Origin of the sequence: Pseudomonas sp. D1-1 (genome assembly GCF_051132225.1) — a bacterium.
In the GTDB taxonomy this organism is placed as follows: Bacteria; Pseudomonadota; Gammaproteobacteria; order Pseudomonadales; family Pseudomonadaceae; genus Aquipseudomonas.
This window is the reverse complement of record NZ_CP071676.1, coordinates 3,412,045-3,527,387: the sequence shown is the minus strand read 5'-3', so window position 1 is coordinate 3,527,387 and position 115,343 is coordinate 3,412,045. Positions and strand designations below refer to the sequence as shown.

The window sequence follows — 115,343 nt, the reverse complement described above, 5'->3', positions numbered from 1 at the left end:
GGCGCCGAAAAATATAAGCCAGCATCAGGTTACTCCACGCTCACAGGGGCGGCGACTTGCTGCTCGATCACTTGTTTTTCCACTTCTTCGGCCGGCTTGATGTCCGGTTTGACCCACCACGTGGTAGTGCCGATGTCGTAGGTCGGGGTGATTTCAGGGTGGCCTATGTGGTTCCAGTAGGCCACGCGCCAGGTCTTGATGTGCCAGTTGGGGATCACGTAGTAGCCCCACTGCAGCACCCGGTCCAGCGCCCGGGCATGGGCTACCAGGCTTTTGCGCGAATCGGCGTTGATCAACTGTTCCACCAACTGGTCGACGGCCGGGTCCTTCAGGCCCATGGTATTGCGGCTGCCAGGCTTGTCCGCGGCAGCCGACATCCAGAACTCGCGCTGCTCGTTACCCGGCGAGCTGGACTGCGGGAAGCTGCCCACCACCAGATCGAAGTCCCGGGAGCGCACGCGGTTGATGTACTGGGACACGTCGACGCGGCGAATCACCAGCTCGATGCCGAGGTCGCTCAGGTTGCGCTTGAAGGGCAGCAGCACCCGCTCGAATTCGGTCTGGGCCAGGAGGAATTCCAGCACCACCGGTTTGCCCTGGGCGTCGACCATCTTGTCGTCGACGATGCGCCAGCCGGCCTCTTGCAACAATTGATAGGCCTTGCGCTGCTGGTCGCGGATCATGCCGCTGCCATCGCAGACCGTCGGCTGGAAGGTTTCGCTGAAAACCTGTTCGGGAATCTTGCCGCGCAGCGGTTCGAGAATCTTCAATTCGTCTTCGCCGGGCAGGCCGGTCGCGGCCATTTCCGAGTTCTCGAAATAGCTGCGGGTGCGGGCGTAGGCACCGTGGAACAACTGCTTGTTGGTCCATTCGAAGTCCAGCAACAGGCTCAACGCCTGGCGCACCCGCACGTCCTGGAAGATCGGGCGGCGCAGGTTGTAGACAAAACCCTGCATGCCGGTGGGGTTGCCGTTGGGGATCTGTTCCTTGATCAGGCGGCCTTCGCTGACGGCGGGAATGTTGTAGGCGTTGGCCCAGTTCTTGGCAGCCATCTCCAGCCAGAAATCGAATTGCCCGGCTTTCAATGCCTCTACCGCCACGGTGTTGTCGCGGTAGTAATCCGTGGTCAGTACGTCGAAATTGTAGAAGCCGCGGTTGACCGCCAGGTCCTTGCCCCAGTAATCCTTGACGCGCTCGTAGCGGATCGAACGCCCCGCCTTCACTTCGGTGACCCGGTAGGGGCCGCTGCCGAGAGGGATCTCCAGGTTGCCCTTGTTGAAGTCGCGGTTGGCCCACCAGTGCTTGGGCAATACCGGCAATTGGCCGAGGATCAGCGGCAGTTCGCGGTTATTGGTGTGCTTGAACTTGAACAGGACCTTGAGTGGCGTCTCGGCGACGACTTCGGCGACGTCGTTGTAATAACCGCGGAACATCGGTGCGCCGTCCCTGGTCAGGGTCTCGAAGCTGAACACGACGTCTTCGGCGCGCACCGGATGGCCGTCGTTGAAGCGGGCTTCGGGGCGCAGGTAGAAGCGCACCCAGCCATTGTCCGGGGCCTTCTCGATCTTTTCGGCGATCAGGCCGTACTCGGTAAAGGGCTCGTCGAGGCCTTGCTTGGCCAGGGTGTCGTAGATCAGGCCGATATCCTCGGCCGGTACGCCCTTGCTGATAAACGGGTTGAGGCTGTCGAAGCCGCCGAACCCGCCCTGACGGAATATCCCGCCCTTGGGGGCATCCGGGTTCACGTAGTCGAAATGCTTGAAGTCGGCCGGGTACTTCGGCGGCTCGTTATACAACGTCAAGGCGTGTTGCGGCGCGGCACAGGCCAGCCCTGCGAATAACAGGCCGCTGGCCTGCAGGAGCAGGGCGCGTAAAGGCTTCATTGATCTTTCTCCGAAGATTTCAGCCACCATGCGCTCAGGCCCAGGGTGTAGGGCGGCGTAGTGACGAAGGCGAACCGGTTGCGGTACGCCAGGCGATGATAATTGAGATACCAGTTGGGAATGCAGTAATGCTGCCATAGCAGCACGCGGTCCAGGGCCTTGCCGGCGGCGACCTGTTCGTCGCGAGTCTGGGCGGCGAGCAGCTTCTCCAGCAGGTGATCGACCACGGGGTTGGCGATGCCCGCATAGTTTTTACTGCCCTTGATCCCGACCTGGCTGGAGTGGAAATACTGCCATTGCTCAAGGCCCGGGCTGAGGGTCTGGCTCAGGGTCAGCAGGATCATGTCGAAATCGAACTGGTCCAGGCGCTGCTTGTACTGGGCGCGGTCCACCGTGCGCAGACGGGCCTGGACGCCGATGCTGGCGAGGTTCTCGACGTAGGGCTGGAGGATGCGCTCCAGGTTCGGGTTCACCAACAGGATTTCAAAGCGTAGGGGCTGCTTGTCGGCGTTCAGCAAGTACTGGCCGTGGAGGGTCCATCCGGCTTCTTTCAACAGGCCCAGGGCCTTGCGCAGTGTCTCGCGCGGAACGCCGCGACCGTCGGTGCGAGGCAGGCTGAAGGGTTCGGTCAGCAACCGGGGCGGCAATTGTTCGCGATAGGGCTTGAGCAGCAGCCATTCGTGGCCCACGGGCAGGCCCGTGGCCGAAAACTCACTGTTGGGGTAATAGCTGAGTGTGCGTTTGTAGGCACCGCTGAACAGCGTGCGGTTGGTCCATTCGAAATCGAACATCAATCCCAGGGCTTCGCGCACCTTGACCTCGGCGAAGGTGCTGCGCCGCGTGTTCATGAACAGGCCCTGGGTCTGGGTCGGAATCTGATGGGGAATCTGCGCCTTGATCACATCGCCACGGTTGATCGCCGGGAAGTTGTAGCCGTTGGCCCAGTTCTTGGCCTGGTGTTCGATGTAGATATCGAATTCACCGGCCTTGAACGCTTCGAAGGCCACCTCGCTGTCGCGGTAGAACTCGACGACCATGCGGTCGTAGTTGTATTTGCCGCGATTGACCGGCAGGTCCTTGCCCCAGTAGTCCTTGACCCGTTCGAAGACCAGCTGGCGACCGGGCTGCACCTTGGTGATGCGATAAGGGCCACTGCCCAGGGGAGGCTCGAAGGTGGTCGCCTTGAAGTCGCGGTCTTTCCAGTAGTGCTGGGGCAGCACCGGCAGTTCCCCCAGGCGCAGGATCAGCAAGGGATTGCCCGCACGCTTGAAGACAAAGCGGATTTTCAGCGGATTGAGGATATCGACCCGCAGCACTTCCTGCAGGTTGGTGCGGTATTGCGGATGACCTTCCTTGAGCAGCGTCCTGTAGGAAAACGCCACGTCATAAGCGGTGATCGGCACGCCGTCATGGAACCGCGCCTCTGGCCGCAGGTTGAACACCACCCAGCTACGATCCTCGCTGTATTCCACGGATCGGGCGATCAAGCCGTAGCTCGACGTCGGTTCGTCGCCGGACGGTGCGTACTGGCCGGTGCCAACCATCAACGGCTCGTTCAATTCATTGATGCCGTATTGCAGGAAATTTGCCGTGGAAACCGGGCTGCTGCCCTTGAAGGTATACGGATTGAGTGTGTCGAAGGTGCCAAATGCCATGACCCGCAAGGTGCCGCCCTTGGGCGCTTGCGGGTTGACCCAGTCGAAGTGGGTGAATCTGGCCGGGTACTTGAGCGTGCCGAACTGCGCATAGCCATGGCTTTCGCTGATGGTGGCGCCGGCGGGGGAGCTCAAGGCCAGGCTGATCAGGAACAGGAGGGGGGGACGTATCAAGTCTGAGATCCGATCCAGGCGGCTTGGGCTTTTATGGCCTGTACAGTAACAGCTTGTATCGGCAGGAAAAAGGCGGGGGCTTGTGGCGAGGGGATTTATCCCCGCTGGGGCGCGAAGCGGCCCTGGAACCTGACAACTCGGTGTATCAGATAGATCCAGGGGGGCTGCTTCGCAGCCCAGCGGGGATAAATCCCCTCGCCACAACAAGCTCCCTTGCTTCAGGGAGCCGCGGTGTCAGTGTGGGGAATAGACCGTCAGCATCTGTCCAGGCTTGAGCGCCTTGCCCATGCGCGGGTTCCAGCGCTTGAGGTGCTGCATTTCGACGTTGAAGCGCTTGGCAACGACATAAAGCGAGTCGCCTTGCTTGACCTTGTATTGGGTCTGCTTTTTCTGTTCGTTGCTCTTGGCGGCTACGACAGTGTTGATGCGTTTGCCGCTGGCCTTGGTTGCCTTGGTGGCCTTGACGTCTTGCATGACCAGGGTCTGGCCGACCTTGAGCTTGTTGCCGCTGAGCTTGTTCCAGCGTTGCAGGTCCTTGGTCTGGACGTTGTTGGCCTTGGCGATCTGGGCCAGGTTGTCGCCGCGCTTGACCCGGTAGCTGCGCCGTACACCTTCCACTTCGCTGTCATCGGCGTTTTCGAAGACCGGCTTGAGCGAGCGCGGGCTGATCAATTCTTCCGGGCGCATGGTTGACAGGCTGGCGGTCAGCAACTGTGCCTTGGAGGTCGGGACGAGCAGGTGTTGTGGGCCGTCGACGGTGGTGCGTTGCTTGAACGCCGGGTTGAGCTGGAACAGCTCGTCTTCGTCGATGTTCGCCACCGCTGCGACTTTTGAAAGGTCCATGCGCTGGTTGATCTCGACGACCTGGAAGTAGGGTTCGTTGGCGATCGGGTTGAGGTTCACGCCGTAGGCATCGGGGGCCAGTACCACTTGGGACAGCGCCAGCAGCTTCGGCACGTAGGCCTGGGTTTCGCTGGGCAGAGGCAGGTTCCAGTAGTCGGTGGGCAGGCCGAGCTTTTCGTTGCGCTCGATGGCCCGGCTGACCGTGCCTTCACCGGCGTTGTAGGCCGCCAGCGCCAACAGCCAGTCGCCATTGAACATGTCATGCAGGCGCGTCAGGTAATCCATGGCGGCCGTGGTCGACGCAGTGATGTCGCGACGTCCGTCGTAGAAACGCGTCTGGCGCAGGTTGAAATAACGCCCGGTGGAGGGGATGAACTGCCACAGGCCCACCGCGTTGGCGCGGGAATAGGCCATCGGGTTGTAGGCGCTTTCGATCACCGGCAACAGCGCCAGCTCCAGCGGCATGTTGCGCTCTTCCAGGCGCTCGACGATGTAGTGGATGTACAGGCTGCCGCGCTCGCCGGCGTTTTCCAGGAAGGACGGATTGCTGGCGAACCACAGGCGCTGCTGCTCGATGCGCGGGTTGACCCCGGCGGTTTCCTGCAGCTGGAAGCCCTGGCGCATGCGTTCCCAGACGTCCTGGGGCACTTGCGGGCTGGGTTTTTCCGTCAGCCAGACGGGTTTTTGCTTGGCTCGCGCGGCGATATTCGGCGTATGCGCGACATCGGCCTGCGGCACCTGGCTGGTGCTCTGGCAGCCGGCCAGCGTGGCGGACACAGCCACCGCGATGGCTTGAGCCAAGCGGGTCAATGTGTCTGACTGGACGGACCTGCGAATAGATGACGACATTGGCTGGAAGTAAGTTCCGGGCAAAAATGTCGGCCGATTCTAGGAAGCGCACCCCAACAGGTCAACCATTCAGAATTTTTGTATCAATTGATAGCGGGCTTAGAACTTATCTTTCCAGGCCCTCAAGGCCGCAAAAACCTCACTCCCCGTCTGGTTACGCTGGCCGTTCCGTTCGTCTGCTTTTTCTTTAACGGATGTTTCAGCGGTGCGCAAAAACGGATTGGTGAGCTTTTCCAGGGCCAGGGTCGACGGCAGGGTGATGACGCCCTGGCTGCGCTGCTCGGTGACTTTCTCCAGACGCGCGGCAATGTCCAGATTGGCCGGCTCGACCGCGACGGCAAACTTCAGGTTGCTCAGGGTATATTCATGAGTGCAGTAGACGAGCGTATCGTCGGGCAGTGCGGCGAGGCGGCTCAAGGAGTGGTGCATCTGTTCGGGCGTGCCCTCGAAGAGCCGGCCGCAACCGGCGGCGAACAGCGTGTCGCCGCAGAACAGCAGGCCGCGATGGTAGTAGGCGATATGCCCAAGGGTGTGTCCGGGCACGGCGTGAATATCGAAGTCCAGGCCCAGCACGTTGACCTTGGCGTTGTCCTCCAGGGCGATGTCCCGCGCCGGGATGTTTTCGCTGGCCGGCCCGTAGACGGTGGCGTTTGTCGCGCTTTTCAGCGCCGCGACACCGCCGACATGGTCATGGTGGTGATGAGTGACCAGGATGTCGCTCAGGACCCAGCCCGGATGGGCGTCGAGCCAGGCCCGTACGGGGGCGGCGTCGCCCGGGTCGACCACGGCGCAGCGCTGGGTCGAGTGATCCTGTAACAACCAGATGTAGTTATCGGTAAACGCGGGCAGGGCACTGATCTGTATCATCGCTGAATTCGCCAAGCTCAAAACAAAGGCGCATCTTAGAACTTCCTGGCGCGTTGGAGAATGCAATGACCGATGAAGCGTTCGCTCAGGCTGATCCTGAATGGCTGGCATTGATCAGTTCCGCCCGTGAATGGCTGTCCGGCCCTGTCGGGCAATTCCTGCTGGAAGAAGAACGGCGCATGCTCGAAGACGAGTTGGGCCGGTTCTTCGGCGGCTACCTGGTGCATTACGGCCCCTCGGCGCAGACCCCACCGTCGGCCCCGCAGGTGCAGCGCAACGTACGCCTGGGCGCGCCGTTGCCTGGCGTGGAAATCGTCTGCGAGGAGCAGGCCTGGCCGTTGAGCGAGCATGCCGCCGACGTGGTGGTCATGCAGCACGGCCTGGATTTCTGCCTGTCGCCCCATGGCCTGTTGCGCGAGGCCGCCAGCAGCGTGCGTCCAGGTGGCCATTTGTTGATTGTCGGCATCAACCCCTGGAGCAGTTGGGGGCTGCGTCATATATTCGCCGGCGACGCGCTGCGCCAGGCCCGTTGCATCTCGGCATCGCGAGTGGGCGACTGGCTCAACCTGCTCGGCTTCGCGCTGGAGAAACGCCGCTTCGGGTGCTATCGTCCGCCGCTTGCGTCGCCCAAGTGGCAGGCCCGTCTGGCCGGATGGGAGCGCAAGGCCGGTGACTGGCAATTGTCCGGCGGCGGCTTCTATCTGCTGGTGGCGCGCAAGATCGTGGTCGGCTTGCGCCCGGTACGCCAGGCGCGGCGCGAGCCGGTGGGCAAGCTGATTCCCTTGCCGATGGCCAAGGTCAATCGCCGTCACATCGAGCCGTAACTTTTATTTCCAATGGTTCTGGCCGGCATTCGGCTTCGGGCGTCGAGCGTTCCCGGCCGGTGGGCCTTTGCATTTTTTCTGGATAGATTGGCATGAGCGATAGCGTAGAACTTTTCACTGATGGCGCCTGCAAGGGCAATCCGGGCCCGGGTGGCTGGGGTGCGTTGCTGGTGTGCAAGGGCGTGGAAAAGGAACTCTGGGGCGGCGAAGCCAATACCACCAACAATCGCATGGAACTGATGGGCGCCATTCGCGGCCTGGAAGAACTCAAGCGGCCATGTGATGTGCTGCTGGTAACCGACTCGCAGTATGTAATGAAAGGCATCAACGAGTGGATGGCCAACTGGAAGAAGCGCGGCTGGAAAACGGCGGCGAAGGAACCGGTCAAGAACGCTGATCTCTGGAAGCTGCTGGACGAGCAGGTCAACCGCCACAACGTCACCTGGAAATGGGTGCGCGGGCACATCGGCCACCACGGCAACGAGCGGGCCGACCAGTTGGCCAATCGTGGAGTGGATGAGGTACGGGGGTATAAGCAGGCTTGATCCAAAGCGGTCCCGGGCTTATCCCACCGAATAGCGTGCTAACATCCGCGCTTTTGCAAGACTGCCCGTTTGAGAGCTGAACACTGATGGCCAACAGATCTGTAGTACTGGATACCGAAACCACCGGCATGCCGGTGACCGACGGTCACCGGATTATCGAAATCGGCTGTGTCGAGCTGATTGGTCGACGCCTGACCGGTCGTCATTTCCACGTTTACCTGCAACCGGACCGCGAAAGCGACGAGGGTGCCATTGGCGTGCACGGCATCACCAACGAATTCCTGGTGGGCAAGCCGCGTTTCGCCGAGGTAGCCGATGAGTTCTTCGAATTCATCCAGGGCGCGCAGTTGATCATCCATAACGCGGCGTTCGACGTCGGGTTCATCAACAACGAATTCGCCCTGATGGGCCAGCACGACCGGGCCGACATCACCCGGCATTGCACTATCCTCGATACCTTGATGATGGCGCGGGAGCGGCATCCGGGCCAGCGCAACAGCCTTGATGCCTTGTGCAAGCGCTACGGGGTCGACAACTCCGGTCGTGAGCTGCACGGCGCCTTGCTCGACTCCGAGATCCTCGCCGACGTCTACCTGACCATGACTGGCGGTCAGACCAGCCTGTCCCTGGCCGGCAATGCGTCTGACGGCAATGGCACCGGCGAAGGTTCGGGTAACCAGGCGAGCGAGATCCGGCGTTTGCCGGCAGACCGCAAGCCGGCCCGGATCATCCGAGCCAGCGAAAGCGACCTGGCCGAACATGCCGCGCGTCTGGAAGCCATCGCCAAGTCCGCCGGTGCCCCGGCATTGTGGACGCAATTGGTCGAGGCGCAGGCTGCCGCGAGTTGATGAGATATCTGTGGGAGCGAGCCTGCTCGCGAAAGCGCTGGGTCAATTGGCAACTGTCGAATGTGCCGACGCCTTCGCAAGCAGGCTCGCTCACACAAGAGCTTTCATCATGCAGTTTCCGGCGCAATCGCCAATACCTTCCAATCTGAAGTAAAGGCAGGCCATGGTTATCCGCGTGACGTGTGAAGATTCGACAAGCAAGGGCAATGGATGGCTTCGCGCCGTTGGTTGTCTCAAGGAATGAGGACCTTCCCCAGTATGCAACCGGTCATGAATCCCAAGCACCCCGGCCTGTCGGTGCGCGTCGCCGATGACGGCTTCGCCGCTTATATCTGGGGCAGCGATTTCAGTTTCGAAGTCAGCGTCTATGGCACGGCGCAGATCGGCCGGCCGGTGAGCCAGTGGCCGGTGACGCCGATCGTTCCCTACCGCAAGTGCTACGGCATCGACCCTGAAGAGTTCGGCAGTTTTCGCGATGCCCCGGACAGCGAAATCTTCATGGCCTACCTGGACGACCAACCGGTCGGCCATCTGGTCGTCAGCACCAATTGGAACGGGTATGCCCATATCGACGAGCTGGCGGTGCATGCCCCGGCTCGCCGGCATGGGGTGGCCAAGGCCTTGCTCGATGTGGCCCAGTTCTGGAGCCGCAAGAAAAAACTGCCGGGCATCATGCTGGAAACCCAGAACAACAACCTGGGCGCATGCCGGCTTTACGAGCGCTGCGGCTATGTGCTCGGCGGCATCGATCACCTGCGCTATCGCGGCATTGACCGGCACACCGCCGAGGTGGCGCTGTTCTGGTACCGGTTGTTCGACGATCCACTGGGCATGACGGTCAGTGGTTCAGCAACGCCTCGGCTTGTTCCGTGATCCGTTCCAGCAACGACTGGACCGCCGGTGAAGGCGTGGCACCGTTCAGGCTCAATGCATAGAGGCAGATGGGCACGGCCGGCGATACCGGACAGATGTCCAGGTCGCCGCCTCTGGCCCCCGAGGCGGTAAACGGGTCGACAATCGCCAGGCCTTCGCCGGCCTCGACCATTGCCCGCATCATCTGATGAGTCTGCACGCGTATCTGCACCACCGGCGCCGGGCGCAGTGCGCCAAGCTTGTGGTCGAACGCCGGGCTCAGCGGATCATGCCCCTCCAGGCCGACCAGCGACTGGCCCGCCAGATCCTGAACCGACACGTATTTCTGTCGTGGTTGCAGCCAGCCATGGGGCGCCAGCAGCTGCAGTTTGCCTTGGGCGATCATCTGGCAATCGATGTCGGGATGTTCTGGGTCGTGCAGGCTCAGGCCCAAGTCGCTTTCACGCAGCAGCAGGCTTTTGACGATTTCCCGGGTCGGCTGGCTGAGCAGGGTGCACGGCGCATCCGGATGGCGCCGACGCAGGGCGGCAATGCTCAGGGGTAACAGCTGTTGGGCCAGTGGTGGGGTGCAGATGATGCGCAGGGGCGGCGCCTGATAATGCTTCAGGCTGGCGGCCATTCGCTGTATCGGTTCGAGGGTGTCGTACAGCCGCGTGATGCCTTCGCGTAATTCCAGGGTTTCCCGCGTCGCCTGCAAGCGTCCGCGCACGCTGGCGAACAGCATGAAACCGAGTTGGGCCTCCGCATCGCGCAGGATCGACTCGACTTCGGCCACCGGCAATTGCAGCCATTCGGCCGCGGTACCCAGGTGGCCAGTCTGCAGCAGCGCCTGGATCACTTCGATGTGGCGTAAACGCATGCAAGAGGTCCGTATTAGGCAGGTAAGCCATTGAGTGGCTGAATCCTAACCCAATTACGGGTGCGACTTCTGCTCATGCAAACAGTTATAGAGCGATCTGCGTTTCGACTGGCGCCTGAGGCTGCCGTGGCGTTTCAGGCTCGCGGGTCAGGTGGATGCCGGTTTGCACCAGGATGAACGTGTCCTCGTCGACTTTGCTGACCCGATCTCCAATGGCCAGCTTATAAGTGATGACATCCTTGCCAATGCCGTCTTGTGACGGGTCTGATTCTTGGAATTCATGCACCGAATAGACGCGACCTTCGGCGTCCCGTGCATGAAATTGTCCGACAAGTACTGCTGCCATTGCTTGGAACCTCTGAAAATAGATCACTCGATTTGCGGTTCTGTAGACCTTGGTCAAGTGCGGTAAGTTTTCCTACAGTAAAAAAATAGTCCGGTTGGCAGGTTTTGGGTGATCCACTGGTCCAATTGTGGTGCCGATCATCTATAACTACAGGCTCCCTTTGAGCCGATAGTCGAGAAGCCTCTCATGAGTAATGTCTACACAGTGGCGGTTTTAGTGGGCAGCCTGCGCAAGGCGTCGATCAACCGAAAGGTCGCGTTGGCCCTGGCGGACCTGGCGCCGTCCAACCTGAAACTGGAAATCGTCGAAATCGGCGAACTGCCGCTCTATAACGAAGACATCGACGTCTCGCCGCCGGCGGCCTATACCGCGTTTCGCCAGAAGGTCGGCGCGGCGGATGCGTTGTTGTTCGTGACACCGGAATACAACCGCTCGGTGCCGGCCCCGTTGAAGAATGCCATTGATGTCGGCTCGCGCCCCTACGGTCAGAGTTGCCTGAGCGGCAAGCCGGGCGCAGTGATCAGCGCCTCACCCGGCGCCATCGGCGGTTTTGGCGCCAACCACCATTTGCGCCAATCCCTGGTTTTCCTCGACGTGCCTTGCATGCAACAGCCGGAAGCCTACCTGAGCGGTGCGGGAACGGCGTTCGACGAGGCGGGCAACCTGTCGGAATCGGTGCGGCCGTTTTTGCAGAAGTTCATCGATGCCTATGGCAAGTGGGTGGAGCAGCATAAGAAGGTTTGATACCACCGTGAGACCCGTGGCCAGGGAGCTTGCTCCCTCGCCACAAGTGCATCCATGACCGCATGAGCCGTTCAATTCCTGCTTTACCGAATATTCGAAACTCCCTATCTTCGCCGTTCGCTGGCGCAGGGGCGTCCTGCTGCTGGTTTTTTTCTTTTTCTTTCAAGGCTGTAACGCATGCTCATCGCGTCATTGATTTTCCTGCTGACCATAACGCTGGTGATCTGGCAGCCCAAGGGGTTGGGCGTCGGCTGGAGTGCCACCCTTGGTGCACTGTTGGCCTTGCTGAGCGGCGTGGTACAGGTCGGGGACATTGCCCTGGTGTGGCAGATCATCTGGAATGCCACCGGTACGTTCGTCGCGTTGATCATCATCAGCCTGTTGCTGGACGAGGCCGGGTTCTTTGCCTGGGCCGCGTTGCATGTGGCCCGTTGGGGGCGAGGCAGCGGCCGCAAGCTGTTTGCGTTCATGGTGTTGCTCGGGGCGCTGGTCTCGGCATTGTTCGCCAACGACGGAGCGGCGCTGATCCTGACGCCTATCGTGATTTCCATGTTGCTGGCCCTGCGGTTCTCGCCGGCGGCGACCCTGGCGTTCGTGATGGGCGCCGGTTTCATCGCCGATACCGCCAGCCTGCCTCTGGTGGTATCGAACCTGGTGAACATCGTTTCCGCGGATTTCTTCGGCATCGGCTTCAACCGCTACGCGTCGGTCATGGTGCCGGTGAACCTGGTCAGCGTTGCGGCCAGCCTGGCGATACTGCTGTGGATGTTTCGTCGCGATATCCCGCGCGACTATGACCCGCAGCAGCTGGACGACCCGGCAAGCGCCATCCACGATACGGCAACTTTTTATGCCGGTTGGGTGGTGTTGGCGATCCTTTTGCTGGGCTGCTTTGCCCTGGAGCCGCTGGGCATTCCCATCAGCGCGATTTCGGCGGTCTGCGCTGCACTGCTGTTGGCGGTGGCGGCTCGAGGGCACAAGATCTCCACGCGCAAGGCGATGAAAGAAGCGCCCTGGCAGATCGTGATCTTTTCCCTCGGCATGTACCTGGTGGTCTATGGCCTGCGCAACGCCGGCCTCACCGGCTACCTCGCCGCCTGGCTCGATGGCTTCGCCGGTTATGGGGTGTGGGGCGCGGCCATGGGGACCGGGCTGTTGACCGCGCTGCTTTCATCGGTGATGAACAATCTGCCGACGGTGCTGATCGGCGCGTTGTCCATCGATGCCAGCCAGGCCACTGGCGTGGTCAAGGAGGCGATGATCTACGCCAACGTCATCGGCAGTGACCTCGGGCCGAAAATCACGCCGATCGGCAGCCTGGCAACCTTGCTTTGGCTGCATGTGCTGGCGCGCAAGGATATCCGCATCGGTTGGGGTTATTACTTCAAGGTCGGGATTGTGCTGACGGTGCCGGTGTTGCTGGTGACGTTGGCGGCGCTGGCGGTGCGGTTGTCGCTCTAGGCCGTGGCGACGCCTTCGCGAGCAGGCTCGCTCCCACAGGGGAATTGATTCCTCCAAGGGCACTGCATTCCAGATGTGGGAGCGAGCCTGCTCGCGAAGGGGCCCTGACAGCCCCCCAAACCTCAACCATTACCCGGCACATCCGGCCAAAGATCCGCCACCAGGAACGCCCGCTCGGCTTCTTCCCATTCGCCCTCGGCATTTTCGGTCAGGCGCACCATCAGTTGCGCCGGCGCCATGGGATCAAGGGCGGTTCGCCAGGCCTCCAGTTGTCCGGCAGTCCAGACCTGGTCAACCGGGTAATGGGCCGGGGCCAGCCAGGCCGCGCGGGGCAGGGGCTGCCAGTGCCCTGGCGGGCGCTGGGTGACGAATCCGGGCCAGTCCCGCTGGTGCAACCAGCAGCCGCGTAAATGCCGGGGGTGCGCACCGCTCGGCGGTTCGGCCTCGCCCGGCCAGGGATAGAGCAGATAGCCGCCGAGCCAAAGGTGTGAGCGAAACGACTCGATGCCCAGCGCTGCCAAGGCCTCGCGACTTTCCGGGCGTGCCGAGATCGGCAGTTGGTGCTCATGCAGATGCGTCAGCTTGCGGTCGAGTCGGTCATGGCAGCCGGGCCCAAGCCATTGCGCGGTATCTCGCCCGTTGCCTTGCTGCGGGCCCAGGTACAACTTGATCGCCAGCTCCAGGTGATGCACGCCTTCATTATCGCGTAGCAACAGGTCCAATTCGCCCAGCGTATGGCCGTCGCGCCGGATTGGCAGGTTCGCCGCGATCAGTTCGATGCCCGGCGCATGCTGCACGGCAAATTGCCAGAGCCTTTCGTAATACAGTCCCAGGCGCCGCGTGCGCCCCTGGGACAGGCACTGCAACAACGGATAGCTGTCGCGGTCCAGTTCGCGCAACCAGTGTTCCAGGCGATGGGGCTGCTGCACCCAGCCGCTGCCCGCTAGCGGATGACGCTGGGGCCAGGGCGTGTCGATGAGCATCGGCGGGGCGACGATCACCCACGCCAGGTCCCGTACTTCGGGATGGCGCAGGCGGCGGGGCAGGTCGAGCAATTCGGGAAACAGGATCATGTTGCGAGCATAGCCGTTGCGCTGAAGGCTTAAAGGATTTTGTCTACGGCGCGGTTTCGCCCATAATCGGGTTTTTCGCCCGTCGCAGACCTCGCAGGAGCCTCATGGAGCAATTTCGCAATATCGGCATCATCGGTCGCCTGGGCAGTTCCCAGGTGTTGGACACCGTTCGCCGTCTCAAGCGCTTCCTCCTGGAGCGGCACCTGCACGTGATCCTCGAAGATACCATCGCCGAAGTGCTGCCGGGCCACGGGCTGCAGACGTCGTCGCGCAAGATGCTCGGCGAAGTCTGCGACATGGTCATCGTGGTCGGTGGTGACGGCAGCCTGCTGGGCGCCGCCCGGGCCCTGGCGCGGCACAACATCCCGGTGCTGGGGATCAACCGTGGCAGCCTGGGCTTCCTCACCGATATCCGCCCTGACGAGCTGGAGATCAAGGTCGCCGAGGTGCTGGACGGCCATTACCTGGTGGAAAACCGCTTCCTGCTGCAAGCCGAGGTGCGCCGTCACGCCGAGGCCATCGGCCAGGGCGATGCGCTCAACGACGTGGTGCTGCACCCTGGAAAATCCACGCGCATGATCGAATTCGAGCTGTACATCGACGGCCAGTTCGTCTGCAGCCAGAAGGCCGACGGCTTGATCGTCGCCACCCCGACCGGTTCCACGGCCTACGCGCTGTCGGCCGGTGGCCCGATCATGCATCCCAAGCTCGACGCTATTGTGATTGTGCCCATGTACCCCCATACCTTGTCTGGGCGACCCATCGTGGTCGATGGCAACAGTGAGCTGAAAATCGTCGTGTCCAAGGATATGCAGATCTACCCGCAAGTGTCCTGTGACGGCCAGAACCATTTCACCTGCGCGCCGGGTGACACCATCACCGTCAGCAAGAAGGCGCAAAAGCTGCGCCTGATCCATCCGCTGGATCACAACTACTACGAAGTCTGCCGGACCAAGCTCGGCTGGGGCAGTCGTTTGGGGGGTGGAGGCGACTGATGCTCGATCCCGCGCGCAGTTACGATCTGATCGGCGATGTGCACGGATGCGCCTTGACCCTGGAACACCTGCTCGACCGACTCGGTTACCGCAAGCAGGCCGGGGTCTGGCGACATCCTTCGCGCATGGCGGTGTTCCTCGGCGACATCATCGACCGGGGCCCGCGGATTCGCGAGGCGCTGCACATCGTCCACGACATGGTCGTGGCCGGCCAGGCGCTGTGCATCATGGGCAACCACGAGTTCAATGCCCTGGGCTGGAGCACCCCGGCATTGCCGGGCAGCGGCCAGCGCTACGTGCGCGAACACACGCCGCGCCATGCCCGCTTGCTCAACGAAACCCTGACCCAGTTCGATCAGCACCCGGGTGAATGGCGTGATTTCCTCAAGTGGTTCTACGAGCTGCCGCTGTTTGTCGACGCCGGGCGCTTCCGGGTCGTCCACGCCTGCTGGGACGCCGGCCTGATCGAGCCATTGCGCGGCTTGTTCCCGGAAGGCTGCATCGACGAGCATTTTCTCCAGGCTTCGGCCGAATCGGGCAGTTTTGCCTGCACAGTGTTCGATCGCCTGTTGCGCGGCACCGACATGCGCCTGCCCCATGGCATGACCCTGACGGGCGGCGACGGCCTGACCCGCGCGTTCTTTCGCACCAAATTCTGGGAAGACAACCCGCAGACCTACGGCGACATCGTCTTCCAGCCCGACGCATTGCCGGAGCCGGTGGCCCGCACACCGTTGTCACCGGACGAAAAAAACAACCTGCTGCGGTATGGCGTCGATGAGCCGATGTTGTTCGTCGGCCACTATTGGCGCAGCGGCAAACCGGCGCCGATCCGCCCGAACCTGGCCTGCCTGGACTACAGCGCGGTGCTCTACGGCAAGCTGGTCGCCTATCGACTCGACCAGGAAACCCGTCTGGACCCGCACAAGTTCGTCTGGGTCGATGTCGAGCGGCCGGAGATGGGGCGATGAGCGTCGTCGCCGTCCTGCGCCTGCCCCTGGCAGTGGACCTGAGCGGTTTCGTCAAGCTGCTGCAGCGCATGCAGGTGCCTCATCGCGTCAGCGAAGAGGCGGGCGAGCAGGTGCTCTGGGTGCCGGATGAAATCAGCGAAAACGTGCGTTCGTTGTACGAGCGTTTTCCCGCCGGCGATCCCGAGCAACAGCTGGAATTGCCTGACACCGGCAGCACGTCCCGGCGGGCAGGGTTCGTCCAGCAACTGGCCCGCAGTCCGGTGACGGCCCTGATATTGCTGCTGAGCCTGATCGTCAGTGCCGTGACCCTGCTAGGGGAAAATCTTCAAACCCTGCGCTGGTTGACCTTCCTCGAGTTTCGCGTCGTCGGCGACTACATCCAGTTCACGCCGTTGGCCGACAGCCTCGCGGCGGGGCAGTGGTGGCGGCTGGTGACGCCGATGCTGGTTCACTTCGGCTTCCTGCACATCGCCATGAATGGCATGTGGTACTGGGAACTGGGACGCCGGATCGAAGCGCGCCAGGGCGGGATCAATCTGCTGGGGCTGACGCTGCTGTTCAGCCTCGTGTCCAATTTCGCCCAGTACCTGTTCAGCGGCGCGACCCTGTTCGGCGGGCTTTCCGGGGTGTTGTACGGCCTGCTGGGCCATTGCTGGATCTACCAGTTGCTCGCGCCGAACCCGGCCTATCACTTGCCCCGTGGGGTGCTGGTGATGATGCTGGTGTGGTTGCTGCTGTGCCTGTCCGGGCTGGTTTCGCTGATCGGTTTCGGCGAGATCGCCAACGCGGCCCACGTCGGCGGGCTGCTCGTCGGCTGCTTCACGGGCTTGTTGGGCGGGCTGTTCGCTCGCCGTAAAATGGCCCTTTGACCGGCGCCTGTGCCTTTTGAGAATGCGCAATTGCGCGGAGAACCCATGTCTTCCTTCAACGAAATGATCAACAACATCACCCCCGACATCTACCGCAGCCTGAAACTGGCCGTGGAAATCGGTAAATGGGCCGACGGCAACAAGCTCACCGCCGAGCAACGCGAGTTGTCGCTGCAAGCGATGATCGCCTGGGAAATCCAGAACCTGCCCGAAGAAGAGCGCACCGGCTATATGGGTCCGCAGGAGTGCCAGTCGAAAGCCACCGTCGTGCCGAATATCCTGTTCAAGTCGGACGCCATCCATTGATCGAGATTGGCCGCGGTGCAATCAGCAAGATGTCGGCACGCCTTGACGGGCCGACCGTTGAATACGCCTTTCGCCTGGGCGATGTCGAGGTGCCGGTCAACCCGTTGATCGGCAGCAGGGTTCGCCTGGAATACCTCGGTGCGATTCACTGTACCCATTGCGGACGGCGGACCAAGACCAGTTTCAGCCAGGGTTATTGCTACCCCTGCATGACCAGACTGGCCCAATGCGACCTCTGCATCATGAGCCCCGAGCGTTGCCATTTCGAGGCGGGTACCTGTCGCGACCCGGCCTGGGGCGAGCAGTTCTGCATGACCGATCATGTGGTCTACCTGGCCAACTCATCGGGCGTGAAAGTCGGCATCACCCGCGCCACGCAACTGCCGACCCGCTGGCTCGACCAGGGCGCGAGCCAGGCGCTGCCGATCCTGCGGGTCGCCACCCGCCAGCAGTCGGGTTTCGTCGAGGACCTGTTCCGCAGCCAGGTGGCGGACAAGACCAACTGGCGCGCCTTGCTCAAGGGCGACGCTGCGACGGTGGACTTGCGGCAAATTCGTGATTCACTGTTTGAAAGCTGCGCCCAGGGCCTGCAGGGTTTGCAGGAACGATTCGGCTTGCAGGCGATCCAGACCATAGCGGACGTCGAACCGATCGAGATCCGTTATCCGGTGCAGCAGTACCCGGCGAAGATCGTCAGCTTCAATCTGGACAAGGACCCGATCGCCGAAGGCACGCTGCTGGGAATCAAGGGCCAATACCTGATTTTCGACGCCGGCGTGATCAATATTCGTAAATACACGGCCTACCAGCTCGCCGTGCATCAGTAGAAGGATTCGACCCATGCGCACCGAACAACCGAAGATGATCTACCTGAAGGACTATCAGGCGCCCGAATACCTGATCGACGAGACGCACCTGACCTTCGAGTTGTTCGAGGACCACAGCCTGGTCCATGCGCAACTGGTGCTGCGCCGCAACCCCGAGCGCGGCGCCGGATTGCCGCCGCTGGTGCTCGATGGCCAGCAGCTGGAATTGCTCTCGATCAAGCTCGACGACGCCGACCTGGGGCAGGGCGACTACCAGCTGGATGACAGCCACCTGACCTTGCAGCCCAAGGCCCAGGCGTTCACCGTCGATACCACCGTGCGCATCCATCCGGAAACCAACACGGCCCTGGAAGGCCTGTACAAATCCGGCAGCATGTTCTGCACCCAGTGCGAGGCCGAAGGCTTTCGCAAGATCACCTATTACCTCGACCGCCCGGACGTGATGAGCAAGTTCACCACCACCGTGGTCGCCGAACAGCACAGCTACCCGGTGCTGCTCTCCAACGGCAACCCGATTGCCAGCGGCCCTGGGGAAGACGGCCGGCATTGGGCGACCTGGGAAGACCCGTTCAAGAAGCCGGCCTACCTGTTCGCCCTGGTGGCCGGTGACCTGTGGTGCGTCGAAGACACCTTCACCACCATGACCGAGCGCAACGTGGCGCTGCGCATCTACGTCGAGCCGGAAAACATCGACAAGTGCCAGCACGCCATGACCAGCCTGAAGAAGTCGATGCGCTGGGACGAAGAGGTGTACGGGCGCGAATACGACCTGGACATCTTCATGATTGTCGCGGTCAACGATTTCAACATGGGCGCGATGGAGAACAAGGGCCTCAACATCTTCAACTCCAGCGCCGTACTGGCCCGCGCCGAAACCGCCACCGACGCCGCGCACCAGCGAGTCGAGGCGATCGTCGCCCACGAATACTTCCATAACTGGTCGGGCAACCGCGTGACCTGCCGCGACTGGTTCCAGCTGTCGCTCAAGGAAGGCTTCACGGTGTTCCGCGACGCTGGGTTCTCGGCGGACATGAACTCGGCCACGGTCAAGCGCATCCAGGACGTGGCGTACCTGCGTACCCACCAGTTCGCTGAAGACGCCGGCCCAATGGCTCACCCGGTGCGCCCGGACAGCTTCATCGAGATTTCCAACTTCTACACCCTGACCGTGTACGAAAAGGGCTCGGAAGTCGTCGGCATGATCCATACCCTGTTGGGCGCCGAAGGCTTCCGCAAGGGCAGCGACCTGTACTTCGAGCGCCACGATGGCCAGGCCGTGACCTGCGACGATTTCATCAAGGCCATGGAGGATGCCAATGGCGTCGACCTGAGCCAGTTCAAACGCTGGTACAGCCAGGCCGGTACGCCACGGCTGGCGGTGAGCGAGTCCTACGACGCTGCGGCGAAGACTTACAGCCTGACGTTCCGCCAGAGCTGCCCGCCGACGCCGGACAAGGCCGAGAAACTGCCCTTCGTGATTCCGGTCGAGTTGGGCCTGCTGGACAGCAATGGCGCCGAAATTCCACTGCGCCTGAGCGGCGAAGCGGCGGCGAGTGGCACGACCCGGGTGATCTCGGTGACCGAGGCCGAGCAGACCTTTACCTTCGTCGATATCGCTGAAAAGCCCCTGCCTTCGTTGCTGCGCGGCTTCTCGGCGCCGGTGAAGCTGAGCTTCCCGTACGACCGTGATCAACTGATGTTCCTCATGCAACACGACAGCGACGGCTTCAACCGTTGGGACGCCGGCCAGCAATTGTCGGTGCAGGTCTTGCAGGAACTGGTCGGCCAGCACCAGAAAGGCGAAAGCCTGGTGCTCGACCCTCGGCTGGTCAGCGCCTTGCGCAGCGTGCTGTCGGATGAATCCCTGGATCAGGCGATGGTCGCGGAAATGCTCTCGCTGCCAAGCGAAGCCTACCTGACCGAAATCAGCGAAGTGGCGGACGTCGAGGCGATCCACGCCGCCCGCGAATTCGCTCGTCGGCAGTTGGCCGAAAACCTGTTCGAAGCGCTGTGGCTGCGCTACGAGGCCAACCGCGACCTGTCCCGGCGCACGCCGTACGTGGCCGAGGCCGAGCACTTCGCGCGGCGTGCGTTGCAGAACATCGCGCTGTCCTACCTGATGCTGACCGACAAGCCCGAAGTGTTGAGCGCCACGCTTGAACAGTTCGACACCGCCGACAACATGACCGAGCGCCTCACGGCGCTTGCGGTGCTGGTCAACTCGCCGTTCGAGACCGAAAAGTCCAAGGCCCTGGAAGTGTTCGCGGAGAACTTCAAGGGCAACCCGCTGGTCATGGACCAATGGTTCAGCGTCCAGGCCGGTAGCCCGCTGCCGGGCGGGCTGGCGCGGGTCAAGGCGTTGATGGAGCACCCGGCGTTCAACATCAAGAACCCGAACAAGGTGCGGGCACTGGTCGGCGCGTTCGCCGGGCAGAACCTGATCAACTTCCACGCCGCCGACGGTTCCGGTTATCGCTTCCTGGCGGACCTGGTGATCCAGCTCAACGCCTTCAACCCGCAGATCGCCTCGCGGCAACTGGCGCCATTGACCCGCTGGCGCAAATACGACAGCGCCCGCCAGGCCCTGATGAAGGGCGAGCTGGAGCGCATCCTGGCGTCCGGTGGGCTGTCGGCCGATGTGTTTGAAGTGGTGAGCAAGAGCCTGGCTTGACCAGGCTTCGCATTGCCTTTTGTGGCGAGGGAGCTTGCTCCCGCTGGAGGCCGAAGGACTCCCTTTTCTTGGTTTACCTGCCTTCACTGGCGAAACGAATCAAGATCAGGCCTGCTTCGCAGGCCAGCGGGAGCAAGCTCCCTCGCCACATCCATCACCCTCGCGAATGTCTTCTGATTCACCCTTGGCCGATATCCCCCCGGTTAACAAAAGATAACGTGGCGTCGATTGTCAGACCTTTCGAAAGCCCGATAGGATAGGTCCAGCTTGCGAAGTGGCTCTAGATTGCAGGTTTCAGGACTATGCTTCAGGACTGCAACGTACCAAGCCATAACAATAATAAATGGGGGAAAGGTCTATGAGTGAGCCTGTGATGGCTGTGGGCCGCTGCCGCCCGCCAGTGCTGCGCAGAGTTGCGCTGCTGGTCTCGGCGCTCTCGCTGCTGGGCTCTGCCGTTTTGTCGGCGCCGGTGCTGGCGGTTGCAGCGTCGACGGCCGATGTCATCTATTCCGTCGAATCGGCCAAGGCCAGCAAAACCCTCATGCTCGATGTGGTCCACGCCGGCCAGCGCCTGGTCGCGGTCGGTGACCGTGGGCATATCGTCTTTTCCGATGACCAGGGCAAATCCTGGACCCAGGCCAAGGTGCCGACCCGCCAACTGCTCACTGCGGTCTTCTTTGTCGATGACAAGCACGGTTGGGCCGTGGGGCACGACGCGCAGATCCTCGCCAGCGAGGACGGCGGCACCACCTGGACCAAGCAGTTCGAAGACCTCACCCGTGAAGCACCGCTGCTCGACGTCTGGTTCAAGGACGCCAGCAATGGCCTGGCCGTGGGCGCCTACGGTGCGCTGTACGCGACCACCGATGGCGGCAAGCACTGGGAGCAGGCCAGCGACCGCCTCGAGAATGAAGACCAATATCACCTCAACGCTATCGCCGCGGTAAAAGATGCCGGGCTGTTCATCGTCGGCGAGGCCGGCAGCATGTTCCGCTCCGCCGACTGGGGGCAGACCTGGGAAAAACTCGAAGGTCCGTACGAAGGCTCGCTGTTCGGCGCCATCGGCACCGCCCAGCCTTCGACCCTGTTGGCCTACGGCCTGCGCGGCAATCTCTATCGCTCCACGGATTTCGGCGACAGCTGGGAGCAGGTCGAGCTGAAGGCGGCCCGTGGCGCGCTGGAATTCGGCTTGTCGGGGGCGACGCTGTTGCCGGATGGCTCGATCGTGATCGTCGGCAACGGCGGCAGCGTGATTCGCAGCACCGATGATGGCGTGACCTTCAGCGTGTTCAACCGTCCGGATCGCATTTCCGTGGCGGCCGTCACGGCGGCGGGCAACGGCAACCTGATCCTGGCGGGACAGGGTGGCGTACGCGCTACCACGCCCACTGGCGCCGAACTGAGCAAATGAGCCGGGCCTGTCAGACGGGCACAATAACAAGAAGGCGGACCCCATGAGCAGTCATCACCAAGACAAGGCGACGTTCCTCGAGCGCCTGATTTTCAACAACCGCCCGGCAGTGATCATCATTTGCCTGCTGGTCAGCATTTTCCTGTTCTGGCAGGCCACGCTGATCCGGCCGTCCACCAGTTTCGAAAAAATGATTCCCCTCGAGCATCCGTTCATCGAGAAGATGCTCGAACACCGCAATGACCTGGCGAACCTGGGCAACACGGTACGGATTTCCGTGGAAGCTACCAACGGCGATATTTTCTCCAAGGAGTACATGGAGACCCTGCGCCAGATCCACGACGAGGTCTTCTACATCTCCGGCGTCGACCGCTCCGGCCTGAAGTCGCTGTGGAGCCCGAGCGTGCGCTGGACCGAAGTGACGGAGGAGGGCTTCGCCGGTGGCGAGGTAATCCCGCAGAGTTACAACGGTTCGGCCGACAGCCTCGACCTGCTGCGCAACAACGTGCTCAAGTCCGGCCAGGTCGGGCGCCTGGTGGCGAACGATTTCAAATCGAGCATCATCGATATCCCGCTGCTGGAGTCCTATCCCGACCCGCAAGACCAAGGCAAATTGCTCGCCCTCGATTATCGGAAATTTTCCCACGAGCTTGAAGACAAGATCCGCAACAAGTTCGAAGCGCAGAACCCGAATGTGCAGATTCACATCGTCGGCTTCGCCAAGAAAGTTGGCGACCTGATCGATGGCCTGGTCATGGTGGTGCTGTTCTTCGGCGTCGCCTTCGTCATCACCCTGATCCTGCTGTACTGGTTCACCAACTGCATGCGCAGCACCGTTGCGGTATTGAGCACCACCCTGGTGGCGGTGGTCTGGCAACTGGGGCTGATGCACGCGGCCGGTTTCGGCCTGGATCCATATTCGATGCTGGTGCCGTTCCTGATCTTCGCCATCGGCATTTCCCACGGCGTACAGAAAATCAACGGCATCGCCTTGCAGTCCAGCGAGGCGGACAACGCCTTGACGGCGGCGCGGCGCACCTTCCGCCAGTTATTCCTGCCGGGGATGATCGCGATCCTGGCCGATGCCGTCGGCTTCATTACCTTGCTGATCATCGACATCGGCGTGATTCGCGAACTGGCCATCGGCGCGTCCATCGGCGTGGCGGTGATTGTGTTCACCAACCTGATCCTGCTGCCGGTGGCGATTTCCTACGTTGGTATCAGCAAGCGCGCGGTCGAGCGCAGCAAGAAAGACGCGACCCGCGAACATCCGTTCTGGCGCCTGCTGTCGAACTTTGCCAGCGCCAAGGTCGCGCCGGTATCGATTGCCCTGGCCGTGCTCGCCTTTGGCGGCGGCCTCTGGTACAGCCAGAACCTGAAGATCGGCGACCTCGACCAGGGCGCGCCGGAACTGCGTCCGGACTCGCGCTACAACCAGGACAACAACTTCATCATCAGCAACTATTCCACCAGCTCCGATGTGCTGGTGGTGATGGTCAAGACCAAGGCCGAAGGCTGTTCGCGCTACGAAGCCATGGCGCCCATCGACGAGCTGATGTGGAAGATGCAGAACACCGAGGGCGTGCAGTCGGCGATTTCCCTGGTGACCGTGTCCAAGCAGATGATCAAGGGCATGAACGAGGGCAACCTGAAATGGGAAACCCTGTCGCGCAACCCTGATGTACTGAACAGCTCCATTGCCCGGGCCGACGGCCTTTACAACAACAGCTGTTCCCTGGCGCCGGTGCTGGTGTTCCTCAACGACCACAAGGCCGAGACGCTCGACCGCGCCGTGACGGCGGTGCAGGACTTCGCCAAGGAGCACAACCGCGATGGCCTGGAGTTCATCCTCGCCGCCGGTAACGCCGGGATCGAGGCGGCCACTAACGAAGTGATCAAGGAATCGGAACTGACCATCCTGATCCTCGTGTATATCTGCGTGGCGACGATGTGCATGATCACCTTCCGTTCCTGGGCAGCGACGCTGTGCATCGTCCTGCCACTGGTGCTGACCTCGGTGCTGGGCAACGCGCTGATGGCGTTCATGGGCATCGGCGTGAAGGTCGCGACACTGCCGGTGGTAGCCCTCGGCGTAGGGATCGGCGTGGACTACGGCATCTACATCTACAGCCGCCTGGAAAGTTTCCTGCGGGCCGGGTTGCCGTTGCAAGAGGCGTATTACCAAACGCTGAAATCCACTGGCAAGGCGGTGCTGTTTACCGGCTTGTGCCTGGCCATCGGCGTCTGCACCTGGATCTTCTCGGCGATCAAGTTCCAGGCGGACATGGGCCTGATGCTGACGTTCATGTTGTTGTGGAACATGTTCGGCGCGCTGTGGCTGCTGCCCGCGCTCGCGCGTTTCCTGATCAAGCCGGAGAAGCTGGCGGGGCAGAAGGGCAATTCGTTGTTTGCCCACTGACCGGACGCTGGATGCAAAAAGCCGCAACCCGAGGTTGCGGCTTTTTGCATCCAGCTTCGGACAAACGTGCCGATAGCTCAGCGATTAGTGGTCCAGGGGCAAGAACCAGCGTTGTGCCAGAGGTTTGCCGATCTGGCCGCGATGCACGTTCACGACGGCGTAGGGGCCTTCAGCTTTGGACAGCATTGAATAGTAGCTTTCCTTCCGTTGCTCCTTGGTTTTCACGTGTGCAACGCTGTAGTCGGCTTTCGGGGTGTCGGCCTTTTCATAGTGAAAATGGGCATACCAGAGGGGGAAGCCGTTACGGTCGTTGATTGCATATTCCTGAATGAAGTCCTTGCGGACTCCGCTCATGGCTGTGCGGTCGCCGTACTTGCTGACCTGGATCAATTCTTTTGCAAACAGATAGCGGAGATTGCCGTCGGTGGGTGGCAGTTTCAGGCTCAGCTCGGTGCGCAGGTAGCCGCCCTGTGCTGCAAGGCGGGTGGCGGCCTTTGTCAGTTCCTCGATTAAGGTCTGGTCTCGCGGGCCGGGCTCTGTTGGGGAAGCCTTGACGGCTTGTTCAAGCTCCTCGGCAATTTTGCGAAAACGATCCGCCTCGTTGTTCATGACCTCCTCGATTTCCTGCGGGTAACGGCACTGGGCTTTATAGCTTTTTGCCCTTTTCAGAAGTCTTTCCAGTTGTCCGAGCAGTTTTCGTGCGGCGCCTTTGATTTCACTGACAGGTCTCGTTTTCAGCGGCGCGGCCGGTCGCTCTTCCTTGACGAGGTCCCAGGCGTCTTCATGACGGGAATAGGTGCCTAGCAACTGGTTATCGTTTTCGGAGCGCAGCTCGACGACATCAATCTCCAAGGTTGTACCGGCAGGTCTCAGGTCGCCAACCAATACACCATTGTGGCGGGTTCGGATCACTTTTTTCTGAGGGCGTCCGGCGGATGTTCCGGTGCGTTTGGAAGCGCGCGCGCGCGGTTTCGGTTCGGGTTTTATTTCCGTGGCCAGTTCCTGGGAGACCTCCTCATACAATTCTTCGACCAAGGTGACCAGCTTGTCGAAATAAGGCAGGTCCATCTCATCGGCGTGAAGTACTTTCACGATCTGTAGGGCATCCAGCGCCTTGCCATAGTGTTCGGACAAGCTCTCCAATACCTCGAGCCGTTCCGAGAAGTCGTACGTCCACAACGTAGCGTGAGATTGTATTTGTTCCTTTAGCGGCTTGCTGATGGTTCGCAGGTGCTCCCTCGACTCGCTCTCGCCGCGCGAAGCGAGCACTGTGGCCAACGTCGTCTGGAGCTCTTGGCCAGCCAACGAAGCGGTTTTCGCCACCGGTCGGTCATGGGTCAGGCGATCGAACATTTCCCGGCCCTTGCTGCCCCGGTTCAATAACGTATCAAGCGTGCGGTGTTCAAGCTCCAGCCAATGGATCGAGCGCTCATTGAGCTCAAATAACTGCGCGGCGAACCTCAAATAGCCCTGCGGATCATGTTCAACTGCCTCCAGAATGTCAGACGCAGACGGTCCCACGAATGAGGAATGGGCAGCATTCAGAGCTTGTATATCCTTTACGACAACGGCAATGGCTGTACGACAACATTCGATCAACGATTCAGTGATCTGGTAAATATTCCCGCGGGAAATTGGGCTATTCAGCTTGATGGATTCGAGCTCGTTCCCCAGTATCTTCAGATCGGCTTCGGCCTGCTCCTTTAACTGTTCATGAAAGCTTTTACGTATGGGGGCCATCCGCTTCTCATCAGGTGGCGTACCGATCTCCAATAAGCTCAGCAGGTCGTGGGTGATATCCAGCTTCTTTTTCCGCTCGGCACTTTTTTCGAAGAACTCCCTGGTTTCCGCCGCGATTTCCGCTTTTCTTTTTTCGTTGAAGCGACGTTGTTCCTCCACGCGCTTGGGCGGCATCCCGCCACGCAGGCCCAGGCCCAGGTCCAAGGACCAGCTGCCGTGGCCGTCCGATATTAGCGCCGGCCCCCTGCGTGCCGGGTCGTGCGGGTCGACGATCTGTACGGTGCTGTTCCATGTGTCGACTTGATACAACTCGCCCTCAACCACGGCATGCCATTTTTTATTGATCAGATAAAGGCCGGTATAAGGGCCAGAGGGAAGGGCAGCGGGCATCACTGCGGGACGCTGCACTGTCAGGCGCTGCAAGCGGGTGCGTTGCTCCAGCGTCAGGCGCCGACGGGCGCTGGCGAAACTGAAGTCGAGGTGCTCAAAAGCAGCTTGGGCGTGTTCCCCGGGCAGGTAGACGGGGCCTTCGATGACGTCTGGCAGGGCCGGCTTGGGCCATTGCTCGGGAACGATGCGTGGCGCAGGCGCACGCATCGCCTGGTCTTCCAGTTCGTGGGGCAGTGGCTTGCGAACAGGCTCGTCGAGGGACAACGCCTGATGTCCGAGCATGGCGAAGTTCAAGAGAAAGTCGACGGTAGCGAGCTCCCGCGTAGTCGGATCCTCGCTCTGCATGGCCGGGATGTCTTGCCCGGCGACGGCGATCACGTTCCATAACCAGCCGACGCTTATCAATGGGCCGCGCAGGATCGGCACCAACAGTGTGTTGAACAACAGGCCGCCGCCCTCGAGAAGGGTCGCCCAACGGCTTTCGGCGTTGGAGACCGAAGCCCTGTTGGCCTGGGCAACCAAGGCCCGCGCATTACTGCCGTAGAGATACTCCATCAGCTTGCCGTTGTGCAGGAATTGCAACAACTCGTCGTTGTCACCCTCGATTGCGAGTGTCGCCGGGGTCGGCTTTTCGAAAGGGGCGAATTCATCGCCTGGAAGAAAGCGCACAATGTGTGGCTCCAGGAACCCCCCATTGGCGTACACCGGACGCGCGGTATCCGATAACCAGGTCAAGACGCTGGTCTGCAGTTCGCCGTCCAGGCCAATGGCAGTCAACAGCGCCTGGCGTGTCGGGAACTCAATCAACGAGGGCGAGTGAAGCGGGCGATACAGCAGGTGTGGTCCCGTTTCGACGGCTTGCGGTTCGATGATGAACATATTCGTCACAACATCAGGTCGCGCCTTCGGCTTACGCAGAAAGGCCAGGGGACGAATCACCACCGGACGACCGTCGACCTGTTGTTCCTCGACATCGGCTTGAAGGACGGCTTCGAGAAGGTCCAGGCCTTGACGGGTCATGCTGTTCTGGTGGTCGAGCTTTTGCTTGAGCGCTTCGAGAAGCAGCTCTGTCGGGACCTGGTCGGCGAATCTCTGTTGACGCAGGGTAGGCAAATCGTCAAACAGCTTGTGCTGCAGATATCGGGGGTAGGCGGTGCCGATGTCGACCTGTTCAATCAGCCCGCCCTGGCGGGTGATGTAGTCCGGGGTCAACCATTCGGGCAGGGTCAGGCCCAGGCGATGGCTGAGGATCGGGTTTCCACTGGGGCGGGCGACGAGATTGCGGATGGCCAGTTCGCTCAGTTTCATCGATTTTTTCTCGACAATCCCGATCGTACCGGGGAGGCCCGCCGCCACGGTGAAAGTCAGTAGCACGTCGTCGGGGTTGTAGCGGGAGGGTTGGGCCTGGGTCGACGAGCTATCGTTTGTTCGACCCATGCGCTCAAGCAGGGCTTGGGACGTGAAGGAGTGGATATTCTCGATATCGCTGAGGAAGGTTTGGCCTGGACTGCGTTTCTTGGCGCTGGCCAACGCCAGGCAGTAATGCTGGTGCCTGGTCTGGTCGACAACGGACGCTTCCTTCAACCATTCGGGCACCAGCGGCGCAATGAGCTTCGACATCTGAGGAGAGGGGTACGGGGTGTCACGCAGGTAGCGGGCCGGGTCGCTCAGTTCGTGATACAGCGCACGCAGGTGCTGCGAGCCGACGCGGGAAGGCAATTCCACCGCCCGGAGGTCGGCCAGCTGTTGCTCCAGGATCAGTGCTGCCTGGGTCTCGAACACGTTGCCAGCGATCTCGGTGCGTGTGCAAGTGACGGTGTCGACAAGGTACCGGCTGGCGATGAGTTCACTCCAGTGACGGTGAAAGTCCTCCAGCGATTCAAAGGGTTTGACGGCGCTGCCAGGGCTGCACAGCAGCAGGAGGGTCCCACCTTCGGTGGTGCGCGTCAGTAGAATCTCGCTACCGTATATGACCGAACGGGAAGCGGCTTTAACGAGCGTGCTTTCCAGGCTGTAGGCGTAGACGCTGGACTGACCGTCGGCGCGCAAGTGTTGCTTGCTGACAGGCCGGCGGGTGATCTGGTCGAGCATCTCACGTGCCGGGTCGCTGAGCCCTGGTTGCTGCAAGCCACGGGTCTGCAACAGGTTTCGCAGTGCACCGCTGAGCCAGTTCCAGCGGCTGGTGCCTTGATGGGGGTCAATGTCGGCATTCCAGTAGCGGACCAGCGCATCCTCGAATCCGATCGGTACTGTCCAAGGCAGTTCAAGTAGCAGCTTTTCCAGCGTGAGCATGTCCTGCGCGTCCAGCTTGAGACGGTGCGGCATCGTTTCGGAAAGGAAACAGCCATGCTCGCTCCACTCCTTGAAGTCGATGGGCGTGCCGGTAGCCAGGTAATCGAGGACGAGCGTCATGAGGCGGGTAGTCGTCCAGCTTTTAGAGGCCCTGTCGGGAGTTGCCAACAGCACCTTGGACAGGTTGAGCGCATTCCAAGGGTATTCCTTTCGAATAGCTTGCTGAAACGTGCTCGATACAACCTGCTCGAAGGTGGGTCGACCGGCAAATTGCAGGCTGACGTTCTGTGCCTGTGTGTTGGCGTTGTCAGCCGGGGAAGGCGATGCCATGTGAAGTTCCTTTTCATAAACCCATGGTCGTCAGGATGACGACTCGCGCAGTATCGCCATGACTGTCCCAGGTGTGCGGTACATAGGTACCGCACCCTTGAACGCCAGGCGTGCAGGTTTGTGAAGGGCTTCAGTAAAATCGGCGGTGAATCAGGCGGGATCGCTGCCCAGCACGACATTCAGCGCACTGCGGGCGTCATCCAGTTGCACCAGCGTGGCATGGCGGGCGCCGAGGGCATCGCGGTTCTCGATGGCGGTGAGGATCGCCTTGTGCCGTGGCATCGCCAGCTCGTGCAGGTTGGGCCGTTGGTTGGAGTGCTTGAGGGCTTCGGCGATGGCCACCGACAGCATGTTGCACAGGTTGGCGAGCAGGTCGTTGTGGGTGGCGTCGGCGATGCGGCTGTGAAAGTCCAGGTCCGGTTGCAGGAGGGCTTCCGGGGTCGGGGCGGCTTCCATGCGCTGGTAGGCTTCGCTGATGGCGGCGATGTCGGCGTCGGTGGCGAATTGCGCGGCGAGGGCGGCGGCGGCCGGCTCGATGATGCTGCGCACGCTGGTGAGCAGTCCGAAGAACTCGTTCTGTGGGCTGCTCTGCATCAGCCAGTGCAGCACATCGGGGTCGAGCATGTGCCATTCCCGACGCGGCTTGACCACCGTGCCCACTCGCGGCCGCGAATACACCAGGCCCTTGGCGACCAGCACGCGCGTGGCTTCGCGCAGCACCGGGCGGCTGACGGCATATTCTTCGCACAGCAAGGCTTCGGCGGGCAGTTTGTCGTCGGGCTTGAAGCGGCCAGAGACGATCTGCATGCCCAGTTCCTGGACGATGCGCGCGTGCATGCTCTTGCGGTCGGAGGGTTTGCGGTAATCCATGGGGAGCGGCGCGATCCTGTGTGCGAGGGGTGCTGCGCATGATAGCAGGCGCGGCGAGGGCGGGTCGCTAGTGCGATTTCTTAAGGTCAGTGCAGGCTTCTTGTGGGAGCGAGCCTGCTCGCGAAGGCGGTGGGTCAGGCGACATGAATGCCGCTGGTTCGACGCTTTCGCGAGCAGGCTCGCTCCCACAGGGGGATGGGGGCGTCAATGGGAGTGACGCGGCACCTCGGCGCCGCGGCAGCCCACCAGGAAGTCGAAGTCGCAACCCTGGTCGGCTTGCAGCACATGGTCGATGTACAGCTGGCGGTAGCCACCGACCAGCAATTGCTGCGGTGGCGCCAGGTCGGCCAGGCGCGCGGCGAGTTCGGCGTCGGGGATGTCCAGGTGCAGGCGGCCGCTGGCGCAATCGAGTTCGATCCAGTCACCTTCTTTCACCGCGGCCAAAGGCCCGCCGGCCGCCGCTTCCGGTGCCACATGCAGCACCACGGTGCCGTAGGCGGTGCCGCTCATGCGTGCGTCGGAAATACGCACCATGTCCGTCACGCCCTGGGCCAGCAGTTTGGCTGGCAAGCCCATGTTGCCGACTTCGGCCATGCCCGGATAACCCTTCGGCCCGCAGTTCTTCATGACCAGGATCGAGTCGGCATCCACGTCGAGCTCCGGATCGTTGATCCGCGCCTTGTACTCGTCGAAGTTCTCGAACACCACCGCGCGACCGCGATGCTGCATCAGTTCGGCGGTGGCCGCGGACGGCTTGAGCACTGCGCCCAATGGCGCCAGGTTGCCGCGCAGTACGCAGATGCCGCCGTCGGCGCGGATCGGGTTGTCCAGGGTGCGAATGACTTCGTCCTGGCCGTAGATCGGCGCGTCCTTGGTGTTTTCGCCGAGGCTCTTGCCGTTCACCGTCAGTGCGTTCGGGTGGGGGATCAGATTGGCTTCGCCGAGGCGACGCAGCACGGCAGGCAGGCCGCCGGCGTAGTAGAACTCTTCCATCAGGAAGCGTCCGGACGGTTGCAGGTCGACGATGGTCGGCATGCCGCGACCGATGCGGGTCCAGTCGTCCAGGTCCAGTTGCACGCCGATGCGCCCGGCGATGGCCTTGAGGTGAATCACCGCGTTGGTCGAACCGCCGATGGCGGCGTTGACGCGGATCGCGTTTTCGAAGGCTTCCTTGGTCAGGATCTTCGACAGCTTCAGGTCTTCGCGGACCATTTCCACGGCGCGCATGCCGGACATGTGCGCCAACACATAACGGCGCGCATCCACCGCCGGGATCGCCGCGTTATGCGGCAGCGAAGTGCCAAGCGCCTCGGCCATGCAGGCCATGGTCGACGCCGTGCCCATGGTGTTGCAGGTACCGGCCGAGCGGGACATGCCGCCCTCGGCCGCGAGGAAGTCATCGATGGTGATGGTGCCGGCCTTGACCTGTTCGCTCAGCTGCCAGACCACGGTGCCTGAGCCGATGTCCTGGCCCTTGTGCTTGCCGTTGAGCATCGGCCCGCCGGTGACGACGATGGCCGGCACGTCGCAACTGGCGGCGCCCATCAGCAGGGCCGGGGTGGTCTTGTCGCAACCGGTGAGCAGTACCACGCCATCAATCGGGTTGCCGCGAATCGCCTCTTCCACGTCCATGCTCGCCAGGTTGCGGGTCAGCATGGCGGTGGGGCGCAGGTTCGATTCGCCGTTGGAGAACACCGGGAATTCCACCGGAAAGCCCCCGGCCTCGATCACGCCGCGCTTGACGTGCTCGGCGATCTGCCGGAAATGCGCGTTGCACGGTGTCAGCTCCGACCAGGTATTGCAGATACCGATGATCGGCTTGCCATGGAACTGGTGGTCGGCGATGCCCTGATTTTTCATCCAGCTGCGGTACATGAAGCCGTTTTTGTCGGCGGTGCCAAACCATTGGGCCGAGCGCAGGGAGGGTTTCTTATCAGACATGATCGATTCTCTTATTGTATGACTATATTGTTCGAGCTGAAGCGTAACATAAGCGCAATTTACGCCGTTTGGAAGTGTTGTTGGGTAAATAGTATTACTATATAGTCCGATTTAACGGAGGGGTTGTCCTGGCGGTTATTCGCGAGAGAAATCCCCCGAGGTTCTATAACAACAACAATCGGAGACCGGTCCCATGAGCCAGGAATTGCGGCTTATACGTCGCATCACACTCAAACTGATTCCCTTCCTGATCCTGCTTTACCTGATCGCGTACGTGGATCGCTCCGCCGTGGGCTTTGCCAAGCTGCACATGGGCGCGGACATCGGCATCGGCGACGCCGCCTACGGCCTCGGCGCTGGCCTGTTCTTCATCGGTTATTTCCTCCTGGAGATTCCCAGCAACCTGATGCTGGAACGCTTCGGTGCGCGGCGCTGGTTTGCCCGGATCATGATCACCTGGGGCGCAATCACCATCGGCATGGCTTTTGTGCAGGGGCCCTATAGTTTCTACGTGATGCGCTTTCTGCTGGGCGCGGCCGAAGCCGGGTTCTTTCCGGGCGTGCTGTATTACATCACTCAGTGGTTCCCGGTGCGCCATCGCGGCAAGATCCTCGGGCTGTTCATTCTTTCCCAACCCATTGCGATGATGATCACCGGTCCCGTTTCCGGTGGCTTGCTGGGCATGGACGGCATCCTCGGCCTGCACGGCTGGCAGTGGTTGTTCATCGTCATCGGCCTGCCGGCGGTGCTGTTGACCTGGCCGGTGCTGCGTTATCTGCCGGACGGCCCGCAACAGGTCAAATGGATGGACCAGTCCGAGAAGGACTGGTTGACCGGTGAGCTGAAAAAGGACCTGGAAGAATACGGCCAGACCCGTCATGGCAACCCGCTGCATGCGCTCAAGGACAAGCGCGTCCTGCTGTTGGCGCTGTTCTACCTGCCGGTGACCCTGAGTATCTACGGCCTGGGGCTGTGGCTGCCGACGCTGATCAAACAGTTCGGAGGCAGTGACCTGGTGACCGGCTTTGTCTCTTCCGTGCCTTATATCTTTGGCATCATCGGTCTGCTGATCATTCCTCGCAGCTCCGACCGCCTGAACGACCGCTACGGTCACCTGGCCGTGTTGTATGTATTGGGCGCCATCGGTCTGTTCCTCAGCGCCTGGTTGACCGTGCCGGTGCTGCAACTGGCGGCGTTGTGCCTGGTGGCGTTTGCACTGTTTTCCTGCACGGCGGTGTTCTGGACTTTGCCGGGACGGTTCTTCGCCGGTGCCAGCGCGGCGGCGGGCATTGCCTTGATCAACTCGGTAGGCAACCTGGGCGGCTACATCGGCCCGTTCGTGATCGGCGCCTTGAAGGAATACACCGGTAACCTGGCGTCCGGGCTGTACTTCCTGTCGTGCGTGATGGTGTTCGGCCTGGTATTGACCGGGGTGGTCTATCGCTTGCTCGAACGCAAGCACGTGTTGCCGGCTGACCAGTTCGCGGCGAGCGCCCGCGGGGCGACGCGTAGCTGAGGACACCACAATCAACTGTGGGAGCGAGCTTTGTGGCGAGGGGATTTATCCCCGCTGGGGTGCGAAGCAGCCCCAAAACCAAGCAACTCGGTGTGCCAGGAAGGTTGAGTTCGCTGCTTTAGGGCTGCTGCGCAGCCCAGCGGGGATAAATCCCCTCGCCACAAAAGCCTGCTACGCCTATTCATGTTTTTGTTTACAGGAGAAACCCATGCGTTTAGTTCAGTTCGAATTGAGTAACGGCGAACGCCGCGTCGGTGTAGTTGACGGCGAGCAGGTGCGCGAAGTGCAGGGCGCCACGACGGTGCGCGACCTGGCGCTGGCCGCCATCGAGGCGGGCGTCAAGCTTGAGCAACAGGTCGACGGCCTGGGCCTGGGAGCGAGCCATGACTATGCGCAACTGCTGAGCGAATTGCGCATCCTGCCGCCGCTGGATCACCCGGACCCGGCGCACCTGCTGGTCAGCGGTACCGGCCTGACTCACCTGGGCAGCGCCTCGGCCCGGGACAAGATGCACCAACAGGCTGGCGACGAGAGCGCCATGACCGACACCATGCGCATCTTCAAATGGGGCGTGGAGGGCGGCAAACCCGCCGCCGGGCAGGCTGGCGTTCAGCCGGAATGGTTCTACAAGGGCGACGGCAGCATCGTCGTCCGTCCCGGCCATCCGTTCCCGCTGCCGCCCTTTGCCGAAGACGCTGGCGAGGAGCCGGAAATCAGCGGCCTGTATGTCATCGGTCACGACGGCAAGCCATATCGGCTGGGCTTTGCGGTGGGCAACGAATTTTCCGATCACGTCATGGAACGCAAGAATTATCTGTACCTGGCCCATTCGAAACTGCGCAGTTGCAGCTTCGGCCCGGAACTTCGCGTGGGCGAACTGCCTCAACATCTGTCCGGGACCAGTCGTATCCTGCGCAACGGCGAAGTGCTGTGGCAGAACGAATTCCTCAGCGGCGAGGCGAACATGTGCCACAGCCTCGAGAACCTCGAGTTCCACCATTTCAAGTACAGTCAGTTCCTGCGCCCCGGGGACGTGCACGTTCACTTCTTCGGCACCGCGACGCTGTCGTTCGCCGACGGCATCCGCACCCAGCCGGGGGACGTGTTCGAAATCAGCCAGGCCGAATTCGGCGCACCGCTGATCAACGGCATTGCTCCGGTAGACGCGGTGTTCAACCCAGGTACTATCGGCACACTTTAAAAGGAGACTTGCGATGAATCAGATCCTTGGCCACAACTACATCGGTGGCGCCCGCAGCGCGGCCGGCCAGACTCGCCTGCAAAGTTTCGACGCCAGCACCGGCGAGGCCTTGCCGCATGATTTCGTCCAGGCCACGGCGGAAGAAGTCGACGCCGCCGCCAAGGCCGCCGCGGCGGCTTATCCAACCTACCGCAGCCTGAGCGCGGCGCGCCGGGCCGAATTTCTCGATGCCATCGCCGATGAGCTGGACGCCTTGGGTGATGAGTTCGTCGCCGTGGTCTGCCGCGAAACCGCATTGCCGGCCGCACGGATCCAGGGCGAGCGCGGCCGCACCAGCGGGCAGATGCGCCTGTTCGCCAAGGTCTTGCGCCGTGGCGATTTCTACGGCGCGCGCATCGACCGGGCCTTGCCGGAGCGTACGCCGCTGCCGCGCCCGGACCTGCGCCAGTACCGCATTGGTCTCGGTCCGGTGGCCGTGTTTGGCGCCAGCAATTTCCCATTGGCATTCTCCACCGCTGGCGGTGACACCGCTGCCGCGCTGGCCGCCGGTTGCCCGGTGGTATTCAAGGCCCACAGTGGCCACATGGCCACCGCCGAGCATGTGGCCGATGCGATCATTCGCGCGGCTGAAAAGACTTCGATGCCGGCCGGTGTGTTCAACATGATCTACGGCGGTGGCGTCGGCGAATGGCTGGTCAAGCATCCGGCGATCCAGGCCGTCGGCTTCACCGGTTCCCTGAAAGGCGGGCGTGCCCTGTGCGACATGGCGGCCGCGCGGCCCCAGCCGATTCCGGTCTTCGCCGAGATGTCGAGCATCAATCCGGTGATCGTCCTCCCGCAAGCTTTGCAAGCGCGCGCCGAGAGTGTCGCTCGCGACCTGACCGCCTCGGTGGTGCAAGGCTGCGGTCAGTTCTGCACCAACCCTGGCCTGGTGATCGGTATCCGCTCACCTGAGTTCACTGCCTTCACCCAGCAGGTGGCTGCGCTGATCGGCGACCAGGCGCCGCAAACCATGCTCAATGCCGGCACGCTGCAAAGCTACGGCAAAGGCCTGCAAAAATTGCTGGCCCACCCAGGCATCGAACACCTCGCCGGTCGCGAGCAGCAAGGCAACCAGGCGCAACCGCAATTGTTCAAGGCTGACGCCAGCCTATTGATCAACGGTGACGAGGCGTTGCAGGAAGAGGTCTTCGGCCCGACCACGGTGTTTGTCGAAGTGGCGGACCAGGCGCAATTGAGCGCTGCGCTGCATGGCCTGCACGGCCAGCTCACCGCCACGATCATTGGCGAACCGGCGGACTTCGAACGGTTCGGTGAACTGACGCCGTTGCTGGAGCAGAAAGTCGGCCGCATCTTGCTCAACGGTTATCCAACTGGTGTGGAGGTTTGCGATTCGATGGTCCATGGCGGGCCTTACCCGGCGACGTCCGATGCGCGTGGCACTTCGGTCGGCACGCTGGCGATCGATCGGTTCCTGCGTCCGGTGTGCTTCCAGAACTACCCCGACAACCTGTTGCCAGAGCCGTTGAAGAACGCCAACCCGCTGGGGATCCTGCGATTGGTAGATGGCGTGCCGGGGCGCGAGGCGCTCTGAGGAGCTGAACAGGCCGTTGCATTCATGTTGAATGCGCCGGCCTTTTCGCGAGCAGGCTCGCTCCCACAGGGGATTTCTGGTGGGTATGAATCCTTTGTGGGAGCGAGCCTGCTCGCGAAAGCGATAGGTCGGCCAGCACCGCTTTCGAACCTTATGGCCCAAGCTCCACTCTGACATTGGGTTATCATGCCGCTTTTCCCAATGACTGACTGATCGCTATGACTGCCCCGACCGACACTCTGCTGCAAGCCCTCGAACACTGCGACATGCTGATCATCGACGGGCTGCACGCTTTCGATTTTTCCCTCGACGAGCAGGACCAACTGCACGTCGAATGCATGAACGGCCGTACCCTCGAGCATTGGCGCTTCACGCCGGCACAGATGCAGGCCGCGACCTTCGACACAGCTTCGAAACATTGGGTCATCACCAGTGATTCGGGCGATCACCATCTGGAATGCGTGGAGGCGACCAGCGGCCACGACGACGAGGACTCCGAGCATGAAGATGCGTAGTTTCTGGCCATTGCTGATGGCCGGCAGCGTGGGCGCCATGGGCGTCCAGGCAGAAACCACCGAGCACTATCAATTGCTGGTGGGCTCCTACACTGCGGACCAGAGCCAGGGCATCTACCGCATGCAGTTCGACAGCCGGACCGGCCAGCTCGACGCCAAGCCATTGCAGGTGATCAAGACGGACAACCCGTCCTGGTTGACCCTTTCCAAGGACCTGAGCCGGCTGTTCGTGGTCAACGAAAACGGCCCGGGCCAGAAAGACCCGGTGGGCAAGGTCAGCAGTTACGCCGTTAACCCCAAGACCCATGAACTGAGCCTGATCAATCAGGTCCAGTCCCTGGGCAACGAGCCGACTCATTCCAGCCTGAGCCATGACGGCCAGCATCTGCTGGTGAGTAATTATTCCGTTCTGGAAAACCCGGGCGGCACCTTGGTCGTGCTGCCAGTGGGGGCGGATGGCAAGCTCGCGCCGGTGGTGCAGTCGGGCAGTCATCAGCCGAGTCGGGTCAACCCTGAGCGGCAGAAGTCGGGGCATGTGCATTCGGCGGTGCCTTCGCCGGACGGCAAGTATGTGTTTGCCAACGACCTGGGGGCGGACAAGGTATTCGTCTACCGCTACGACCCGAAAGCCAACCCCGAGCTGCCGCTGACGCCTGCCGATCCGGCATTCGTGCAGTTGCCGCCGGGCAGCGGGCCGCGTCACCTGCTGTTCAGCAACGATGGCAAGCACGCCTGGCTGACCATGGAGATGACCGCCCAGGTTGCGGTGTTCGACTACCAGGATGGCCGCCTTACCCAGCGTCAACTGGTCGACCTCGCCGCCGGCAAGCCCCAGCCGGGTAAAGCGGCGGCAGCGCTGCATGCGTCCAGGGACGGCAAGTTCCTGTACGTCAGCAATCGGGGCACCACCAACGAACTGGTGGTGTTTGCCATCGACCCGGCGGCTGGCACGCTGAAAGAACTTCAGCGGCGCTCTGTCGAGGGCGACCATCCTCGGGAATTCAGCCTCGACCCGAGTGAAAAATTTGTCCTGGTGGCCAACCAGAAGAGCAACCAGATCGTCATCATCGAGCGTGATCCGAACACCGGCCTGCTGGGTAAAACCGTCCAGAAGCTGGCGATGGATGCGCCGAGCGACTTGAAATTCATGGTTCGTCAATAAGCTGAAGGCCCCGATTTACGGGGCCTTCGCCGTTGTATCAACAAGACTGATAGTCGCTAGTATTACAAAGCATTTCAAGACGAGACGCCTCGGCGCGTAAGTTTGCTTCACGGCCCCACCGGGCAAATCAGCAAACTGAATCCGAGGACTACCGCCATGAATCTGAATCTCTTCTCCGTTATTGCCGCTTCCGCTATCTCTGCTACCGTGGCATTGCCAGCCAGTGCCAGCATCGAAATCAGCGACAAGAAAAACCGCACCCAGAGCTACACTGAGAAATACCTGCAACAGAGCGCCAACTTCTACGCCGCACTGGATCACAAGACCCAACACTGAATCACGCTGACCCTGAAGCCTGCGATCTTTTCATTTCCTGCTGGATGCCAGCGGAGAGAAAAGATCGCAGGTTTCGTGCGTGGGCAGAAAATCCCGTTGTGATATCACATGGCCATGTGTTTAAATTTGACGCTAGTTAATTGACTCCTTACCAATAAGGATCGACACCATGGCGATGCGTCTGGCAGTGATGCTGCTGTTTCTCTACTCCACTCCGATTGTCTCGGCGGCCCAGCCAATTCCTGGAGAGCTGGAAGTGGCTCGCGAGCGATTGTTGAGCTTGGTCAACGACTGATTTCAGGGTTTCATCAATCAATAAACCTGATGGTGACTATGCATAATCGTCGCTATTCATAACGGTTTATTTGATTGATTCTGTGGGCATCGAAACATGCCCACGGAGAACCCCATGGCCCGCGCAATCCTTTCTTCCGCCAGACACGGCGCTTACATCGCCATCGGCCTTTACGTCGCATTGGTGCTGGTGGTCAGCGTCGGCGCCCAATACCAAGGCTTCGTTGATGCATCGCTGCATGCGTCGGTTTCCACTGTCGCCGCCGAACGCGGCGCAGGCAAAGGGGCTGTCGGCGCATGAGCAGATGCAGGTTCTGGGTGATTGCCTTCCTGGCGTTTATCACCAACGGGTTTTCGTTGCTTGGATTGGGGCAGGCGTCGGCGGGGTCGTTGGCGCGGACGATCGAGTGCAACCACAACATCGCCCATAACATCCTCACCGCCAGGGCATTGGGGGTGTTGGTGGGTAATCCGCCGTCGACGCCGAGGGTGGCTGAGTTTGGGCCGTTTCAGGTTGATTGCGATCAGGGGCGTGCTTGTGGCGCAGTAGTATGAGGTCTTTGTGGCGAGGGGATTTATCCCCGCTGGACTGCGAAGCGGTCCCAAATATCTGACTTTATTTACCCGAAAGACCGTTGCTGGGTTTCAGGGGGCTGCTCTGCAGCCCAGCGGGGATAAATCCCCTCGCCACAACGGCGATGCAGCTCACTTGGCCATGATCGCTACGAACAGCTCGGAATCCAGGAATTTCTGCAACCAACCTTGCAGCCGCGGATAGGGCGCCTGGGCAAACCAGTCGCGATCGACATGGGCGAACTGGCGTATGAAGGGCATCACCGCCACGTCGGCCAGGCTCTGATGCTCCGCCGCCAGGAACGGACGGGTTTCAAGCAGTCCTTCCAGTTTGCGCAGAAAAACTTCGCCTTCGCTGCGGTAGTGTTCCTGCGTGTATTCGGGATGCCGCTCCGGGTATTTGTAGCGGTTCAGGTGAAGCTTGAATACCTGGTCGTTTTCCTCGATCAACGCTGCCGTCAACGCCTGGGCCTTGGCATCGTCCCGTAGCTGCCAGTCCTGCGGATCGTGTTGGGCCAAGGCCCAGTTGATGATCTCCAGGCTTTCATCGATCACCCGGCCATCGACCTGCAACACCGGCACCGTGCCTTTGCTCGAGAGTGCAAGCATCTCGGCGGGCTTGGCCTTCAGGCCGACTTCGACGATCGTCAGTTCGACCGCGCTGTAACGCAACGCCATGCGTGCGCGCATGGCATAGGGGCAGCGACGGAAGGAGTACAGCGTGGCGCGGCTCATTTCACCTCCAGCGTGCTAAGCCCATTGCCCTGGCGACGGACCTGGATCTGCACCGGGATCCGCTCGTGCATTTCCTGCACATGGGAGATGACCGCGACCTTGCGCCCCTGGGCCTGCAAGCCGTCGAGGGCGTCCATCGCCAGTTGCAGCGATTCGGGGTCGAGGCTGCCGAAGCCTTCGTCGATGAACAACGATTCGATTCTCAGCGTGCTGGACGCCATCGAAGCCAGGCCCAGCGCCAGGGCAAGGGAGACCAGGAAGGTCTCGCCGCCGGACAACGAATGCACCGAGCGCAGTTCATCGCCCATTTCCGTGTCCATCACCAGCAGGCCAAGCATGCTGCCGCCGCGCTTGAGCCGGTAACGGCGAACCAGTTGGCGCAACTGGGCGTTGGCATGGTGGACCAGCAAGTCAAGGTTGTACGCCTGGGCCAGTTTGCGGAAGCGGTCGCCGGTGGCCGAGCCAATCAAGGCGTCGAGGCGCGCCCAGCGCTGGTATTCGGCATAGGCCTGCTCGATCTGTCGGGCCAGGGCCTGGTTGGCATGCTGCCGACGCTGGTCATCAGCCTGTTCCGCACGCAACTCGGCGCAGCGTTGTTCGCTGGCGGCAAACTGCTCCTGCAGCACCGCCAAGGCTTGGGTCAGTTCCTCAGGCGGCAAATTGCCGTTGTGTTGGGCCTGGTGGTTGTGCAGGCGCTGCTCGCGTTCGGTGAGCAGGACGCGGGCCTGCTCGATGGCTTTTTCGCTGGTGAGCAGGCGTTGCCGCAGTTGACTGACCTGTTGCTCGTCGAGGCCGAGCAGGGCATCGAGCGCGGCGTCGTCGAGTTCCGGATGAGAAGCGCGCCATTGGGCGATGCCGGCGGCGAGCGTCTGCTGTTCGGCCTCAAGCAACTGGGCCTGCTCATGCCGGGCCTGGAGCTCGGCAGCCAGTTGCACGAGGGTATTGCGCAACTCCTGTAACTGCTGACCGGCCGCTGCCTCGGCATGGCGGGCCTGTTCCAGGGCCTGGTCGAGCTGTTGCTGCCATTGTTCGGCACTGGAATGTTCGCCCAGCAGTTGCGTGAGCTTTTGTTGGCAGGTCTGCTGTTGCTCATTCAGTGCGTTGAATTGCTGCTGCGCCGCTTCGAGTTGTTGCACACGGGTCTGCTGGCGGTCCTGCTCTTTCTCCAGGGCTTGCTGGCGTTGAAGTTGTTCGCCGAGTTCTTCGCGTTGCTGTTCCAGTTGCGCCAGGCGCTGGGTGATCCGCTGGTCGAGTCGCATGAACGTCGCGGCGGGATCGCTGCGCAGGGCCTGCAGGGTATCGGCCGGCAGCAGCGCACTGAAATGCCCGAGCTCTTCCTCCAGGCGCTGGCGGTCGCGGGCCATTTCCTGTTGCTGGTTGCCCAGGTGCAGTGACGCCTGCTGGCTGGCGGTTTCCGCTTCGCGCAGTTGCTGCGCCAGGCGCGTGGCGTCCTGTTGCAGGGTGAGCAGGGCGGCCTGGCGTTGTTCGTCCTGGCTGATGCGCAGGTTCAACTGGCTGTTTTGCTGGGCCAGCCAGGCGTCGCGCTGGTCTGGAGCCTGACTCAGCAACTGTTCCGACAACGGATGGGCTTCGAGGCTTGGCGCGAGGCCTTGTTGCTGGGCGGCGAGTTGTTCCTGTTGCTGTTTGAATTCCTTGAGCTGGGCAATGACCCCACTGTATTGCGCTCGCAGATCGATGACTTTTTCATTGAGCAGGTCGACGACTCTGCGCGCATTGGCCTCTTCGCTTTCATCGAATCGGCCGAGGCTTTGCAGCAGCGCTTCGGGCTGATGGTACGGGTGCTCGACGCTGCCGCAGACGGGGCACGGCTGGTTGTCCTGCAACTGTTCGCGCAGTTGCTCGACGCTTTCGCTGCGAGCCAGGCGCTGGCGTTCCAGCAGTTCACGGGTGACAGTCAGGGTCTGTTCGGCAATGGTCAGCTCGGCCTTGGCTTCGCCGCCTTCGCGCACCAGCCGGTCGCGCTCCTGCAAGGCTTGCTGCTGGCGTCGCTCCAGCTCCGCGCTGCGTTTGTCCAGCTCTTGCTGGCTGGCCCAAAGCCGGGTCAGTTCTTCGAAAGCGCGCAGTTGCTTGCGATTGTCTTGCAGCAGGTTGCCGAGCAACTGGATCTGTTCCGCCACCGCTTGCGGTTCGGCCCCGGCTTCCTTGTAGAGCACTTCGAGGTTTTGCCGGCGGGTTGCCAGGTCATCGGCGGCGCGAGTGGCGCTTTGTTCCAGCAGCGCGAGTTCGTCCTGGCCCTTGTTCAGCCGGTTGCCGATCAACATCAACTGTTGCAGGCGATCGCGGTAGGCGGACCAGGCATCGCCCAGCGGTGCGAGATCGGTACTTTGTTCCAGTTCGCCGGCGATCCTTTGCAGGCGCTCATCAACCTGCCGTTGCTGTTCGAGCAGGGTGTCGATGCTGCGCTGGCCGTCGGTGCAAGCCTGTTGGACCTGTTGCAACTGTTCGGCACCTTGGCCGGTTTCCCTGGCCAGGCGGGCGAGGCTGCTCTGTTCATCGAATGCCTGGCGTAGCAGCGGTGCGTTGTCGGCGCTCTGCTGGCGGGCGGCGGCCAAGGCCAATTGCGCCACGCCCAGGCCTTTCTCCAGTTCGGCCTGTTGCTCATGCAATTCGACTTGCTGCTGGGTCAGTTGCTGGATCCTGACTGCCAGCGGCTCCAGCTGGCGGTTCAATTCCGCCTGGCGGATGAACTGGTGCCGCTGGGGCGTCAGTTGTTCCAGGCGTGTCAGTTTCAGGCGTTCGTCGGCCAGCGCAGCCCAATCGGCCTGTGCCTGTTGCAGTTGTTCAGCGGCGCTGGCCTGTTCGTCCTGCAACTGGCGCAGGTCCCTGAGCCAGGTGTGCTGCTGTTCCAATTGCTTGAGCTGTGCCTGCTGGGTCTTGAGCAGTTGCTGGGCGTCGTTGAAGCGTTGGTCCAGCTCGGCGCGGGCTTCGGCGGCCAGCGGCGTGACGCCGGTGGCCTGGTCTTGCAACTGCTTGTGGGTTTCCCTGGCCTGCTTGGCCTTGTCGAAGGCGCGGCGGCCCAGACGCGTATACAGGGCCGTGTCGGTGAGCTTTTCCAACAACTCGCTGCGGTCGTTGTCGTCGGCCTTGAGAAAGGCGCTGAACTCGCTCTGGGCCAGCAGCACGGCGCGGGTGAACTGCTCGAAGTTCAGGCCCAAGGCGGCTTCGAGCTGGGTCTTGTATTCGCCTTTCTGGCTGGCCAGCAGTTGGTCATTGTCCAGGTCGCGCAGGCTCTGGCGGCTGGCCTGCAATTTGCCGCCGGCTTTTTCCCGGGCGCGATTGGCCTCCCAGCGAGCCCGGTAGCGGCGCCCGTCGATACCGCGAAAATCCACTTCGGCATAACCGTCGCCGGTGCCACGGCGCAGCAGCGTGCGCGGATCGCCCGTGGCGATCTCGCCGTCGGCGTCCGGTACCTTGGCGTCACGACCGGTGTTGTTCAGGCGCGGCACCGCACCAAAAAGCGCCAGGCACAAGGCATCCAGCAGCGTGCTCTTGCCGGCGCCGGTGGGGCCGGTGATGGCGAACAGGCCGGCGCTGGCCAACGGCTCGGCGGTGAAATCGATTTCAAATGGCCCAGCGAGGGAGGCGAGGTTCTTCAGGCGAATCGCGAGGATCTTCATGGCTGCTCGCTCTCCATCTGCACGTCTTGCAACAGCACGGCAAAATCCTTGAGGGTCTGTTCGTCCACTTCGTTGCCGTAGGTGTCCTGCCAGGCACGGCTGAACAATTCCTGCGGGCTCAACTGGTCCAGTTCGACCAGCGCGGTGCCGTCCTCGACGCCGCTGGAGCTGCCGTTGCCGGCGTACTCGGCGGCGATGCGCACCAGCCGCACGGCTTTGCCTTGCAATGCCGTCTCCACTTGATGGCGCAAGTCGGGCTGCGGCTCGTCGAGGCGCACTCGAACCTCCAGCCAGGGCTGGCGCTGCACGTCCGCCAGCAGGTCGATGTCCGGCAGGTCCTTCAGTTGCCGGAGGATATCGGCCAGCGGCGCCGGGCCCAGGCGCTGCAGGTTGACGGCGCGGGGAATCAGCCGGGGCTCGACGTTTACCAGGGTTTCGCCGTCCAGGGTGACGTCGAGGATCTGGTGCTGATAGCCGATCTCGGAGAACGACAGCGGGATCGGCGAGCCGCTGTAGCGGATGCGCTCTTCACCGTTGACCTTCTGCGGCTTGTGCAGGTGGCCGAGGGCAACGTAGCTGATGCTCGGGCCGAAGAGGCTGGCGGGCAGCGCTTCGGCATTGCCGATGATCAGGCTGCGCTCGGAGTCCTCCGATACCGAGCCGCCGGCCATGTGCGCATGGCTGACGGCGATCAGTGCCTGGCCTTTCTTGCGTTTGTCATTGGCAGCGGCGATCAGCCATTCATGGACCTGGCCGATGCCGCGCAGGTAATCATCCCCCAACTGCGCGCCGGTGACTTCCGCCGGCCGCAGGAACGGCAGCGCCAGGCACCAGGCGCGGACCTTGCCCTTGGCGTCGGGCAATGGCAGCAACAGACGCTCGACGTCCAGTTGTCCATCATCCAGCCACAGCACCCGGCCCAGGGCATGGGTGCGCAAGCGCCGCATCAACGGCGCCGGCAGTTCGATGCGTGAGCCGGAGTCGTGGTTGCCGGCAATCATGACGATGGTCAGGTTGGCGTTTTGTTCGTGGGCGCTGACGATGAAGTCGTACAGCCGCTCCTGGGCTTTGACCGGCGGGTTGACGGTGTCAAAGATATCGCCGGCAATCAGCAGCACATCGGGCTTTTCGCTGCCCAGTTGACGCAGCAGCCAGTCGAGGAAACAGGCGTGTTCGAAGTCGCGATCCTGGCCGTGGAGGTTTTGCCCCAGGTGCCAGTCGGAGGTGTGAAACAGACGCAAGGCAGACTCCAGAATACAGACGATGGCCGCGGGAGGAGAGGCGGCGCAAAAATGCAGAGTTTACTGGGAAACGCGGGGGAGGGGCTGCCCAACTTTGTCGGATGCACCGGCGCGGCTGTTGTGGCGAGGGAGCTTGCTCCCTTGCCACAAAAAGCCCTGCGCAACAAAACCGGGTTATTTGGGATAGAGCGGCGGCAGGCTCGAATCACTGGCAGCGTCCGGCGTTCCTTCCAGAGGCGGAATGGTCCGGATCGCCCGCCACAGGTCTTCCCCTTGCCAATACTGGCCGGTTTCGCTGTAGAGGGCGCCGTTCAAGCCGTCGAGGGCGTCGGACAGTGGCACGAAACGCGCCGCCATGTCGGCCAAGGTTTCCGGTTGCTGTCGAGCCCAGGCATCCAGCGCCTGGCGGGTGGCGTGCGAGTCGTTGGCCAGGCAGGCGCGCTTGAGGTCATCCAGCAGTGTGCGTGGGCTCGGCCCGGCCTGGGCCGAGCGCAGGATCGCCGGTTGCCAACGCGCGCGCCACCACAGGCCGAAGCCGAGCAACGTCGTGCAGGCCAGGATCAACGTACTGAGTTGCCAGTACCAGAGGGTTTCGCTGTCGACAGTGGTGACGATCTGAGTGGTGCCTGCCGGTGTGTCGACCATCAGGCTCGGGTTGTTCGCCACTTGCAGGGTCCGGGCCGGCAGGCTGGTGCGGTCCAGGTGGTCTTCCAGGGTGTTCCACCAGACCACTTCCACGGGCGGCAGCTCGATGGTGCCGCTACGATTGGGCACCAGGGCTTCGCGGTCCTCGCGGCTGCCAACCAGGCCGCGCTCGCTGCTGCGGCTGCTCAGCACCGGCTGGTCGGGGTAGCGCCGCAGGCCATTGATTTCGGTAGGCGGAAGCGGCGGCAACTGGGCGCTGGTCAAGCCTTCCGCCTCCAGGGTCAGGCTGCGGGTGAGCGAATCGCCGACCTGGCTGTGAGTCGGTTCCGGGCTCCAGCTTTCGCTCAAGGACAAGCTGCGCGCCGGCAGCCAGGGGAGGTCGGCCGGGTAACTGGCGGGCTTGGGCTTGACGGTCAGTTGCAGTTGCGTGGAACTGACGCGCATCAACTGGCCGGGTTTGGCGCCCGGTGCTGCGGTGCCCTGGGCCGTGGGTTCAACCAGCGTGGCGCTGAAGGTCTGGGCCGGGATCGCCAGTTCGCCGCTGCGCTGCGGGTAGATGCCGTAACGCAACTCGATGACGCCGTGGCGCACATCGTTGATGACTTTTTCGTAGGTGCGCGATTCGCCCAGTTGCTCGGTGCGCGCATCGGGAATATGCAGCGGTGTCAGGCTGCTGTCGTCGTACAGCGACACCGAATGGTAGATGCGCAGCGTCAGGATGGCCTGGGCCTGCACATACACCTCGCGCTGGTCGAGGCTGGCTTCGATGAACACCGGCGCGAGGGTGCCAGAGGCGTTGCGGGTTTCGCTTTCGATCACCTGCAAAGTGATCGGCTGGCTGCTGACTTCGCCCAGTTGCAGCGGCGGGATCACCACCGTGCCGCTCTGACGCGGCAGCAGCGTGACGATCCAGCGGGTAGTGGCGCGATTCTCGCCGTCAAGGGTGGTCAACTGGTTGACCTGGCGGGTACCGCGCACATCAAACAGTGCCTGGAGCGGGCTCAGGTCAGGTTTGCCGAACAGCGTGGCATCGTTGGACTCCAGCGTCAGCTCGACGGTCTCCCCGGAGTTCAGGCGACTGCGGTCCACGCTGGCAGTCAGCTGCGCGGCCTGGGACCCAGCAGCCCAGAGCAGCAAGACGAGGAGATAGGCGGTGAAGCGGGTCATTGGTGTTTTTCCTGAGCCTGGTGGCTTTGCTGTTCATACCAGAATTTTCGCCTGAGCAGTTCGCCCGGGTTGTCCGGGATCTGGCGCAGCCATTGTTCCAGTGCCTGGCGCTGCTCTTCGGCATTGCGCTGGCCCGCGGCCGGGCGCAGCGGCGGGGTGGTGGTCTGCTCGTCGGGCAGTTCGCTGCCGGGCACGTCCTCGGCGCGGGTCGGTGGCACCTGGGACGCCGGGGATTGCTCCGGCGTCGCTGGCGCCTCGGAAGAAGGCTGGCCCGGCTCGGACGACTGATTCGGGGTATCGCTATCCGGCGATTGCTCGGTGGGCGCGGGGTCCTGGTTTTCGTCGGGCTTGGCGGTGTCCGGTGGCGCAGCCTGCTCTTTCAGCAGGCTTTCCACCAAGGCCTTGTTGGTCTGCGCCGGGCGCAGGTCCGGCTGCAATTCCAGCGCTTGCTCATAGGCATCGATCGCGGCCTCCAGTTCGCCGCTGCGGGCCAGCGCATTGCCGCGATTGTAATGCGCGCGGGCATCGTTGCTTTCAGCGAAACGCCGGGCGGCCTCGCTGTACTGGCCGGCCTCGTAGAGGGCGACACCTTGCCATTGGCTGTCCTCGAAGCGAGTGGCGGCCTCGGCCGGGCGTTTCTGCTTGAGCAGGTGCTGGCCCTGTTGATCGGGGCGCAGCCACAGGTCCTCGAATTCGAAGGCATGGCTGGTCTGCGGCAGCGCAAACAGCAGCGGCAGGCAGAACAGCCAGCCCCGACGCCCGGCGCAGGCGGCCAGCAGCAGGAGCGGCAACAGCAGCCAATAACCCTGGTCGGCCCAGGTGTCCAGGCGCAGTTTCTGGCCATCGCTGCGCAGGCGGCGCGGACCGTCCAGCAGGCCCAGGCCGCGCAGGTCGCTGTCGTCCAGATGCGCGGGACGGTAACGGCCGTCCAGCTCATCGAGAAATGACTTGAGGCTTGGGCTGTCCAGGCGCGGCACCAGGATCGCGCCTTGGGCATCCTTCAGGTAACTGCCGTCTTCCTGGGCCACGGGCGCACCTTCACGCGTACCGATGCCGAGCATCAGCAAACGAGTGGCGGAACCGTCGAGCACCTGGCTTATGCCAAGGCGTTCCTGCTCGTTCAGGGATGAACCGATCAACAGGATCCGGCCGTGGCCGAGCCCGGCCTGGTCCAGCAACGCCATGGCCTTGTTGACGGCCAGGTCGGCACGGTGGCCGCCTTGCGGCATGATCGATGGCGCCAGGGCTTCGAGCAGGTTGGCGCTGGTGGCCAGGTCGTCGGACAGCGGCACCAGCGTATGAGCGCTGCCGGCATAGACGATGATTGCGGTCTGCGCGTCGCTGCGGTTCTGCAGCACGTCGAGCACTTTGCGCCGGGCCTGTTCCAGGCGCGTGGGCGGGACGTCGGTGGCGAGCATCTCTGGCGTCAGTTCGAGAATAACCACCAGCGGATCGGCGGGTTTCTGGCTGGTCTGTTCGACCCGCGTCCAGCTGGGGCCGAGCAAGGCCAGCACCACCAGCAGCCAGCCCAGCCCGAGGGCGATCCACGGCAGCTTGCTTTCGCGACCACTGCCACCGGTGAGCAGCACGGCATGGAATGCCGGCGGCAGGATCATCTGCCAGCGGCCCACGCGTTTCTGTCGGTGCCACAGTTGCCAGAGCAGCCAGCCCAACAGGGGCAGCAGCAAGATAAAAGCGGGACGCAGCCAATGCGGCCAGAGCGCGATCATCGGCGCCTCCGCAGTCGCAGGCGCTTGAGCCGCTGGCGCCATTCAGAGGTTTGCGAGGGTTGAAACAGCGGCTGGGTGAACAGGCGTTGCAAGGGGTTGTCCGGCCAGCGCTCACGAACCACCAGCAACATGCTCAACAGCAAGGCAACGGCCAGCGGCCAATGATAAAGCGCCTGGGCGGGACGGGCCTGGGTCGGCTGCTGGGTCACCGGTTCGAGTTGGTCGAGGGTGGTCTTGATCGCCAGCAACTGCTCGCCATCCTGGGCGCGGAAATACCGGCCGCCGGTGATCTGAGCGATTTCCCTGAGTGTCGCTTCGTCGAGATCCAGGCTGGGGTTGACGCCGAGAAATCCCGCCGTGCCACTTTGCTCCGGATCGGCACCCACGCCGATCGGGTAGATTTTCACGCTTTCGTCGGCAGCCAGCTGGGCGGCAGTCAGCGGGTCGATTTCGCCGCCGTTATTGGCGCCATCGGTGACCAGGATCAGCACGCGGCTGTTGGCCGGGCGTTGCCGCAGGCGTTTGAGGGCCAGGCCAATCGCATCGCCGATCGCCGTGTTCTTGCCGGCGATGCCGATGCGCGCCTCGTCGAGCCAGTGGCGTACGGTGCGGCGGTCGAAGGTCAGCGGCGCCTGCAGGTAGGCCTGGCTGCCAAACAGAATCAGGCCGACCCGGTCACCTTCCCGACCTTCGAGAAAATCCCCGAGCATGTGCTGGACCAGCGCCAGGCGACTGATGTCCTCGTCTTTCCACTGCATGTCAGGAAAATCCATGGACCCGGAGACATCCACCGCCACCAGCAGGTCGCGACCGCTGGCGGCAATCGGCAACGGCTCGCCCAGCCACTGCGGGCGGGCGGCGGCGATCAGCAGCAACAACCAAAGCAGGATGAAAGGCGCCTGCTGGCGCCATGTCGGCAGATTGGCCCGGGCCCGGCGCCCGACCAGCCCTTCGAGGTCCTCGAGGAAACTCACTTTGAGTGCCGGTTCGCCACTGTCTGCTGCAGGCAGCACCATGCGCATCAGCCAGGGCAGCGGCAGCAGGGCGAAAATCCACGGCCAGGCGAACTCAAACATGTTTGCGAATCCACGTCTCGACCGCTTGCGTCAGGCCGGCGATGGCTTTGTCGTCAAGCTTGCATTCGGGCTTGTAGGCACCTTCTACAAGGATCATCCAGCGGGTCAGGCCGGCGGCCGGGCAGCGGTTGTCGAGGAAGGCCAGCCATTTGCGCCCGTTGAGAGTATGGCTCTGGCTGTAGGGATAATGGTTGCGGCACAGGCGCTTGAGCAGCCCGTTGAGTTGTTGCAGCCAGGCCCCGGCCGGCGCGCCGTCGTAGGGCTTGGGCAACCGCGCCAGCTCGGCCAGCGCGGCCAGGCGCACCGGATCCAGGGGTTGCTCGGCGCGGTCCTGGGTGCGCTTGGCGGGAATGAACCGGCGCAAGTGCCACAGGCCCAGGCCCAGCAATGGCAGTAATACCAGCAGCAACCACCAGCCCGGCGCGGGCGGCCAGAAGCCGATGGTCGGTGGCGCCATCAGTGGTTGCAACTGATCGAGGCTGCTCATCGGGTTTTCCCCGGGCGCTTGGGGTTCAGGTACTCGCGCAGTTGTTCGACCATGTCGCCTTGAGTGCTCAAGGGCAGCATCAGGATCCGCAGCTTCTGCGCCAGCATTTCCCAGCGCTCCAGGCGCGCCTCGGCCTGGGCGCGGTAGGTCTGGCGCAGTTCCAGGTTCAGCGTGTCGAGCTCCAATTGCTCACCGCGCTGGGCAAACCGCAGCAGGCCGGCGGCGGGCAGGGCGTGGTCCAGCGGGTCGGACAGCGGCAGCAGCAGCAGGTCGCAATGACGCGACAGCAGGCTCAACTGCTGCTCGGCACCGTCGGAGAGGGCGCGCTCGTCACAGATCACGATCGCCAGGCTGCCGGGCCGCAGGACTTCCCTGGCCCGGCGCAAGGCGACACCAAAGGAGTCGCGGTCCGACTCGCCTTCGGTGTGCAACGACTGATTGACGCGCACCAGGCGGTTGAGCAGTTGCAGCAGGCTTTGTTTGCTGCGCCGAGGCTTGACCTCGTAGTGGCTGTTATTGCCGAACACCAGGCCGCCGACCCGGTCATTGTGCCCCAGCGCGGCCCAGCCGATCAGGCTGGCGGCCTGGGCGGCGAGTACCGACTTGAAGACCTGCCCGGAACCGAAGAACAGGCGGTGGCTTTGCTCGATCATGATGAAGATCGGCCGTTCGCGTTCTTCATGGAACAGTTTGGTGTGGGGCTCCTGGGTTCGGGCGGTGACGCGCCAGTCGATGGTCCTCACGTCGTCGCCGGCCTGGTAGACCCGCACCTGATCGAAGTCCACTCCGCGCCCGCGCAGCTTGGAATGGTGCAGGCCGATCAGCGGGCTGCGCTGGCCAGGGGTGGAGAACAACTGCACTTCGCGCACGCGATGGCGCATCTCGATCAGCTCCGAGAGGCTGACGCGGATGCCCGGGACGGGCGCCAGTGGGTTATTCATGATTCATGCTCAAGCGACAGCGACGACGTCGAGAATCCGCTGCACGACCCGGTCCTGGTCGATGCCGGCGGCTTCGGCTTCGAACGACAGGATGATGCGATGGCGCAGCACGTCGAACAGCACGGCCTGGATGTCTTCCGGGCTGACGAAGTCGCGTCCGGCCAGCCAGGCGTGGGCCCGGGCGCAGCGGTCCAGGGCAATCGAGCCCCGCGGGCTGGCACCGTAGGCGATCCACTCGGCCATCTCCGGGTCGAACTTGGCCGGGTTGCGAGTGGCCATGATCAGTTGCACCAGGTACTCCTCCACGGCGTCGGCCATGTACAGCCCGAGGATCTCCTTGCGCGCCGAAAAAATTGCCTGCTGGCTGACGCGACGTTCAGGCTTGGTTTCGCCATTCAACGCCTCACCGCGTGCCTGCTGCAGGATCCGGCGCTCGACCGCGGCGTCCGGAAACCCGATCTTGACGTGCATCAGGAACCGGTCGAGCTGTGCTTCGGGCAGCGGGTAGGTGCCTTCCTGCTCGATCGGGTTCTGCGTGGCCATCACCAGGAACAGTGGCGACAGCTCATAAGTACTGCGCCCGACGCTGACCTGCCGCTCGGCCATCGCTTCGAGAAGGGCCGACTGGACCTTGGCCGGGGCACGGTTGATTTCGTCCGCCAGCACCAGGTTGTGGAAGATCGGCCCTTGCTGGAACACGAAGCTGCCGGTTTCCGGGCGATAGATCTCGGTGCCGGTGATGTCGGCGGGCAACAGGTCGGGGGTGAACTGGATGCGATGGAACTGCGCTTCGATGCCCTCGGCCAGCTCTTTGATCGCTTTGGTCTTGGCCAGCCCGGGCGCGCCTTCCACCAGCATGTGGCCGTCGGCGAGCAGGGCGATGAGCAGGCGCTCGATGAGTTTTTCCTGGCCGAGAATCTGCGTTGAAAGAAAGGTTCGCAGCGCCAGCAGCGCTTCACGATGTTCCATCGGTGACTGTTCCTGGAAAGGGTGGCCCAGGCGTTCGGATAACGCCGGGGCTGGGGGCGATACTTTAATGCATGGCGGGGGGTGGCGACTAACGGGATTTTGATGGAGCGTGCGGATTTGTGATCGGCTTCGGTGTGGTGTGGAAACAACTACCCTGGATGGTTTATTCAGCCGGCCTGTTTCTCACGGCATACTTCGATCCCATTGTGGGAGCGAGCCTGCTCGCGATGGCGGTCTGACAGCTGGCCTGGGGTTTGTTGACTGGGAACATATCCGTTGCTGCGGTAATGGCTGCTTATGGTTCCGCTTTTACAGCGGCTCACTTTTATGAAGCCCGGAAGCCGGCCCAGTCAAAAGTAAGCAAAACGCTTTTGCCCCACCACTCGGCACCTCGCTCAGGCTCGGTGTGCCCTCACTCCGGCATTGCTCCGTGGGCCGCCGCGAAGGGCCGTCCCTGGCCCAGCGCGGCTATCCCGGCATCCATGCCGGGATGCCCACTGCGCAACGCCTGCGTTCGGCCAGCGTGGTTAACGGGGCGCCGAAATCAACGTCCACCGCGAGGCGGCCTTAGGGCCGACCTGTCTCTCGGCTATGTTCCAATCCCAATGTGGGAGCGAGCTTGCTCGCGAAGACGGCCGACCATTCAGCCTCCATGTCGCCTGATCCACCGCTAATACGAGGGAGCCGAGCTTCTAGAGAAAGCTGGAGTTCAGGTCTATTTCCCGTATTTCGGCTAGGGTCCGGTCTTGATGTCATCAAGCAACAATTTGATTGCTGGCCTGTTGACCAGCTCCCGCCAGTGTCCGTCGTCAACGATTGCACCGTTGTGCAGGACAATCACCCGATCAAAGCGCAACAGATGATCAAGATCATGGGTGACACAGATCAAGCCGCGTTTTGAGAAAATATCAAACAGCAGGTCCCATAAGGCATTGGTCAGCCCGGGCTCGATTGATGCACTAGGCTCGTCGAACAAGTTGAATCGTCCAGGCTTGTTGATAAGACGCAGCAGCGACAAACGCTTGGCTTCACCTCCGGAAATATTCGATGCGTGCTCACCGATGGTCCGGTCAGAAACGATTGTTTGTAGCTGCAGTCGCCGTATTGCCCGGTCGAGGCGAGGCGACGATTTAGCGCCGAATAGAACGGAGCGTTCAAAGGGACCTTCCAAAAAACGCGGTTGTTGAGGGCAGTACCTCAACGCATTCAAATGAACGCGAGGGTTCAATAGGGAAATCGGGGTGCCATCGATACTGAGCTGATTTCGCGTTTCCAGGTCCAGACCGGCAAGAACTTCCAATAACGTAGACTTGCCTGCACCGCTCTGACCGATGATTGCCACTGATTGATTCTGAATGAAAGTCAGCGCTTGCGTAATCGACAGGCGTACGTCGTCGTTTTCGGTGAGTCCGCATGGCAGCAGAGTCAGTGTCGATGACTCCCGAAAAGAGACCTCCGATTTCCGATCGCAATGGTCAAAGTTCGGGAGCGAAAGCAGGCTCTGAAGTCGACGCTGATCGGCAAGAAACTGATCCGTTACTCGATAGCCCTCCGTCAACGCTGCGATATTCAATAAATAGCTGCCGGCGATTGAAAAAACGGCGACCAGTTGACCGACACTGATACTGGGCTGGATCGAAAGCTGATCAATAACCCCCCATCCCAGCAATCCACCCGTGGAGAGGCTAACGAACAGAATCTTGGCGGCACTCAGAAAACCACCCGAGGTTGCCGCGCCCACCGCAGCGTCGGCGTAGCCTTTAAAAGCCTCGTTTAACGGTTGTATCGCGGTGGGCTCGGCATTTTCCAGCTTTATTGCTTTGCCGGCGTTGAGGGTGTTGTACAAATGAGCGCTCAATTCATCTTCCTGCTCGTTGACGGCATCAATGTGTTTTCTGCGCCATCTGATAATCCTGTGGGTAGCAGCTAGATAGATGATTCCTAAACCGGTCATTCCCGCAAAAACTTCACTGCCACCCATGTAAAAAAACGCACCGCCAACAATCAGGAATTCCAGGCACAACGGCAGTCCCACGGTGACAAAAAATGTCAATAGTTGCTCGTTAGCGTTAATCCCACGCTCGACTGATTTTATGAAGTGGCCTATTCGCCATGAGTTGAATCGAGCAAACTCCTTTCGCATCAGGTTTGTCAGCCACTCAATAGACGCGGCCATGACAACCTGTTGAACCAGTTTTGATAGAAAATGGATTTGCAGTGGGCTGATAATCGCTTGGGCGCATCCGGCGGCGACAAGGCCCGCCGTTAGCATGAGTAATGTGTTCGCCGTTGCATCACTTTTGCCATATAACGTGTCGATGATGGTCCCTAGAAGCAGGGGCGGGGCGAGTGCTACTAACTTGAGGGTTATTATTGTTGCGATGGTCGTTAACAGAAGTGTCGTATGTTTTTTGCAGGCTGTTCTAATAAATGTTTGCATAGGGTGCGTACGACCATCTGCGGGTTTTTAGAGGGTTCGAGGATCAGTAATTGCGCAATTTTCTTGTCGGAATTGCATAGGGTGTTTTGTCAGAGCATTTGCTGCCCAGGTATTTTATTCCTCTGTTCAGTGTCGCGTCGCGATCACCTGACTTGCACGGTTATGTGCAAGTGCATAATTAATAACAGTAGGCTTATGGATGGGCTAGGGTGCAAATTCCGATGCTTGCGTAGGTTTGGTCTTGGTAAATAGTAGGACGCGCCTGTAAGAAACCGGTTTTCTGTTGAAACTGTTCTTTTTGCTTGTCCAATTCAATGGGTTGAGATGTTTACTCATTCTTGAAAGGAGAGGGCGCGAGAGTAACAAGCGTGATTTAAGCCTGGAGATTGCCAGTCAGGCGTCAATAATCGGTAGGTAGAACGGTGGCGAGGAAACGAGCGCCTCGCCACGTGGAAAAAACCGCTCAGCCTTTCCAAACCCCCGGATTCACCAGATTCATCGGCCGCTCACCCGCCAACGCCGCCAGCAGGTTGTCCACGGCGCAGCGCGCCATGGCCTCGCGTGTCTCGTGGGTCGCCGAGCCCATGTGCGGCGTCGCGACCACGTTGTCCATCTGCAACAGTGGCGAGTCCGGGCTCAAGGGCTCGTGTTCGAACACATCCAGCCCGGCGCCACGGATCTGCCCGCTGCGCAGGGCTTCGATCATCGCCGCTTCGTCCACGACCTTGCCCCGGGAAATATTGATGAAGATGCTTTCGGGCCGCATCCGTGCAAATGCCTGCGCATCGATAAGCCCTTGGGTCTCAGCTGTCAGGGGCAAGGTCAGGCAGATGAAATCGGCTTCGTGCAGCAGTGTATCGAGGTCGCAGTAGCGCGCATTAAAACGTTGTTCCACCGCAGGCTTGGGCGAGTGACTGTGATAGAGCACCGGCATGCCAAAGCCGAAGTGGCCGCGCTGGGCCAGGGCTTCGCCAATGCGGCCCATGCCGACGATGCCCAGGGTCTTGCCATGGACATCGCTGCCGAAATGCCGCGGGCCGATACTTTGCTGCCATTGGCCGGCCCGAACCAGATTGGCCAGTTCGACGACGCGTCGGGCCGTAGCCAGGATCAAGGCGAACCCGGTATCGGCGGTGGTTTCGGTCAGTACATCCGGCGTGTTGGTGAGCAGGATCCGGCGTTCGCTCAGGTAATCGATGTCGTAGTTGTCGACCCCGACCGAAACGCTGGCGATGGCCTCAAGGTCAGGCGCCAGGTCCAGCAGCGGCGCATCGAGCCTCAGGCTCGCGCCGAGCAAGCCATGCGCACTGGGCAGGGCCTCGCGCAATTGCGCAAGACCCTGGGCGTCGAGGCGTTCGATGAGGGTGACCTGGGCCTGCGCTTGCAGGCGCTCCATCAGTTGCGCTGACAGCGTTTTGTACAACACCACGTGTTTTTTCATGGGAAGTCTCATTCAGGAACGTGCTGGCGCCGGGTTTGGCGTCGCGGTTTTGGACACGACCCGGTCACTGGCGCCGGGCTTGAGGGCTAGGGTCAGCACCACCGACAGCAGCAACGCGCCACTCATCAGCAGGAAGGACATGCCGGTGGAGCCGGTGGAGCCATTGAGGTAGCCCACCAGGTACGAGCCGCCGAACGAGCCCAGCGCGCCCATGCTGTTGATCAGCGCCATGGCGCCGCCGGCGACGTTGGCCGGGAGGATTTCCGGAACGATGGCGAAAAACGGACCGTAGGGCGCGTACATGCACGCGCCGGCAAGCACCAGCAAGGCGTAGGACCACCAGAAATGTTCCGCCCCGAGCAAATAGGAGGCGTAGAAGGCGATGGAGGCGATCAGCAGCGGCGGCCAGACAAAACGCTTGCGCTTCTGCACCTTGTCCGACGCCCAGGAGACGATCAGCATGGCGATTACCGCCGCCAGATAAGGCAGCGATGACAGCCACCCGGCCTCGACCATGTTCATTTTCAGGCCGGCCTTGAGGATCGACGGCAACCACAGCACAAACCCGTAGACGCCGATGCTCCAGCAGAAAAACTGCAGGGCCAGGATGATCACCTTGGGCGAGCGGAAGGCCTCGGCATAGTTTTTCACTGCCTTGATGCCGACCTGTTCGGCCGCCAGCACGGTTTCCAGGTCTTGTTTTTCCTGGTCGCTGAGCCACTTGGCCTGGGCCGGGCGATCATCGGCCAGGCGCCACCAGACAAAGGCCCAGAGCACCGCCGGCAGCCCCTCGATGATGAACATCCAGCGCCAGTCGAATTGCTCCACCAGATAGCCTGAGACCACTGACATCCACAACATGGTCACCGGGTTGCCGAGGATCAGGAAAGTGTTGGCGCGCGAGCGTTCGGCCCGAGTGAACCAGTGACACAGATAGACCAGCATCGCCGGCATCACGGCGGCTTCCACCACGCCGAGCATGAAGCGGATCACGATCAGCCAGTACGCGTTGGACACCACCCCGGTGAGGGTCGCCAGCGAGCCCCAGAGGATCAGGCTGACGAAGATCAGCTTCTTGACGCTGTGCTTTTGCGCGTATATCGCTCCCGGCACCTGGAAGAAAAAATAGCCGAGGAAAAACAGTGCGCCGAGCAACGAGGACAGCCCAGGGGTGATCATCAGGTCCTCGGCCATGCCCGACGCGGCGGCGAAGCCATAGTTGGCGCGGTCGAGGTAGGCCAGGCTGTAGGTGATGAACACGATGGGCATGATGTACCACCAGCGGCGGGTGGCGAGGTTGAGCGTTTGCATGTTGTGACTCCTGAGCTTGTTGTTTTTGTTCAGCAGGTGCGTTTGTGGTGGCCTTTTCGCGAGCGGGCTCGCTCCCACAGGGTCAGCGGCGGCCCTTGTGGGAGCGAGCCTGCTCGCGATCGGCAGTTTCAAATTCGGCCAGTAATTCTTGGCGTGTCGGCAAGCCTTCCATATCCCCGCGGCTCTGCACCGCGCGGCTGCCGATCCAGTTGGCGCGCTGTACCGCCTCGCTGACGTCGCGGCCTTCGAGCAACGCGCTGATCAGGCCGACGGCAAAACCATCGCCGGCACCGACGGTGTCCACTACTCTGGACACCGGCACGCCGGCGACAAATCCCTGGCCCAGCTGGGTGCGGTAGTAGGCGCCGTCCGGGCCAAGCTTGATCACCACGACTTCGGCACCTTGGTCCAGGTAAAAGGCAGCAATGTCGGCCGGGTCGTCAAAACCGGTCAGCAACCGACCTTCGCCGAGGCCCGGCAAGACCCAGTGGGCGAGGGCGGCATGGCGGTTGATCTCGCTGATCATCAACGCTTCGCTGGCCCACAGGCTCGGGCGCAGGTTGGGGTCGAACGACAGGCTGCGGCCGGCCTCGCGCATGCGGCTCATCAATTCGAAGGACATTGCTCGGGCTGTGTCCGACAGCGCGGGGACGATGCCGGTAGCGTGCAGATGACGGGCGCGGAGCAGGGGCGGTGCGATGGAATCGATCGACAAGTGACTGGCCGCCGAGCCGCGACGGAAGTACTCGACCTGCGGATCGCTGCCGTCATCGGTGCGGGACTTGAACTGGAATCCGGTGGGGTGCGCCGGATCGACCGCCACGTGGCGGCAATCCAGGCCTTCTCTCTCCAGCGTCTGCACCACGAAGCGTCCCAGGGAGTCGGCGCCGACCCGGCTGAGCCAGGCCACCTGGAAACCCAGCCGCGCCAAGCCGATGGCGACATTGCTGTCGGCCCCGGCGATGCGTTTGTGAAACTGGTCGACGCTGGCCAGGTCGCCGCTCTGGTCGGCCACCAGCATCGCCATGGTTTCGCCGAACGACAATACATCGAACTCAGGCATGAGCACTCTCCCGACGCGATTGCCCGAGGCGGGACAGGGTGGCGACATGTTCAGCGGTCAGTTGCGCCAGGTCGTCGCCTTGCAGCGGATACTCGGCGGCGCGCATCACCCCGACGGGCATGTGCTTGAGCAATTGTTCCCACAGGTGCAGGTCTGCCAGCGCCGGGGGCACGGCGATCAGCTTGCCGTCGTCACGTCGGGCCACGGCCTTGCAGTGCACATACGCCACATGCCGTCCGAGTTGGCGCGCCGCCACGGTGGCCGATTGGTCCTGCCACTGCCAGTTGCCAATGTCGAAGGTCATGGCGACGGGCAACCCCTGTGCTTCAACTGCCGTGAAAAAACGCTGCAGGGGTTCGATCCGTCCGCCCTGCAGGGTCTGGTCGTTTTCCACCAGCAGTTGCAACGGGCTTGTCGCCAATATTGGCGCCAGGGCCGAGAGATCATGGGAATCGGTGAAGTGGCCGAGGGACACTTTCAGCCAGGACGAGCCGAACGCCTCGCAACGTTGCAAGGCGACCAGCAGAGCGGGATTGGGCCTGGGTTGGCCGGGCAGCCAGAGTTCGAGTGGCGATGAATAAATGCTTGCCAGCCCTTGAGCCCGGGCGCCAGCAGCCAGCTCGTCGGGCTGTTCGTGGGTGAACAGTTCCTCGCGCCATTCGATGCGCGAGGCACCGGCGGCGGCCAGCAGTTCGACGAAGCTGCCTTGGCCGCGTTGGCGCACGAGGTCGGCGCCGAAGCTGGATAGGCTGATGGAAACGTGTGGTCTGGTCATTGTTGTTGTACCTCTGAAACCGGTTTCAGTTCTGTTCAAAAAAAGGGTTTTGCTTCAGGGCCGCTTCGCGAGCAGGCTCGCTCCCACAGGGATCTCCAGTGCGACGCCGATCCAGTGTGGGAGCGAGCCTGCTCGCGAAGGGGCCAGCCCGATCACCGCAAGTTTCCCCGTGTCGACCCGCGCTCAATCAACCGCGCCGCAAAATCCAGGGTCTGCACCGGCCCGTTGTCACCGCGCAAGCGCTTGAGCAGGCATTCGAATGCACGGGCGCCGATTTCGGCGGTGGGTTGGGCGAGGGCGGTGATGCCGCTGCCCACCAACGGGTACCAGTCCAGGTCATCCAGGGCGATCAGGCCGATGTCGTTGAACAAATGGCAACCGAGGTCGCGCAGTACCTGAGTGGCGGCCAGCGCGGCGATGCCGTTGGCGCAGAACAGCGCCTTGGGGCCCCGGTCCGGCTGGGCGAGAAAGGTCTTGATGCGCGCAAGGAGTTGATCGCCGGTTTCCACCACGGCCCCGGCCAGGGCTGGACGCCGTTGGATGCCGGTCTTGAAACTCTCGACCCGTTCGATCCGCGAACTCGTGCCATCGAATGGCTCGGTCACCAGCAGCAGGTCGCGGTAGCCTCGCTGGTCAAGGTGATCGAGGGCCATCTCGACGGCCGCCGGATTGTCCAGCCCGACCAGGTCGGTGTCGAGCCGGTCGACCTTGCGATCTACCAGCACCATGGGCATTTCGCTGCGCAGCTCGAACAGCTCGTCGCGGTGATGACCCAGGGTGTTCACGATCAGCCCTTCGATGTTGTAGGCGCGCAACAGCGCCAGGTGCTGGCGTTCCTGCTCGTCATCGCGGTCGGTGTTGCACACCACCAGGCTGTAGCCGTGGCGACGGCAAGCGGTTTCCACGCCATGCATCACGGCAATCGAATAAGGGTTGCGGATATCGGCCACGAGCATGCCGATCAGGCGGGTGCGGCCGCGCTTGAGGCCGCGGGCCATCTGGTTGGGCCGGTAGCCCAGCTCGTCGATCGCCTGCTCGATGCGCCGGGCGATGGCTTCGGAAAGCAGGGCGCGGTCTTCGCCAATGAAGCGCGAGACACTGGCCTTGGAGACCCCGGCGCGCTCGGCGACATCAAGCATGGTCACGCGGCTGCGCTGGGCGGCGGAGAAAGAAGTCACGGATTTAAACCTGCTTATTGGATTTATTAGCGGTTCTGAAACCGGTTTCAGGAAACACCAGAAGCTCATCGGGCGTCAAGGGCGGCGCGTCACAGGAGCGACCAACGGTGCTTCGCAGCCGCGGGGCCGTGGCGACGCTTCAGGCAGGTCTTGTCAGAACCGGGCCAGGCAGGCGATTTGCAGCGCGCCAGGCCGTGTGTTTAGCTGCCTGACGTTCCCAGCCCCTTGACTGCCGAAGCCACCATGAACCTTACCCAGCCTCGTTTGAGATTGCTGTCGATATTGAGTGTGATCGTATTGGTGATAGGCGGTATGTCCTACGCCCTGTTTCGTCACAGCGGCGCGCCGCAAGACGAAGGTTTTGTCGCCGGGGAAATCAACGAAGGGGGCCTGGAAGACATCGGCACGCTGGCGTTGCCCGAGGTGGAAAAGCGCCTCAACTATTTGCTTCAGGACACCGGGCAAACCCTGCGGTCCCTGGAGTTGGTCAGTGATGCGCAACTGAGCTTGTCCATCGAAACGAGCGAGTCTGCCGGCGAGCAGTCGTTGCAATACGAGCCGCTGTTTGTCCCGTTCACCAGCGCGCAGCTGAAAGCTGAACTGGCGACGATCCAAGGCCTGCGTTTTGCCCAGAGGCTGTTTGCCGATGGCTCCGAAGCAAGGCTCGACACCAGCAGCCTCGATCCGCTCTGGAAGCGCGCCGGCACCCCGGACGAGCCCGTGGCCGAGCGGTACCTGCCGCAACGCCTGCGCTTTCGTGATGGCAGCGAAAAAGCCTTCGCCGAACTCAAGGCACCCCCCGAAATTGAGTCTGACGACATGATCGCGTCCCATGACGCCTTCCTGATCGATGTCAACAAGCCATTGGCGAGTATCGGCCTGACGGTTGCTTACCGCAGCTATCCGGCGTTCAGGAAAGTGCAACTGGACAAGGATCAGCCGAAAGTAACGCTGGACGACGGCCAATCCTTCCAGCTCACCGCCTTGGGCGACGCGAGCGCCTCCGTGCGCTTGAGCACGCCGAAGTCGTCGACCTTCGTCGTGCAGGGCCTGGACGGGACGGGCAAGGCGCTCTACAGCAACGGCAGCAGTTCGCGGACGTTTCCCTCCGAGAGCGATATCGCAGCGTTGCAGGATTATTACCAAGCGCTGCAGCAGACCAAGGATGATCTCAAGCAACTCAAGACCGGCCAGGCGGTGCAACAACAGCTGGAGCGCCTGACCGAAGCGCTTGTCGCCCAGGTGGGGCCGTTGAAAAACACCGAGGTCGGGTACCAGTTCGAGGCCACCCCGCAACGTATCGTCATTCATGTGCTCGAGCCGCTGGAAGACAACAGCGTTGAATTCGGCCAGGTCGACAACGTCCTTGCGCCACAGGCGCGTTACATCGCTCTTGACCGGGGCACCGAGCGCTACGGTTTCATCGATGAGGCCGGCCAGTGGCTGACCAAGCCCCGTTGGGTACAGATACAGGACAGCCTGATGGCGGATGCCTACACGCTGTTTTCAGCCGCTAAGCCCAGCGACCCGGAGTCGGACGGGCAGGCGTTGCGCAGCCAGTTCGCCTATTTCCCCGCGGGCGGCAACAAGCTCGTCGATCTGCCATTCGAGTACATCGCCGAGGCATTGAGCGATGGCCTGCTGCTGGTGGAGCGAGAAACCAACGGCCCTTACGGGCTCTACGATGCCAGGAAGCATCGTTTCATCTTGCCGATGAAATTCGTCAACCCCACCGTGGCCGGCAAGGTGTTCATTGCCCGTCTCGGCAAGCGCACCGATCTCATGGAAGGCCTGTACGGCGCCTATTCCCTGGAGGGTAAGGAAATCCTGCCAGCGCAGTTTTCCGGCATCGAGCACAGCGAGGGTTACCTCTACGCCAGTTCCGCCGATCGGACCCGGCAGGATGTCTACAACCTGGACGGCAAGCGGATCAACCCCGAGGGATACAACACGTCAGGTCGCTTCGTGGGACAGCAACCGCTGCTCGTGCAGGAGGTTAAAAGCAAGAAGTTCGCGTTTATCAATCGCCAGGGCGCGCGATTGCCTATCAAGTTGCCCTATGACGAGGTGGAGCCGTTTTCCAACGGCATGGCGGTGGTCGGGCGCGATGGCAGCTACGGCGCCATCGACCTGGCCGGCAGGCTGAAGGTGCCGCTGGAGTATGACCGGCTCAACGCCTTCCAGACCCGCTACGCAGCCGCCACCCGGGCCGGTGGTGGTTCTGCCCTGGTGTTGATCAGTCAAGACAACAAACTGTTCAAGAAACTGGGCTCCTACACCAGCATGAAGGTGCCGGATAACGGCAATGAGGCCCGTTATTATGTAAGGGGACCGGGTGATAGCGATGAGTATCTGGTGTATGACGCGGATGGCAATCTGGTGAAGGAGGGTGGGTAAAGGCTGATGCGCGGGCCCTCATGGTTGGGATTGGCTTCAATTACGCAAACCCGTGGCGAGGGGATTTATCCCCGCTGGGTTGCGAAGCAGCCCCAAGGCCTGCCTCCTCGGTGTGTCAGGCGGTTGTTGTTCAGACTAATCGGGGCTGCTGCGCAGCCCAGCGGGGATAAATCCCCTCGCCACAAAAAATAGCGACAGGATCAGAGCTGGCTGAGGTAAGTACCGGTTCCCTTGAGAATGTTCTGCAACGTCAGTTCCACTTCCGCCAGATCCGTCACGTTTGCGTCGTAGGTTATCTCCAGCACGTCATCACCGTTGAGTGCATCGGCATCCGCGGCGGCGATTTCGATTTTCAACAAGGTTGGGCTGAGGGTGACCTTGACGCCTTCCAGTGTCGAAGGCTCGCCGTCGAGGGTGATCTCCAGTTCGTCTTCGTCGGGATAGCGGGTCATCAGGAACATGTCGCCCTGGTTGCTGTGGCAGCACAGCATGGCCATGTTGTCCTCTTCTTCGTCGCACGGGTTGGCGATCAGCAGGGCGGTGGTCATTTGCATGGGGGAGGGCTCCTGGCTCGATGAGCCTTGCGGGGACGAAAAAGGGAATTCTGCCAGTCCGGACGATTTTCTGCAGGATTACCACCTTCGGGTGCCGTTTGGGCTCCAGGCTGCTAGGGTTGTTCGATGCAGAGCGGTCATAAAGCTAGCCGATGACCGAATATGTCGCAGCGTTGCAAGCAGGCACATTGTCGCACTCGTTAAGCTGCGCAACGGATGTGCACCTGCAAAGGCCACCGAGGGTGTTTTTTGCAGGTGTCCATGACATGGAATTACATGGAAAAGGATGTGACCTGCGGGTCTCGTCCAGCTTCACCCACCTGTCATCCTGTTTCCTCTGCCCGAGAATCAGGAACAGGATGGCCGACGGCCCCGAAAGGGGTTGCACGCGACGCTACCATCAATAACAAGCCCAAGCGGAGTACCACAGATGGCGTTCTTCACCGCAGCCAGCAAAGCCGACTTCCAGCACCAACTGCAAGCGGCACTGGCGCAGCACATCAGTGAACAGGCACTGCCACAAGTGGCGCTGTTCGCTGAACAATTCTTCGGCATCATTTCCCTCGATGAACTCACCCAGCGCCGGTTGTCCGACCTCGCCGGCTGCACCCTGTCCGCCTGGCGCCTGCTTGAGCGCTTCGATCACGCGCAACCGCAGGTGCGTGTCTACAACCCCGATTATGAACGTCACGGCTGGCAGTCGACCCACACCGCCGTCGAAGTGCTGCACCACGACCTGCCATTTCTGGTGGACTCGGTCCGCACCGAGCTGAACCGTCGCGGCTACAGCATCCATACCCTGCAAACCACCGTCCTGAGCGTGCGTCGCGGCAGCAAGGGCGAGTTGCTGGAAATCCTGCCCAAAGGCACCCAGGGCGACGACGTGCTGCAAGAGTCGTTGATGTACCTGGAGATCGACCGCTGCGCCAATGCCGCTGAACTCAATGTCCTGAGCAAGGAACTTGAGCAGGTGCTGGGCGAAGTGCGCGTGGCCGTGGCCGATTTCGAGCCGATGAAAGCCAAGGTCCGGGAAATCCTCGCGAGCCTGGACAACAGCGCCTACACCACCGATGCCGACGAAAAAGCCGAAATCAAGAGCTTCCTGGAATGGCTGGTGGGCAACCACTTCACCTTCCTCGGCTATGAAGAGTTCGTGGTTCGCGATGAAGCCGACGGCGGCCACATCGAATACGATCCTGAATCGTTCCTCGGCCTGACCAAATTGCTGCGCGCCGGCCTGACCGCCGAAGACCTGCGCATCGAAGACTACGCGGTCAATTACCTGCGCGAACCGACCGTGTTGTCGTTCGCCAAGGCCGCGCACCCAAGCCGCGTGCACCGTCCGGCCTACCCGGACTACGTGTCGATCCGTGAAATCGACGCCAACGGCAAGGTCATCAAGGAATGCCGTTTCATGGGCCTGTACACCTCTTCGGTGTACGGCGAAAGCGTGCGGGTCATTCCGTATATCCGTCGCAAGGTCGAGGAAATCGAACGTCGTTCGGGCTTCCAGGCCAAGGCGCACCTGGGCAAGGAACTGGCCCAGGTGGTCGAAGTGCTGCCCCGTGACGACCTGTTCCAGACCCCGGTGGACGAGCTGTTCAGCACGGTGATGTCCATCGTCCAGATCCAGGAACGCAACAAGATCCGCGTGTTCCTGCGCAAGGACCCGTACGGTCGTTTCTGCTACTGCCTGGCCTATGTGCCGCGTGACATCTACTCCACCGAAGTGCGCCAGAAGATCCAGCAAGTGCTGATGGATCGCCTGAAAGCCTCGGACTGCGAGTTCTGGACGTTCTTCTCTGAATCCGTACTGGCTCGCGTGCAACTGATCCTGCGCGTGGACCCGAAAAACCGTCTCGACATCGACCCGGTCCTGCTGGAAAAAGAAGTCGTGCAGGCCTGCCGCAGCTGGAAGGACGACTACGCCAGCCTGGTGATCGAGAGCTTCGGCGAAGCCCAGGGCACCAACGTGCTGTCGGATTTCCCGAAAGGCTTCCCGGCCGGCTACCGCGAGCGTTTTGCCGCGCACTCGGCCGTAGTGGACATGCAACACCTGCTGAGCCTGAATGAAACCAATCCGCTGGTGATGAGCTTCTACCAGCCGTTGGGCCAGGTGTCCGGCCAGCGTGAGCTGCACTGCAAGCTGTATCACGCCGACACGCCGCTGGCGCTGTCCGACGTGCTGCCGATCCTGGAGAACCTCGGCCTGCGCGTGCTGGGCGAGTTCCCGTATCGCCTGCGCCACACCAACGGCCGCGAGTTCTGGATTCACGATTTCGCGTTCACCGCCGCCGAAGGCCTCGACCTCGACATCCAGCAACTCAACGACACCCTGCAGGACGCCTTTGTCCACATCGTCCGTGGCGATGCCGAGAACGACGCGTTCAACCGCCTGGTGCTGACCGCCGGCCTGCCATGGCGCGACGTGGCGTTGCTGCGTGCCTACGCCCGTTACCTGAAGCAGATCCGCCTGGGCTTCGACCTCGGCTACATCGCCAGCACCCTGAACAACCACACCGATATCGCTCGCGAGCTGACCCGGTTGTTCAAGACGCGTTTCTACCTGGCGCGCAAGCTCAGCGGCGATGACCTGGAAGACAAGCAACAGCGTCTGGAACAGGCGATCCTCACGGCCCTCGACGATGTGCAGGTGCTCAATGAAGACCGCATCCTGCGTCGTTACCTGGACCTGATCAAGGCGACCCTGCGGACCAACTTCTACCAGACCGACGCCAACGGCCATAACAAGTCGTACTTCAGCTTCAAGTTCAACCCGCACCTGATTCCGGAACTGCCAAAGCCGGTGCCCAAGTTCGAGATCTTCGTCTACTCGCCACGGGTCGAAGGCGTGCACCTGCGCTTCGGCAACGTCGCTCGCGGTGGCCTGCGCTGGTCCGACCGCGAGGAAGACTACCGCACCGAAGTACTCGGCCTGGTAAAAGCCCAGCAAGTGAAGAACTCGGTGATCGTGCCGGTGGGCGCCAAGGGCGGTTTCCTGCCGCGTCGCCTGCCATTGGGCGGCAGCCGGGACGAGATCGCGGCCGAGGGCATCGCCTGCTACCGCATCTTCATCTCGGGTCTGCTGGACATCACCGACAACCTGAAGGACGGCGCCCTGGTGCCGCCGGTCAACGTCGTGCGGCATGACGATGATGACCCGTACCTGGTGGTGGCGGCCGACAAAGGCACCGCGACCTTCTCCGACATCGCCAACGGCATCGCCATCGACTACGGCTTCTGGCTGGGTGACGCGTTCGCCTCCGGCGGTTCGGCCGGCTACGACCACAAGAAAATGGGCATCACCGCCAAAGGCGCGTGGGTTGGCGTACAGCGTCACTTCCGCGAGCGCGGCATCAACGTACAGGAAGACAGCATCACCGTGGTGGGCGTCGGCGACATGGCCGGCGACGTGTTCGGCAACGGCTTGCTGATGTCCGACAAGCTGCAACTGGTCGCGGCCTTCAACCACCTGCACATCTTCATCGACCCGAACCCGGAGCCGGCCAGCAGTTTCGCCGAGCGCAAGCGTCTGTTCGATCTGCCGCGTTCGGCCTGGACCGACTACGACGCCAGCATCATGTCCGAAGGCGGCGGTATCTTCTCGCGCAGCGCGAAGAGCATCGCGATTTCGCCGCAGATGAAAGAGCGCTTCGACATCAGGGCCGACAAGCTGACCCCGACCGAGCTGCTGAACGCCTTGCTCAAGGCGCCGGTAGACCTGTTGTGGAACGGCGGTATCGGCACCTACGTCAAGGCCAGCACCGAAAGCCACGCCGATGTCGGCGACAAGGCCAACGATGCGCTGCGCGTGAACGGTAACGAGCTGCGCTGCAAGGTGGTGGGCGAGGGCGGCAACCTGGGCATGACCCAGCTCGGCCGCGTCGAGTTCGGCCTGCATGGCGGCGCCACCAACACCGACTTCATCGACAACGCCGGTGGCGTGGACTGCTCCGACCACGAAGTGAACATCAAGATCCTGCTCAACGAAGTGGTGCAGGCCGGCGACATGACCGACAAGCAACGCAACCAGTTGCTGGCGAGCATGACCGACGAAGTCGGCGGCCTGGTGTTGGGCAACAACTACAAGCAGACCCAGGCCCTGTCCCTGGCGGCGCGTCGCGCCTTTGTGCGGATCGCCGAATACAAGCGTCTGATGAACGACCTGGAAGCTCGCGGCAAGCTGGACCGTGCCATCGAGTTCCTGCCGACCGAAGACCAACTGGCCGAACGTGTCGCGGCAGGCCAGGGCCTGACCCGTGCCGAGCTTTCGGTACTGATCTCCTACAGCAAGATCGACCTCAAGGAAGCGCTGCTCAATTCCCTGGTGCCGGACGATGACTACCTGACCCGCGACATGGAGACGGCTTTCCCGCCAACGCTGGTGAGCAAGTTCTCCGAGGCCATGCGTCGCCATCGCCTGAAACGCGAAATCGTCAGCACCCAGATCGCCAACGATCTGGTCAACCACATGGGCATCACGTTCGTCCAGCGGTTGAAAGAGTCGACCGGCATGAGCCCGGCGAACGTGGCCGGTGCTTATGTAATCGTTCGGGACATCTTCCATCTCCCGCACTGGTTCCGTCAGATCGAAGCCCTGGACCACCAGGTTTCCGCCGACGTGCAACTGGAGCTGATGGACGAGCTGATGCGCCTGGGCCGTCGCGCCACGCGCTGGTTCCTGCGCAGCCGCCGCAACGAGCAGAATGCTGCTCGTGACGTCGCTCACTTCGGTCCGCACCTGGCGGCGTTGGGCCTCAAGCTCGACGAACTGCTGGAAGGCCCGACCCGCGAAGGCTGGCAGACCCGCTACCAGGCCTACGTGGCCGCCGGCGTGCCGGAGTTGCTGGCGCGCATGGTTGCCGGCACCACGCACCTGTACACCTTGCTGCCGATCATCGAGGCGTCCGACGTCACCGGCCAGAACGCCGCCGATGTGGCCAAGGCCTACTTCGCCGTGGGCAGTGCGCTGGACATCACCTGGTACCTGCAACAGATCAGCGCCTTGCCGGTTGAAAACAACTGGCAGGCCCTGGCCCGTGAAGCGTTCCGCGATGACATCGACTGGCAGCAGCGGGCGATCACCATCTCGGTCCTGCAGGAAGGCGACGGTAGCCAGGACGTGGAAACCCGTCTGGCGCTGTGGCTGGAGCAGCACCGCGAGATGGTCGAGCGCTGGCGCGCCATGCTGGTGGACATCCGTGCCGCCAGTGGTACCGACTACGCCATGTACGCAGTCGCCAACCGCGAACTGCTCGACCTGGCGCTGAGCGGTCAGGCGGTGGTCACGGCCAACTGATACACCGCTGAATGAAGAAGCCCCGCCTCGAGAGAAGCGGGGCTTTTTTTTGGGTTTTCAAACAGTTCGCACAAAGCTGAGTGTTCCAGCGTGAAGCTGATAAGATTTGGTTAACTCATTAACTATTTTTTTCGCGAAAACATGTCATGCCCAAACCCCGGCAATCCCTGACCTTGACCCTGCTGCAGGCCCGTGAAGCGGCCATGGCTTTTTTCCGTCCATCGTTGAACCAACATGGGTTGACCGAGCAACAGTGGCGGGTCATCCGCATCCTCAGCCAGCATGACGAGCTGGAAATCAATCGCCTGGCCGAACTGGCTTGTATCCTCAAGCCGAGCATGACCGGCGTGCTGGTACGCATGGAAGCAGCGGGCATGGTCGTGCGGCGCAAGGCCGAACAGGACCAGCGCCGCGTGCTGGTGCGGCTGGCACCCCAGGGCCAGGCATGCTTCGACTCGATGAGCCAGAGCATGGAGGAAAACTACCAGCGTCTGCAGGGGCGGTTGGGGGAGGAGAAATTGCAGACGTTGTTGGGGTTGCTTGATGACCTCAAGACAATCAAACGCTAGAAGCCGCGAGTGGTTCACCTTGTGATGAGGGAGCTTGCTCCCTCATCACAAGGTGACGGTGAGTCAGTAGACGCCACCGGTCGATGGTTTTGGAGTGTTCTTGAACGTCGCGGCCAAGGTTTGTAACCCGCGCATCAGCACCGTCGTGTCCACGCCCACGGCGACAAAGGCTGCGCCGAGTTCGATGTAGCGTCGGGCGAGTGTCTCGTCGGCGCTGAGGATCCCGGCCGCTTTGCCCGCCTGGCGAATACGCGCGATGGCGTCCTCGATGGCGGCTTGCACTTGCGGGTGGCCGGGATTGCCGCGATGGCCCATCGATGCGCTCAAGTCCGCCGGGCCGATGAACACCCCGTCGACGCCCTCGACGGCGGCGATGGCGTCCAGGTTGGCGAGTCCCTCGCAGCTTTCGATCTGCACCAGCAGGCACATCTGCTCATCGGCGTGGTCGAGGTAGCCGGCAATGCTGTTCCAGCGCGAGGCCCGGGCCAGTGCGCTGCCGACGCCGCGTACACCGTGCGGCGGGTAATGCATGGCGCGCACCAGTTCGCTGGCTTGGGCGGCGCTTTCCACCATTGGCACCAGTAGCGTTTGCGCGCCGATATCGAGCAGTTGCTTGATCAGCGCCGTGTCGCCGATCACCGGGCGAATCACCGGTTGGCCGGGGTAGGGCGCGATGGCCTGGAGCTGGCCAAGCAGGGTGCGCAGATCGTTGGGCGCGTGTTCACCGTCGATCAGCAACCAGTCGAATCCGGCATTGGCCGCCAGCTCCGCGCAGTAGGCGTCGGCCAGGCCCAGCCACAGGCCGATTTGTGCTTCACCGCTGCGCAGGCGTTGCTTGAAGGTATTGACGGGCATGTCCATGTGAAGTCTCCGGTCAGACGAAACGGCAGGCGATGGAGCCGAGCATGTCGTAATCGACATGGAAGGTATCGCCCGGATTGGCCGCCACCGGGCGGGTGAAAGAGCCGCCCAGGATGATCTGGCCCGGCTGCAGCGTGACGTCGTAGGCCGCCAGTTTGTTCGCCAGCCAGGCCACGCCCTTGGCCGGGTGATTGAGCACCGCCGCCGACACGCCGGACTCCTCGATCACGCCGTTGCGATAGAGCACTGCCGGCACTTTGCGCAGGTCGATCTCGGTGGGCCGCACGGCACGGCCGCCCATGACCACGCCGGCATTGGCGGCGTTGTCGGAGATGGTATCGAAGACCTTGCGGGTGACCTTGGTCTGCGGGTCGATCTGCTGGATACGCGCATCGATGATTTCCAGCGCCGGAATCACCCATTCGGTGGCATCAAGCACGTCGAACAGCGTCACGTTCGGGCCTTTGAGCGGCTTGCCGAGAATGAACGCCAGCTCGACTTCCACGCGCGGCACGATGAAGCGTTCGAACGGAATATCGCTGCCTTCATCGAAAAACATGTCGTCCAGCAGCGCGCCATAATCCGGTTCGGTGATATTCGACGAGACCTGCATTGCGCGGGAAGTCAGGCCGATCTTGTGACCGACCAGCTTGCGCCCGTCGTTGATTTTTTGCGCGACCCAGGCGCGCTGGATGGCGTAGGCGTCATCGATGGTGATGCCTGGATGATCGAGGGAAAATTGCCGCACCTGTTCACGGGAGCGTTCGGCTTGGTCAAGGCGCGCGGCGGCTTGCTGGATGAGGCTTTGATCGAGCATGACAAGGGTCTCTATTGTGGATTGACGATGGCTGCCCGGGTGCGCAGCACCAACAGGCCACCCAGGGCGATGAGCAGTGCCAGGACGTAAAGGGCCAGGCTGGCGCTCTGGGTGGTGTCGCGCATCCAACCGATCAGGTAGGGCGCGAAGAACGAAGCGATGCTGCCGAAGGAACTGATCAGTGCGATGCCGGCGGCCTGGGTGCTGTTGGACAGGAACGCCGGTGGCAGTTGCCAGAACATCGGCAACGCGGCACTGGCGCCCATGCCGGCGAGGATCAGGCCGCCCAGCACCAGGGTCGGATTGGCCGGGGAAAGCCCGGCGACGGCAATGCCGGCCGCCGCCATCAACAGCGGCACGCACAGGTGCCAGCGGCGTTCGCGGTGGTGATCGGACGAGCGTCCGCAACCGATCATGAAGAAACAGCCAGCCAGGTAAGGCACGGCGCTGAGCAGCCCGACCTTGCCATCGCTGCCGATGCCGGCGCCATGGATCAGGGTGGGCATCCAGAACGCCAGGGTGTTGACCGCCAGCATCACCGCGAAATACACCGCCACCAGCAGCCAGACCTGCGGGTTGCCGAGAATGGCCGAGAACGAGGTGATGGATTTGCGCTGTTCTTCGTGGCTCAGTTGCTCGCGCAGTTGCTGCTTGGCGTCGGCGCTGAGCCAGTTGACCGTCTCGAAGCTGTCGGGCAGGCACTTGAGCACCACCAGGCCGAGCAGGATCACCGGCAAGCCTTCGATGATGAACATCCATTGCCAGCCGCGCAGGCCGCCGAAGTCATGGAAATGTTCCAATATGCCGCCTGACAACGGCCCGCCGATCACGCCCGCCATCGGCACGGCAATGGCAAACAGCGCCGTGACCTGGGCCCGGCGCCGCGCCGGGTACCAGCGGTTGAGGAAGACCAGGATGCCTGGGAAAAACCCGGCCTCGGCGACGCCCAGCAAGAAGCGCAACACGTAGAACCCGCTGGCGCTTTCGATGAGGAACATGCCGGTCGACAACGCGCCCCAGACCACCATCAGCGTGGCGATCCAGCGACGTGGGCCGACCCGGTCCAGGGCCATGTTGCTCGGCACGCCGAACAGCGCATAGGCGATGAAGAACAGACCGGCGCCGAAGCCATAGACCGTGTCGCTGAATTGCAGGTCGGCGCTCATCTGCATCTTGGCGAAGCCGATGTTGATGCGGTCCAGGTGGGCAAAGAGGTAGCAGACCAGCAACAGCGGCATAAGCCGCCAGGTGATGCTGGCATGGGTGCGGTCGTGCGCGAGGGTGCCGGCGGTGTCGGCAGTATTGGCTGTGCTCATGATCTTGTACTTTTTGTCTGAGAGGCCGATGGGGCGAACGGGCTAGCTGGGCTGGCCCTTGAGAAAGGCGTGGACGTTGTTGGCCTTGAAGTTGAGCTGCTCGTGCAGCTCGATCATCTCGAATGACAACGCCAGCAGGCGTTGGGCCTGCAAGTCGGCGAAGTGCGTGGTGATCAGTTCGAAGAGTTTTTCCGCGACCTTTTGCCGGGTAGCCAGGTCGCGACCATGGCCGACCTTGAGCGTCATATGGACAAAGGCGTAATCGTGCCTGCCGTCTGCCATGCGCCAGGTGTCCAGGCGCACGCCACGGCTGCGGATGCCGCCCAAGGGAAACACGCCGCTGTCGCCCAGCAAGACGTGGACCTTTTCAAACAGGCCGGGCAGGTCGGCCTGCTGCTCGATGTTATCGGTGTACTCGGCGATGAAATGGGGCATGGGGGCCTCCTGCGTGGGCAGCTTCGAGTTGTAAGCGGCAAGCGGCAAGTTGAGGCGATCAGCTTGAGCTTGCGGCTGTTGTTCAGACTGGAAAAATCGCGTTGATCTGGCCGGTGCCGGAGCTGCCGAAGGGCTCGGTGATGATTTCGGCGGGTTTGGCGTAGTCCGGCCCGCCGAGCAGCCCCAGCAGCATCGCCGTGTCGTGCATCTTGCCTTCGCCGAAGCAATGTTCGGCGTAGTCCGGCAGCATGGCGCAGAACTCTTTCCAGCGGCCTTCGCGCCACAACTTCACGACGTGCAGATCGACCTGCTTGTCGAATTCCCGCGTCCAGTTGTGGATATTGGCTTCGGCGTTGCGGTCGTCGGAGAAACGGTGGGACAGCGAGCCGGAGGCCAGGACCAGGACCTTGCGGTCGCTCTTCTCGATGGCCCGGCGCACGGCGGCGCCGAAGGTGAAACTGTCCTGCAGGCGGTGCCAGGCGCACCAGGCGGCAATCGACACCACGTTGAATTTCTGCTCCGCCGGTACATCCATGTGCATGTAGCGCATCGGCACCAAGGTGCCGTATTCCAGCTCGAGGCTGGGGATGTTGTGGGCCAAGGTCCTGATATCGGCGGCGTTGGCCTCGGCGGCGATCAACTCGCCCAGCTCCGGGCAACCCGGGTATTCGTACTCCATGTTTTTGATGAAGTGCGGCAGTTCGTTGCTGGTGTAGATGCCTTTGAAATGCTCGCCGCTGTTGACGTGATAAGCGCTGTTGACCAGCCAGTGCACGTCGAACACCACGGCGGTATCGGCGCCGAGTTCACGGGCGCGGCGGCCGATTTCCTTGTGCCCGGCGATCGCTGCCGCGCGGCAGCCGTGATGCTTGCCGGGCAGCTCGGACAGGTACATCGACGGAACGTGGCAGATCTTCGCAGCCAGGACGACTTCGCCCATGATGATTCTCCTGAAATGTTGTTCTTGTTGATCTTCAAAACGGTGAAACAGGTCTTGCTGGTGTTGGAGCTTTTGTGGCGAGGGGATTCATCCCCGCTGGGGTGCGAAGCGCCCCCAATTCAAATTGCCTGACACACCGTGTGGTCAGGCTTTGGGGCTGCTGCGCAGCCCAGCGGGGATGAATCCCCTCGCCACAGGTTAATCACCAGGTTTTCCTAGGTCATACCCCCCAGCGCGGAATGTGATGGCTGCCCATGGAGATGCACACGTTCTTGATCTCGGCGAAGACTTCGAAGCTGTACTGTCCGCCTTCGCGGCCGGTTCCGGAACCCTTTACGCCACCGAAAGGCTGGCGCAGGTCGCGCACGTTCTGGCTGTTGATGAACACCATGCCGGCCTCGATGCCATGAGCCAGGCGATGGGCCTTGCCGATGTCCTGGGTCCAGATATAGGACGCCAGGCCATATTCGGTAGCGTTGGCCAACCGCAAGGCTTCGGCCTCGTCCTTGAACGGAATCAGGCACACCACCGGGCCGAAGATTTCTTCCTGGGCGATGCGCATGTTGTTGTTCACGTCGGCGAACACCGTCGGCTGGATGAACTGGCCGCAACTCAGATGCGCCGGCAGGTTGGCCGGACGCTCCAGGCCACCGGCGAGCAGGGTGGCGCCTTCTTCGAGACCGATCCTGATGTAGCCGGTGACCTTGTCGTAATGGGCCTGGGTGATCATCGAGCCGACCTGGGTCTTGGGGTCCTGCGGGTCGCCGACGATCAGGCGTCTGGCGCGGGCGGCGAACTCGGCTACGAATTGTGGGTAGACACTTTCCTGGATGAAGATCCGGCTGCCGGCGGTGCAGCGCTCGCCGTTCAACGAGAAGATGGTGAACAGTGCCGCGTCGAGGGCACGGTCAAGATCGGCGTCTTCGAAAATCAGTACCGGTGACTTGCCGCCCAGTTCCATCGAGTACTTTTTAAGGCCAGCGGTCTGCATGATTTTCTTGCCGGTGGCGGTGCCGCCGGTGAAAGAAATCGCCCGCACGTCCGGGTGACGCACCAACGCATCGCCGGCCGTGGCGCCGTAGCCCTGGATCACGTTGAGCACCCCGTTGGGAATGCCGGCCTCGACGGCCAGGCGCCCGAGTTCGTTGGCGGTCAGCGGCGACAGCTCGGACATTTTCAGCACGGCGGTATTGCCCAGTGCCAGGCACGGCGCGGTCTTCCAGGTCGCGGTCATGAACGGCACGTTCCACGGCGAGACCAAGGCGCAGACACCCACCGGCTGGTACAGGGTGTAGTTGAGCATCTGGTCGTCGACCGGGTAGGTGTGACCGTCCATTCGGGTGCAGACTTCGGCGAAGAAATCGAAGTTGTGAGAAGCCCTTGGGATCAGCACGTTCCTGGTCTGGTGGATCGGCAAGCCGGTGTCGAGGGTTTCCAGTTCGGCCAGTTTCGGCACGTTCTGTTCGATCAGCTCGCCGAGTTTGCGCATCAGCCGGGCCCGTTCTTTCGCCGGGGTGTTGGCCCATTTCGGAAACGCTGCCTTGGCCGCCGCGACAGCCTGGGCGACTTCCTCGGCGCCGCCGCTGGCGACTTCGCCAATGGCCTCGCCGGTGGCGGGGTTGTAGTTGACGAAGACGTCTTTGCTCTCGACCTCACGGCCATCGATCCAGTGTTTGATCATGCTGCTCAAGCCTCTTTCCGGGACGCGAAGAACTCGGCTTCGCTGACGATTGTGTTGACCAGGCGACCGACGCCTTCCACTTCCACGACCACTTCATCGCCCGGCACCACATCGGCCAGGCCTTCGGGCGTGCCGGTGGCGATCATGTCGCCGGGTTGCAGGGTCATGAAGCTGGACAGGTATTCGATGAGGTAGGGAATATCGAAGATCATGTCCTTGGTGCTGCCTTGCTGGCGCAACTCGCCATTGATCCAGGTGCGCAAGGTCAGGTTGCCAGGGTCGGCAACGTCGGCAACGTCAACGATGTACGGGCCGACCGGTGTCGTGGCGTCGCGGTTCTTCACCCGCAGGTTGGGGCGGTAGTAGTTTTCCAGGTAGTCGCGGATCGCGTAGTCGTTGCAGACGGTGTAGCCGGCCAGGTAGCCCAGCGCGTCCTCACGCTTGACGTTGCGCGCCGGTTTGCCGATGACCGCCACCAGCTCGCACTCGTAGTGCATGTAGGCAACGTTGTCGGGGCGCCAGGTGATCTGGTTGTGGCCGGTGTAGGTGCCGGGGGACTTGATGAAGGCCAGCGGTTCGGTCGGCGGCTTGAACGCCAACTCCGCAGCGTGATCGGCATAGTTCAGGCCCAGGGCGAACATGCTGCCGGTGGCCGGTGGCAGCCACTGCACCTGGTTTTCGGCCAGCAGCCGACCGTCGGCCAGGCGCACGGCGTTATCGTTCTCGACCGTGACGGCGTGGACCCGGCCTTCAAAGTGAATGCGTGCGCGTTTCATGAGGCGGCTCCTGTTTCCTCGGCCACGATGGTATTGACGAGTCGGCCAATGCCGCTGATGTCCACTTCGACGCGATCGCCGGGCAGTACATCGACCCGGCCCTCGGGCGTGCCGGTGATCAAGACATCGCCGGCATGCAGGGTCATGAACTCGCTGATCTCGGCGATCAAGCGGGGGATGTCGCGAACGAAATTGGCCGTGTTGTTCTGCTGGCGAACCTCGCCGTTGACGTACAGCGTGACCGCCAGGCTGTGGGGGTCGGCAACGTTGGCGCTGGGCACCAGGTCGGGACCGATGGTGCAAAAGCCATCCCGGCACTTGGCCTTGACGGCGGGACGGTAGTAGCTGTCCTCCGGCAGGCTGAATTCATTGACCACGGTGTAGCCAGCCACGTAGTTCAACGCCTCGTCGGCGCTGACGCGGCTGGCGGACTTGCCCATCACCACACCCAACGCCGGCCCGGGTTGCAGGCGCTCGCCCTGGCCTGGATGAATCACTTCGGCCTCGTGCTGGTTGCGGGTGTTCGGCGTCTTGATGAACAGCACGGGCTTGAGCGGCGGCTTCTGGTAAGGCGCTTGCTCGAACTCGGCGAGGCGCTGCTTCAGCAGCCCCTGGTAGTTCAGCGCGACCCCGAACAGGGTGCCGGTCGCGACGTCATGCAGGGCACGGCTCATGCTTGTCTCCTGGGATGGCAGAGACCAGTGCTCTGCGAATATTGTTAATGTGTTAACAGTTATAATTAAGATGTTAACTATCGTCAAGCGTGGCAGAATCTTCCGGCACTGGTTGCCCTGCCGATTTCGGCGCAGCATGAGCGCAGGCAGTGGCCTGAATCAGAATAAAAACGAGTAATGCGTGATGACCGACCGGCAGCCGATCCCGAACATCAACATTGGCCAGGTGTACGACCAGCGCTACAGCGATGCCGAAGTGCATTACGACCGGCTCGCCAACCTGGCCGGCTTTTTTGGGCGCAACATGCCGGTCCATCGGCATGACCGGTTCTTCCAGGTTCACTACGTCAAGAGCGGCACCGTGCGGGTGTATCTGGATGATCGGCAGTACGTCGAATCAGGGCCGATGTTTTTTCTCACGCCGCCGACCATTCCCCACGCTTTTGTTACCGAAGCCGACAGCGACGGACACGTACTGACGGTGCGTCAGCAACTGGTGTGGCAATTGATCGATGCCGATCCGAGCCTGGCGCCGGCGGGCGTGCAGATGCCGGCGTCCTGCGTCGCGCTGGCGCAGTTGGGGCCGGAGCAGACGGGGGAGGTGCGGCGGCTGGACTGCCTGTTCGAGGAATTGAGCGAAGAGGTGACGGCCGGGCGGCCGGGGCGCAGCGCGGCGCTGGACGGCTTGACGCGGCTGATCATGATCAGCCTGCTGCGGCTGTGCTCCAACTCCCTGGAAGCCAGGCCGGCGCGGCATGAAGACCTGAAGATCTTCCACCGTTTTAATGAGTTGATCGAAGCGCATTATTTCCAGCACTGGCCCCTGTCGCGTTATACCGCGGACATTGGCGTGACCGAGGCGCGCCTCAACGACGTGTGTCGACGAATCGCCGACCTGCCTTCCAAGCGCTTGATCATGGAGCGTCTGATGCAGGAGGCCAAGCGGCTGCTGTTGTTCACCGGCAGCTCTGCCAATGAAATCTGCTACCAGCTCGGCTTCAAGGACCCCGCGTATTTCAGCCGGTTTTTCCAGCGTTACGCCAGGCTGACACCGGGGGAGTATCGGCAGCGGCAGTCGGGCATGTTGTTCAAATAGACCGATGGACCCATGGCGAGGGAGCAAGCCTCCTCGCCACAAAAGCGAGGCGCTTGCAGCAGCCTGCCGGCGACACTAAGCTGCCGACTCGCCCATCCATACAGTTAGAACATGGCCAACCCGAGACCCTCACTGACGCTGACTCTGCTGCAAGCCCGCGAAGCGGCGATGGCTTTTTTTCGTCCGGCGCTGAACCAGCATGATCTTACGGAGCAGCAGTGGCGAGTGATCCGCATTCTGCACCAGCAGGGTGAGTTGGAGAGCCACCAGCTCGCCCATCAGGCCTGCATCCTCAAGCCCAGCATGACCGGCGTGCTCACTCGCCTGGAGCGCGACGGGCTGGTGCGGCGGCAGAAATCCAGCCAGGACCAGCGTCGGGTTTTCGTTGGCCTGACCGAGCGCGGCCAGCAGTGTTTCGTGTCCATGAGCGAAGGCATGGAAAGCAACTACCGGCGGATCGAGGAACAGTTCGGCGAAGAAAAAATGCAGCAGCTGCTGGGTTTGCTCAATGAATTGAAAAACATCAAGCCTTGAGCCTTGAGGCTTTGCCCTTAGAGCTTTTCGTGGCGAGGGAGCTTGCTCCCGCTGGGCTGCATAGCAGCCCCAAAACCATTCAACCCGGTTCTCCAGAAAAAACCGGCTGGCAGGTTGACGACCGCTGCGCAGCCGAGCGGGAGCAAGCTCCCTCGCCACAACAGCGCTTTCATGCGGTGCTGCGTTCACGCAGCTCCTGCAACCGATCAGCCCCGCCTTCGGCCACGCGATTCTGAATCAGACGATCAGAGCCACCCTCAGCCAGCTGCTGCGCAGCATGGCCATGGGAAGGGGAGCTCTTGGCCGAGGCCGCCGTCGACAAGCCGACACCGCCAACCAGCGTCAGGGCGATTGCGAGGGATGAAAGTTTCGAGAAATTGAACATGGTGATTCTCCTTGCGCGTTATTGAGTGGGCCGTGGCAGCGCCTGTGTGCTGCTGTCCGGTGTGTGCAGTTAAACGCGCAGGTGTATCGGCGATGTGTGCCGGAAAGGCGTGAAATCGGCGAATTCGTATCAATTCGCTGCCCATATACACAGCGATACAAATCCCCCCGTGACCAGCGGGTTTGACCCCGTAATCCACTGACCAGTGACCGATAATCGCACGCTAGTTCCGTCTTGATCCGTGCTCAGGCCCTGCAAGGTTATTGACCGGATTAACTGGGTAGTACATTTTAGCTGGCACTCAGCCTCGCCATGCCCAGGCAAGGCCATAATAAAAAACAGAGGTCCTCATGCGCTCCCGTCCAATGGCTTTCGCCCCGTCTCACGCCTCCAGCCCCGGTATCTGCCGGGACGTTTCGGTTTCGATCCGATAGCGCACGCGTTTGCGCTCTGTCGCGCCGGATGCATGTCGGCGCTCGGTCAACCTGTGAGGTCTTCAAGATGACAAAAGTCGTCGATTTGTATTTCAAGCTGCTGAAGCTGCTGATTGTCCTGTGCATGGTCGCGATGATCGTGCTGGTGTTCGGCAACGTCGTGCTGCGCTATGCGTTCAACTCCGGCATCAGCGTTTCGGAAGAACTGTCGCGCTGGTTCTTCGTCTGGATGATTTTCCTCGGCGCCCTGGTGGCGCTCAAGGACCGCGCCCATCTGGGCATGAACAGCCTGGTCAAGCGCTTGCCGCCCGCCGGCAAGCGTGCCTGCCTGGTCATCAGCCACTTGCTGATGCTGTATATCTGCGGCTTGATCGTCAGCGGCAGCTGGCAACAGGCAGTGATCAACCTGGACGTGGTCGCGCCGGCTTCAGGCCTGTCGATGGCGCTGTTCTACGCCGCCGGCCTGGTGTTCGGCGTCAGCGCCACCGCCATTCTGCTGTATGAACTGTACCTGGCGCTGTTCGGCAAACTCGCGGATGACGAGCTGGTGATGGTCGAGGCCAGCGATGCTTCGGCAATCAACCACGACACCCTCAAAGGTAGCCGCCCATGACCTTGGCCATTTTCCTCGGGTCGTTGATGGGCAGCATGGCGCTGGGTATGCCGATTGCCTTTGCCTTGCTGGTGGTCAGCGTCGCGCTGATGTTCTACCTGGACCTGTTCGATGCCCAGATCATCGCGCAGAACCTGCTCAATGGCGCTGATAGCTTTCCGTTGATGGCCGTGCCGTTCTTCATGCTGGCCGGCGAAGTCATGAATGTCGGCGGCCTGTCCAAGCGCATCGTCAACATCGCCATGGCGCTGGTGGGGCACAAGCGCGGAGGCCTGGGTTATGTCGCGATCATCGCCTCCTGCCTGTTGGCCTCGCTTTCCGGTTCGGCGGTGGCTGATGCCGCGGCGCTGGCAGCGCTGCTGGTGCCGATGATGGTGCTGGCCGGGCACAACCGAGGGCGTTCGGCCGGGCTGATCGCCGCTGGCAGCACCATCGCGCCGGTCATTCCGCCGAGCATAGGTTTCATCGTTTTTGGCGTGGCCTCCGGGGTATCGATCTCCAAGCTGTTCCTGGCCGGAATTGTGCCCGGGCTCATGCTCGGTGTCGGGCTCGCCATCGCCTGGTGGTTCATCTCCCGCCGCGAGAATGTCGAGACGGCGCCCAAGCGCTCCCGTACCGAGGTGCTGCGCACATTGCTGGACGGCAGTTGGGCGATGGGCCTGCCGCTGATCATCATCCTCGGCCTCAAGTTTGGCATCTTCACCCCCACGGAAGCGGCGGTGGTCGCGGCGGTCTATTCGCTGTTCGTGTCGTTGGTGATCTACCGGGAAATGAAGATCAGCCAGCTGTACGAAGTGATCCTGTCATCGGCCAGGACCACCTCGGTGGTGATGTTGCTGGTGGCGGCCGCGATGGTCTCGTCTTGGCTGGTGACCATCGCCGACCTGCCGGGCCAGTTGGCCGACCTGCTGGCGCCGTTCATGGACAACCAGACCCTCCTGCTGCTGGTGATGATGGCGCTGATCATCCTGGTCGGCACGGTGATGGACATGACCCCGACCATCCTCATCCTCACGCCGGTGCTGATGCCCGCGGTGATCCAGGCGGGCATCGACCCGGTGTACTTCGGCGTGCTGTTTCTGATCAACACCGCGATTGGCCTGATCACGCCGCCGGTGGGCACGGTGCTCAACGTGGTCTGTGGCGTGGCGAAGCTGGAATTCGAGGAAATCGTGCGTGGCGTGTGGCCGTTCATGCTTGCGCAATTTGCGGTGCTGTTCCTGCTGGTGCTGTTCCCTCAGCTCGTCCTGGGACCGTTGAAGTTCTTCACCGGTTGATGCCGGTGCAATCCGTAGCAGCTCGAAACCAACAACAATAAAGATCGGAGACTGACATGCAAAAACTGATGAAAACCTTGCTGGCTGGGGCTTGCGCAACAGGCTTGCTGCTCGGCAGCGTGGCCGGCCACGCCGCTGAGATCCGCGAGCGCACCCTGCGTTTTGCCTTCCAGAACGTCAAGGAACATCCGCAAGGGCAGGGCGCGCAGAAGTTTGCCGACCTGCTCAGTGAAAAGAGCGGCGGCAAGCTCAAGGTTCGTCTGTTCCCTGGCGGAACCCTGGGCGGCGATGTGCAGACCGTCTCGGCCCTGCAAGGCGGCACGCTGGATATCACGGTGCTGAACTCCGGCATCCTCGCTGCCCAGGCCGCGGATTTCGCCATGCTCGATTTCCCGTTCCTGTTCAACAACGCCGAGGAAGCCCACGCGGTGATAGACGGGCCGGTCGGCCAGAAACTCGCGGCGCAGTTGGACAGCAAGGGCCTGGTCGGCCTGGGTTACTGGGACCTGGGGTTTCGTCACCTGACCAACAGCAAGCATCCGGTGGCGAAACTTGAAGACATGCAGGGCTTGAAGGTTCGTGTCATCCAGTCGCCGATCTATCTGGAAACCTTCAGTGCCCTGGGCGCCAACCCGGTGCCGATGGCTTTCCCGGAGGTCTATACCGGCCTGGAGCAACACACTATTGATGGTCAGGAAAACCCGTTCACGGTGATCGAAGGCAACAAATTCTACGAGGTGCAGAAGTACCTTTCGGTGACGGGCCACATCTTCAATCCGCAGTCGTTGATCATCAGCCAGAAAACCTGGAACCGCCTCAACGACGATGAAAAGGCGCTGATCCGCGAGGCCGCGAGCGAGGCGCAGAAGTTCCAGCGTGAAGTCACCGCGGCGAGCATGGACAAGGCCAAGGCGACGCTGGCGGGCGCCATGACCGTCAACGAAATCACCCCGGCCGAGAAAGATCGTTTCCGCGAACGCGTGCAGCCGGTGATCGATAAATTCGCCAAATCCCTGGACGGTGAGCTGGTGAAGATGATGTACGCCGAAATCGCCAAGGTGCGGGCGGGGCAGTGAGGTCAGGGGAACACGCCTGACCGTACTATTCCTGTGGGAGCGAGCCTGCTCGCGAAAGCGGAGTGTCAGTCGATGATGATGTCGACTGAGCGGACGCCATCGCGAGCAAGCTCGCTCCCACAGTGGTTTTGGGTTGGACTCGGGATCTGCATGTGCCACAGATCCCACAGTTGTTGGGTTGGACTCAGGATCTGCATGTGCCACAGATCCCACAGTTGTTGGGTTGGACTCAGGATCTGCATGCGCCACAGATGCTCTTGTGGGTTGGACTCAGGATCTGCATGCGCCACAGGTGCTCTTGTGGGAGCGAGCTTGCTCGCGATAGCGGTGTGTCAGTCGATGAAGATGTCGACTGAGCGGACGCCTTCGCGAGCAGGCTCGCTCCCACAGGTTTTTTATTTGCAGATACATCACTGGGCGCCGGGGACGGCCAGCCACTGTCCGATCACTTTCTGGTAGCTGCCATTGGCCTTGCTCAGGTGCAGCCACTGGTCAACGTACATTTTCCAGGTGTGGTCATCGCGCGGCAGCAGGTAGGCCTTCTCGCCGTATTGCAGGTACTGGGTCGGGTTGACGGCGCACAGGCCCGGTTTGAGTTTCTGCTGGTAGAGCGCTTCGGAGGCATCGGTGATCATCACGTCGGCGCGTTTTTCCAGGAGCTCCTGGAAGATGGTCACGTTGTCATGGAACGCCAGCTGGCCCTTGGGCAGGAATGCCCGCACGAAGGCTTCGTTGGTGCCGCCGGCCGGCTCGACAAGACGCACCGAAGGCTGGTTCATCTGCTCGATGGTCTGGTAGCGCGACTGGTCTTCGCAACGCACCAGGGGGATCTTGCCGTCAACGTCCAGGGTGCTGCTGAAATAGGCTTTTTTCTGCCGTTCCAGGGTCACCGAAATCCCGCCCATGCCGATGTCACATTTGCCGGCCAACATGTCTGGCATCAGGGTTTTCCAGGTGGTCTGGACCCATTGCACCTTGACGCCGAGGCTGCTGGCGAGGGAACGGGCCATGTCGATGTCGATGCCCTCGTATTCACCCGATGCGGCCTTGTAGGTATAGGGCTTGTAGTCGCCCGTCGTGCACACCCGCAGTTCACCTTGTTGCAGGACCTTGTCCAGATGCGAAGGGGTTGGCTCGGCCAGGGCGCTGCCGCAGAACGCCAGCAGGCCACAGAACGTCATCGTGCTTGTTATGGTTTTCATGGATCGGACGTCTCGCAAAGGGAGGGACAAGACGGGCGAGTGTAGTAAAAGTGTCGGCGGGCTGTCACCGGATCGTCGGGACGAGCAGTCAGCCTGGCGCGATCTCGACGGCTTTCTGCCGCAGACTCTCCAGATAGGCACAGAACATATCGGCCATGGCATCGGCATAGGCTCGGATTTCCTCGCCGGAGCGTGGCGTTGCCGAAAATCGCTTACCCACGGAACCGAGGGTGGTGATGATCAGGTCACCGGCCAGGGCGCGGCTCTGCGTGCTGGCTTCCGGCAGCACTTGTTGCATGAAAGCGTCCACCGATTGCTGCACCGAGATTCGCGCCGTCTGATGTTCGGGGGCATCGCGGTAGAGCGGGGCGGCGTCATTGAGGGCGATGCGTATCTGCGCCTCGTCGCATTCGGACTGGATGAACGTCTGCACCAGATCCCTCAATCGCTGCAGAGGCGACTTGCACTGGTCCTCGAGGATGTCCCGCAGCATGGCGGTGGTTTGTTGCCACTCGTCACTCTGCAACCGGAACAGGATCGCCGCCTTGTTCGGGAAGTATTGATACACCGACCCGACGCTGACTCCCGCCCGCTCCGCCACACGAGCCACGGTGAAACGCGGGGCGCCGTGGCTTGCCAGAACCTGAACAGCCGCCTCCAGGACGGCCGCCACGAGTTCGGTGGAGCGGGCCTGTTTCGGCTGTTTGCGCGAGGAAATCTGAGGGCTTGGGCGTTCGGACATGAAGGTCATGCACCTCGAAAGGAATGCGAATAGGCAATGCGACGGATTATTCGTATCTTGAATGCGACTAATTGATCGCATTCTAGTCGGCTGCACAGACGCCGTTCAACTTCACTTCGCTTCCTTTCCATGGGCAGGGTCATGACTCAAGAAAAACTTCATCTCGGCGCCGCATCGGCGCTCGGGGCAACCGTCGAGGCCAATCCGGCGCTCAAGCTGTTGCCGCTCACACTGACCGTGTTTGTCGGTTTCCTCACCATCGGCATGCAATTGCCGGTCTTGCCGCTGCACCTGCATGACACGCTGGGCATGGGCACGCTGGTGATTGGCCTGGTGGTCGGGGCACAGTTCGCCGCGGCGCTGCTGTCACGGGCCTGGGCCGGCAACTTTGCCGACCTGCGTGGCGGCAAGCGCGCGGTCATGGCCGGGCTGGTAACGGCCGCCGTTTCCGGGCTGGTCTATCTGCTTTCCCTGGCGTTCGTTGCCGAGCCGGTTACGTCGGTCTGGCTTTTGTCGGGCGGCCGCGTGCTGCTGGCGATCGGGGAAAGCCTCATCGTCACCGGAGCGATGGGCTGGGGCATCGGCCTGGTGGGGCCGCAGCATGCCGGCAAGGTCATGGCCTGGAACGGCATCGCCATGTACGGCGCCTACGCACTGGGTGCGCCGCTCGGTGTTGCGTTGAATGCCGGTTGGGGCTTCGTGGGCATCGTCCTGGCCTCGATGTTCGTGCCGCTGCTGGCCTTGGCGATTGTCGCCGGCGTGCGCGCCGTCGCCCCTACGGCGACCCGGCGTACACCGTTCTACAAGATGCTCGGCGCCGTCTGGGTTCCTGGCTTGGGGTTGGCGTTCTGCAGCGTCGGTTTTGGTGTTCTCACGGCGTTTATCGCCCTGTTGTTCGCGGCCCGGGAGTGGGGCAACGCTTCGTTGGCATTCACCGCGTTCGGCGTGGCGTTCATCGGTGCGCGGCTGCTGTTCGGGCACCTTCCGGACAAGATTGGTGGCGCCCGTGTGGCACTGGTCTGTGTGTTGATCGAAAGCGTTGGGCTGCTGCTGATCTGGAGCGCCGACAGCGCGACCAGCGCCTACCTGGGGGCGGCACTCACCGGTTTCGGTTATTCCCTGGCGTTTCCCGGTTTTGGCGTGGAGGCGGTGCGGCGCGCACCACCACAGGCTCGCGGTCTCGCCATGGGCGCCTATGTCGCCTTTCTCGATATTGCCCTGGGCATCACCAGCCCGCTGGCCGGCCTGCTGGCGAGTGGCTGGGGCATTGGTGCGGTTTACCTGGGCGGCGCCATCGCCGTGGCGCTGTCGTTTGTAGTGGCTTTGGTGTTGCTCGGAAGGCAGCCAGGCAAGCTCCCTCGCTAGCGGGAAACAAGTCCGTGATCGATCGCGTATTTCACCAGCGCCGCAGGCTTGTCGATATTGAGTTTGCGGCGGATGCTCAGGCGGTGGGTTTCGACGGTACGTACGCTGATGTCCAGTTCACGGGCCATTTCCTTGTTGTTGAGCCCCTCGACCATTTTCGCCAGGACCTGGCTCTCGCGCGGCGTCAGTTCGCTGTCGGTGTTCGGGTCGGTGGCGAGGCGCTGGGCGATCTCGGCGCTGTAGAAGGTGCCGCCGCCGATGATGGCTTCGATGGCGGCAATGATCTCTTTGGAAGGTGAATTCTTCAGCACGTAACCGCTGGCACCGGCGCGCACGGATTCACTGATGTACTCATGATTGTCGTACATGCTCAGGATGAGGATCTTCAAGCCGGGGTATTGCTTGCCCAGCAGCCGGGTCAGCTCGAGGCCGTTCATGTCCTTCAGGCCGATGTCCATCAGCAGCAGGTCCGGCTGGCAGCGCCCGACCATGTCGATCGCCTGCGCGCCGTTCTCCGCTTCGCCGACCACGTCCAGGCGAGACATGACGGACAGCAGCGCGCGAATACCATCACGAACCAGCGAGTGATCGTCGACCAGGGCGACGCGTATGGCGGGGGGCAGGGTCATGGGCAGGTGCTCTTGTGGAAATGAACGCGCATCAACTTTCCGTGGCCGACAGGGTCATGGGCAACAGGATATCCAGTTCGCTTCGTCCCGGAACCGAGGTCATTTCCAGCCGCCCGCCAAAATGCTCGACCCGTTCGCGGATATTACGCAGGCCGATGCCGGTGTGACCACGCTCGACCTGCGGGACGTTGAAGCCCATCCCGTCATCCACCACGGTCAGGCGCAGGGATTGGCCCGAACCGAACAGGGTGATGGCGACTCGTTTCGCCCCGGCGTGTCGCTCGATGTTGGTCAGCGCCTCCTGGGCAATCCGGAACAGCGAGACCGGGGCGCCGTTTTCCAGGCGACAGTCGAATTCGTTGCTTCGGTAGGACACTTCCAGGCCACTGCGCTGTTCGAATTCCGCCGCGAGCTGGCCGATGGCGGCGGGCAGGCCCAGGGTATCGAGCAACGAGGAACGCAAATCATGGGAAATGCTACGGATTTCACCGATCGCTTCGCCCAGTCGATCGGTCGCATTCTTCAAGATGCCGAGGCCATTTTCCTGGCCGTTCTCGATCACATGGCTGGCCAGTTCGAACTGGAACTTGATCGAAACCAACAGCTGGCTGATGCCGTCGTGGAGTTCGCGAGACACCCGCGAGCGCTCTTCCTCCTGCAAGCTGACGATACGCTGGTTCAAGCGCTGCAGTTTCTTGTCGGCCAGGCGATGCTCGCTGACATTGAGGGTGATGCCGCCGGCAAACACCAGCAGCACCGCGACCAACGCGATGGCGGCGATGGCCTGCATGGTGGTGTGGATGCCCTGGGCCACTTCGGCGCGAGCCTGCTGGGTGGCGCGTTCGACGTCTTCCAGGTAGATCCCGGTGCCCAGCATCCAGCCCCAACGATCAAGCATCACGACGTAGGCGAGCTTGTCGGTTACCTGGCCGGAGGAGGGCTTGTTCCAGGCATAGCGCTGAAAGCCTTCGCCTGATTCGGCGCTCTTGAGCAAGGCCTGGATGACGGGCAGGCCTTGAGGATCCTTCATGTCCCAGAGATATTGCCCCACCAGCTCCGACTGGCGGGCATGCATCAGGCTGCGACCCTGGCGGTCGTAGACGAAAAAATAACCGTTGATGCCAAAGCTGAGCTTGCGCAGTTCTTCCAGCACCTGCTGTTGTGCCCGCGCATCTCCCTGGCCGTCGTTGTACAACGGGGCGATCAGGCTCTGCGCCATCTCTACGTAGTTCTTCAGCTCGGCGCGTTTACTGGCCAGGATACTGTCTTCGATCAGCTGCGCCTGTTGGTCACCCAACTGGCGATTGAGCGAGATGACCAAGGCACCAATAACGGCAATCGCCAGGACCAGCGGCAGGATCCCGAGAGCGACGATCTTGTGTTTGAGCAGCATCTGTACTCCTGTCCGGATCCGGCGGGGAGGCGAATGGCGGCATCATATGCCAAACCCATGGGTGAAACATAAAACCTGTGGGAGCGAGCCTGTGTGGGAGCGAGCCTGCTCGCGAAGACGGTGTGTCAGGTAACGACAATGCTGACTGATCCGACGCCTTCGCGAGCAGGCTCGCTCCCACAGGGAGGAATTGGCATCTACGTAGTACTACGGATTTATTTATTGACGGCCAGCAGGGATATTGGGCCAGCTCCGAATTGCCGGGGCCACACTATAAAAACAATCGCCGCAATCCATTGGATATCGGCAGGAGACATGCAATGACAACCCGTCTGGTTAAACACCTCGCCTGGTTTGCCGTGGCTGTTCTGGGAGCGTGTGCGTTGAGCGTCGTGGCCCTGCGCCGCGGAGAGCCGATCAACGCCCTCTGGATCGTCGTCGCGGCCGTGGCCATCTACCTGGTCGCCTACCGCTACTACAGCCTCTTCATCGCCAACAACGTGATGCAACTCGATGCGCGCCGGGCCACGCCCGCCGTGCTCAACAACGATGGCCTGGACTACGTCCCGACCAACAAACACATCCTTTTCGGCCACCACTTCGCGGCCATTGCCGGCGCGGGGCCGCTGGTCGGGCCGGTGCTGGCGGCGCAGATGGGCTATCTGCCCGGCACGCTCTGGCTGATCGCCGGCGTGGTGCTGGCCGGTGCGGTGCAGGACTTCATGGTCCTGTTCCTGTCGACCCGCCGCAACGGTCGCTCGCTGGGCGACATGGTGCGCGAGGAAATGGGCCGCATCCCCGGCACCATCGCGCTGTTCGGCTGCTTCCTGATCATGATCATCATCCTCGCGGTGCTGGCGCTGATCGTGGTCAAGGCCCTGGCCGAGAGCCCGTGGGGCATCTTCACGGTGATGGCGACCATCCCGATCGCGATGTTCATGGGCATCTACATGCGCTACATCCGCCCGGGCCGCATCGGTGAAATCTCGCTCATCGGCGTGCTGTTGCTGCTCGGTTCGATCTGGCTGGGCGGGCAGATCGCCGCCGACCCGGTCTGGGCCAAGGCCTTCACCTTCACCGGGATCCAGATCACCTGGATGCTGATCGGCTACGGCTTTGTCGCCGCGGTGCTGCCGGTGTGGCTGATCCTGGCGCCACGGGACTACCTGTCGACCTTCCTCAAGATCGGCACCATTATCGCCCTGGCGATCGGCATCCTGGTGACCATGCCCGAGCTGAAAATGCCGGCGCTGACCCAGTTCACCGACGGCACCGGACCGGTGTGGAAGGGCGGTCTGTTTCCGTTCCTGTTCATCACCATCGCCTGCGGCGCGGTCTCGGGTTTCCACGCGCTGATCTCCTCAGGCACCACGCCCAAGCTGCTGGATAACGAAACCAACGCGCGCTACATCGGTTACGGCGGCATGCTGATGGAGTCGTTCGTGGCGATCATGGCGATGGTCGCGGCCTCGGTGATCGAGCCGGGCGTGTACTTCGCCATGAACAGCCCGGCGGCGATCGTCGGCACCGACGTGGTGGCCGTGGCCCAGACCGTCAGCAGTTGGGGTTTTGCAATCACCCCCGACGCGCTGCAAGCGGTGGCCAAGGACATCGGCGAGACCACCATCCTGGCCCGTGCCGGCGGTGCGCCGACCCTGGCGGTGGGTATCGCGCAGATCCTCCACTCGGTGCTGCCGGGTGAGAACACCATGGCGTTCTGGTACCACTTCGCGATCCTGTTCGAAGCGCTGTTCATCCTCACCGCGGTAGACGCCGGCACCCGTGCCGGGCGGTTCATGCTGCAGGACCTGCTCGGCTCGTTCGTCCCGGCCCTCAAGCGCACCGAATCGTGGACCGCCAACCTGATCGCCACCGCCGGCTGCGTCGCGCTGTGGGGTTACTTGCTGTATCAGGGCGTGATCGATCCGCTGGGCGGCATCAACACCTTGTGGCCGCTGTTCGGCATCTCCAACCAGATGCTGGCCGGTATCGCGCTGATGCTCGCCACCGTGGTGCTGATCAAGATGAAGCGCCAGCGCTACGTCTGGGTCACGCTGCTGCCGGCCAGCTGGCTGCTGATCTGCACCACCACCGCAGGCCTGATCAAGCTGTTCGACGCCAACCCGGCGATCGGCTTCCTGGCCCTGGCGCGCAAATACAACGATGCCCTGGCCGCCGGCCAGATCCTGGCCCCGGCCAAGAGCATCGAGCAGATGCAGCACGTGGTGTTCAACGCCTACACCAACGCAACGCTGACGGTGTTGTTCCTGTTCGTGGTCTTCAGCATCCTGTTCTACGCGCTCAAGGTCGGCATCGCCGCCTGGGGCACGAAAGAACGCACGGACAAGGAAGCGCCATTCCAGGCGCTGCCGGACGCTTGACAGGGGATTGCAACGATGTTCAATGACTTGAGTCGCCTCGGTAAATACCTCGGTCAGGCCGCCCGCCTGATGGTCGGCATGCCCGACTACGACAACTACGTCGAGCACATGCAAACCAAGCACCCCGACAAGCCGATGATGGACTACGAGGCGTTCTTCCGAGAACGCCAGGAAGCCCGTTACGGTGGCAAGGGTGGCCCCAAATGCTGTTGAACTGAAGTAATCCCCTGTGGGAGCGAGCCTGCTCGCGATAGCGGAGTGTCAGTCAAGGATGATGTCGACTGACCTGACGCCTTCGCGAGCAAGCTCGCTCCCACAGTTGTTTTGGGTTGGACCCAGGATTTGCATGCGCCACAGATGCCCTTGTGGGAGCGAGCCTGCTCGCGAAAGCGGAGTGTCAGTCGATGAAGATGTCGACTGACCTGACGCCTTCGCGAGCAGGCTCGCTCCCACAGTTGTTTTCGGTTGGACCCAGGATTTGCATGTGCCACAGATGCCCTTGTGGGGCAGACTCAGGATTGTATGTGCGCAGAAAGGCCAATGTGGCGAGGGAGCTTGCTCCCGCTGGCGTGCGCAGCAGGCCCCGGCGGTTCTTCAGGCTGACCGCATCGCCCGTCTTGCGACTGCTGCGCAGCCGAGCGGGAGCAAGCTCCCTCGCCACAATTGTCTGGCTTGATCCTTTGATCAGTCAGCCAGCAACACCGCCGCATCAAACCCCACCCGCAGGTTGCCCCAGTGACGGCCGCCGAAGAAGAACGGTACGTCGATCTCGGTCATGATTTCCCCGGTGTCGCGCAGGTAGGTCTGGAGCAGGAAGCGCTGGACGTTGCCCGCCGCACGCAGGCCGATAGGGTCGTTGAAGATCCGCTTGTTGCGGCACACCGGCAGGTCGACCGCGCGGTCGCCAGTGGGTTGCTTGGACACCCAGCTGTTGTTGACCGGGCAATAGCCCTTCGTATCGACGATGAACGAGACCTTGCCGCCCGGCGTGCTGCGGGTCAGCTTGTCGCATTCTTCCTGGCAGACCCGGGCGAAGCGTTCGGTGTAGCTGGCCATGTATTGCTTGGGATCGGTACCCGGGATCAGCTGGTAATTCTGGTCGAACAGGTTGACGCCTTGTTCCTGTAGCGCCTGCAGCTGAACCTGCAGCGTGTCGCGGCATTCGCTGGCGCGGGTGATGGCCGCGTCCAGCTTGCCGTGGCCGAGCACGAAGCGGCCCAGCAGCGTCTGGACCTTCTCGGCAACACCGGACAGATCGCGGGTGGCGGTCGCCGACTGCTGCATGCGCTGGTCGATCGACTGGCTGTCGGCATGGATCTGGGTGACGCGTTCGTTGATACCGGTGTTGGAGTCGGCGAACTGCTGGATGTGGTCGGCGATATCCGCCAGTTTGCCGTTGGTGGACTCGAAGTCGACGATCATGCTCTCGAAATGGCCAGAGGCGCGTTCCACTACCTTCTGGGTTTCCCGGGCGCTGTGGCTGATCTGGGTGGTCTGCTCGTGGGTGGAGCTGACCTCCTGGAGCATCGCGTCGATGTTGCGCGAAATATCGTCGGTAGCCCGGCTGACGTTTTGCGCCAGGGTGCGCACTTCATCGGCGACCACGGCGAAGCCACGGCCACTTTCCCCGGCGCGCGCCGCTTCGATGGCGGCGTTGAGTGCCAGCAGGTTGGTCTGGGCGGAAATCTGCTGGATCAGCCCGACGATGGATTTGATGCTCGACGAACGCTGGTTCAGCGCGTCCACCAGCGTGGCGAATTCACCCAGGCTGCTGGAGATCTCGCTGATGTTGCCGGTCACTTCCAGCAACTCGGCATAGGAATCGCGGGCCATGTTCAGGTTCTGCGCGGTGGTGCTGGAGATGCCCTGGGTCTGGCGCGAGACTTCTTCGATACGGCCCACGGCGGTGTTGCTCTGGTCCATCACTTCCTTGGCGAAGCGCGCCTGGTGGGTCGCGCTGTCGCTGGAGTCGCTGATGTTCTTCAATGAACGGGCCGACTCCACGGCAATGTGCACCGTCAAGGCCTGGACGTTGCTGATGATCTCGCGCTGCTTGGCCAGGAAGCGGTTGCAGGTGGCGGCCAGCGTGCGGATCTCGTCATGGGTGACCAGCGGCAAGTCCTTGGACAAATCGCCTTCGCCGTTGGCGATCTCTTCCAGCGCCTTGGTCATCACAGTGACGGGGCGCACGATGAGGTGGCGGAAATACCAGACCATGAAGCTGATCATGCCGAACGTCAGGAGCGCGCCGAAGAGCAGGGCATGGGTGAGGCTGTCGAGGCGATCTTCGATCTGGCCCAGCAGCGCGGCGTCCAGTTGGGCCGTGCGCAACTGCACGAGAATATCGGCCCGGGCACTGACGGCGACCCAGTACAGCAGGCCACTGACGACGACCAGCAGGAAAAGGCTTGAAAGCTTTTTGGTGAGGGTATCGAAGAATTGCATCTCGATAGACTCGTACAAGGCCTTTAACGTCTGCATGCCGCTGCTCCTGGGCAAAAAAATCACTGAATGGAATACATTCGACCGCTGACGCCAAAGCTTTAGGGTAGCAGGGCGATTTGATATCACTTTGTGGGAGCGAGCTTGCTCGCGAAGGCGCAGGTACAGCCAGCATCAATGCTGGCAGACCCACCGCTTTCGCGAGCAGGCTCGCTCCTACAGGGTGTATAGCGCTATCAATTTGATACAAAAGATTTACTGGGAATGATTCTCAAAGTATATTCGCTCTCATTCACATCCCCCCCATGAGTGCAGCGTCTTGAATCGTTCCACCCCCCTCGCTTACCGCAATGCCCTCGTCAAATGTGTTTTACCTGCGCTGTCCTGCTGTTTCATGGCAAGCCCCTTGAAGGCCCAGGACACCCTTGAACTGCCCACCACGGATGTGCAAGGCAGTCGGATCATTCAGGACGAAGGCTACACGGCGACGCAAGCCAGCACGGCGAGCAAGAGCGATGTACCGATCAAGGAAGAGGCGCAGTCGATCAACGTGGTGACCCAGCAGACCCTGGCGGACTACCAGGTGCGCTCGCTGAACGACGCGATGAAGTTCGTCAGCGGCGTCAGCCAGGGCAACACCCTGGGGGGCTCCCGGGACTCGCTGGTCAAGCGCGGTTTTGGCACCAACGATGACGGTTCGATCCTGCGCGATGGTGTGCGTTCGAACCTGGGCCATAACTTCAGCGCCACCACTGAGCGAGTCGAAGTGCTCAAGGGCCCGGCCTCTATGTTGTACGGCGCGCTGGAACCGGGTGGCCTGATCAACGTCATCAGCAAGAAGCCCGAATACACCCAGAGCACCACATTGAGCGGTTCCGCCTACAGCGAGGGCGGCGGCACCATGGCCCTGGACACCACCGGGCCGTTGGGCGACACCGGGTTGGCCTATCGCCTGATCGCCGAACGCGGCCATGAGGATTACTGGCGCAACTACGGCGTCAACGAGAGCACGCTGGTGGCGCCATCGCTGGCCTGGACCGGTGAGCGTGCTTCGTTGAACCTGAGTTATGAGTACAACGAATATTCCAACCCGTTTGACCGTGGCACGGTGTTCAAGAATGGGCATCCGGCCGACATCGACTATGACAAGCGCCTGGACGAGCCTTGGGCCAAGAGCATCGGGATCCGCGAGACGGCCACCGCGCGGTTCGAGTACGAGTTGAGCGAGGCGTGGAAAACCCGGGTGACCTACGGCTGGAACAATGACCGCTACAGTCTTGCGATTGCCCAGCCCAACTCGCTGGTCGGCAATACTCTGCGGCGAGCCGCCAACGGCGCTCACTACGATGATGAAACCCGTTACGCCAGTTGGGATTTCATCGGCAAGCAGGAGCTGTTCGGCCAGCGCCATGACCTGCTGGTCGGTGCCGATAATCAGGTGTCTGACCAGTACCGTGGCAAGACCTACCGCGGGCCAGTGCGGGGCGGCTTCGATATCACGGCGCCGGTGTACGGAGGTTTGGCGCAGCCCAGCGTCATCAACCCCGCCCAGAGCAACCTGAGTAACCAGCTGACGTCCAGCTCGGTGTACCTGAAGGACAACTGGCACTTGGATGATCGCTGGATTCTGGTCTTTGGTGGTCGTTATCAACACTACGATCAGTTCAGCAAGCAAGGGTCGATCACGAGCGTGCCGGTTCGCGACGACAACGGCGATGCCTTCGTGCCGTTCCTGGGCCTGGTCTACAAGGCCACCGAGGACCTGTCGCTGTATGGCAACTACAGTCGTTCGTTCAAGCCCAACGATACCGTGGATGACAACCTCAGCACCTTCAAGCCGGAAGAGGGCCGCAGCTACGAAATCGGGGCCAAGTACGATCCGCTGCCGGGGCTGAATATTAATCTAGCGTTGTTCGATATCGTCAAGAAGAACGTCGTCACTACCACCCTGGTCGGCGGGCAGAACATCGCCGAAGCCGCCGGCAAGGTCGGCTCCCAAGGCCTTGAGCTGGACATCACCGGACGTTTGGCCGAGCGGTGGGACTTGATCGGCACCTACGCCTACACCCACACCGAAATACTGGATGATCCAAGAAACGAAGGTCACCGTCTGGCCGATGCTCCCAAGCACACCGCCAGCCTGTACCTCAGCCACCATCTGAACGTGCCGGCCGAATTCGGCGCCTGGCACGCCGGGGCCGGAGCGCGGTATGTCGGTGAACGCGCCGCCAACAACGCCAACGATTTCTGGCTCAGCAGCTACACCGTCGCCGACGCGTTCCTGCGCTGGGAGTCGCCGGTGTTCGGACAAAAGACCTCGTTGCAGTTGAACGTCGACAACCTCTTCGACAAGCAGTACTACCCGTCGTCTACCGGGAGCCAGTTGCAGGTCAACGTCGGCGAGCCGCGTACTGCCAGATTGAGCGCCAGCGTGACGTTCTGATCGCAGTGCTTGAATAAAAATGCCCGGGCATTGATGTCCGGGCATTTTTGTCTCTGCTTAAGGCCGCCATCGCGAGCAAGCTCGCTCCCACAGTTTTTTGGGGGCTCTCAAGATTTGCGTATACCACCGATCCCCTTGTGGGAGCGAGCTTGCTCGCGAAAGCGGAGCGTCAGTAAACAATGATCTGACTGACCCGACGCCTTCGCGAGCAAGCCCGCTCCCACAGGATCAGCGAAACGCTGGAACCACCTGTTGGATGAACAACTCCAGGGATTTTTTCTTCTCGGCATGCGGCAAGCTGTTGTCGCACCAGAAGCTGAACTCGTCCACGCCCAGTTCCTGGTAGTACTTGATCCGTTCGATGATCTCTTGCGGCGTGCCGATCATGGTGTTCTTGCGGATGTTCTCCAGCTGAAACTCCGGGCGCTCGGCGAATTTTTCTTCCGGGCTTGGCGCCAGGAAACCGTTGACCGGCACCTGCTTGTTGCCGAACCAGGCATCGAAGGTGCGATAGAACTTCGAGATTGCCTGGGCACCGATCTTCCAGCCCTCGGGATCGTCCTCGGCGTGCACATGGGTGTGGCGCAGCACCATCAATTGCGGACGTGGCACGTCGGGATTGTTGTCCAGGGCGGCCTGGAATTTGTTCTTCAGGTCTTGGACTTCTTCATCGCCTTTCATCAAAGGCGTGACCATCACGTTGCAGCCATTGGCGACGGCGAAGTTGTGCGAGTCAGGGTCGCGGGCGGCGATCCACATCGGCGGATGAGGCTTGCGGATGGGCTTGGGCACGCAGGTGGAAGTGGGGAATTTCCAGATCTCGCCGTCGTGGGCGTAGTCGCCTTGCCACAGGGCGCGCACCACCGGGACCATTTCCCGCAATGCCTGGCCGCCGGAGGAGGCAGGCATGCCGCCGGCCATGCGGTCGAATTCCACCTGATAGGCACCCCGGGCCAGCCCGACTTCCATGCGGCCGTTGCTGATAACGTCGAGCAACGCGCATTCGCCAGCCACTCGCAGCGGGTGCCAGAACGGCGCGATGATGGTGCCGGCGCCGAGGTGAATGGTCGTGGTCTTGCCGGCCAGGTACGCCAGCAGCGGCATCGGGCTTGGCGAAATGGTGTATTCCATGGCGTGGTGTTCGCCGATCCACACGGTACTGAAACCGCCGGCTTCGGCCATCAGCGTCAGCTCGCTGAGGTCTTCGAACAACTGGCGATGGCTGACGCTTTCGTCCCAGCGCTCCATGTGTACGAACAGGGAAAATTTCATGGCGCTTTCTCTTTATTGTTGACGATCGGTTCAGGCGAGGACGGGCAGGGCGCCCATCTTGCCGTGGCAATAAACCAGCGGCCCCGGTGTGTGTTGCGGCACGATCAGGTTCTTCACGGCGCCGACCATGATGGCGTGGTCGCCACCCTCGTATTCACGCCACAGTTCGCATTCGATGATGGCGGTGGCGTTGCTCAACAACGGATTGCCCAGCTCGCTCAAGGTCCATTCGATGCCCTGGGCCTTGTCCTTGCCTTTGCGGGCGAACGCGTAGGCTTCGTTCTGCTGGCCGCCGGAAAGCACGTGGATGGCGAAGCGTTTGTTCCGGATCAGCAGCGGGTAGGAATCGGAGCTGTAGTTGGGGCAGAACAGCACCAGGGCCGGGTCCATCGACAATGAACTGAAGGCGCTGGCGGTCAACCCGACGATTTGTCCGTCATCGTCCAGCGTGGTGATCACCGTCACCCCGGACGGGAACGAACCCATGACTTGTTTGTAGAGGTTGGCATCGATCATTTCGCAGTCCTCGCACGCAGGCGGTTATGACGCAGTATTCTCAGTGGGCGCCGGCGGCCTTGTTCAGGTCGCTCTCGGCCCATTGGGTGTAGACGCAGGCATCGGCGGCGGCCCAGCGCACCCGCACCGGGTCGCCGGCCTTGAGCGGCATGCCGGCGGCGGACAGTGCCTTGACGGTCATGTGAGTGCCGCCGGACGTCACCACGCTGCAGGTCTGGCTTTCGCCAAGAAAAAGCACCTCCACGACCTTGGCCGAGACTTCGTTCCAGCCGGCGGGCAGGGTGTCCTGGGTCGCCTGCTCGACACTCAGGGCCAGGGCTTTTTCCGGGCGGACCATCAGCAGCACGTCCTGGTCGGTTTGCAGGCCGGTGGTCAGGCGGATCGACAGTGACTGGCCTTCGAAGGTCGCCGCGGCATTGCCCTGGGCCTTGAGCTTGAGGAAGTTGGAGTTGCCCAGGAACGAGGCGACAAAGGCATTCGGTGGATTCTGGTAGAGGTCGTAGCCACTGCCCAGGCCGACGATCTTGCCGTGGCTGAAGATCGCGATGCGCTGGGACAGGCGCATGGCTTCTTCTTGGTCGTGCGTGACGTAGACGATGGTGATGCCCAGCCGGCGGTGCAACTGGCGCAGTTCGTCCTGCAAATCTTCGCGCAGCTTTTTGTCCAGCGCGCCGAGAGGTTCGTCCATCAGCAGGATGCGCGGTTCATAGACCAGCGCCCGGGCAATTGCCACGCGCTGTTGTTGTCCGCCGGACAGTTGCGAAGGGCGCCGATGGGCGAACTCTCCCAATTGCACCAGCTTGAGCATGGCATCGACCCGGCGCTCGCGCTCGGCGCTGGCCAGTTTGCGGATCGCCAGCGGGAAGGCGATGTTGTCGCGCACCGACAGATGAGGGAACAACGAATAGCGCTGGAACACCATGCCGATGTCGCGCTTGTGCGGCGGCACGTTGACCAGGGATTTGCCATCCACCAGGATCTCGCCGCTGCTGGGGGTTTCGAAACCGGCCAGCATCGACAGGGTGGTGCTCTTGCCCGAGCCGCTGGAGCCGAGGAAGGTCAGGAATTCACCGTCCTGGATCTCCAGGGATATATTGTCCACGGCGGCAAAGTCGCCGTAGTGCTTGTTCAGGTTGCGCAGGCTGACCAGGGTCTTGTTGTTCTGCTGTGCGGGGTCTTTGACGGCACTCATCGTGTTCTCCTAGGCGCTCAAGCGCTGATTTCGTTGCGCCGGCGCAGGGCGGCGGCGATCACCATTACCAGCACCGAGAGACCGATCAGCAGCGTCGAAGCGACGGCGATCACAGGCGTCAGGTCCTGGCGCAAAGTGGTCCACATTTTTACCGGCAAGGTCTGCAGGGTCGGGCTGGCCATCATCACGCTCAGCACCACCTCGTCCCACGACACCAGGAATGCGAACAAGGCGCCGGCGACCATGCCCGGGCGAATCGCCGGGAACGTCACCTTGAACACCGCTTGCAGGCGCGAGGCGCCGCAGATCACCGCTGCGTCCTCGATGGATTGGTCAAACAGTTTGAGCGAGTTGATGATCGAGATGATGGTGAACGGCAGCGCGACGATCACATGGCTGACCACGAAGGCAAACATCGTCCCGGTGTAGCCGAGTTTCAGGAACAGCGCGTAGACCGCCACGGCGATGATCACCAGCGGCACGATCATCGGCAGGGTGAACAAGCCGTAGAGCATTTCCCGGCCGGGGAAGCGCCCGCGCACCAGAGCAAACGCGGTAGGCAGGCCCAGGGCCACGGCGCAGACGGTGGTCAGCACCGCGACCTTGAGGCTGGTCAGCGCGGCGCTCATCCAGTCCGGGTTGGAGAAGAACTGGCCGTACCATTTGAAGGTCCAGCCCGGCGGCGGAAATACCAGCCACTGCGACGAGCCGAACGACAGCAGCACGATGAACACGATGGGCAGCAGCAGGAACAGCGCGATCAGCCCGGTGGTGAAATACAGGCCGAACCGCATGCGTCGGCTCATGGCATTGGGAGTCAGGAGCATGACGGCTTACCTCGCGTTGCTGGCGCCCACCGGGGATTCCGGCTGGAGCTTCAGATAGAAGTAGAACAACACCAGGGTGATCGCCACCAACAAGGCAGCACCGGCACTGGCCAGGCCCCAGTTGAGGAACGACTGCACCTGCTGGATGATGAATTCCGGCAGCATCATGTTCTGCGCGCCGCCCAGCAGGGCCGGGGTCACGTAGTAACCGAGGGACATGACGAAGACCATCAGCCCGCCGGAGAACAGCCCCGGCCGGCACAGCGGCAGGAACACCCGGAAGAAGTTGGTCCAGGGGCTGGCGCCGCAGATGGAACCGGCCTGCAGGATCATCGGGTCGATGGCTTGCATGGTCGCCTGCAGCGGCAGGACGATAAACGGGATCATGATGTAGCTCATGCCGATCACCACGCCGGTGAGGTTGTGCACCATCTCCAGCGGCTGGTCGATGATGCCCAGGGCCATCAATGCCTTGTTCACAACGCCCGAGGCCTGCAACAGCACCAGCCAGGAATAGGTGCGGGCCAGCAGGCTGGTCCACATCGACAGCAGCACGATGTTCAACATCCAGCGGCCCCAGCCACGGGGCACCAGGGTGATGGCCCAGGCCAGCGGGAAGCCCAGCAGCAGGCTGAACAACGTCACCAGCCCGGCCACCGAGAAGGTGTTGAACAACACCCGGGCGTAAGCCGAATTGGCGAACAGCTGCTCGTAGTTGCCCAGGCCCGGCACGGGTTCCAGCACGCCGCGCAGCAGCAGGCCGATCAGTGGCGCCAGGAAGAACAGGCCGAGGAACAGCAGCGCAGGAATCAGGTTGCCGGCGCCGCGCCAGCGCTGCATCAACGACGGCGTCTGCTTGCGCGCCACGGCCGGACCGGCAGCGCCGACGGCGCCCCCGGTGCGAGGGGTTGCCGCTGCCGCCATTTTCATTTGACCAGCCATTCATTCCACCGTGTCGCGATGTCCTGACCGTTCTTGGCCCAGTACGCAAAATCCAGCGTGATCTGATCCTTGGCGTAGGCGGTCGGCAGGTTGGGGGCGAGCACCGAATCCAGGCGCGCGATGCTGTCAACGTTGACGGGGGCGTAGGCGGTCAGGTTGGAGAAGTCTGCCTGACCCTTGGCGCTGCTGGCGTTGGCCAGGAACTTCATGGCGGCGGCCTTGTTTTTCGCACCTTTCGGGATAACCAGGATGTCGGCCATGACCAGATTCTGCTTCCAGCTCACGCCGACGGGCGCGCCGTCCTGTTGCAAGGCATAGATCCGACCGTTCCAGAACTGGCCGATGCTGGCCTCGCCGGACGCCAGCAATTGCTGGGACTGGGCGCCGCCGCCCCACCAGACGATGTCTTTCTTGATGGTGTCGAGTTTCTTGAAGGCGCGGTCCAGGTCCAGCGGATAGAGCTTGTCCTGCGCCACGCCATCGGCCAGCAGGGCCAGTTCCAGCACGCCAGGGCTTGGCCATTTGTAGAGGGCGCGCTTGCCGGGGTAGGTCTTGGTGTCGAACAGCGCGGACCAATCCGTTGGCTTGCCCGAACCGAGCTTGCCTTCGTTGTAGCCGAGTACGAAGGAGAAATAGAACGAGCCGACACCGTGGTCGGAGACGAAACGCGGGTCGATCTTGTCGCGTTGGATGACCGAAAAATCGAGGGGTTCGAGCAGGCCTTCGGCGGCGGCGCGCAAGGCGAAGTCTGCCTCGACGTCGACCACGTCCCATTGCACGTTGCCGCTTTCGACCATGGCCTTGAGTTTGCCGTAGTCGGTCGGGCCATCCTGGACCACGGTGATGCCGCTGGCCTTGCTGAATGGATCGGCCCAGGCCTGCTTCTGCGCGTCCTGGGTGCTGCCGCCCCAACTGACGAAGTTGACGCTTTCAGCGGCTATCGTCGCCTGGCTGGTGACACTCAGCAGGCCGGCAAAAAGAATTGCGGCTGCACTTTTCTTCAACACCATGTTCACGCCCTCATTGTTGTGTTTATTGAGTGGGCTTCTGTTCGCCCACTTATCGGGAGCTTTGGGTCAAGCGGGTCTTGCAAGTGACCGCGCCAGGGTAGGCAGAAGCGTTCGGTCGATGGAATATCATATTATGGTATTCCAAACTTTCTGCAAGGGTTTTGCCGTACCGGCTATCTGCCTGACGCGGATTTTTCCTATGTCCATGAACCTTGTGGGAGCGAGCTTGCTCGCGATAGCGGTTTGTCAGTCGCCATTGATGTCGACAGGTCCATTGTCATCGCGAGCAAGCTCGCTCCCACAGGAAATGGGGCACAGGCCTACCCGGTAAAAGGAATGCTCTCCACTACCTCCAGGTCGTACCCGGTCAACCCGGCATACTTGAGCGGTGGCCCCAAATGCCGCAGCTTGCCGACACCCAGGTCCTGCAGAATCTGCGCGCCAGTCCCCACCTCAGAATAGATGCGCGATTGGGAACGGCTGAATTGCCGTGGCGGCTGGGTCAGTTGCGGCACACGCTCGAGCAACGCCTGGGATGACTCGTGGTTGGCCAGCACCACCACCACGCCACGACCTTCCTCGGCGACCCGTTGCAGCGCCGCCCACAACGTCCAGTTGGACGGGCCGTTGTACTCGGCACCCACCAGGTCGCGCAGCGGGTCGATCACATGCACGCGCACCAGTGTCGGTTCTTCCCGGCGGATGTCGCCCATGACCATCGCCATGTGCACGCCGCCTTCGATGCGATCTTCAAAGGTGAACAAGCGGAAGATACCGTGCACCGTCGGCAGTTCCCGCTCACCGATGCGCACCACGGTGTGCTCGGTGCTCAGGCGGTAGTGGATCAGGTCGGCGATGGTGCCGATCCTGATCCCGTGCTTGCGGGCGAAAATTTCCAGGTCCGGGCGGCGCGCCATGGTGCCGTCATCGTTCATGACTTCGACAATCACCGATGCCGGCGTGAAGCCTGCCAGGCGCGCCAGGTCGCATCCGGCTTCGGTATGCCCGGCGCGGGTCAGTACGCCGCCTTCCTTGGCCCGCAGCGGGAAGATATGCCCCGGTTGCACAATGTCCGTCGGCCCCGCATCAGGAGCAACAGCGGCGGCGACGGTGCGCGCCCGGTCAGCGGCGGAGATACCGGTGGTCACGCCCGTGGCGGCCTCGATGGACACCGTGAAAGCGGTGCTGAACACACTGCCGTTGCTTGGCACCATCTGTTCGAGGCCCAGGCGTTGGCAGTGCTCATCGGTCAGGGTCAGGCAGATCAGCCCGCGTGCTTCGCGGGCCATGAAGCTGATCGCCTGGGCATTGCAACAATCGGCGGCGAGCAGCAAGTCGCCTTCGTTTTCCCGATCTTCGTCATCCACCAGCAACACCATCTTGCCCAGGCGGTAGTCTTCGATGATTTCCTCAATGCTGTTAAAGGCCATGGCGGGCTCTCTTTGTTTTGGAGGGTGCAGGATGGAAACAGCTTGTGGTATACCATAATACAAAACGAACACAGAGGTCACTATGAAGGCGTACTGGATTGCTCATGTGGATGTCACCGACCCCGATCAATACAGCCAATACACCCAGCGCGCGCCAGCGGCGTTTGCCTTGTATGGCGCACGGATGCTCGCCCGGGGCGGACGCAGCAAAGCGATGGAAGGCAGGGCCACGCCGCAGCGCAGCGTGGTAATCGAATTCGATTCCTACGAACAGGCGCTGGCCTGCTATCACTGCGAGGAGTATCAGCAGGCGAAGAAGCACCGTGAAGGTGTGGCGCGGGCCGAGGTGATCATCGTCGAGGGCGTGGCGCCCTGATCGCAGGCGTCAGCGGATGAAGTGAATCTTGCCGCTGTCGTCGTTGCCCATGTAGATGCCGTAGACCCCGGCCTGGCGTTCCTCGATGTAACGTTCGAGGATCTGCCGGATGGCCGGGTAATAGATGCTGTCCCATGGGATGTCTTCGGCAGCGAAGAATTGGCAGGCGAGGGTTTCCGCGCCGAACTCGCCGGTGATCTCCAGCGCGATGGCGCGGAAGATGATGTACACCTCGCTGATTTTCGGCACGCTGAAAATCGAGTAGGGCGAGATGATTTCGGCGCGCACGCCGGTCTCTTCCCAGACTTCACGCAGGGCCGCCTGCTCGGTGGTCTCGTTGCCTTCCATGAAGCCGGCCGGCAGTGTCCAGGTGCCGGGGCGCGGCGGGATGGCGCGTTGGCACAGCAGGTATTTGCCGTCCTGTTCGATGATGCAGCCGGCGATGATCTTCGGGTTCACGTAGTGGATGTAGCCGCAGCCGCCGCACATCAGCCGCTCATGGGTATCGCCCGCTGGCAGGCGCTGGCTCAAGTCAGTGCCGCCACACTTTGGACAAAAGCTCGGGCTGAACATGATCAGCGTCCTATGCGAGGTTCTTTCAACGCGATGGGCGCGGTGATTTCCGGGATGTTGCCGGTCTCTTCCTGCTGGCGCTTGAGGTATTCCAGCGCGACCTTGGCGGCGGCGCGTACGTGATCGACGCAGGCCTGGTGGGCCACCAGCGGATCGCCACTCTTGATCGCCTCGACCATGCGTTCCATTTCCTGGTTGCTGCTGCCACGGCGGTTTTCCTGGGACACCGACGTCGCCCGCAGGTAGCTGATGCGCGCCTGCAACTGGCGCAACTGGGTGGCGGCAACGTGATTGCCGGAACCTTCAAGCAGTACGTCGTAGAAACCCTGGACCGAATCCAGCACCTGCTGCAGCTCGCCGTCCTTGAGGGCCTTGCGGTTTTCCTCGAGGGCTTTTTCCAGCGCCTTGATGTCCTTGGCCTTGGCCCGCAGGGTGAACAACTGGACGATCAAGCCTTCGAGCACGCACCGCAGCTCATAGATATCACCGGCGTCGGCCAGGGTGATGATCGCCACCCGTGGACCCTTGGCATCGGCGAACTCCACCAGGCCTTCGGATTCGAGGTGACGCAGGGCTTCACGCACCGACGTACGGCTCACGCCCAGGCGGTCGCACAGGTCGCGTTCAACCAGGCGATCGCCCGGCAGCAGCTGGAAGTTCATGATGGCGCTTCGCAGTTTATCCAGCACGATTTCGCGCAGGGTAACGGGGTTGCGATTGACCTTGAAGCTGTCGTCGAGTGGCAGGCGTTTCATGGGGTCCGCTCTGTGATGTGGCTGTCCATGCAAAACGGGCAAACATCCATGCTCGTTCAGTTCAAACAGCCGAGGGTTGACTGGAGGCCTCGGCGTCGGCTTCGGCGAAGGCTTCGCGGGCAAGCCGGAAACTGTCTACGGCAGCGGGGACGCCGCAATAAATGCCGACCTGAAGCAGAATTTCGCGTATTTGCTCACGACTCAGTCCGTTACGCAAGGCGCCGCGCACATGCAGCTTGAGTTCGTGCGGGCGATTGAGCGCCGAGATCATCGCCAGGTTGATCATGCTGCGCTCCTTGAGCGACAAACCCTCGCGGCCCCAGACATGGCCCCAGCAATATTCCGTGACCATTTCCTGCAGCGGCCGGGTGAAATCGTCGGCGTTCTCGATGGCGCGGTTGACGTAGTCCTGGCCCAGTACCTGGGTGCGGATCTTCAGGCCTTGCTGGTATTTTTCGTTGCTCATACGAATCCCCGAAAATAGTGATGGACCTGTGGGAGCGAGCCTGCTCGCGAAAGCGCTGTGTCAGACGCATCATCACCAGCTGATCCACCGCCTTCGCGAGCAGGCTCGCTCCCACAAGGGGATATGTGCAGCCTTCAAGCGAGCACGGGCAGCGGGCCCAGCTTGCCTTTGTGGTAGATCATCGGCGTGACCGGTTGCGCGGGCAGGATCAGGTTCTTCACCGCGCCGACGATGATCGCGTGATCGCCACCGTCGTATTCGCGCCACAGCTCGCACTCGATGATCGCCGTGGCTTTACCCAGCAACGGATTGCCCAGGTCGCTCAGGTGCCAGTCGATGCCTTTGGCCTTGTCCTTGCCTTTGCCGGCGAAGGCGTAGGCTTCGGCGGTCTGGTCGGCGGACAGCAAGTGGATCGCGAACTGCTTGCTGTCGCGCAGGATCGGGTACGTATCGGAGGCATAGTTGGGACAGAACAGTACCAGCGCCGGGTCGATGGACAAGGCGCTGAAAGCGCTGGCGGTGATGCCGACGATATTGCCCTCCGGGTCCAGGGTGGTGACCACCGTGACGCCGGACGGGAAGGAGCTCATGACTTCTTTGTAGATGCCGGGTTCGATCATTTCTCAGGACTCCTAGCGCATCACGAACGGGTCAGGCATGGGTGCCTGGGAAAGGTTGATCCACACCGTTTTCAGCTCGGTATAGGCCAGCACTGAATCGATGCCGCTTTCGCGTCCGTAGCCACTGTTCTTGAACCCGCCGATCGGCGCCATGGCCGAGACCGCGCGGTAGGTGTTGACCCAGATGATCCCGGATCGCACGTCCCGGGCCAGGCGATGGGCGCGGCCCAGGTCACGGGTCCAGATGCCGGCGGCGAGGCCGAACTGCGAGTCGTTGGCGATCGCCAGGGCTTCGGCTTCGTCCTTGAAACGAATGACCGAGGCCACCGGGCCGAAGACTTCTTCCTGCATGATTTTCATCGAATTGCGATCGCACTCGAACAGGGTCGGCTCGTAGAACCAGCCGGCGCCAAGGTTCTGCGGGCGCTTGCCGCCGGTACGCAGGCGTGCGCCTTCGGCGATGGCATCGGCCACCAGGCCTTCGACCACGGCCAGTTGCTGCGCGGTGGCCATGGGGCCCATCTCGCTGGCGTCTTCCTGGGGGCTGCCGATGCGAATGCGCTGGGCGCGCTCCACCAGGCGCGAGACGAACTCGTCGTAGATTTCATCCTGCACCAGCAGTCGCGATCCGGACACGCAGCTCTGGCCGGAGGCGGCGTAGATCCCGGCAATCGCACCGTTGATGGCGCTGTCGAGGTCGGCGTCGGCAAAGATGATGTTGGGCGATTTGCCGCCCAGCTCCAGTGACAGCTTGGCGAAGTTCTCGGCGCTGCTGCGCACCACATGCCGGGCCGTGGCGGCACCACCGGTGAAGGCGATCTTGCGCACCAGCGGATGGCGGGTGAGGGCGGCGCCGGTGCTGGGGCCATAGCCGGTAATCACGTTGACCACGCCCGGCGGAATCCCAGCCTCCAAGGCCAGGCGGGCGAGTTCCAGGATCGTCGCCGAGGCGTGCTCGGACGGCTTGATCACGATGGTGTTGCCGGCCGCCAGCGCCGGGGCGAGCTTGATCGCGGTCAGGTACAGCGGGCTGTTCCAGGGGATGATCGCCGCGACCACACCCATGGCTTCGTGCACGGTGTAGGCGAACAGGTCCGGCTTGTCGAGGGGCAAGGTGCCGCCTTCGAGCTTGTCGGCGAGGCCTGCGGTGTAGTGGAAAAACTCCGGCAGGTAGCCGACCTGGCCACGGGTTTCACGGATCAGCTTGCCGTTGTCGCGGCTTTCGAGCTGGGCCAGCTTTTCCTTGTTTTCGGCGATCAGGTCACCGAGACGGCGCAGCAGTTTGCCCCGAGCAGTGGCGGTCAGTCCGCGCCAGGCCGGGCTGTCAAAAGCCGTTTGTGCGGCTTGTACGGCGCGATCGACATCGGCTTCGTCGGCATCGGGCAGCTCGGCCCAGGGCTCGGCCAGCGCCGGGTTCAGGCTCTCGAAGGTCTTGCCGGACAGCGCATCGACCCATTCACCGCCGATGCACATCGAAAAGCGTGCAAGTGTCATGCAACGATTCCCTTTATTGGATTTTTTCGGGTATTGGCCGTGTCGAGGAATTCCAGCAGCAACTGGTTGACCAGGCGCGGCGACTCTACCGGCATCATATGCCGTTGCTCGGCGAGCACGGCAACCGTGGCGCCGGGAATCCGCTCGGCCAGTTGCCGGGCCATTTCCGGGGTCGAGCCGGGGTCCAGTTCGCCGGTGGCAATCAACGTCGGCGCCTGGATGCTGCCCAGGTCGTCGGCGCGGTACATGTCCTGGGTGGCGAACAGCTCATAGGTGGTCAGGTAACCCTGGGGATCGTTCTGCGCCAGGGTCTGGCGCAGCGCGGCGATCTGCGCCGGATTGGCCGCTTGGTATTCGCGGCTGAACCAGCGCGACAGCGCGGCTTCGGCGTTGGCGTCCGGGCCATGCTCGGCGGCCTGGGCGGTGCGGGCGATGACCCCCGCGCGTTGTTCGGCGCTGCGGTTGAATACGCTGTTGAGCACCACCAGGCCTTGCAGGCGCTGCGGGTAATGCAAGGCGAAGGCGCGTGCCACCAGGCCGCCCATGGAAAAGCCGATCACGCTGGCCTGGGGCAGTTGCAAGTGGTCCAGCAATTCGAGCAGCTGATCGGCGTACCCGAGCAGGCCAGTGCCGGTGGCAGGGCGCGGGCTGGCGCCATGGCCGAGCATGTCGTAGGCGATGACGCGGTACTTCGTGGCCAGGCCAACGACCTGGCCGCCCCACATTTCTTTGTTCAGGCCCACGCCGTGGATCAGGACCACGGGCTGGCCTTGGCCGGTTGCCAGGTAACTGGTGCCGGCCGGGGTGAGTTCAGCGGTGAGCCAAATCATGGAGCGCTCCTGCATGCCTTTTTTATTGTGGTTGCCCCGGTGGGATCACTGGGCCTGTTCGGCGGCCAGCTCTTCCAGGTCGATGTAACGATTGCCGATGCGTGGATGCAGGCGCCCGCCATCGGCGCAGCCCAGCACCACGACGATTTCGTCGGCGCGTGGAGCGTCTTCGATCTGCATTTCCAGGGTGATGTAGTGCGAGCGCAGGCCTTCGTCGTCCTTGTGCATCATCGGGATCTGGATCGAGGTGCCGGGGCCGCCGCGCTTGTTGGTGAAGCTCAGGTAGCTCTTGGCCTTGACCGCCTCGCGGTAATGGTTGCCGAAACGCAGGGTATGGATCACGGCGGAGGCGTGCTCGATCTCGCCGTCGGCACCGACGACCGCGGCCTTGCCATAGGCTTCGATCTTTTGCGCACCGCCGATGATGCCCACCAGGCGCTCGACCATCAGCGCGCCGAGATCGGAGCAATTGGCGCGGATCTCGGGTTTCAGGTCTTCGACAAAACCACGGCCCAGCCAAGGGTTCTTCATGACCACCGCCAGCCCGACCATGGTCACCGGCTTGTCGGTGACCTTGCCTCCTTCGATGAAGGTTTCTTCGACATAGCTGACGATCTTGCGAATTTCGAAACTCATGAGCTGCTCCGTGGGGGAAAGTGTCTGTGCGTATGATGGTATACCATAATACTGTTGGTGCAAGTGGCGGCTTGGGATTTGTGCAAGGGAAGGCGACGGAAGGCTGGGGGCGGGCAGGAGGTCTTGAGGATGCCAGGGAACCCCGTGGCGAGTGAGCTTGCTACCGCTCGGCGACGCAGTCGCCGCAAAGGAGTCCACTGGGTGTAACAGGTGAAATGGTTGCCGATGATGGGGCCGCTTCGCGCCCCAGCGGGAGCAAGCTCCCTCGCCACGATGTGCTTTCCCGCGAAATCTCGGCGCTTGAGCTATCGTTGGGTAAACCCGGCCATTTTTGCCGGTGGGTATAAATTTCCCCTTTTCAGGGCATCCGAGGCCAACTTCCCGCCCGACTGCACCGATTCGACCCGTTTGTGGTATCGACGCCGGGCACTGAAATAAACGTTTCAGCCAGCAAACCGATTTTTGCCGTCAAATAGAAAAGAAATTTCGCTTTTTCAGCGTTGCGCGCCGTTTTTTCCAGCATTGTGTGGATGCCCCCCGCGCTTAGGCACAGCGTTTGCTACGGCTCAAAGACGCAAGAACCAAGAGGTGCTCCAAGGAACAGGCTCATCAAACAAGGCAAGGCCAGACTGGTGAAATGACGAAGTCATAAGAAATGCCGTGTACGACACGGCTGGGAGTTGGCTATGCCCCACGCTTTTTTCAATGAAATGTATGACGCACAGGGTGACTGCCGCCCGCATTACCAAGCCTTCTCGCGCTGGCTGGCGGATACGCCGCTGGAGCTGTTGGAGCAACGCCGCCGCGAAGCCGACCTGCTGTTTCATCGCGCGGGCATCACGTTCACCCTCTACGGCGACGAGCAGGGCACCGAGCGCCTGATCCCCTTCGACATCATCCCCCGCAGCATCAAGGCCAGCGAATGGCAGACGGTCGAGCGTGGCTGCATCCAGCGGGTCCAGGCCCTGAACATGTTCCTGGCCGATATCTACCACGGGCAACGCATCCTCAAGGAAGGCATCATCCCGGCCGAGCAAGTGCTGGCCAACGAGGGCTACCAGATCGCAATGCAGGGCCTGGACCTGCATCGTGGCATCTACGCGCACATTGCCGGTGTCGACCTGGTTCGCGACGGCGACGGCAGCTACTACGTGCTGGAGGACAACCTGCGCACGCCCAGCGGCGTGAGCTACATGCTCGAAGACCGCAAGATGATGATGCGCCTGTTCCCCGAGTTGTTCGCCGCCCAGCGCGTGGCGCCCATCGACCACTATCCGAACCTGCTGCTCGATACCCTCAAAAGCTCAAGTCCACTCGACAACCCTACCGCCGTGGTGCTGACCCCAGGGCGTTTCAACAGTGCCTATTTCGAACATGCGTTCCTGGCCCGGGAAATGGGCGTGGAGCTGGTAGAGGGCGCCGACCTGTTCGTGCGTGACGACCACGTCTATATGCGCACCACCGCCGGCCCCCAGCAGGTGGATGTGATTTACCGTCGCCTTGACGACGCCTACCTCGATCCGCTGTCGTTCAATCCCGATTCGATGCTCGGCGTGCCCGGGCTGGTCGCGGTCTATCGTTCCGGCAACGTGGTGCTGGCAAACGCCGTCGGCACTGGCGTGGCGGACGACAAGTCGATCTACCCCTATGTCGACGAGATGATCCGCTTCTACCTCACCGAAGAGCCGATCCTGAAGAACGTGCCCACCTGGCAGTGCCGCAAACCCCAGGACCTGTCCCATGTGCTGGCGAACCTGCCGGACCTGGTAGTCAAGGAAACCCAGGGCTCCGGCGGCTACGGCATGCTGGTGGGGCCGGCCGCCACCGCAGCGGAAATCGAGGATTTCCGTGCCCGTCTCAAGGCCCGGCCGGAGGCGTACATCGCCCAGCCGACCTTGAGCCTGTCCACGTGCCCGACTTTTGTCGAAAGCGGCATCGCCCCGCGCCACATCGACCTGCGTCCCTTCGTGCTGTCCGGCAAGGAAACCCGCCTGGTGCCCGGCGGCCTGACCCGCGTGGCGCTGCGCGAAGGCTCGCTGGTGGTGAACTCGTCCCAGGGTGGCGGCACCAAGGACACTTGGGTAGTGGAGGACTAAGACATGCTTTCAAGAACCGCTTCGGACCTCTATTGGATGTCCCGCTACCTGGAGCGCGCCGAGAACCTGGCGCGCATGCTCGAAGTCAGTTATTCGCTGTCGTTGATGCCCCAGGCCGGGCGCAGCGACGGGCATGCCGAGCTGGCGATGTCGCTGTTGGCGGCCGGTACGCTGGACGATTACAACGCCCGTTATGACGCGCTCAACAGCGAGCGCATGCTGCATTTCTTTGCTCTGGATGAAGCCAACCCCGGCAGTATCTATAGCTGCCTGCGTGCCGCGCGCACCAATGCCCACGCCGTGCGCGGACGCATCACCGCCGACATGTGGGAAAACATCAACGCGACCTGGCTGGAGATGCGCAACATCGCCAGTAACGGCCTGGGCCGCTACGGCATCAGCCATTTCTGCGAATGGGTCAAGGAGCGTTCGCACCTGTTCCGCGGCGCGACGTCGGGCACGATCATGCGCAACGACGCCTACAGTTTCATTCGCCTGGGAACCTTCATCGAGCGCGCGGACAACACCTTGCGCCTGCTGGACGCGCGCTACGAGATGTTCGGCGAGGAGTCGGAGGAGGTCAGCGACAACTCGGCGCGCGGCTATTACCAATGGAGTGCCTTGTTGCGGGCGCTGTCTTCGTTCGAGGCGTTCAACGAGATCTACCGTAACGCTCCCAACGCCGAGCAGGTCTCGGAGATGTTGCTGCTGCGGGCCGACGTGCCGCGCTCGCTGCATGCGTGCATCGAAGAACTGGACCATATCCTCGCCAGCCTGCCTGGCAACAACGGTCGTCCGGCCCAGCGCCTGGCCGCGGAATTGAATGCGCGCCTGCGTTATTCCGGCATCGACGAGATCCTCGCGTCGGGCCTGCATCAATGGCTGACCGAACTCATCGGCCAGATCCGCCACCTGGGCCAGACCGTCCACGATGCCTACCTGGAGGTGGTATGAAATTGTCCATTCGCCACGACACGACCTACAGCTATGCCGACGAAGTCTGCACCAGCATCCAGTTCCTGCGCCTGACGCCCAAGGACAGCCCGCGCCAGCGCATTCTGCAATGGCACCTGGAGTTGCCACGCCTGGTGCGCAGCCAGCTCGATCCTTACGGCAACATCCTGCATGTCATGACCATGGACGAGCCGCATGGGGCTCTGGTACTGACCGCTTACGGTGAAGTACAGATCGACCAGACCGTGGAGATGGAGCCTGACAGCCAGTCACCGCTGCCGTTCCTGCGCACCAGCCGTCTCAGCCAGGCTGATGAGAGCCTCAGCGCTTTCGCCGTGGCCCGGTGCGGGGCACGGCGTGATCGTTCGGCGCTGGCCGACTTGATGAATGGCCTTGCCGATCGCATGGCCTACCTTCCCGGCACTACCGCGGTCAGCAGCACGGCGGCCGAGGCGTTTGCCGGCGGTGCCGGCGTCTGCCAGGACCACGCCCATGCATTCGTGGCGTGTGCCCGCAGCCTGGGCGTGCCGGCGCGCTATGTGTCCGGCTACCTGTGCACCGAAGACGAAAACCACCTGGCGAGCCATGCCTGGGCTGAAGCCTGGCTGGGGGATGGCTGGTACAGTTTCGACGTAACCAATCGCCTGACCCGTCCCGATCGCCACCTGAAACTGGCGATCGGCCTGGACTATCTCGACGCCTGCCCGGTGCGCGGCATGCGCCGGGGCGGCGGGGCGGAGCAGATGCACGCGCGGGTGCAGGTGAGCTCGATGGTGCAGGTGCAGCATCAGTAATTTATCCAATAAAGCCTGAGGCCCCTTCGCGAGCAGGCTCGCTCCCACAGGGTTTCGGCCGGACACCGGTCCGTTGTGGGAGCGAGCCTGCTCGCGAAGTTGGCGGCACGGTTCTTTTGCGTACGCAGCCGTGCGAACCTGTCATCATCGCGCTTCGCAACACCCCCTTGATAAAGGAACAGCGCCATGGACGATGTACAGCAATTGGGCGAAATGCTCCGTCACTACGCCGACAGCGAAGCGCACAAGAAGCAGCAGCACCAGGCCCACTCGGCAGTATGGGCTGAGCGGATCGAGGCGTTGTACGGGCAGATCGAGCAATGGTTGGCGCCGGTCCTGGCGCCGAACCTGCTGGAGTTGAGCCGTGGCGCGTATGTCGCCCATGGGCCGAGTGTTCCTGCCGAGACGTCGACTTTCAAGACGGAAAAACTGACGTTGTCCATTACCGGTAAACCGGTTGAGTTTGTGCCGGATGTGATGGGCGCGGGCGGGTTGATTTCCTTGTCGATCATCGGCCTGACCGCCACTCGCCACGGCAGCATTTCCCTGGTTTGCCAGCCGCCATCAACGCAGTGGCAATGGCGCAGGACCAACGGGCTGAAAGATCCGGACACCTACGTCTTCGATGCAAATTTCCTCGCTCAGCAGTTGCAGAGTCTTATACCGCGCGAGCGAAGCTGAATACGCTTGGCCGGGCAAAACCCCGCGCATTGGCTATACCTGTAGTTCCGCCCCCCGTCGGGTGTGGCTTACAGGAGTAACAGCATGAAGTTCGCCTCCATGATCGGCACCGTTTGCATCGCCTCGCTCGCGCTCGCGGGCTGCTCCAGCAAAGTCACCCAGCCGGACGAGTATTCCGGGTTCCTGGGGGACTACAGCCGGCTCAAGGAAGAAAAATCGCCGTCGGGGGCCGAGGTGATGCGCTGGGTCGATCCGAAGATCGATCTGGCGAAGTATTCCCGCATCTATATCGAACCGACCCAGCTGTACCCCAAGCCGCAAGCGACGGTGAAAATCCCGTCGGCAACATTGGCCGGCATCACCAGCTACTACGACCAGGCGCTCAAGCGTGAAGCCGGCAAGTCCCTGCCGCTGGCGACCAGCCCTGGCCCGGGTGTCCTGGTGGTGCGGGCGGCGATCACCGCGGTCAGCAGCAAGACCGAGGGCCTGAAACCCTACGAAGTGATTCCGATCGCCCTGGTGGCCGCCGCGGTCAGTACCGCCAGCGGCATTCGTGACCAGGAAACCACCCTGGGCACCGAAGCGGTGTTTCTCGACGGTGGCAATAATGCGGTAATCGCCCAGGTGGTGCGCAAGGGCACGGGTAAACCGTTGTCGAACGAGTCCCAGGTCATGAAGCCCGATGATGTCAAAGGAGTCATCGATGGCTGGGCGGCGGATCTGCATCAGTCATATTTGCAGCTCAAGGCTAAATAGCAGGCCCGGTCACTCGTGACTTTTTGTGTGCAGGCATAGGTCGGAGCACCATTTCATGGTTAACTCCGGCCTCACCATTTTCAAACCTGTCAGAAGGAATCCGTTCATGGCTCAAGTCACTCTCAAAGGCAACCCTGTCCAAGTCAACGGCCAGTTGCCCCAAGCCGGTTCCAAGGCGCCAGCCTTTTCCCTGGTTGCCGGCAATCTGTCGGACGTTTCCCTGAAGGATTTCGCCGGCAAGCGCAAAGTGCTGAACATTTTCCCAAGCGTCGACACGCCGACCTGCGCCACTTCCGTGCGCAAGTTCAACGCCCAGGCCAACGACCTGAACAACACCGTAGTGCTGTGCATCTCCGCCGACCTGCCGTTCGCCCAGGCCCGTTTCTGTGGTGCCGAAGGCCTGGAAAACGTGCAGAACCTGTCGACCCTGCGCGGAGCCGAGTTCATTGAGAACTACGGCGTTGCCATTGCCGACGGCCCGCTCAAAGGCCTGACCGCCCGTGCCGTGGTGGTGCTGGATGAAAACGACACCGTGCTGCACAGCGAGCTGGTCAAGGAAATCGCCGAAGAGCCGAACTACGACGCGGCGCTGGCTGTCCTGAAGTAAGTGCTTTGAAATAACTGCTCTGAAATAAAGTATTTATTACAATTGTTAACGGCCTGGCCTGACCAGGCCGTTTTCATTTGTGTTTCAAAGCTTTAGCTAACCGGGCGGAATGTAAGCCCAAGGTAAATTGCCGGTAAAGGCGCTTTGCTAAATATCCGCCAGTGCTTATCGTTCAGCCTCCTGTAAAAGAAGCTCACGCGCCCAATGGTTGACCACTCCATGCAATCCTCTGTTTCCCGCAAATCCCGTCGCTGGCTGTTCGGCCTGTTTGTCGTACTGGTCATCGCGCTGCTGGCCTGGAAGTTCTGGCCCGCCAGTACCGACCCGAAAAACGGCGCAGAGCAGAAAGCCGCGGCTGGACACGCGGGACGCTCGGGTGGCATGCGGCCGGGGTTTGGCGGGGCTACGGGGCCGATTCCGGTTCGGGTGGCGCCAGCGGTCACCGGGGATTTCCCCCTGTATTACAAGGCGCTGGGCACGGTCACCGCGCTCAATACGATCAATGTTCGCAGCCGGGTCGGCGGCGAGTTGGTGAAGATCGCCTTTGAAGAAGGGCAGATGGTCAAGGCCGGCGACCTGCTGGCGGAAATCGACCCACGTCCTTACCAGAATGCCTTGCTCCAGGCCGAAGGCACACTGCTGCAAAACCAGGCCCAACTGAAAAATGCCCAGGTCGACCTGGAACGCTATCGCGGCCTGTACGCCGAAGACAGTATCGCCAAGCAGACCCTCGATACCGCCGCTGCGCTGGTGGGCCAGTACCAGGGGACGGTCAAGACCAACCAGGCGGCGGTCAACGACGCCAAGCTCAACCTGGAATTCACCAGGATCCGCGCGCCGATCAGCGGCCGCGTAGGTTTGCGTCAACTGGACATCGGCAACCTGGTGGCCGCCAACGACACCACGGCCCTGGCCGTCATCACCCAGACCCAGCCCATCAGCGTCGTGTTCACCCTGCCGGAAAACAACCTCGAAACCGTGCTCGCCCGCTATCGCAGCGGAGCGAAACTACCGGTCGAGGCCTGGGACCGTGGCGATGTGAAACTCCAGGCCAGCGGTGTTCTGCAAAGCCTGGACAACCAGATCGACATCACCACCGGCACCTTGAAATTCAAGGCGCGCTACGAAAACCGCGACCAGTCGCTGTTTCCCAACCAGTTCGTCAACGTGCGCTTGCTGGCCGACACCCTCAAGGGCGTGGTCCTGGCGCCGACCGCAGCCATCCAGTTCGGCACCAACGGCACCTTCGTCTACGCCCTTGATGGCGACAGGAAAGTCACCATCAGGAAGCTCAAGATCGGTGCCAGCGATGGCGAAAAAACCATTGTCACCGAGGGCCTGGCCGCCGGCGACAGGGTGGTGCTCGAAGGCACCGACCGCTTGAAGGAGGGCAGCGAGGTGGAAGTGGTCAACGACAGCCAGGAGGTGCCGACCACGCCGACCGAACACCTGCAAGGCAAGACGGCCGCGGCCCCGACTGAGCCGACCGCGGCCGACAAGGCGAAAAAGGGCGGCGCATGAATCTCTCGCGGCTGTTCATCCTTCGCCCGGTCGCCACCACGTTGAGCATGCTGGCGATTGTCCTGGCCGGCCTGATTGCCTATCGGCTGCTGCCGGTGTCGGCACTGCCCCAGGTCGACTACCCGACCATCCGCGTGATGACGCTGTACCCGGGCGCCAGTCCCGACGTCATGACCAGCGCCGTGACCGCGCCCCTGGAGCGGCAGTTCGGGCAGATGCCGGGCCTCACCCAAATGGCTTCCACCAGTTCCGGTGGTGCGTCGGTGATCACCCTGCGTTTCAATCTGGACATCAACATGGATGTCGCCGAGCAGCAGGTGCAGGCCGCGATCAACGCCGCGACCAATCTGTTGCCAACCGATCTGCCGGCGCCGCCGGTGTACAACAAGGTCAACCCGGCGGACACCCCGGTGCTGACGCTGGCGATCACCTCCAAGACCATGCTGCTGCCCAAGCTCAATGACCTGGTGGACACGCGAATGGCGCAGAAGATCGCCCAGATCAGCGGCGTCGGCATGGTGACCATCGCCGGCGGCCAGCGCCAGGCCGTGCGGATCAAGGTCAACCCGGAGGCACTTGCGGCCGCCGGGCTGAACCTGGCCGATGTGCGGACCCTGATCGGTGCTTCCAACGTCAACCAGCCCAAGGGCAACTTCGACGGCCCGACGCGGGTCTCGATGCTCGACGCCAACGATCAGCTGACCTCGCCCAAGGACTACGCCGAACTGATCCTGGCCTACGCCAACGGCGCGCCATTGCG

At 62.0% G+C, this 115,343-nt stretch carries 99 protein-coding genes (2 of these 99 only partly in view); 44 read left to right on the top strand and 55 right to left on the bottom strand.

Translation table 11 applies throughout. The features are described from left to right. The 5 genes from J3P86_RS15775 to gloB all read right to left on the bottom strand — a co-directional run. A protein-coding gene (locus J3P86_RS15775; RefSeq protein ID WP_434601108.1) for a microcin C ABC transporter permease YejB crosses the window boundary here: on the bottom strand, positions 1-25 show its 5' end (the start). 1,049 nt of this gene lie to the left of the window's left edge; only the first 25 of its 1,074 coding nucleotides appear in the window; its start codon is at positions 23-25; its stop codon lies off the left edge, out of view. A 4-nt stretch (positions 26-29) separates the two neighbouring features. Beyond that, on the bottom strand, positions 30-1,883 hold the full coding sequence (locus J3P86_RS15770; protein ID WP_434630300.1) for an extracellular solute-binding protein: 1,854 nt from the start codon (positions 1,881-1,883) through the stop codon (positions 30-32). Beyond that, complete coding sequence (locus tag J3P86_RS15765) at positions 1,880-3,712, bottom strand: extracellular solute-binding protein (protein ID WP_434698381.1); 1,833 nt, start codon at positions 3,710-3,712, stop codon at positions 1,880-1,882. The genes J3P86_RS15770 and J3P86_RS15765 overlap by 4 nt, the downstream gene beginning before the upstream one ends. Before the next feature lie 234 nt (positions 3,713-3,946). Next, on the bottom strand, positions 3,947-5,404 hold the full coding sequence (locus tag J3P86_RS15760; protein ID WP_434630302.1) for a transglycosylase SLT domain-containing protein: 1,458 nt from the start codon (positions 5,402-5,404) through the stop codon (positions 3,947-3,949). 99 nt (positions 5,405-5,503) lie between these two features. Continuing rightward, positions 5,504-6,271, bottom strand: coding sequence for a hydroxyacylglutathione hydrolase (gene gloB, locus J3P86_RS15755; RefSeq protein WP_434698380.1), 768 nt, complete (start codon positions 6,269-6,271; stop codon positions 5,504-5,506). 65 nt (positions 6,272-6,336) lie between these two features. On the opposite strand from gloB, the gene J3P86_RS15750 reads away from it, so the two are divergent. The 4 genes from J3P86_RS15750 (at position 6,337) to J3P86_RS15735 (ending at position 9,361) form a co-directional block, all read left to right on the top strand. After that, positions 6,337-7,095, top strand: coding sequence for a class I SAM-dependent methyltransferase (locus J3P86_RS15750; protein WP_434698379.1), 759 nt, complete (start codon positions 6,337-6,339; stop codon positions 7,093-7,095). 92 nt (positions 7,096-7,187) lie between these two features. After that, positions 7,188-7,640, top strand: coding sequence for a ribonuclease HI (gene rnhA, locus J3P86_RS15745; protein WP_030142629.1), 453 nt, complete (start codon positions 7,188-7,190; stop codon positions 7,638-7,640). A gap of 86 nt (positions 7,641-7,726) precedes the next feature. Further along, a complete protein-coding gene (dnaQ, locus tag J3P86_RS15740) occupies positions 7,727-8,488 on the top strand; it encodes a DNA polymerase III subunit epsilon (RefSeq protein ID WP_434601099.1) in 762 nt (253 codons plus the stop codon). 258 nt (positions 8,489-8,746) lie between these two features. Then, entirely contained in the window at positions 8,747-9,361 is a 615-nt protein-coding gene (locus J3P86_RS15735) for a GNAT family N-acetyltransferase (RefSeq protein ID WP_434573605.1), read from the top strand. Here J3P86_RS15735 and J3P86_RS15730 read toward each other — a convergent pair. Together J3P86_RS15730 and J3P86_RS15725 are read right to left on the bottom strand one after the other, a co-directional pair. Next, a complete protein-coding gene (locus J3P86_RS15730; RefSeq protein ID WP_434698378.1) occupies positions 9,327-10,220 on the bottom strand; it encodes a LysR substrate-binding domain-containing protein in 894 nt (297 codons plus the stop codon). The two genes, J3P86_RS15735 and J3P86_RS15730, sit on opposite strands and share 35 nt — an antisense overlap. Positions 10,221-10,305: 85 nt before the next feature. After that, positions 10,306-10,566, bottom strand: a complete 261-nt coding sequence (locus J3P86_RS15725) for a hypothetical protein (protein ID WP_434631270.1) — start codon at positions 10,564-10,566, stop codon at positions 10,306-10,308. Between the two features lie 186 nt (positions 10,567-10,752). Here J3P86_RS15725 and J3P86_RS15720 point away from each other — a divergent pair, with 186 nt between their 5' ends. Together J3P86_RS15720 and J3P86_RS15715 are read left to right on the top strand one after the other, a co-directional pair. Beyond that, positions 10,753-11,310 (top strand): NADPH-dependent FMN reductase, encoded by a 558-nt coding sequence (locus J3P86_RS15720; protein ID WP_305500446.1) that lies wholly within the window; start codon positions 10,753-10,755, stop codon positions 11,308-11,310. Positions 11,311-11,487: 177 nt separating this feature from the next. Beyond that, complete coding sequence (locus J3P86_RS15715) at positions 11,488-12,771, top strand: arsenic transporter (protein ID WP_305500447.1); 1,284 nt, start codon at positions 11,488-11,490, stop codon at positions 12,769-12,771. 122 nt (positions 12,772-12,893) lie between these two features. Here J3P86_RS15715 and J3P86_RS15710 read toward each other — a convergent pair whose 3' ends face one another. Then, complete coding sequence (locus tag J3P86_RS15710; protein ID WP_434698377.1) at positions 12,894-13,844, bottom strand: DUF1853 family protein; 951 nt, start codon at positions 13,842-13,844, stop codon at positions 12,894-12,896. A 104-nt stretch (positions 13,845-13,948) separates the two neighbouring features. Between J3P86_RS15710 and J3P86_RS15705 the strand changes: the two genes are divergently transcribed. From J3P86_RS15705 to J3P86_RS15670, 8 genes are all read left to right on the top strand, one after another. Continuing rightward, a complete protein-coding gene (locus J3P86_RS15705; protein WP_003180647.1) occupies positions 13,949-14,839 on the top strand; it encodes an NAD(+) kinase in 891 nt (296 codons plus the stop codon). Further along, positions 14,836-15,810 carry a metallophosphoesterase gene (locus tag J3P86_RS15700; RefSeq protein ID WP_434574157.1) on the top strand — a complete coding sequence of 325 codons (975 nt, stop codon included), beginning with the start codon at positions 14,836-14,838 and terminating at the stop codon, positions 15,808-15,810. Before J3P86_RS15705 ends, J3P86_RS15700 begins: the two co-directional genes overlap by 4 nt. After that, positions 15,807-16,679, top strand: a complete 873-nt coding sequence (locus tag J3P86_RS15695; protein ID WP_434601090.1) for a rhomboid family intramembrane serine protease — start codon at positions 15,807-15,809, stop codon at positions 16,677-16,679. Before J3P86_RS15700 ends, J3P86_RS15695 begins: the two co-directional genes overlap by 4 nt. A gap of 45 nt (positions 16,680-16,724) precedes the next feature. After that, positions 16,725-16,985 (top strand): YeaC family protein, encoded by a 261-nt coding sequence (locus tag J3P86_RS15690; protein WP_305500450.1) that lies wholly within the window; start codon positions 16,725-16,727, stop codon positions 16,983-16,985. Then, positions 16,982-17,812, top strand: a complete 831-nt coding sequence (locus tag J3P86_RS15685; RefSeq protein WP_434698376.1) for a DUF2797 domain-containing protein — start codon at positions 16,982-16,984, stop codon at positions 17,810-17,812. The genes J3P86_RS15690 and J3P86_RS15685 overlap by 4 nt, the downstream gene beginning before the upstream one ends. 13 nt (positions 17,813-17,825) lie before the next feature. Next, entirely contained in the window at positions 17,826-20,483 is a 2,658-nt protein-coding gene (pepN, locus tag J3P86_RS15680) for an aminopeptidase N (protein ID WP_434698375.1), read from the top strand. 358 nt (positions 20,484-20,841) lie between these two features. After that, positions 20,842-21,894: a WD40/YVTN/BNR-like repeat-containing protein gene (locus J3P86_RS15675; protein ID WP_434698374.1), complete on the top strand. Its 1,053-nt coding sequence runs from the start codon at positions 20,842-20,844 to the stop codon at positions 21,892-21,894. A 43-nt stretch (positions 21,895-21,937) separates the two neighbouring features. Further along, complete coding sequence (locus J3P86_RS15670) at positions 21,938-24,313, top strand: efflux RND transporter permease subunit (RefSeq protein ID WP_434573619.1); 2,376 nt, start codon at positions 21,938-21,940, stop codon at positions 24,311-24,313. Positions 24,314-24,397: 84 nt separating this feature from the next. Here J3P86_RS15670 and J3P86_RS15665 read toward each other — a convergent pair whose 3' ends face one another. The 3 genes from J3P86_RS15665 to J3P86_RS15655 all read right to left on the bottom strand — a co-directional run bounded on the left by J3P86_RS15665 (position 24,398) and on the right by J3P86_RS15655 (position 31,876). After that, positions 24,398-29,065, bottom strand: a complete 4,668-nt coding sequence (locus J3P86_RS15665; RefSeq protein WP_434698373.1) for a dermonecrotic toxin domain-containing protein — start codon at positions 29,063-29,065, stop codon at positions 24,398-24,400. A gap of 150 nt (positions 29,066-29,215) precedes the next feature. Beyond that, entirely contained in the window at positions 29,216-29,935 is a 720-nt protein-coding gene (locus J3P86_RS15660; RefSeq protein ID WP_434573623.1) for a FadR/GntR family transcriptional regulator, read from the bottom strand. Between the two features lie 204 nt (positions 29,936-30,139). Next, positions 30,140-31,876, bottom strand: coding sequence for an IlvD/Edd family dehydratase (locus J3P86_RS15655; RefSeq protein ID WP_181290491.1), 1,737 nt, complete (start codon positions 31,874-31,876; stop codon positions 30,140-30,142). A 193-nt stretch (positions 31,877-32,069) separates the two neighbouring features. Here J3P86_RS15655 and J3P86_RS15650 point away from each other — a divergent pair, with 193 nt between their 5' ends. From J3P86_RS15650 to J3P86_RS15610, 9 genes are all read left to right on the top strand, one after another. Further along, on the top strand, positions 32,070-33,392 hold the full coding sequence (locus J3P86_RS15650; protein ID WP_434573625.1) for an MFS transporter: 1,323 nt from the start codon (positions 32,070-32,072) through the stop codon (positions 33,390-33,392). A gap of 208 nt (positions 33,393-33,600) precedes the next feature. Next, a complete protein-coding gene (gene araD1 / locus J3P86_RS15645; RefSeq protein WP_434630327.1) occupies positions 33,601-34,593 on the top strand; it encodes an AraD1 family protein in 993 nt (330 codons plus the stop codon). A 13-nt stretch (positions 34,594-34,606) separates the two neighbouring features. Further along, positions 34,607-36,187 carry an aldehyde dehydrogenase (NADP(+)) gene (locus tag J3P86_RS15640; RefSeq protein ID WP_434698372.1) on the top strand — a complete coding sequence of 527 codons (1,581 nt, stop codon included), beginning with the start codon at positions 34,607-34,609 and terminating at the stop codon, positions 36,185-36,187. Between the two features lie 218 nt (positions 36,188-36,405). Continuing rightward, positions 36,406-36,702: a DUF5629 family protein gene (locus J3P86_RS15635; RefSeq protein WP_434573631.1), complete on the top strand. Its 297-nt coding sequence runs from the start codon at positions 36,406-36,408 to the stop codon at positions 36,700-36,702. After that, a complete protein-coding gene (locus tag J3P86_RS15630) occupies positions 36,689-37,864 on the top strand; it encodes a lactonase family protein (protein WP_434698371.1) in 1,176 nt (391 codons plus the stop codon). The genes J3P86_RS15635 and J3P86_RS15630 overlap by 14 nt, the downstream gene beginning before the upstream one ends. A 156-nt stretch (positions 37,865-38,020) precedes the next feature. Next, complete coding sequence (locus J3P86_RS15625) at positions 38,021-38,200, top strand: hypothetical protein (protein ID WP_018611529.1); 180 nt, start codon at positions 38,021-38,023, stop codon at positions 38,198-38,200. Positions 38,201-38,369: 169 nt separating this feature from the next. Further along, entirely contained in the window at positions 38,370-38,495 is a 126-nt protein-coding gene (locus J3P86_RS15620) for a hypothetical protein (RefSeq protein ID WP_305500469.1), read from the top strand. Positions 38,496-38,609: 114 nt separating this feature from the next. Further along, positions 38,610-38,795: a hypothetical protein gene (locus J3P86_RS15615; RefSeq protein WP_434630333.1), complete on the top strand. Its 186-nt coding sequence runs from the start codon at positions 38,610-38,612 to the stop codon at positions 38,793-38,795. Next, positions 38,792-39,049, top strand: a complete 258-nt coding sequence (locus J3P86_RS15610; protein ID WP_434657181.1) for a hypothetical protein — start codon at positions 38,792-38,794, stop codon at positions 39,047-39,049. The genes J3P86_RS15615 and J3P86_RS15610 overlap by 4 nt, the downstream gene beginning before the upstream one ends. 150 nt (positions 39,050-39,199) lie before the next feature. Here J3P86_RS15610 and J3P86_RS15605 read toward each other — a convergent pair whose 3' ends face one another. The 15 genes from J3P86_RS15605 to J3P86_RS15535 all read right to left on the bottom strand — a co-directional run bounded on the left by J3P86_RS15605 (position 39,200) and on the right by J3P86_RS15535 (position 59,904). Continuing rightward, positions 39,200-39,802, bottom strand: coding sequence for a glutathione S-transferase (locus tag J3P86_RS15605; RefSeq protein ID WP_434698369.1), 603 nt, complete (start codon positions 39,800-39,802; stop codon positions 39,200-39,202). Then, the gene (locus tag J3P86_RS15600; protein WP_434698368.1) at positions 39,799-43,440 is read right to left on the bottom strand and encodes an AAA family ATPase; all 3,642 of its coding nucleotides are present in this window, start codon (positions 43,438-43,440) and stop codon (positions 39,799-39,801) included. Before J3P86_RS15600 ends, J3P86_RS15605 begins: the two co-directional genes overlap by 4 nt. Further along, entirely contained in the window at positions 43,437-44,681 is a 1,245-nt protein-coding gene (locus J3P86_RS15595) for an exonuclease SbcCD subunit D C-terminal domain-containing protein (RefSeq protein WP_434698367.1), read from the bottom strand. Before J3P86_RS15595 ends, J3P86_RS15600 begins: the two co-directional genes overlap by 4 nt. A gap of 174 nt (positions 44,682-44,855) precedes the next feature. Continuing rightward, a complete protein-coding gene (locus J3P86_RS15590; RefSeq protein WP_434573645.1) occupies positions 44,856-46,493 on the bottom strand; it encodes a BatD family protein in 1,638 nt (545 codons plus the stop codon). Next, a complete protein-coding gene (locus J3P86_RS15585; RefSeq protein ID WP_434698366.1) occupies positions 46,490-48,223 on the bottom strand; it encodes a tetratricopeptide repeat protein in 1,734 nt (577 codons plus the stop codon). Before J3P86_RS15585 ends, J3P86_RS15590 begins: the two co-directional genes overlap by 4 nt. After that, positions 48,220-49,299, bottom strand: coding sequence for a vWA domain-containing protein (locus J3P86_RS15580; protein ID WP_434630346.1), 1,080 nt, complete (start codon positions 49,297-49,299; stop codon positions 48,220-48,222). Before J3P86_RS15580 ends, J3P86_RS15585 begins: the two co-directional genes overlap by 4 nt. Beyond that, positions 49,292-49,786 carry a DUF4381 domain-containing protein gene (locus J3P86_RS15575; protein ID WP_434630348.1) on the bottom strand — a complete coding sequence of 165 codons (495 nt, stop codon included), beginning with the start codon at positions 49,784-49,786 and terminating at the stop codon, positions 49,292-49,294. Before J3P86_RS15575 ends, J3P86_RS15580 begins: the two co-directional genes overlap by 8 nt. Then, entirely contained in the window at positions 49,783-50,727 is a 945-nt protein-coding gene (locus J3P86_RS15570) for a DUF58 domain-containing protein (RefSeq protein WP_434573652.1), read from the bottom strand. Before J3P86_RS15570 ends, J3P86_RS15575 begins: the two co-directional genes overlap by 4 nt. Positions 50,728-50,736: 9 nt before the next feature. Next, positions 50,737-51,696 carry an AAA family ATPase gene (locus J3P86_RS15565; protein ID WP_039589986.1) on the bottom strand — a complete coding sequence of 320 codons (960 nt, stop codon included), beginning with the start codon at positions 51,694-51,696 and terminating at the stop codon, positions 50,737-50,739. 733 nt (positions 51,697-52,429) lie between these two features. After that, a complete protein-coding gene (locus J3P86_RS15560; RefSeq protein WP_434698365.1) occupies positions 52,430-54,136 on the bottom strand; it encodes an ATP-binding cassette domain-containing protein in 1,707 nt (568 codons plus the stop codon). Between the two features lie 463 nt (positions 54,137-54,599). After that, positions 54,600-55,577: an NAD(P)-dependent oxidoreductase gene (locus J3P86_RS15555; RefSeq protein ID WP_434630354.1), complete on the bottom strand. Its 978-nt coding sequence runs from the start codon at positions 55,575-55,577 to the stop codon at positions 54,600-54,602. Positions 55,578-55,589: 12 nt separating this feature from the next. Then, positions 55,590-56,888: an MFS transporter gene (locus J3P86_RS15550; RefSeq protein WP_434630356.1), complete on the bottom strand. Its 1,299-nt coding sequence runs from the start codon at positions 56,886-56,888 to the stop codon at positions 55,590-55,592. A gap of 82 nt (positions 56,889-56,970) precedes the next feature. Then, complete coding sequence (locus J3P86_RS15545; protein ID WP_434630358.1) at positions 56,971-57,951, bottom strand: sugar kinase; 981 nt, start codon at positions 57,949-57,951, stop codon at positions 56,971-56,973. After that, positions 57,944-58,726, bottom strand: coding sequence for a sugar phosphate isomerase/epimerase family protein (locus tag J3P86_RS15540; protein ID WP_434630360.1), 783 nt, complete (start codon positions 58,724-58,726; stop codon positions 57,944-57,946). The genes J3P86_RS15545 and J3P86_RS15540 overlap by 8 nt, the downstream gene beginning before the upstream one ends. Positions 58,727-58,878: 152 nt before the next feature. Then, entirely contained in the window at positions 58,879-59,904 is a 1,026-nt protein-coding gene (locus J3P86_RS15535; RefSeq protein ID WP_434630363.1) for a LacI family DNA-binding transcriptional regulator, read from the bottom strand. A gap of 243 nt (positions 59,905-60,147) precedes the next feature. Between J3P86_RS15535 and J3P86_RS15530 the strand changes: the two genes are divergently transcribed. Beyond that, the gene (locus tag J3P86_RS15530) at positions 60,148-62,301 is read left to right on the top strand and encodes a WG repeat-containing protein (protein ID WP_434698364.1); all 2,154 of its coding nucleotides are present in this window, start codon (positions 60,148-60,150) and stop codon (positions 62,299-62,301) included. 200 nt (positions 62,302-62,501) lie between these two features. Here J3P86_RS15530 and J3P86_RS15525 read toward each other — a convergent pair whose 3' ends face one another. Continuing rightward, positions 62,502-62,855, bottom strand: a complete 354-nt coding sequence (locus J3P86_RS15525; RefSeq protein ID WP_434630368.1) for a hypothetical protein — start codon at positions 62,853-62,855, stop codon at positions 62,502-62,504. Positions 62,856-63,285: 430 nt separating this feature from the next. Between J3P86_RS15525 and J3P86_RS15520 the strand changes: the two genes are divergently transcribed. Both J3P86_RS15520 and hpaR (J3P86_RS15515) read left to right on the top strand, forming a co-directional pair. Beyond that, positions 63,286-68,154, top strand: a complete 4,869-nt coding sequence (locus tag J3P86_RS15520) for an NAD-glutamate dehydrogenase (RefSeq protein ID WP_434630370.1) — start codon at positions 63,286-63,288, stop codon at positions 68,152-68,154. A gap of 146 nt (positions 68,155-68,300) precedes the next feature. Further along, positions 68,301-68,723 carry a homoprotocatechuate degradation operon regulator HpaR gene (gene hpaR, locus J3P86_RS15515; protein ID WP_434573669.1) on the top strand — a complete coding sequence of 141 codons (423 nt, stop codon included), beginning with the start codon at positions 68,301-68,303 and terminating at the stop codon, positions 68,721-68,723. A 63-nt stretch (positions 68,724-68,786) separates the two neighbouring features. Here hpaR (J3P86_RS15515) and hpaI read toward each other — a convergent pair whose 3' ends face one another. From hpaI to J3P86_RS15475, 8 genes are all read right to left on the bottom strand, one after another. Then, positions 68,787-69,584 (bottom strand): 4-hydroxy-2-oxoheptanedioate aldolase, encoded by a 798-nt coding sequence (hpaI, locus tag J3P86_RS15510; protein WP_434698362.1) that lies wholly within the window; start codon positions 69,582-69,584, stop codon positions 68,787-68,789. 13 nt (positions 69,585-69,597) lie between these two features. Then, the gene (gene hpaH / locus J3P86_RS15505) at positions 69,598-70,401 is read right to left on the bottom strand and encodes a 2-oxo-hept-4-ene-1,7-dioate hydratase (protein WP_434573671.1); all 804 of its coding nucleotides are present in this window, start codon (positions 70,399-70,401) and stop codon (positions 69,598-69,600) included. 11 nt (positions 70,402-70,412) lie between these two features. Beyond that, entirely contained in the window at positions 70,413-71,717 is a 1,305-nt protein-coding gene (locus J3P86_RS15500; RefSeq protein WP_434698361.1) for an MFS transporter, read from the bottom strand. A 42-nt stretch (positions 71,718-71,759) separates the two neighbouring features. After that, complete coding sequence (locus J3P86_RS15495; RefSeq protein ID WP_434698360.1) at positions 71,760-72,152, bottom strand: 5-carboxymethyl-2-hydroxymuconate isomerase; 393 nt, start codon at positions 72,150-72,152, stop codon at positions 71,760-71,762. Between the two features lie 82 nt (positions 72,153-72,234). Beyond that, on the bottom strand, positions 72,235-73,092 hold the full coding sequence (gene hpaD, locus J3P86_RS15490; protein ID WP_434630384.1) for a 3,4-dihydroxyphenylacetate 2,3-dioxygenase: 858 nt from the start codon (positions 73,090-73,092) through the stop codon (positions 72,235-72,237). A gap of 220 nt (positions 73,093-73,312) precedes the next feature. Further along, positions 73,313-74,773, bottom strand: a complete 1,461-nt coding sequence (hpaE, locus tag J3P86_RS15485) for a 5-carboxymethyl-2-hydroxymuconate semialdehyde dehydrogenase (protein WP_434630387.1) — start codon at positions 74,771-74,773, stop codon at positions 73,313-73,315. 5 nt (positions 74,774-74,778) lie between these two features. Beyond that, on the bottom strand, positions 74,779-75,549 hold the full coding sequence (locus tag J3P86_RS15480; RefSeq protein WP_434698359.1) for a fumarylacetoacetate hydrolase family protein: 771 nt from the start codon (positions 75,547-75,549) through the stop codon (positions 74,779-74,781). Then, positions 75,546-76,223, bottom strand: a complete 678-nt coding sequence (locus tag J3P86_RS15475) for a fumarylacetoacetate hydrolase family protein (RefSeq protein ID WP_434630392.1) — start codon at positions 76,221-76,223, stop codon at positions 75,546-75,548. The genes J3P86_RS15480 and J3P86_RS15475 overlap by 4 nt, the downstream gene beginning before the upstream one ends. 184 nt (positions 76,224-76,407) lie before the next feature. Here J3P86_RS15475 and hpaA point away from each other — a divergent pair, with 184 nt between their 5' ends. Next, a complete protein-coding gene (gene hpaA / locus J3P86_RS15470; protein ID WP_434698358.1) occupies positions 76,408-77,319 on the top strand; it encodes a 4-hydroxyphenylacetate catabolism regulatory protein HpaA in 912 nt (303 codons plus the stop codon). A 111-nt stretch (positions 77,320-77,430) separates the two neighbouring features. Further along, a complete protein-coding gene (gene hpaR / locus J3P86_RS15465; protein ID WP_305500516.1) occupies positions 77,431-77,853 on the top strand; it encodes a homoprotocatechuate degradation operon regulator HpaR in 423 nt (140 codons plus the stop codon). A gap of 169 nt (positions 77,854-78,022) precedes the next feature. Here the strand turns inward: hpaR (J3P86_RS15465) and J3P86_RS15460 are convergent, their stop codons facing one another. Beyond that, positions 78,023-78,238, bottom strand: coding sequence for a phage infection protein (locus J3P86_RS15460; RefSeq protein ID WP_434657240.1), 216 nt, complete (start codon positions 78,236-78,238; stop codon positions 78,023-78,025). A 501-nt stretch (positions 78,239-78,739) separates the two neighbouring features. On the opposite strand from J3P86_RS15460, the gene J3P86_RS15455 reads away from it, so the two are divergent. Genes J3P86_RS15455 through J3P86_RS15445 form a run of 3 tightly spaced genes read left to right on the top strand, consistent with a single transcriptional unit; the run spans position 78,740 to position 81,638 of the window. Beyond that, positions 78,740-79,285: a TRAP transporter small permease gene (locus J3P86_RS15455; RefSeq protein ID WP_434697507.1), complete on the top strand. Its 546-nt coding sequence runs from the start codon at positions 78,740-78,742 to the stop codon at positions 79,283-79,285. Continuing rightward, complete coding sequence (locus tag J3P86_RS15450; protein WP_434698357.1) at positions 79,282-80,562, top strand: TRAP transporter large permease subunit; 1,281 nt, start codon at positions 79,282-79,284, stop codon at positions 80,560-80,562. The genes J3P86_RS15455 and J3P86_RS15450 overlap by 4 nt, the downstream gene beginning before the upstream one ends. Before the next feature lie 56 nt (positions 80,563-80,618). After that, positions 80,619-81,638: a TRAP transporter substrate-binding protein gene (locus J3P86_RS15445; RefSeq protein ID WP_434573692.1), complete on the top strand. Its 1,020-nt coding sequence runs from the start codon at positions 80,619-80,621 to the stop codon at positions 81,636-81,638. 410 nt (positions 81,639-82,048) lie between these two features. Here the strand turns inward: J3P86_RS15445 and J3P86_RS15440 are convergent, their stop codons facing one another. Beyond that, positions 82,049-82,840 carry a transporter substrate-binding domain-containing protein gene (locus tag J3P86_RS15440; protein ID WP_434698356.1) on the bottom strand — a complete coding sequence of 264 codons (792 nt, stop codon included), beginning with the start codon at positions 82,838-82,840 and terminating at the stop codon, positions 82,049-82,051. Between the two features lie 88 nt (positions 82,841-82,928). Beyond that, positions 82,929-83,582, bottom strand: a complete 654-nt coding sequence (locus J3P86_RS15435) for a TetR family transcriptional regulator (protein WP_434698355.1) — start codon at positions 83,580-83,582, stop codon at positions 82,929-82,931. A 141-nt stretch (positions 83,583-83,723) separates the two neighbouring features. Here J3P86_RS15435 and J3P86_RS15430 point away from each other — a divergent pair, with 141 nt between their 5' ends. Further along, a complete protein-coding gene (locus tag J3P86_RS15430; protein WP_434698353.1) occupies positions 83,724-84,947 on the top strand; it encodes an arabinose transporter in 1,224 nt (407 codons plus the stop codon). On the opposite strand, the gene J3P86_RS15425 is transcribed toward J3P86_RS15430, so the two are convergent. Beyond that, positions 84,944-85,576 (bottom strand): response regulator, encoded by a 633-nt coding sequence (locus J3P86_RS15425; protein WP_434698352.1) that lies wholly within the window; start codon positions 85,574-85,576, stop codon positions 84,944-84,946. The two genes, J3P86_RS15430 and J3P86_RS15425, sit on opposite strands and share 4 nt — an antisense overlap. Before the next feature lie 31 nt (positions 85,577-85,607). Further along, the gene (locus tag J3P86_RS15420; RefSeq protein ID WP_434601032.1) at positions 85,608-86,969 is read right to left on the bottom strand and encodes a cache domain-containing protein; all 1,362 of its coding nucleotides are present in this window, start codon (positions 86,967-86,969) and stop codon (positions 85,608-85,610) included. 320 nt (positions 86,970-87,289) lie between these two features. Between J3P86_RS15420 and J3P86_RS15415 the strand changes: the two genes are divergently transcribed. Next, the gene (locus J3P86_RS15415; protein ID WP_434573701.1) at positions 87,290-89,350 is read left to right on the top strand and encodes a carbon starvation CstA family protein; all 2,061 of its coding nucleotides are present in this window, start codon (positions 87,290-87,292) and stop codon (positions 89,348-89,350) included. A 15-nt stretch (positions 89,351-89,365) separates the two neighbouring features. Next, positions 89,366-89,563 (top strand): YbdD/YjiX family protein, encoded by a 198-nt coding sequence (locus tag J3P86_RS15410; RefSeq protein WP_003182142.1) that lies wholly within the window; start codon positions 89,366-89,368, stop codon positions 89,561-89,563. A gap of 471 nt (positions 89,564-90,034) precedes the next feature. Here J3P86_RS15410 and J3P86_RS15405 read toward each other — a convergent pair whose 3' ends face one another. After that, the gene (locus J3P86_RS15405) at positions 90,035-91,831 is read right to left on the bottom strand and encodes a methyl-accepting chemotaxis protein (protein WP_434698351.1); all 1,797 of its coding nucleotides are present in this window, start codon (positions 91,829-91,831) and stop codon (positions 90,035-90,037) included. 355 nt (positions 91,832-92,186) lie between these two features. Between J3P86_RS15405 and J3P86_RS15400 the strand changes: the two genes are divergently transcribed. Then, entirely contained in the window at positions 92,187-94,235 is a 2,049-nt protein-coding gene (locus J3P86_RS15400; RefSeq protein ID WP_434698350.1) for a TonB-dependent siderophore receptor, read from the top strand. Positions 94,236-94,463: 228 nt separating this feature from the next. Here the strand turns inward: J3P86_RS15400 and J3P86_RS15395 are convergent, their stop codons facing one another. The 7 genes from J3P86_RS15395 to ribBA form a co-directional block, all read right to left on the bottom strand. After that, positions 94,464-95,507, bottom strand: coding sequence for an LLM class flavin-dependent oxidoreductase (locus J3P86_RS15395; RefSeq protein ID WP_434698349.1), 1,044 nt, complete (start codon positions 95,505-95,507; stop codon positions 94,464-94,466). Positions 95,508-95,537: 30 nt separating this feature from the next. After that, positions 95,538-96,023: a flavin reductase family protein gene (locus J3P86_RS15390; protein ID WP_434657263.1), complete on the bottom strand. Its 486-nt coding sequence runs from the start codon at positions 96,021-96,023 to the stop codon at positions 95,538-95,540. Between the two features lie 40 nt (positions 96,024-96,063). Further along, a complete protein-coding gene (locus tag J3P86_RS15385; protein ID WP_434698348.1) occupies positions 96,064-97,215 on the bottom strand; it encodes an ABC transporter ATP-binding protein in 1,152 nt (383 codons plus the stop codon). 17 nt (positions 97,216-97,232) lie between these two features. Further along, a complete protein-coding gene (locus J3P86_RS15380) occupies positions 97,233-98,042 on the bottom strand; it encodes an ABC transporter permease (protein ID WP_003182131.1) in 810 nt (269 codons plus the stop codon). A gap of 6 nt (positions 98,043-98,048) precedes the next feature. Beyond that, the gene (locus tag J3P86_RS15375) at positions 98,049-98,972 is read right to left on the bottom strand and encodes an ABC transporter permease (protein WP_434631275.1); all 924 of its coding nucleotides are present in this window, start codon (positions 98,970-98,972) and stop codon (positions 98,049-98,051) included. Next, on the bottom strand, positions 98,969-99,994 hold the full coding sequence (locus tag J3P86_RS15370; RefSeq protein ID WP_434698347.1) for an ABC transporter substrate-binding protein: 1,026 nt from the start codon (positions 99,992-99,994) through the stop codon (positions 98,969-98,971). The genes J3P86_RS15375 and J3P86_RS15370 overlap by 4 nt, the downstream gene beginning before the upstream one ends. A gap of 320 nt (positions 99,995-100,314) precedes the next feature. Then, a complete protein-coding gene (gene ribBA, locus J3P86_RS15365; protein WP_434698346.1) occupies positions 100,315-101,424 on the bottom strand; it encodes a bifunctional 3,4-dihydroxy-2-butanone-4-phosphate synthase/GTP cyclohydrolase II in 1,110 nt (369 codons plus the stop codon). 82 nt (positions 101,425-101,506) lie between these two features. Between ribBA and J3P86_RS15360 the strand changes: the two genes are divergently transcribed. Then, positions 101,507-101,800: a DUF1330 domain-containing protein gene (locus tag J3P86_RS15360; protein ID WP_434698345.1), complete on the top strand. Its 294-nt coding sequence runs from the start codon at positions 101,507-101,509 to the stop codon at positions 101,798-101,800. A gap of 9 nt (positions 101,801-101,809) precedes the next feature. On the opposite strand, the gene J3P86_RS15355 is transcribed toward J3P86_RS15360, so the two are convergent. From J3P86_RS15355 to J3P86_RS15325, 7 genes are all read right to left on the bottom strand, one after another. Further along, entirely contained in the window at positions 101,810-102,373 is a 564-nt protein-coding gene (locus tag J3P86_RS15355; RefSeq protein ID WP_305500547.1) for an NUDIX hydrolase, read from the bottom strand. Positions 102,374-102,375: 2 nt separating this feature from the next. Beyond that, the gene (locus tag J3P86_RS15350; RefSeq protein ID WP_305500548.1) at positions 102,376-103,128 is read right to left on the bottom strand and encodes a GntR family transcriptional regulator; all 753 of its coding nucleotides are present in this window, start codon (positions 103,126-103,128) and stop codon (positions 102,376-102,378) included. A 61-nt stretch (positions 103,129-103,189) separates the two neighbouring features. Then, positions 103,190-103,594, bottom strand: coding sequence for a carboxymuconolactone decarboxylase family protein (locus J3P86_RS15345; RefSeq protein WP_305500549.1), 405 nt, complete (start codon positions 103,592-103,594; stop codon positions 103,190-103,192). Between the two features lie 134 nt (positions 103,595-103,728). Continuing rightward, a complete protein-coding gene (locus J3P86_RS15340) occupies positions 103,729-104,214 on the bottom strand; it encodes a flavin reductase family protein (protein ID WP_434573721.1) in 486 nt (161 codons plus the stop codon). Between the two features lie 12 nt (positions 104,215-104,226). Further along, positions 104,227-105,708: an aldehyde dehydrogenase gene (locus J3P86_RS15335; RefSeq protein ID WP_434698344.1), complete on the bottom strand. Its 1,482-nt coding sequence runs from the start codon at positions 105,706-105,708 to the stop codon at positions 104,227-104,229. Continuing rightward, positions 105,705-106,538, bottom strand: coding sequence for an alpha/beta fold hydrolase (locus tag J3P86_RS15330; protein WP_434698343.1), 834 nt, complete (start codon positions 106,536-106,538; stop codon positions 105,705-105,707). Before J3P86_RS15330 ends, J3P86_RS15335 begins: the two co-directional genes overlap by 4 nt. Positions 106,539-106,583: 45 nt before the next feature. Then, the gene (locus J3P86_RS15325) at positions 106,584-107,174 is read right to left on the bottom strand and encodes an amino acid synthesis family protein (protein ID WP_434698342.1); all 591 of its coding nucleotides are present in this window, start codon (positions 107,172-107,174) and stop codon (positions 106,584-106,586) included. 686 nt (positions 107,175-107,860) lie between these two features. Between J3P86_RS15325 and J3P86_RS15320 the strand changes: the two genes are divergently transcribed. The 8 genes from J3P86_RS15320 to J3P86_RS15285 all read left to right on the top strand — a co-directional run. Next, a complete protein-coding gene (locus J3P86_RS15320; RefSeq protein ID WP_305500557.1) occupies positions 107,861-109,270 on the top strand; it encodes a circularly permuted type 2 ATP-grasp protein in 1,410 nt (469 codons plus the stop codon). 3 nt (positions 109,271-109,273) lie between these two features. Beyond that, the gene (locus J3P86_RS15315) at positions 109,274-110,224 is read left to right on the top strand and encodes an alpha-E domain-containing protein (RefSeq protein ID WP_305500558.1); all 951 of its coding nucleotides are present in this window, start codon (positions 109,274-109,276) and stop codon (positions 110,222-110,224) included. Then, positions 110,221-111,018, top strand: a complete 798-nt coding sequence (locus J3P86_RS15310; protein WP_434601019.1) for a transglutaminase family protein — start codon at positions 110,221-110,223, stop codon at positions 111,016-111,018. The genes J3P86_RS15315 and J3P86_RS15310 overlap by 4 nt, the downstream gene beginning before the upstream one ends. A gap of 186 nt (positions 111,019-111,204) precedes the next feature. Continuing rightward, the gene (locus J3P86_RS15305; protein ID WP_434573732.1) at positions 111,205-111,699 is read left to right on the top strand and encodes a hypothetical protein; all 495 of its coding nucleotides are present in this window, start codon (positions 111,205-111,207) and stop codon (positions 111,697-111,699) included. Between the two features lie 84 nt (positions 111,700-111,783). Next, positions 111,784-112,455, top strand: a complete 672-nt coding sequence (locus J3P86_RS15300) for a DUF3313 domain-containing protein (RefSeq protein WP_305500564.1) — start codon at positions 111,784-111,786, stop codon at positions 112,453-112,455. A gap of 106 nt (positions 112,456-112,561) precedes the next feature. Next, entirely contained in the window at positions 112,562-113,062 is a 501-nt protein-coding gene (tpx, locus tag J3P86_RS15295; RefSeq protein WP_434630446.1) for a thiol peroxidase, read from the top strand. Between the two features lie 204 nt (positions 113,063-113,266). Beyond that, complete coding sequence (locus tag J3P86_RS15290) at positions 113,267-114,583, top strand: MdtA/MuxA family multidrug efflux RND transporter periplasmic adaptor subunit (RefSeq protein WP_434698341.1); 1,317 nt, start codon at positions 113,267-113,269, stop codon at positions 114,581-114,583. Next, positions 114,580-115,343, top strand: partial view of an MdtB/MuxB family multidrug efflux RND transporter permease subunit gene (locus J3P86_RS15285; RefSeq protein ID WP_434698340.1) — the beginning only. Its footprint extends 2,332 nt past the window's final position; 764 of the gene's 3,096 nt are visible here — the first part of the coding sequence; the start codon lies at positions 114,580-114,582; the stop codon falls past the right edge of the window. Before J3P86_RS15290 ends, J3P86_RS15285 begins: the two co-directional genes overlap by 4 nt.

Bases quoted from the DNA above. Each gene is read 5' to 3' on its own strand.
- J3P86_RS15615 (WP_434630333.1), top strand. From the start codon at position 38,610: ATGGCCCGCGCAATCCTTTCTTCCGCCAGACACGGCGCTTACATCGCC.
- J3P86_RS15300 (WP_305500564.1), top strand. From the start codon at position 111,784: ATGAAGTTCGCCTCCATGATCGGCACCGTTTGCATCGCCTCGCTCGCG.
- J3P86_RS15450 (WP_434698357.1), top strand. From the start codon at position 79,282: ATGACCTTGGCCATTTTCCTCGGGTCGTTGATGGGCAGCATGGCGCTG.
- hpaE (WP_434630387.1), bottom strand. From the start codon at position 74,773: ATGATCAAACACTGGATCGATGGCCGTGAGGTCGAGAGCAAAGACGTC.
- J3P86_RS15370 (WP_434698347.1), bottom strand. From the start codon at position 99,994: ATGGTGTTGAAGAAAAGTGCAGCCGCAATTCTTTTTGCCGGCCTGCTG.
- J3P86_RS15650 (WP_434573625.1), top strand. From the start codon at position 32,070: ATGAGCCAGGAATTGCGGCTTATACGTCGCATCACACTCAAACTGATT.
- J3P86_RS15710 (WP_434698377.1), bottom strand. From the start codon at position 13,844: ATGATCCTGTTTCCCGAATTGCTCGACCTGCCCCGCCGCCTGCGCCAT.
- J3P86_RS15455 (WP_434697507.1), top strand. From the start codon at position 78,740: ATGACAAAAGTCGTCGATTTGTATTTCAAGCTGCTGAAGCTGCTGATT.
- J3P86_RS15420 (WP_434601032.1), bottom strand. From the start codon at position 86,969: ATGCTGCTCAAACACAAGATCGTCGCTCTCGGGATCCTGCCGCTGGTC.
- J3P86_RS15380 (WP_003182131.1), bottom strand. From the start codon at position 98,042: ATGCTCCTGACTCCCAATGCCATGAGCCGACGCATGCGGTTCGGCCTG.
- J3P86_RS15315 (WP_305500558.1), top strand. From the start codon at position 109,274: ATGCTTTCAAGAACCGCTTCGGACCTCTATTGGATGTCCCGCTACCTG.
- J3P86_RS15665 (WP_434698373.1), bottom strand. From the start codon at position 29,065: ATGGCATCGCCTTCCCCGGCTGACAACGCCAACACACAGGCACAGAAC.
- J3P86_RS15335 (WP_434698344.1), bottom strand. From the start codon at position 105,708: ATGACACTTGCACGCTTTTCGATGTGCATCGGCGGTGAATGGGTCGAT.
- J3P86_RS15660 (WP_434573623.1), bottom strand. From the start codon at position 29,935: ATGGATTACCGCAAACCCTCCGACCGCAAGAGCATGCACGCGCGCATC.
- J3P86_RS15750 (WP_434698379.1), top strand. From the start codon at position 6,337: ATGACCGATGAAGCGTTCGCTCAGGCTGATCCTGAATGGCTGGCATTG.
- J3P86_RS15375 (WP_434631275.1), bottom strand. From the start codon at position 98,972: ATGAAAATGGCGGCAGCGGCAACCCCTCGCACCGGGGGCGCCGTCGGC.
- J3P86_RS15545 (WP_434630358.1), bottom strand. From the start codon at position 57,951: ATGCCTGAGTTCGATGTATTGTCGTTCGGCGAAACCATGGCGATGCTG.
- J3P86_RS15460 (WP_434657240.1), bottom strand. From the start codon at position 78,238: ATGTTCAATTTCTCGAAACTTTCATCCCTCGCAATCGCCCTGACGCTG.
- hpaA (WP_434698358.1), top strand. From the start codon at position 76,408: ATGACCGACCGGCAGCCGATCCCGAACATCAACATTGGCCAGGTGTAC.
- J3P86_RS15770 (WP_434630300.1), bottom strand. From the start codon at position 1,883: ATGAAGCCTTTACGCGCCCTGCTCCTGCAGGCCAGCGGCCTGTTATTC.
- J3P86_RS15720 (WP_305500446.1), top strand. From the start codon at position 10,753: ATGAGTAATGTCTACACAGTGGCGGTTTTAGTGGGCAGCCTGCGCAAG.
- J3P86_RS15565 (WP_039589986.1), bottom strand. From the start codon at position 51,696: ATGGAACATCGTGAAGCGCTGCTGGCGCTGCGAACCTTTCTTTCAACG.
- gloB (WP_434698380.1), bottom strand. From the start codon at position 6,271: ATGATACAGATCAGTGCCCTGCCCGCGTTTACCGATAACTACATCTGG.
- J3P86_RS15345 (WP_305500549.1), bottom strand. From the start codon at position 103,594: ATGAGCAACGAAAAATACCAGCAAGGCCTGAAGATCCGCACCCAGGTA.
- J3P86_RS15325 (WP_434698342.1), bottom strand. From the start codon at position 107,174: ATGAGTTTCGAAATTCGCAAGATCGTCAGCTATGTCGAAGAAACCTTC.
- J3P86_RS15395 (WP_434698349.1), bottom strand. From the start codon at position 95,507: ATGAAATTTTCCCTGTTCGTACACATGGAGCGCTGGGACGAAAGCGTC.
- J3P86_RS15440 (WP_434698356.1), bottom strand. From the start codon at position 82,840: ATGAAAACCATAACAAGCACGATGACGTTCTGTGGCCTGCTGGCGTTC.
- J3P86_RS15480 (WP_434698359.1), bottom strand. From the start codon at position 75,549: ATGAAACGCGCACGCATTCACTTTGAAGGCCGGGTCCACGCCGTCACG.
- J3P86_RS15580 (WP_434630346.1), bottom strand. From the start codon at position 49,299: ATGTTTGAGTTCGCCTGGCCGTGGATTTTCGCCCTGCTGCCGCTGCCC.
- J3P86_RS15735 (WP_434573605.1), top strand. From the start codon at position 8,747: ATGCAACCGGTCATGAATCCCAAGCACCCCGGCCTGTCGGTGCGCGTC.
- J3P86_RS15725 (WP_434631270.1), bottom strand. From the start codon at position 10,566: ATGGCAGCAGTACTTGTCGGACAATTTCATGCACGGGACGCCGAAGGT.
- J3P86_RS15530 (WP_434698364.1), top strand. From the start codon at position 60,148: ATGAACCTTACCCAGCCTCGTTTGAGATTGCTGTCGATATTGAGTGTG.
- ribBA (WP_434698346.1), bottom strand. From the start codon at position 101,424: ATGGCCTTTAACAGCATTGAGGAAATCATCGAAGACTACCGCCTGGGC.
- J3P86_RS15320 (WP_305500557.1), top strand. From the start codon at position 107,861: ATGCCCCACGCTTTTTTCAATGAAATGTATGACGCACAGGGTGACTGC.
- J3P86_RS15330 (WP_434698343.1), bottom strand. From the start codon at position 106,538: ATGATTTGGCTCACCGCTGAACTCACCCCGGCCGGCACCAGTTACCTG.
- J3P86_RS15705 (WP_003180647.1), top strand. From the start codon at position 13,949: ATGGAGCAATTTCGCAATATCGGCATCATCGGTCGCCTGGGCAGTTCC.
- J3P86_RS15690 (WP_305500450.1), top strand. From the start codon at position 16,725: ATGTCTTCCTTCAACGAAATGATCAACAACATCACCCCCGACATCTAC.
- J3P86_RS15525 (WP_434630368.1), bottom strand. From the start codon at position 62,855: ATGCAAATGACCACCGCCCTGCTGATCGCCAACCCGTGCGACGAAGAA.
- J3P86_RS15405 (WP_434698351.1), bottom strand. From the start codon at position 91,831: ATGCAGACGTTAAAGGCCTTGTACGAGTCTATCGAGATGCAATTCTTC.
- J3P86_RS15290 (WP_434698341.1), top strand. From the start codon at position 113,267: ATGGTTGACCACTCCATGCAATCCTCTGTTTCCCGCAAATCCCGTCGC.
- J3P86_RS15715 (WP_305500447.1), top strand. From the start codon at position 11,488: ATGCTCATCGCGTCATTGATTTTCCTGCTGACCATAACGCTGGTGATC.
- J3P86_RS15670 (WP_434573619.1), top strand. From the start codon at position 21,938: ATGAGCAGTCATCACCAAGACAAGGCGACGTTCCTCGAGCGCCTGATT.
- J3P86_RS15675 (WP_434698374.1), top strand. From the start codon at position 20,842: ATGAGTGAGCCTGTGATGGCTGTGGGCCGCTGCCGCCCGCCAGTGCTG.
- hpaI (WP_434698362.1), bottom strand. From the start codon at position 69,584: ATGGACATGCCCGTCAATACCTTCAAGCAACGCCTGCGCAGCGGTGAA.
- J3P86_RS15360 (WP_434698345.1), top strand. From the start codon at position 101,507: ATGAAGGCGTACTGGATTGCTCATGTGGATGTCACCGACCCCGATCAA.
- tpx (WP_434630446.1), top strand. From the start codon at position 112,562: ATGGCTCAAGTCACTCTCAAAGGCAACCCTGTCCAAGTCAACGGCCAG.
- J3P86_RS15590 (WP_434573645.1), bottom strand. From the start codon at position 46,493: ATGACCCGCTTCACCGCCTATCTCCTCGTCTTGCTGCTCTGGGCTGCT.
- J3P86_RS15425 (WP_434698352.1), bottom strand. From the start codon at position 85,576: ATGACCCTGCCCCCCGCCATACGCGTCGCCCTGGTCGACGATCACTCG.
- J3P86_RS15435 (WP_434698355.1), bottom strand. From the start codon at position 83,582: ATGTCCGAACGCCCAAGCCCTCAGATTTCCTCGCGCAAACAGCCGAAA.
- J3P86_RS15355 (WP_305500547.1), bottom strand. From the start codon at position 102,373: ATGTTCAGCCCGAGCTTTTGTCCAAAGTGTGGCGGCACTGACTTGAGC.
- J3P86_RS15600 (WP_434698368.1), bottom strand. From the start codon at position 43,440: ATGAAGATCCTCGCGATTCGCCTGAAGAACCTCGCCTCCCTCGCTGGG.
- J3P86_RS15430 (WP_434698353.1), top strand. From the start codon at position 83,724: ATGACTCAAGAAAAACTTCATCTCGGCGCCGCATCGGCGCTCGGGGCA.
- J3P86_RS15475 (WP_434630392.1), bottom strand. From the start codon at position 76,223: ATGAGCCGTGCCCTGCATGACGTCGCGACCGGCACCCTGTTCGGGGTC.
- hpaR (WP_434573669.1), top strand. From the start codon at position 68,301: ATGCCCAAACCCCGGCAATCCCTGACCTTGACCCTGCTGCAGGCCCGT.
- J3P86_RS15605 (WP_434698369.1), bottom strand. From the start codon at position 39,802: ATGAGCCGCGCCACGCTGTACTCCTTCCGTCGCTGCCCCTATGCCATG.
- J3P86_RS15540 (WP_434630360.1), bottom strand. From the start codon at position 58,726: ATGACCAGACCACACGTTTCCATCAGCCTATCCAGCTTCGGCGCCGAC.
- J3P86_RS15630 (WP_434698371.1), top strand. From the start codon at position 36,689: ATGAAGATGCGTAGTTTCTGGCCATTGCTGATGGCCGGCAGCGTGGGC.
- J3P86_RS15350 (WP_305500548.1), bottom strand. From the start codon at position 103,128: ATGAAACGCCTGCCACTCGACGACAGCTTCAAGGTCAATCGCAACCCC.
- J3P86_RS15550 (WP_434630356.1), bottom strand. From the start codon at position 56,888: ATGCAAACGCTCAACCTCGCCACCCGCCGCTGGTGGTACATCATGCCC.
- J3P86_RS15305 (WP_434573732.1), top strand. From the start codon at position 111,205: ATGGACGATGTACAGCAATTGGGCGAAATGCTCCGTCACTACGCCGAC.
- J3P86_RS15385 (WP_434698348.1), bottom strand. From the start codon at position 97,215: ATGAGTGCCGTCAAAGACCCCGCACAGCAGAACAACAAGACCCTGGTC.
- J3P86_RS15400 (WP_434698350.1), top strand. From the start codon at position 92,187: ATGGCAAGCCCCTTGAAGGCCCAGGACACCCTTGAACTGCCCACCACG.
- dnaQ (WP_434601099.1), top strand. From the start codon at position 7,727: ATGGCCAACAGATCTGTAGTACTGGATACCGAAACCACCGGCATGCCG.
- J3P86_RS15415 (WP_434573701.1), top strand. From the start codon at position 87,290: ATGACAACCCGTCTGGTTAAACACCTCGCCTGGTTTGCCGTGGCTGTT.
- pepN (WP_434698375.1), top strand. From the start codon at position 17,826: ATGCGCACCGAACAACCGAAGATGATCTACCTGAAGGACTATCAGGCG.
- J3P86_RS15555 (WP_434630354.1), bottom strand. From the start codon at position 55,577: ATGAAAAAACACGTGGTGTTGTACAAAACGCTGTCAGCGCAACTGATG.
- J3P86_RS15625 (WP_018611529.1), top strand. From the start codon at position 38,021: ATGAATCTGAATCTCTTCTCCGTTATTGCCGCTTCCGCTATCTCTGCT.
- J3P86_RS15495 (WP_434698360.1), bottom strand. From the start codon at position 72,152: ATGCCCCATTTCATCGCCGAGTACACCGATAACATCGAGCAGCAGGCC.
- J3P86_RS15340 (WP_434573721.1), bottom strand. From the start codon at position 104,214: ATGATCGAACCCGGCATCTACAAAGAAGTCATGAGCTCCTTCCCGTCC.
- J3P86_RS15520 (WP_434630370.1), top strand. From the start codon at position 63,286: ATGGCGTTCTTCACCGCAGCCAGCAAAGCCGACTTCCAGCACCAACTG.
- J3P86_RS15730 (WP_434698378.1), bottom strand. From the start codon at position 10,220: ATGCGTTTACGCCACATCGAAGTGATCCAGGCGCTGCTGCAGACTGGC.
- J3P86_RS15570 (WP_434573652.1), bottom strand. From the start codon at position 50,727: ATGAATAACCCACTGGCGCCCGTCCCGGGCATCCGCGTCAGCCTCTCG.
- J3P86_RS15620 (WP_305500469.1), top strand. From the start codon at position 38,370: ATGGCGATGCGTCTGGCAGTGATGCTGCTGTTTCTCTACTCCACTCCG.
- J3P86_RS15500 (WP_434698361.1), bottom strand. From the start codon at position 71,717: ATGAGCACAGCCAATACTGCCGACACCGCCGGCACCCTCGCGCACGAC.
- J3P86_RS15695 (WP_434601090.1), top strand. From the start codon at position 15,807: ATGAGCGTCGTCGCCGTCCTGCGCCTGCCCCTGGCAGTGGACCTGAGC.
- hpaR (WP_305500516.1), top strand. From the start codon at position 77,431: ATGGCCAACCCGAGACCCTCACTGACGCTGACTCTGCTGCAAGCCCGC.
- araD1 (WP_434630327.1), top strand. From the start codon at position 33,601: ATGCGTTTAGTTCAGTTCGAATTGAGTAACGGCGAACGCCGCGTCGGT.
- J3P86_RS15410 (WP_003182142.1), top strand. From the start codon at position 89,366: ATGTTCAATGACTTGAGTCGCCTCGGTAAATACCTCGGTCAGGCCGCC.
- hpaH (WP_434573671.1), bottom strand. From the start codon at position 70,401: ATGCTCGATCAAAGCCTCATCCAGCAAGCCGCCGCGCGCCTTGACCAA.
- J3P86_RS15445 (WP_434573692.1), top strand. From the start codon at position 80,619: ATGCAAAAACTGATGAAAACCTTGCTGGCTGGGGCTTGCGCAACAGGC.
- J3P86_RS15390 (WP_434657263.1), bottom strand. From the start codon at position 96,023: ATGATCGATGCCAACCTCTACAAACAAGTCATGGGTTCGTTCCCGTCC.
- J3P86_RS15310 (WP_434601019.1), top strand. From the start codon at position 110,221: ATGAAATTGTCCATTCGCCACGACACGACCTACAGCTATGCCGACGAA.
- J3P86_RS15635 (WP_434573631.1), top strand. From the start codon at position 36,406: ATGACTGCCCCGACCGACACTCTGCTGCAAGCCCTCGAACACTGCGAC.
- J3P86_RS15760 (WP_434630302.1), bottom strand. From the start codon at position 5,404: ATGTCGTCATCTATTCGCAGGTCCGTCCAGTCAGACACATTGACCCGC.
- J3P86_RS15575 (WP_434630348.1), bottom strand. From the start codon at position 49,786: ATGAGCAGCCTCGATCAGTTGCAACCACTGATGGCGCCACCGACCATC.
- J3P86_RS15585 (WP_434698366.1), bottom strand. From the start codon at position 48,223: ATGATCGCGCTCTGGCCGCATTGGCTGCGTCCCGCTTTTATCTTGCTG.
- rnhA (WP_030142629.1), top strand. From the start codon at position 7,188: ATGAGCGATAGCGTAGAACTTTTCACTGATGGCGCCTGCAAGGGCAAT.
- hpaD (WP_434630384.1), bottom strand. From the start codon at position 73,092: ATGGGCGAAGTCGTCCTGGCTGCGAAGATCTGCCACGTTCCGTCGATG.
- J3P86_RS15640 (WP_434698372.1), top strand. From the start codon at position 34,607: ATGAATCAGATCCTTGGCCACAACTACATCGGTGGCGCCCGCAGCGCG.
- J3P86_RS15655 (WP_181290491.1), bottom strand. From the start codon at position 31,876: ATGTCTGATAAGAAACCCTCCCTGCGCTCGGCCCAATGGTTTGGCACC.
- J3P86_RS15560 (WP_434698365.1), bottom strand. From the start codon at position 54,136: ATGCAAACATTTATTAGAACAGCCTGCAAAAAACATACGACACTTCTG.
- J3P86_RS15610 (WP_434657181.1), top strand. From the start codon at position 38,792: ATGAGCAGATGCAGGTTCTGGGTGATTGCCTTCCTGGCGTTTATCACC.